Below are 115,343 nucleotides of genomic sequence, written 5' to 3' on the forward strand. Positions count from 1 at the left end.
GTCGGTAATGTCGTTACGTCCACGTTGCGCTATCATTCTGCGCAACTCGTCAATAGTGTGGAATCCCATCACTTTGCGTGACGGATAGCCGATGCCGTCTATTATGTGGGTTTCAAAACCATTGGTGTAATAGATAACCGGACGAGGACAAGCGTAGCGTGTTGCCAGACAGTCGGCATACAATTCCGCTTGGTGGCGACCTGCTGCCGCATCCACACTGGTACGTTTAGCTTCCACTACTGCCAGTGGCGTTCCGTCTGCATCAAACAATACATAGTCCGCATATCCCACACCGCTCTCATTGGGCATACCCTGCACTTCTATCTCTGTTCCGGCTTGACGGGGGATGATTTCGCCCTTATGTTCAGATACTTTCCAACCTGCCTCGTGGAGCAACAGGTCGATATACAGTTTCCGGGTTTCCGCTTCCGAGAGGTCGTTTACAACAGGCTGTGCATCCACCGTTGTAGGTTGTGCATCTGAACTTTCTTTCACCGCTTTTGCGGCAGTATCGGCAGTCTGCATGGTAGCAGAAGATGCTTGCTCTGTTTGAGGAACAACGGCAAGGTTGCTTGGTTGGGGTGATTGGGGAATCAGCTCTTTGTCAAAGTCTGGCAATGTGTCAATCACCTGCCAAGCCAATAGGATGGAACCAATGATGTAATAGAGATTTAGTACAGCAAAGAAAGACTCTCTGCGCCCCACAAATCCGTCACTGGCGTGTGCAGCATTGTTTCCGATTTTGCGCACATAGTGAATGCGCTTCATCAAGTCTTCGCTGTCTATAAATGCCGTGAAGCGTTCATCGGTGGTGAGCGAAAGCAATGAGGCACGTTCGCCTATTTGCCATCCTTTTAGGCGATAAACGGTCTTTACCATCGTTTCCAATGCAAGTCGTGCCTGCGTGGCTGAAACCATTGGATTAGCTACTTGAAAATCCTCTGCCGTAGCACAATAACGATAAATTGTTCTTAATCCGTCAATGTCTTTTATGATGTCGAAATTCCTCATAACTCAATCATTCTATAAATTTCCAATAACCATCCTTGTCCGATCCGATGCGCTGAATGACCGTTCCATTCAATTTCTTGATATGTCGTGCAACAGTGGCACGGCCGATATTCAGGAGTTTGGCATACTCATCGTATGTATATTCAGGATGTTCTTTAATGGCTGCAATGAGTCGGGTTGTGGTGTCTTTAGGCGTTGCAGTATCATTTACAGTATCACCATCTTCTTTTACAGTATCATTCATGCTTTGTTGATACTGTAGAATCCGATTTTCAAGATTGGTGATATGTTGGGTGAGCATTACATTTTGTACAATGGTGCTGTCTTCCTGCTCACGACTGTCAATCAAAGCCTGAATGTATTCGCCTTTAGCCTCTTTTGTAACAATAGACGGGATAAGGCCTAACTGTCGTTGTACGATGTTCATCAGCAATCGGGTTGTACGTCCGTTGCCATCAACCCACGGATGAATGGTGACAAGCCGAAAGTGCGCTTCAAAACTCAACCGATAACATGCCGCTATATCGCTTCTATCTACAGATGCCAGCTCTCCGTTTAACCAATCGCAAAAGTCGGCTGTTGCTTTAGGTACTTTTTGAAATGCCAAATAACTTCTGCCTCCGATTCCGGCACTTACATTGCACTGTCGCAATTCTCCTTTGGAGGAATCGAAACTGCCGCCCATAGTGGAGTATTCCGAACCTGTACGGCGCATGACTTTGGCAGACAATTCGCACAAAAACTCAACTGTATATGGCTGTCCTATTTTCGCCCATTCAAAGCCATAGAAGTATGCGTTTTTCAAATCCACATTCATCATCTGCTCGTTCAGGCTTCTACCTTTGGCTGCAATTCCCTCGTCAAACAACAGCTGGTTTTCTACTTCGGTAACAGTCGAACCCTCGATAGCCGTAGAATGAGTAATAAGAGAGTACAGGTAGAATTTTTCATAATCCACCTGCTGGTCTATCCCCGAAGCTGTATATCGGCTGATGGTTTCTATCAGTTTCTTATCAATCTCTTTCATACCGTTGTCTTGTTTTAAGAGAAATAATATTGCATTCGTTCTGCCATCAGGGTCTCGGTTTCGGCTAATTGGTCGCGGATTAGTTCTTTTTGCTTTTCGATGGCTTCGACTTGGCTGACGAAGTGTTGCTGAAGTTTAATGGGAGGCACTATCATATCAAACTTTCTAATCATAGCAATTGAGAGGTATGCAATAGTACTTCCATTTTGTGCTTTCTCAATTTGATTCTTGAACAAAGACGATTGAAACATAAATCCAAGAAAGGCAGATAAAACAGTTGACTTAAGATTTTTCAGCCATGTAATCATCCCATCTTGAAAATAGAAGCAATCTTCGTCCTTTACGATATAGCATAACCCTAACGTTCCTCTTGATGTTATTAATAAATCGCTTTCATTTGGAACTAATTTTTGGGATTTTAATTCCTCGTATTTAGCCTGCGAGATAAATATTCCAGTATCGCTATATCCATATTCAATCAAATTAGGAAAATCACTAATTTTATAAAATGGAATACCTGATTTTGTTTGTTCGGATTGGTATATTCTTTTGCTAGAAGTGACTTCACTTATTTCTCCTATCTTCATAATCTCCCATCCTTTCGGATTAGTTACAGGGTCGCCAAACATATCAAGGAAGATAGATTGAGCGAGGGCATCAAGGTCGGTAATCTGCGTTTTGTAGCCGTCAATCATTTCTTGCACTGCATCCAATTCTGATGCGATTGTTTGTTGCTCAACAAGTGTTGGAATGACAATTTGCACTTTTTGCAAATTGGCTCTTGTTATTTGAGGTTGCGCAGCCCCTGTAATGACTTTACTATAATCAATAGCAGATACAGCTTTCCCTAAAAAAGCAAAATCTAATAGATTTTCTTCTTTAGGGTGAACCACCATTGCATTACCATTAATCCATGAGAATGGTTTACTTATATTTATTGTTCCACAAGTCGCTCCACGACAAGTAATAAGCACTTCTGGAAATTTATGATTATATTCATTGTATTTGCCAATAACTCCATTAGCACCATATACAAGATATTTGCCATTAGAGTCCAAACAACTTGTTGCTATTGTTTTAGGTTGATAAAGATTGCATACCTCACCTAAAAAAATCTTTTGCCACTTTGATTTATCCACTCTCATACCCTACGAATTTAGCAGTTTCTTAAACTCAGCAAAGGCTGCGTCAATAGCCTTCTGTCTTTCCTCCATTCGAGCGATAATAGTTTCCGGTGCTTCATATTCAATAACTTCACGCTCCACTTCGTGATAACGCTTATAACTAAGGTCGTAGCCATTGGCACGAATTTCATCGGCAGTGACAAAAAATGACTGTTCTTTGCGACTGCGGTCGGTTTCCGCTTCGAGGTTATGGAAACGGGAGATTATATCAGGTATGTCATTTTGTTCAGGCTGAGGAGTGCGCTGCGTGGTGAGTGAGAATCCATCGGCACGCATATCGTAAAACCAAACCTTGTCAGTACCGCCTGTACCTGTCTTAGTAAAGATGATGATAGCGGTAGAGACTCCGCTATAAGGTTGGAACACACCGGAGGGCATCGTGATGACGGCTTGCATACAGTGCTTATCCACTAATGCGGAACGTATAGTCTTATAGGCTTGCGCATCACCTGTGAGAACCGTGTCCGGTACAATGGAAGCACACCGTCCGCCCGACTGAAGCATCCGCATCATCAAGGCAAGAAACAGCAACTCCGTTTTCTTGGTCTTGACAGCCGCTTTCAGCGTGTGCGCTATGTCGTCAGTGTCAAGGCTACCTGCAAACGGAGGATTGGCAAGGCAAAGGGTATAGCGGTTTGTATCGTTGTTCTCGTCAGACAGCGAGTTACGATAATACAGATTAGGCTCGTCTACATCGTGAAGCATCATGTTCATGCAACCGATGCGGAGCATGGAAGCGTCCGAATCCGAACCGTGAAATATCTCTTTGCGGAAACGGTCTCCCTCTCCTATATTAAGCAAATCATCACTCTGATGCTCTGTGATAAATTTGGCTGCTTCCATAATAAAACCCGCAGAACCCATTGCCGGGTCGCAGATGGTATCATTAAGAGTGGGTCGCATCAGTTCCACCATCATGCGGATGATATGGCGAGGGGTGCGGAATTGTCCGTTTGTACCCGATGCTGCCATGATGCCGAGCATATACTCATACACATCACCCATCATGTCAGCCCCATCGGACGTGATATTTTCAATACTTTCGATGACACGCGATAGCAGGCGAGCATTGGTAATTTGGAAAACAGTGTCTTCCATTGCCTTTCTATAAGCCGAACCCTCTTTCCCAACATGACGCAAAAAGATAAACACATCGTTGCGCACCCTATCCAACATTTTGGTCGGTTCCATTTCTTTGAATACGTGCCAACGCATTTCGTGGTAGGGTACATCTTTGTCGGTGGATGGATTGCGCCACACTCCTTCGGGGAATGTTGGGTTAAGCAAAACATCGCCCGTAAGATTTGCTATCGCTTCCTTTTCACGTTGCTTGTCGTCAAGCATCTTCATAAAGAGCAGATAAGTTATCTGTTCAAAGATTGCCGATGGTTGGGTAAAGCCATTGTTCCAGAATGTTTGCCATACATCATCCACCTTTTGTTTTATATCGCCTGTAATCATATTGTTCTTATGCTAATTTTGTTTCTACTTTTTTACAATCTCTTAAATTGTGGCGTATGCGAATTAGGTTCAGTCTGTGGTAAATTGACTTTTAGCATTACGGGCATTGGAAAATCTACTCCCATAAGTATAGCCTCTCCTGCACCTAATACTGGTAAATACGCCAATGTTGATTTATTTGCAGCAGAACAAGCACTTTCTACCGCTTCTTTGTCTTTATGATTTATTAATCGGTGAACTAAAAAAGTACCCATTTGGCTTAAAGTTCCCAATGGAATATCTCTTGGCATTTGTGTTGCCAAGCAAAGGAATAAGCCATATTTTCTACATTCCTTTGCTATGGAATCAAAAGAATCTAAACGCATGGATTGAAAATATTCATCTTTAACTTCTTTGTTCAGAAATTGGTGCGCTTCATCTGCAAAGAACACAATAGGTTGTGTCTTGAAATCTCCTTTTCTTGCTTTGTTAAGTAAGAATTTAGCTATGGCATTAGCTAATATTTCTCTTGTTTGAAAGTCATAGGGAACATCTTCAAAACCGATACGTAGAATGTGTTTTGACTTGTTGCTTATAAAAGATTCAATTGTCTCACACAAATCTTTTTTAGGCTCTTTTCCTATGCCAAATATTTGCTTAAATGCTTTGTCTGATACCTTACTATATATACGAATAATTAGACTAGCGATGTTGTCACTTGTTCTTTTGTCAACATCTCCCCACATTTCAACATTACTGCCATTACTTTCATATACGGCTTCCTCCTTTAATTGGATTACAAGTTTTGTTAAATCAAATTCAGAATTATCTTCCTCTATTTCTGCCATATATTTCGTTTCAAAATGTCTAAAAGCATCTTTATAATGACATTTTTTTCTAATTATACCGCCTACACACGTTATGAATTTATCTGTAAACTTAGGATGATAAAATTTCCCATCTTCTGGTAATTTTTCGTTTTCCTCTAAACACTTTGCCAATTTAAGTGATTTTATCGCATCTAATAATTTGGGCTGTTGCACTTGTCCCGCAGGTCTGAACAATGCGAACCAATCTCCAACGGATAAACGGGAATAATGAAAGTAGCTATCTTTATTTATAATAGCACTTTCTACATAATCTTTAGAATCAAAACCTGAATATTCTCCAGTAGGATCTATGATAATAGCTTTAGCCTTGGCATTTGAAATTCCTTCAAGTAGTTTACTTGTTGTATAACTCTTGCCTCCTCCAGTAGTTCCAACAATAGCACAATGGCGACCAAACAAAGCGTCCAAAGAGATTTCCACAGGAGTTGTTTTATCTTGTGTCAATACACCAAGTTTCATAAGGCATGGGGCAGTATTTTCTTTTTTTACGCCGAATCGTTTAAAGAAACTTTGTATGAAGTAAGAAGCGCAAACAAATACTTTAGCTCCAATTGGAGGTAGTGTGTTAAGTCCACGCTGTATTTCTTCTGGATTTTCAAAACTAAAAGACAATAGAATTTCAATGTATCCTATGGGATGCATTTCATTAGTTTCAAAAGACTTTTCGCTTAGTTCCAAACGCTCTTTTTCAGGTAATTCTATTCCTTGTATTTTTCCTAAGAATCCCATTTGATGCCCTTCTATTACTACATAGTTGCCTACTAAACCGCCGTGATATAGTTCACCATACTTGAAAAAAGGTTGTAACAAAGCGGAGGAAGGGAAATGTACCTTCACTCCTTGTGGAGTTACTTGATTGATAAAACCAATAAAGTGCTCGTTTACAAATGGATTATAATTAGTTCCCTTCATTGACAATTTTCACTAAACGATATTCATCGGATTGGTCATATATTTTGATGTTTGGATAAGCGTCAACAAATTCTTTAAAAGTTTCATTGACCATCATTATATTACCTCTTTCACCAGCTTCTTTATAGAAAATGTCGCTTTCTATGATACCTGTGTCCCTGTAATTGATAATGATAAGTTGAAAACTTGGATTTTGTTCCAAAGCTTCGTTTATCATGGATAATATGTGCTTGTCACCAAAGCTAAATCCTATAACAACCAATGTAGTATTTTTCATACGTAACGCAGCTTGAAAACGAGTCATCATTTCAAAAAATGGTTGTTCGTAAGAGTGTTCATATTTATTTTCTTGCGGAAAAATCATTAATGAATCTTCTACAGAAATTTCTTCTGCCTTATTTTGGTAAACGTTGTTGCCTCGTTTTTCCCAATCTACCGAACCATGTGGTTTGTATAGGTGGAAAACTCGTGGAACAAAATTGTCCTCGTTCTTAATTCTGCTACCATCACGAATTACGATATCGTAATCAAAATGTCTTCCACTGAATATCCGTGGAATGGAAAAAGAGAATCCATCTATTATTGTATAATTCCCTTTTCGTGCAGCTTGCTCAAATAGGGTGTCATAGTTTAAGGTAAATAACTTTACCCTTGCAATAGAACTTTTTCGTTTAGTAATCTTGTTAAGAAATTTTTCATGCACACTGGATGATTCGGAAGATGTTATTTGTAGATTGCAATTATCTTTAATCATCTTCTTTATTTTGCTAACGGTATATGTAATATTCCATTCTTCTTTATCTGTTTTGAAAATCGGTTCTGTGATATAATCTTTTGCTTTTTCTGCTAATGAAAGGACTTTTTCTAGGTTTTTTCTATATTCGTCTTTCTCGTCTTTGTCAGTATATCTGACTTTTTCGCAAAAGGCATCCATATTCTGTTTTCCACCAAGCAAAACCGTAGCATCATCCCATAAATTACACATAAGTTTGCCTTTCTTGTCATTCTCTCCAAAAAGGTAGGAAGAACCTGCACCAGTAAGAAACAAGAGATTCTCAATTTGGTAATTTAGCTTCTTTCCATATTCTTGACGTTTTAATTTGTGGGCGTAGTTTTCTATGTCAGTCGAGATGTTGCCTCTGCTTTTGCGTTTGGCAATAAGCTCTTCTGGAAGTATGGAAACGACTCCATTCTTTATATCAGTGAACGAATCTCCTTCTTTCACTAAATAAAGTGTAAATCCATCTTTTTTTAAAAGACAGATATTTTTAGTTTGTTCTTCTTGCTTCTTCATACTACTCATCTGTCTTTTATTAAATCTTTCACATCAATATTCAATATATCAGCAATTTCAAATAGCACTTCCAAACTTGGTTGCCGTCTGTTGCATACATACGCATTGACTATACAGAAACTCTTGCCGAGTTTCTCGGCCAGCCAAGTTTGTTTGATACCTCTTTCTTCAAGTACCTCTTTTATCCGATTCATAGGTTTATCCATCGCTTTATTTTTTACAAAAGAAATCTATAGTCAAATCAACCATTAATGCAGTTATTGTAACTCCACGCTTTGCTTCATCATTCTTGATAGATGATTTTACAACAGAAGAAATGAAACTGGTTACTAAATGCAACATCTTGTTGACTGGCTTATCTTCCGGTTTATTGTTAAGTGTTGCATCTATACTTTGTAAAGCTGTAATTGCTGCATTTGCTTTTGAAAAATTTTCATCATCCGGTGCAATAGCTTCCGCAATGCTTACTGCATATTTAGATACCGCAAGTATATCGGCAACTTTCAGTTGTTGTCCATATGGGTTTTGATATAAGACTTCTTCTTGCCTAAATATATGATTAGGCTGATAAAGAATATTTTGCGCATATGTGTAATGGGTTCGATATATATTGCGAATATTAATCTCATTTTGTAAGGCTTTCAAACATCCCACAACATTCATTCGCAATAATGTATCATCTTTGATGTTGTCAATGGAAGTTGGTAATATGTCAGGCAAAATCCCATTAGAGAGCATTTCCTGTTTCGTCTGACTTTGTACCGATTCTGCAAAATTAGGGATGCCTATATAGCCTGTAGCAATATAGTGACTTATCATTTTATTTCTATCTCCCAGCATATACGCTTTATAAAGATTGGAATATGCTATTTCCAATCTTAAAACTTCATTAGCTTGTTGCTGTTCAAGTATGCCTATTGCGTTCATATATTTATTGTTTTTCCGTTTGCAAAGATATAAAATTATCTGCTATATAAAGAGAAAAGGAGAGGAGAAATCCCCTCCTTAACTCAAAATCAAATGTCAGACATTCAAATCTTTCATCGCCAATCCATAGTTCTCTTGTCCGAACAGATCTTGATGGATGAGCTTCAACCCAAGAGTCTGATAATACTTGTAGTCATCACCTTCTGTGCAGAGGTATTTGTAACCGTAGCGTGGCATGTACTCCTTAAAGAAACGAGTCAAGTCTTTGAGGCTTTCGGCTTGGTTCTTCTTGAAGTTACTACGCACAATGATGATGCTCCAGTCGGGAAAGTTGCCTCTTCCTTCGCTATACTCCCAGAAGCGTATGTAGCAGTCCAAATCACGCTCACGGATGTCCACGCAAAAGCCATTGGCATTTTGCATCACGCTACAACTGTTTCTGTAGCCAAATTTCTCACACAAGTAGAGATTGAAATCAAGAATCAAATCGTTTTGTAACATAATTGATTGAATTTAAAAAGTTAATAAATAGTGAATTATAAATGAAAGCCTCGCTTGCGCTTAGCCTTTTTCTTTTTCATCAGGCGATTGAACTCTGCTTCTTCTGCGGCAGTGGCATCGTATGATGAACTGCCATTCAACAGACCAAGACCGATACTTGAGCCGTTGTCGGATTGGGAAATGCTTTGCTGCACTTCTTCATCTTTATGCGTGAACCCTTGCTTGGGGTATTCAAATGAAGAAGCACAAGCATTCTGTTTCAATCGGTTGTCGATATTCAAATAGCTGAACTCCCGACTGACCTTTGAGCCGGAGAAAGAAAAACCGTCATACTCAAACTTGACACCCTGTATTTCCCGTGTAGTCCGGCTGACCTTGAATTTCATATCAATGTCACGGTCGGCAAGGGCTTCTTTCAGTTCATCCCAATTTTGAGCTTTGGGCAGCTCCTCTTTCAACGCTTTGTATATCTCGTGCTTTGCCCGGTCGTATGGACGCAAGCGTTCCTCCTTGATATGGTCTTTGCCGTTGGCAAAGTGCAAGCGGTATTTTGCCGTCAGCATCTTACACACCTTTTCATTTCTGTGGAAGTCGTTCTTGTCGCTAATCGTCTTACCGTCATTGTCCACACGATTGAAAACGATGTGGCAATGCGGATGCTCACGGTCGATATGCCGGGCGATGATGTACTGCGTGTTTTCGATGCCCATCAGTTTCATATAGTCATGGGCGATTTGCAACATCAACGCATCATCAGACTTCAGGCGTTCGCCATCTTCAGGAGAGAAGTTGAGTGAGGTGTGTCCGACAATATTCTTTACCTTATCGTTGAGCAACGCCTGTAATTCAAATTGCTCTGCCATCTGTTCAGGTGTACCATCCACTCCGGCTGCTTCCAACAACTTGGATTTCTCCTCTTTCAGAACATACCGGACACAACCACCGAACGATGTTCCTTTGGTTTGCTTACCTATCATCTTTCAGTTGCTTTATAAGTTGGTTAATACGCTGCGCCATCTCCTCGCATCTTTTGGCAACGGCAAAGAAGCCGTAGGTGTTTGCCTGCTTCGCCAACTGGTTAAGATTGGTGCTTTCACCTATCAACTGACGGATGATGTGGATATGCTCTTTCGTGATTCGCTCACGTACCGTTCCATTCTCAATGAGCGAACGGATGACTGCACTTTGTGTCTGCTTGCTCCGTCTGCAAAGCGCACCGAGCCATGCGAATTGGTCGTATGACAGGCGGAGAGTTATCGTATATTTCTTTTCCATTTTGAATTGCTTTTAGTGAATAATTTGAGACCATCGGGAGCTGCCTCCTCAGGCTTTTTGAGGAGTAAGTGGTCGGGAAATGTAATACACCGACATTAACCTGCTACAGTAAAAAAGTCTCGATTCCTCTCCCTTTGTTCAAAGTCTGAATCCTCGTTTCTTTGGTGGTGAAACCTTTGGTTGAGGGATGTCTCGTTGTACGCTGATGAGCTTCAAATCGAATGTCTCTATCAGTGTTTTCAAGTTCGGATTCCTCTTAATCATTTGTTGGAGTATGGCTTCATCGGGGCGTACTTTCAACAGATAATCGGCAATGTCGTATCCCTCTTTCCGTTCATTCTCGGTAGCTTTGGCTTCCAGATAATCGAACAGTTGCACATTAATTCCATAGCTTTTCATCAGACTGATTTTGCTCTGCCAATAGTCGGTTGCTCCCAAATCGGGAAATAACACAACGCTTCTTCCTGCAAGAACGGACAGGCTGTTAGCGTTGAAACAACCGTTCTTTCCACCTGATGCAATCCATAAGAATTGGGGTAGGTGGTAGGATGCAATGATTGCCGTTTTTTCGCTTTCGACTAATGCAACTGGACGGCTTTTGTCTTCTGGAAGCAAATGTTCACCGAAGAAACATTGTTTCAAATTATAGTCCTCCTTATGCAGTACGGAGTGTACCCACGTGACATGATTGTACGGTTCTTTTATCCGCTTACCTGTTGTCGGATTGTAAAGCATTATCTTACCAGTGCGGACTCTGTTCTGATAATCCATTTGCCAAAATACGGTTGCACCGTCCCAATGTTTGGAAGTACCTACTTTGTATTTCTTCATCAGTTTTAATGTTTCCGCTTCTCCGAATTGGGCCGATAAGAATTGGAACAGTTTATTCTCAGGATAGCGTTGCAATGACTGATTGACTATATCCAAATCAATGTAGGAAGTGGCTTTCGGCTCGACTTCTTTTATAGGCGCATAGCTCCTAAGGTTATCCTCGGACAACTTTTCTTTCTCAGAAGGATGCCGTTCAAAGTAATCACGGGGCGTGAAGTGATAACCACATTTCTGCTCGTGGTCGCAACGCCCCACGTAATCAGGGAACTGGATTCGTTTCTCCGTATCAATGTATTTGGAAAAACATCTTTTGCGGTGGCAGTTCGGGCAAGTATGCCGTGTGCAGACACCTTTGTAAGGTTCTAAAATGAATCTATGTGTACTCATTGTTTGTTTCTTTTTAGGTGTGTCACTTTTGTCGTTATTGTCGTTTTCGCTTGGAAAGTGTCAAAACCGACAAAAATGTCACGGGTTAATCTTTGAATATTCTCCATGTTTCTCTTTGCGGAACAGAGTCCCGATATTGTCATTGAGAAATCGTTGAAATGTCCGCTCCTTCATCCCGTTTTGCTCGGCTATCTGTATGGCTTGGGCTGTCGTAAAGGAAGGAGGCAGCAGATTGACTATCACCTGTTGCTGGCTGTTAAGGGCATTCTCATTCAGAATATTTTGTACGCTCAATGCGGACTCTTTGAAATACTCCGTCAGTTTAATGGCTCTCTCCACCGTCAATAGGTCAATACAAGCCTTGTCACACTCTCCGCAAGTCCATCGTGCCAGTTGGATAATCAGACAAAAGCGGATGATGTATATCTCCAACTTGCAATAGATACTCACGATGGTGTCGTTCGTTTCCCGGTCGCACAACTCAGAAAAATGGTGCTGCCATTCATAAAGCCGTTTCTTGGCATCCTCCGTGAAGAGAAGAATTTGTGGTTCTATCTCTCCAAATTCATTGAGGACATACTCTTGTTGTATCAGCTTATCAATAATGGCATTCCATTCTTGTTCGATGTTCTCCGGTAGTTCCTTGTCATTCCAACGAGCCTTCTGTTGCAGATTGGGCATCACAAACAGAATGCGGTCGATGAATCCGTTACTGGAACGTTCACCTTTAGCCAACTCACTGAGAATCTTCTTTTGAATAGTACCAATAACTGAGATATACGGTCGCTTGATGAAGATGGAACTCTTGGCATTCTTGCGGTCGGATATAGTGGTCTTGGCACTGAACACCGACAGCCAGAACTGTTCTTCCGAACCGTTGTTATAACGGTTGAAGTTCTTGAACCAAGCGGACAATTCATCAGCCCATAAGCATAAACCTCGTTTGTTTTGCGCATGAATAAGACTCAATCCCTCAGGTGTTACATCCGAAATCAAGAAGCGTTTACGGACTGGTTCCTGTGGAAATTGTTCTTCACCGCTTTCCGTTCGTTCTTTGCGGCTCATACTCATCAGCTCATCATACTTGGCAAGAGCCTTTTCAAAGACTTGATTTTGCTGATAGTCATAATCAAGAAACGGCTTCATCGCAAAGCTAAGCGGATGGCTTTTGTTTGCTCCCGGTCTTCCGATCAATGCCATATACAGAATAGGACTTTCTATCCAGCCTTGCTTGATTTGGGCAAGATGCGTGTTGCCGATGCCAACTGCAATCGCTGTAAGAATTGCAGAGGCAATGTAGTCAGTCGGGTAGTTATGGCATTCGTGAACCTCACTGATGATGCGTTGGATTTTTGTCGGGAATATGCTGACAGGAAAATCAGTGCCAGCCAATCGCATACTTAAATCAACCGCTTCGTCAATGATGGATGCCGGATTAATAGAGGATGTATCCATAGTTCTACTCATTAAAACTTCATGGATGATTTGGACTTATGACGGACACCGCCTTGCATATTTGCCAGCATCTCCTCGTAAGTCTGTTCTGCACTCTTTCTACGCCCGTTCTCAATCCAAGCAAGAAGTTCGTCCTCATAGAAATAGAGTTTCTTTCCTTTCTTGTAAGCCGGAAGCAGCCCTTTGCGTACCAATGTATAGATGGTAGGCTTTGCTTTTCGGATGATACGGCAAGCATCCTCTATTTCTACCAACACATGTTTGTCAGATGGCTGTGGCTGGAGTTCCGCTACCATCTTTTTCAACTCGATGACCTGTTCGGTCAGATAACCTACCGCTTCGGGCAGCTTATCAAATGTTACTGTTTCTTTTTGCATACGTCGCTCGTTTTTAATTGTTCGACGGCAAAGGAAACAGGTGTTTCAATGGTGGAATCATTCACCAAAATATAACTGATGAATAACTTTTTGATGTAGTTGGTAGAACAATTGCGAAGATTTGTATATCTTTGCGGCGTATTAGTTCTTTGATAGACTGAGAAGGCTTTGGAGACTAAATTATGCTAAAACCTAAAGCGAGCAATCGCACCAAGTCATTGGTAAAATGGGGCGGATATAGTTTTGAAGTATGGCAGAATGGAGATAAGAACATCTCATATAGTTCGTTCATTATTTCCGATTGTCGATATATGTAAGATTCGTATCTACTTCATTATTTTGTGTCCATTTTTTAGGCACGTGAAAATAGAGAGTACAATGGAAGACAATGTCTAAGCATATTTTAGTTAGGTCATATTGATTTTAGGCACGTGGCAATATTGCCCGAACTAAAATTAAATGCTTATGACTAAAAAAAAGAAGAAGCCTTCAAAGAGAGGGAAGAAGGCTAACAAAAATTCCCTCCATTGTTCTCCAATGATTGTAACACAGGAGAAGAAGATAAAAAATTTGGCAAAATGGATTAAAGCCATTGCTGAATTTATAAAGGCATTGATTCAATTATCAAATGCAATGAAGCCTTTGATAGAATGGTGCAAATCTTTTTTTGAATTGTTATAATCAACTCTCTAATTTCTTTTTTTTGATGATAACAAGCGAAAAATATTTACTATATATACTGGGTGTTAATAAGGAACAGTTGGATTACTTGTTGACACATATAGAAGATTATTATTATTCTTTTGAAAGAGTAAAATTTAATAAGTTTACTGACAAACCAAAGAAGAATAGTAGTGGAGAAATTGCCACTAGACAAATAAACTCGTCTAAAGGAAAACTAAAAGAGGTTCAAACGCGTCTTTATGATTTTATGTCAAAGCAAGTTGAAATTCCTCAATATGTTTATGGTGGTGTTCTGAGGAAAAATAATGTGCGTAATGCTCGTCTTCATCAAGGAAATAAATATATATTTACGACAGACTTGAAGTCATTTTTTCCATCAATTTCTCATAAGCAAGTTTTTCAAATGTTTCTTCGAGAGGGCTGTACGCCTGCTATAGCAAGAATATTAACTAAACTAACTACTCATAAATATCAAGTTCCGCAAGGTATTCCAACCTCAACTTTAATTGCTAATTTGGTATTTAAACCCATAGGCATGGAAATTGACCAGTTAGCAAAGGAGCATCATATTAAATTTTCAATGTTTGTTGACGATATAACTTTATCATCTAAAGTTGATTTTAAAAATCTAGTACCTCAGTTCCTTGCAATCATTAAAAAGTCTGGATTCAGAATCAGTCACAAAAAGACACATTATCAAACTAAAAATCCTATTATAACAGGTGTAATATGCCAAAACAACCGACTTCTTGCTCCTTTGGGTTATAAAAAAAAGATAGCAATACTATCCAAGCAACTCTCAACGCACGAATCTATAAAGAATAAGCTACAAGGAATAAAAGCGTATTTGTCAATAATTGAAAAATCAAGTTCGCTTTGACTATTTATGTTGTCATTATATGTGGTGATTTTATGCTATTCTCCTATTCAATTTAATCTTGCATACGGATTCCGTGTGCGACATTTTACGTTCAATGGTAGATATTTCCGAATCACTGAGGGTATGGGCAAATACCCTCTTTATAAATGTGGCAGTCTGTAAACGTGGTTTGCCGAATGCCTTACCGATATTCCATCCAAAGTGCATAATGTCGATGGTCTTTAATTGAGAATCTACCTTTATAGGTTCGACTTTAGGCAAAGAATCTGATAAGTAGTATTCTGTAACATATCCACATAAGCGATTAAGGTCAGTTTCGTTAAGATAGAGAGCCAAAGTTTGTTTTATATATGTGAGAACTTTATCTAATTTTTTTTGCGATGCTCGTTCTTTTTCAGCCATAGCGGTAGCGTGGTATATCTCATATTCTGTTGGCTGGCTGGATTCTTCTATGGGAGTATTATTGATAATAGAAGATGTGGCTTCATTCTTTGGAAGCTCTGTACTGTCTTCATTGGATTCTGAAAGCGAGAGAGTAGAAACTTCTTCTGTGGTGTCAGATGGAGTTTCATTTTCGATTTCAGATTCTGAAACGATAGATTCTATATCTGCTGCACTTTCAATAACTTCATGATGTTCTATTGGAATTTCAGCTACCACCGTTTTGTTGCGATAGCTCTCAAATCTCATAAAGCATCTTTCTATTGTTGGGGAAAGGAGTTGTCTGAATGCTATTTGCAGATTGAGATAGATTGCTCCAATGACAATAGAGCATACTACAAGAATAAGGTAGCTGCTGAACTCGTCCCAACCATAGTGAAGTACGGTCTGACGGGCTAAAACACCAATGATTGCGATTGTACCAAAAACAATCAGATGCAATGTTATATGTTCTATCTTTCTCTGTTCCATAGTGAGATGTATTAATCGTTTGTGTGCAAATATATAGGATTAATTTTTGAGAAAATCCATAGTTTTGCTTGTTAATGGGCTTTTGACGATATATTTCATCACTTTTCACCACGTTACACTCCTAATAATAAGCGTATTGCAAATTTCTTGTTTTTGAATGAAAATAGCTGGGTAAATAGACTTGTGTATCTTAAAAACAGAAATTATCTGCATCATTTGGGGTGAAACAATGCAGATAATCAATAGGGTATAGAGATATAGCTTATTAGCAATACAATGTATGGTTTGTACCCTTGTTGAGATATAAAAGGATGTTGTAATCTTGATTATGAGCGACTTTGTTTATTAGCCATTCTCTGAATACTATGGAATGTCCGGTGTCTATTTGATAAGATAAGGCTACAACCATATCGAGATTATACACATCGGCATTGTTCCCATTCTCCAATTTGATGTACTTACAAACTTCGTGGCTCTTCAAAATATTGGTTTTCAAGATTCTCTTGATTGCTGCATGGATAGCTCCAGCCGTTGTATAAAACAAGTCTGCAAGTTCCCAAGTGGTCATCCATAATTCGCCATCAGAAATATGGATGCCTAGCCCTTTGTTGGTTATGATTCCTCGTTTCATAGTTACAATTTACTTGAGTGATATTTTATTGGCTGTTTCTCGCTTCTTGGAATTGACCAAATCGGCATATATTTGAGTTGTGGACACGTTCTTATGCGTTAGCATCTTTGATACTGTGTAAATATCTGTACCTAAGGATATTTGTATGACGGCATACGAGTGACGAAATCCGTGGAAGGTTATCGGTTTCGTTATTCCTGCCTTTTTGAGCCAGCTTTTCAGTGGGTAATTAATCATACTTCGCTTCAAATCCTTGAAAACCTTGCCTGTTCCGGGTGTGCCGCATAGTTCGTAGGCTTCGTAACTGATGGGGAGTGTCGCTTCCGTCTGGGTTTTCTGTGTTCTGATACGTAAACAATAGCCTTGGTCGGGGGCGATAGTGAAGTCTTCCCATTGCAGGTTTAGAATATCACTGATGCGTAAACCTGTCAGACAAGCAAACAAAGAGGCTGCTTTCAATACGGGGATGTCGCAAGGAGTGGCTGCGAGTTGCTTCACTTCGTTCAGAGTCAGATACTCTTTCTTCACATCTTGTGGCTCAATCTTATCAAGATAGTCATTGATGTTCTCACGAAACCATTTGTCCCGATAGGCAATCTTCAATAATCCTCTGAAAGTAGAGTAGTAGCCGGATGCCGAATTGAGGGATATGGGTCGGTTGCTATGTTTGAGTTGCTTGGCATTCAGCAAGTATTCACGGAATTTTTTGCATAAGTCTACATTTACATCGCCAAAGGTACATTGTCCCTTGACGAAGTTGTAGAAATGCTGATAGACGAATTGCCATTTCTGGTCTTTGTTCCGACACATCTTCTTGAAATAGGCGAGGAAATCGGCTTTTTGCTTGGTCTTATCCAAGAAACCAAATTCTTCATTGATGAGTGATTGTACCCGGATGCAACGGATTGCTTCTGCTTTGTTCAACATATCGTTGTTGAGCTCCCGTTCCATTTCGTTTTTGGGGTGGGCATAGATGTAGATACCGAGGTATTCCCTGCGGCTCATCTGCATCGTTTCGGGGTTACGGACTGCCGGATAATAATCCAGATACAAGGAAATACGATTATTCCTAATCGCTCTTTGTCGAACTGTTACTTTTGTACACGTGTGTGACATACTGTTTAATATTTAGAGTTTTACATTTGTTTGGTGCAAAGGAATAGAGTGATTTAATGGTGGTAACATTCACCGATAAATAACTTATTCAATCTTGGGTGCTTCAAGTAATTTATCTAGTTCGGGTTTGGAGATAAGCGTGTATTTGCCCTTCTTGACCTTTGGGATATTATGATACTTCGCATAATGATAGAGTTGGTCACGAGTGAGGTTGAACTTCTCCATCGCTTCGGCTACCGTATAATATTGCGGTTCTTCTGGTATGGCAATTCCCTTGGCTATATCTACGTGCTTCTTGGAATAGTACACCATGATGCCCTCTTTCTTCTTGGGGATGGCATTCTTGGAAACGAAACAATAGATGGCAGATAGGGTCATGCCGAACTTCTCCTGCATTTCTTGGGAGCTGTACCATTCGGTAATGTCTGGATTCGGGGCTTTCTTGGCAAAGAAAGCGTCAATATGTTTCTTGCTCCAGTAGGTCTTACCACGATTGAAAGTTCGGGGGATGTTGTTCTTCTTGGCTACCACAAATATCCATGACTCGTTTACATGATATTTCTCTTTGACTTCTGCGGTGGTGTAGAAGTCGGTGATAGGGGCTTTCTCAATGGGTACTCTCTTTTTGTATTCCGCTGCATTTTCAAACAGAAGCTCTATATCTTTTCTTCTGACTAATGTCTTACCTTTGAATTGAACTACTTTTATGATGTTATCTGCCATATAGCGATAAATACTGGCTCGACTAATCCTTAAGAGTTTTGCTGCTTCAGGTGGGGTATAGAATTCCTTGTCCTCAATAGATGGTTTTTCCGTCTTTATTGAGAACTCTTTTTGATAAGTCGCTATACGCTCTTGCCTAATCCGTTCTTTATAGGCTGCATTGTTGCACCTATGAGAACAATAGTTCGTAGTCGTTTTGCGAGCTATGAAAATTTGCCCACACCATTTGCATTTCTTCTTGATTTCGATGTTGCTGCTCATTCTTTTCTCCGTTTATTTCTCCAATTTTGTTTCAGTGCGTCTCACCACGTCTCACTGTGTCTCAAATCTCTACTACCTTGCTGGTGAGAAACAAGGCTTTAACAAGCGAGCAACAAATGCGGTACAAAAATGAGCTGAATAAGCCCTATAAACGATAACTATCGCTTATAAGGCTAAAAAGAAAGGCGTTCAAAATGAACGCCTTAATAATCGTTGATGATATATGCTAATCGTTGGTAATTACCACCTATTTCCCGATACAAAAATGTTGAAAGATATTCTGAAGTACCATATCATTCGTAACCTCACCAGCAATGTCCGAAATAAAGAAGATGCACTCTCGTATGTCTTGTGAAAGAAAATCTCCGGAAATCTGCGAATCAAGTCCGCTTTGTACTCTATGAATAGCTTCCAAAGCTTTATTTAAAGCTTCGTAATGTCTTACGTTTGTCACAATAATATCATTCTGTGTCACTGTAGGCAAGTGTGCGGCATCAATAAGCATTTTTTGTAGTTCACTTGTGTTCTCTCGTTGTTTGGCCGAGATGAAAATAGATTCCGTAGATTCTTTGGGGAAGTCTTTTAATAAAGACTGTAAATTCTCTTTTTGCTTGTCTTCGATCAAATCAGCCTTATTAAATACAACAATTAAATGTTTTCCTTCACAACGCGGAATAATCTTCTCTGATAACTGTTCGGTTTGAGAAGTGGCATTTACAGCATCTACCATCCAAAGAACAATCTCTGCTTGATCTAACTTTTGGAAAGTACGTTCGATACCGAGGCTTTCGATCGCATCATTGGTTTCCCGGATTCCGGCCGTATCAATGAAACGGAAAGTGATTCCTCCGATGTTGATAGTATCTTCAATCACATCACGCGTTGTTCCATGTATATCACTGACAATCGCCTTATCCTCATTCAATAATACATTCAGTAAAGTCGATTTTCCGGCATTCGTTTCACCGATAATAGCCACAGGAACACCGTTCTTAATAGCATTACCAACACTAAAAGAATGAGCCAACCGGGAAATGACCTGTTCGATTTCATCTGCCAGCTTTCTCAATGCCGAACGATCGGCAAATTCCACATCCTCTTCGCTGAAATCCAACTCTAGTTCAATCATAGAGGTGAAATTCAACAATTTGTTGCGTAACTCCGTCAGCTCTTTGTTGAAACCACCTCGCATCTGGCTCATAGCCAAACGATGGGTGGCAGCAGATGAAGAAGCGATCAAGTCCGCCACAGCCTCTGCCTGACTTAAATCCATCTTTCCATTGAGAAAGGCACGTTGCGTATACTCTCCTGGTTGGGCGATGCGGCAACCATTCTTGATAAGCAGTTGCATCACTTGCTGGAGAATATAAGAAGAACCGTGGCACGTGATTTCCGTACTATCTTCTCCCGTGTATGAATGAGGAGCACGGAAAAGACTGACGATCACTTCGTCAATAATCTCGTCCCCGTCATAAATACGTCCGAATGTCAAAGTATATGGTTTTTGCTCACTCAATAATTTACCAGTCTTGGCGGGCTTGAATATGCTGCCCGTGATAGAAATAGCTTCCGGACCGGAAACGCGGATGCTTCCGATAGCACCGCCCTGGGCGGTAGCGATAGCGCAGATCGTATCTTGATTCATTGTTTTTTCTTTTTGGATGAGCAAAGATAATTGTTTCTAAGTAAAAAATAGAAAATTGAGCACAACTTGTGCTTTATTTGTTTATGTTTACTGTCGTACAGTGGTATACCAAACAAAATAGAACAATAATGCTTATGGCACCAGCGATCAATTTATATTTTCCGAATGAGAAAAGCGGACTCATACGAGAAAACTACTAGGAAATACTTTCTGTGCTTGTAGCTCATTAAATAGCTTTGTGGGAGTATGATATCATTACGGGCAAAGGCTTCTTTTCAGAATTGGGGTAGGGGAGTACGTACAGGATGTTGTCGGTTAGGAAAAGATGATATGGTTGTAGGCATCGTAGGAAACAGGCATATCTCTGTCGAAGATTACGCTTTCGCAACGATTGATGAATTAGAATATCCGAAACATCATCAGGAGAGATTTACGATTGGTTATTGATAAAAATCAAATTAAAAATAACTGTGTGATATAGTGACACTATCCTCCTTGGATAACGTCACTATAATCGTATCATAGCGTTACTATCACGGCTTCATAGTGACACTATGTTGAATATAGACTAAATGATAAAAAATAGAGCAGCCTAACAAGTCCCTTATTAAGAATTTCCCCCCACGCTACAAGATATAGCGTGGGGGAATTTCAATATTTGGAACTCGTTAGGCAGCTCTATAATTCTATTCTAACGATTACAATTTTATTCTTTCAGAAGAGCGTACCTCTATATTCTGTCAAGTACAGTCTTAATCAGTGCATCAATTGTATTCTTATATCCTGTATTGGCCTCTTTAATAAGTCGGTTGGCTATCACCATACAGACAGTCATCGCCTTGTGTCCCATTAACCGGCTAAGTCCTGCCAAAGCCGAACTTTCCATTTCGAAGTTGGTAATCTTATAGCCTTTATATTCGAAAGATTCAATTTTGTCATTCTGTTTCGGATCTGCCAATGGAACACGAAGTTCACGTCCCTGCGGACCAAAGAAACCTCCAGCAGCTATTGTTACTCCACGTACCATGTCCTCTTTGGCAATCCGGTCAATCAGTTCTTCGCTAGCATCAATGACATAAGGGGCAGGCGCGCACATATTTCCCGACCAACCCATGTGATTGAGGAACGCACGTTCAAAAGGTAAGTCGCATACAGCATTTCGTCCGGCATAGAAATTCAGCAATCCGTCAAAGCCGATAGACTTTTGCGAGCACACAAATGTTCCGACAGGAGTGTTGGGTTGTAATCCGCCACATGTGCCGATACGTACTAATTCCAGCTGGCGAAACTGATCCTTTTCTTCGCGGGTATTAAAATCTATATTGGCGAGTGCATCTAGTTCATTCATCACGATGTCAATGTTATCGCAGCCGATTCCTGTAGAAACCACTGTAATCCGTTTACCTTTATAAGTACCCGTGATGGTTTTGAATTCGCGGCTTTCCACTTCACATTCTTTGTTTTCGAAATGAGAAGCTACGAGTGCTACACGTCCGGGGTCACCTACCAGAATTACTTTGTCTGCCAACCATTCGGGCTTTACGTGAAGATGGAATACTGAACCGTCTTCATTGATAATCAATTCAGAGGATGGAAAGTACTTTTTCATGTTATTGAAAGGTTTTAGTTTTATAATAGAATTTGTATCTATAAATAGAAACGCCGGAACCGGATTTAAGTTCAGAAGAAGCCTCTATCTTTTTCCTTTAGCAAGGGGGAGTGCATCTTACAACTGAAATGAAATCAGATTCCGGCGTTTGTGTGACGATTATTTGCTCAATGGCTGACTGCCTGCATTGCCTGTTGCCGGCTTGGCGATATTCTCGCGCATAGAGGTGTCAGCTTCAATATTCTTCATGCGATAATAATCCATGATACCTAAGTTACCGCTGCGGAAAGCTTCCGCCATTGCTTTAGGAACTTCAGCTTCTGCTTCGATCACTTTGGCACGGGCTTCCTGTGCTTTTGCTTTCATTTCCTGTTCGGAAGCAACTGCCATGGCACGGCGCTCTTCGGCTTTTGCCTGTGCGATGTTCTTATCTGCGTTAGCCTGATCGATTTGCAGAGCCGCACCGATGTTCTTACCTATATCGATGTCCGCAATATCAATAGACAAGATCTCGAAAGCCGTTCCTGCGTCCAAACCTTTACGAAGTACAAGTTTAGAGATCGAATCCGGATTCTCAAGGACCGATTTATGGTTTTCAGAAGAACCGATAGATGAAACGATACCTTCGCCTACACGGGCAAGGATCGTATCTTCACCTGCACCACCGACCAACTGACGAATGTTGGCACGTACCGTAACACGTGCTTTGGCTATCAGCTGAATACCGTCTTTTGCAACAGCCGTAACAGGAGGCGTGTCGATCACTTTCGGGTTTACAGACATCTGTACAGCTTCGAATACATCACGTCCTGCAAGGTCGATAGCAGTAGCCATTTGGAAAGGTAATTCGATATTCGCTTTCGATGCGGATACCAAGGCGTGAACTACCTTTTCTACATGTCCGCCAGCCAAATAATGGGCTTCCAGTTCATCACGGGTAATGTTTTTCAGACCGGCTTTGTGAGCCTCGATCATTCCCGGCACGATGATGTATGGCGGAACGTTACGTATACGCATTAAAAATAGTTGTATCAGCGAGATGTTAACTCCCGACACTTTTGCCGACAACCAAAGGAAGAACGGCACGTAATGGAAAAATATTATCAAGAAGATAATACCTCCAGCTATCAGAAAGATAGGTAAGTAGAAAGATGATTCCATTGATGTTATTATTAAGTGAATATTATTCTTTGTGTTTTTTAACCATGATTGTACCGTTCGTGATGCGGCTTACAATAATCGGAGTCTTTTCATTGAGGAATCCGTCTATTGATTTTACTTCCACAATTTTTCCGTTTATTTCGGCAGATCCGATTTGTGCCAGACGTGTGGTACTGATTCCTGTATCACCAACTTTGATGCTTTCTTCTGCGCTACGGTCTACTTTCGAATCAATATCCTTTTTTAATGCTAGTTTGTCCAGCATTTTCGATCGCATAAACCAAATCAATGATCCGATACAGGCAAATGCCGATATACTAAGAGTGATAAATCCTCCTGCCATACCTAAATTGGCAAATGCATAGTAGTTGGCATAAAGAATACAAACCAGTGCAGAAATTCCCGCCAGGCTAATGCCCGGGATGACGAACAGTTCTACTAGAAACAGTATGACTGCGGCAATAATGAGAATGGCGATAATGAGTATATCCATAGTTCAGAGTTATTAATTTATTTTGTTTTTTCCGCATTGCGTACATTCACTTCAAGAGTATCCAGCTCTTTGGACATTTGCAATACCCGCTTTTCGAGGTCGAGGATGGCAGGAGCCATATTCTCTTTCCCCTGTTGGTTGGCACCGGCATATTGTTGACGCAGGCTATTCAGTTTTTCTTCTTGTTGATAATAGTCTTTCTCCATCTGCTGGTAACGTTGGTAAAGTGACTTTGCTTTTGCGGATTTAAAGTCGCTCATCAGATAGTAAGTCGTATGATCGTCAATGACAAATTCAAAGTCCATCGCACGGCGTTCTTTAGGCTTATGACTGATGGCAGCTTCCAGACGTTGCAATGCTTCGGTTACAGTTTGTTTGTCTTTCCAGGTTTCTTTCAGTGAATGAATCTGTGCCAGACGAATGATCTGTTGCTGTTCCATTGCTTCATAATTATAAGTCTGTTTGGAAGTGTTAGGAATGAACACATAAATACATACCTTTCCTTCGGGCTGGAAACGGTCGGAAGCAAACCATCCGAGATTGTTGTATTCGTCAATGACGTACATATAATCATTGTACGGTGAATTGAACGGCATACCTACATTGTCCGGAACAAGATAAGTGTCGGTATTCGTGTTGTAGCGGGTGACAAAGATGTCGTAGCCCCCCAGTCCTTCGCCATCACTGGCATAGTAAACGGTGACTCCGTCCGATAGAACGAACGGATAATTTGCGTTTCCGGAAGCGTTGATGCTGCCCGGCAACGGGCGTCCGTCACTCCATTCATTCAGCAATTTGTTTTTTGAGAAGATGTCAAGATTACCGTTCTCGCCCTTTTCGCTATAATAGATTTTATTTCCAATTTCTGTTTCATAGACAGTTCCCGGATGTTCTCCTTCTGTCTTGAAGAAATCATTGAAGGTGAACAATTTACCCGATTCTTCACTAATCTTGTATGCATGGAGGAAAGTCGCCTTGTCTACAACGAAACTGTCAATGATACATACATCTTCCACTCCTTTCAACATCCGAAGGTCAGCTTTGCTTTTTTCCAAAAGTTTCTCCGCTTCTTCCGTCGATTTCTTCCGTTTGCTTAAGTCTGCGATATATTCTTCAAAACAGTTTACTGCATCTTCGAAACGATACGTTTCATTATATGCTTGTCCCAGATAGAGTTGTCCGCTGGTAACACGTTTTTTCACTGCTATCTCAAGAGGTTTCACTGCTTCTTCCGCTTCTCCGGTTTTCAGGCAACATACGCCATACCAATAGTTATAATTCCCGTTCGACGGTTGTGATTTAGCATACTTTTCGAAGACGGGTTTGGCTTTTTCATAGTCACCTTTATTAAATAAGGTGCGTGCCTGTTCCATCGTTTGTGCAGATACTTCGCAAAGGAAGAGGCTGCAAATTAAAAATAGAATATATTTTCTTTTCATCGTTTTGAGCGTTTATGAGTGGCGGGTAGATTGAAAACATTACTGCTTTCGGGCACCCGTCCTTTTATCAATTGTTCAAAAGTACAAATTTATTAGAAATAAACCCTTTTTCAGTGATTCTATTATGTTAATTCTTCTTTAAATCATTCTTTTCGCTTACTTTTGCAGCCGATTTTCAAAGATATGACACAATTTACGGAAGAAGAGAAAGCCATTCGCCGCATTGAACGGCGGTTTAGTAAAGGAGTGGTGCAATACGGATTGATAGAAGAAGGAGACAAAATCCTTATCGGACTGTCAGGAGGAAAAGATTCGCTGGCGCTTGTTGAGCTGTTGGGTAAACGCGCGCGTATCCATAAGCCTCGTTTTTCTGTCGTTGCCGTTCATGTAGTGATGAAGAATATTCCTTATCAGAGCGATACGGAATATTTGAAAGCACACTGCGAGGCGTATGGAGTTCCTTTTGTACAGTATGAGACTGCCTTTGATCCTGCTACCGATACACGTAAATCTCCCTGTTTCCTCTGTTCATGGAATCGTCGGAAAGCTTTGTTTACTGTTGCCAAGGAGCACGGATGCAATAAAATCGCTCTCGGTCACCACATGGATGATATTTTGGAAACTTTATTGATGAATATCACTTATCAGGGAGCGTTCGGTACCATGCCGCCCCGGTTGGTGATGAAGAAGTTTGATATGACAATTATTCGTCCGATGTGCCTGGTTCACGAAGCTGACTTGGTAGAATTGGCGACTTTGCATGGTTATCGGAAGCAAGTGAAAAACTGCCCTTATGAATCGCAATCCAGCCGAAGTGATATGAAAGGTGTTTTACGACAGCTGGAAGCGATGAATCCGGAGGCACGTTACAGCCTTTGGGGGAGCATGACCAATGTACAGGAAGAATTATTACCGGATAAAATAGATTGAACAGATAAATTTGAATAGATTGTTATGAAAGGATTCTATACCATTTTGTTGTTGATTGTATCCAATGTCTTTATGACATTCGCCTGGTACGGACATTTAAAGATGAAACAGGAGTACAGCTGGTTCGCTGCTCTTCCGCTGATCGGTGTGATTGCGTTTAGTTGGGCAATCGCTTTTTTTGAATATTCCTGTCAGATACCGGCGAACCGCATCGGCTTTATAGGCAATGGAGGTCCGTTTTCGTTGATGCAACTGAAAGTCATCCAGGAGGTGATAACACTTGTTATTTTTACAGTGTTCACTACTATCTTCTTTAAAGGTGAAGCGTTACATTGGAATCATTTGGCAGCGTTCGTTTGTTTGATTGCGGCGGTGTATTTTGTGTTTATGAAGTGAAATTGTGACTTGATTCATTTTCCATCTGTTTCTTATCAATAACATAGCCACGTATAGAAAATTGTCGCAATATATAGGTTGCCTATTGGCGAAATTGAGTAGCACGGATTGAGTTTACACGGTAGCCAACGGAGATTATCGCATCTAAATTATAAAATAAAGTGTTGTGACTTTTCTTGTATTCGGCAGTATGTGCAAATTTCGCACATACTTGATCTTGCTGTAATTCTGCAGATTCAAATCTTCACTCTCTTCACCAAATACACATTTCCCAATCTCGTATGTTGTCGGCTGATACCTGCTGCGGTCAGCACTTGCGCCAATTGGATAGGGGTACAGTTACGCAGTACAGCCGGAAACCTCTTTTTCAGTTCCTGATGAATGATGGCGGCGGAGAGTGACAGACAATCCGGCTCATCCAACGTGGCAGGTACGTATGTATTGCGTACAATGTCTTCTATGGGATTGACGTGATAGTATGCGCTGTTATGACGTTGCAAAGCATGTTCTTCCTCTTTACTGAACCAGTGTCGGGCACCCGCAAGCAGTTCCGCTTTCAATTGGGCATAGATTTGCGAATGTTCTACTCCAGTACAGTCAATATCATGCTCCACCTCAATACAGATGAATCTGCGACTGCCCGACGGATCGCACAGTAAGTCAGTTCGATTACTGGTTCCGATAAAAGAGGCGATGCGGGGAAGCGGTCGGAAGTTTTTCTGATAGGCTTTGCAAATGTTGAGACTTGACATTTGCATCAGATTTTTCAGTAATGGCATCTTTTGTGCTCCGAATTTGTCAAATTCGTCCATGTTTAGTAATCCCATCTCGGCAAGGAGACGTTCGGGATTGCCTTGTGCGGTTAGTTTCAGATTATCCGAATAATATCGGGCTAGTTGTGGCGGCATTAGTGTTCGGCAAAAAGTGGATTTATGACGTCCTTGCTCTTCGCTGATAAGTATTGGGGCTACGCTGTTTGCTTGGGCTTGACTTTCTCCTATCCACTGGGCGGCAAGTCCGAGCATCCAGGTATGGAAACTTTCTATCCATAGAGGGTGATCCGATACCCGTCTTGCCAGATTATTCAGTCGTTCTATTCCATCCCAGTCGGGTAGCTCATTCATGTAAAGCTGGAAAGGGTGGTAACTTTCTATTTGGGTGGAGTAGATGTATCTTTGAAGGTCTTTATCCCAACAGTTGATACCTTCTTTGTGAGCTTCCAGGCAGAAAGTGTTCAGTTCTCGTCTGTCTATACGACAGAAGGATACATTCTGTTGACCGGATGGACGGAATTCTGTTTCTTCGGTCAACAGGTTATAGCGAAAATCATATCGCGTTTTCAAAAAGTCAATCACTTGTTGTGTCAGAGGAACGGGCTGTCGATGCGTTTCTTGCATTGTTTGTTCGTTCTCTTGTTTGTTCTTTTGTTCGTGTGGGTAAATGACGGTATTGGGTGATTCTTTCATCAATACCCGTATTCTTTTTGCCAAACGCTTCGAATTATATTCTAATGTCTTCATATTTTTCTTCTTATTAAATGAATAAATGTTGTTTTCTCGACCGGTTGATGCTGCTAAGGTATAACATGAGATATGGGGTTTGCAAGTATTTAACTAAGAAAAAGTTTATTTTCTCCTGAAATGAAAAACAAGCTTTTTTATGCGGATATGTCGTTACTTTGTCGTATCTTTAGTGCTTGTTTAGGAAAAGCCGACTAGAGTTGTCCGGTTGGCTGACAATAGTTGACTGAACAGCCGATTCCAGTCGTCCGAATAGCCGATTAAAGTTGTCCTATAATGAAGTTACACATTTAAATTAATAAGAAGTAATGGCTATTGTGTTTGATTGGTATGAAAATCCGAATGCTTCTTCGGAAGAAGAAGCAACGTTGCATCCACGTATCTTTATGAATGGAAAGGTAGATACGGATGCTCTTTGTTACAAGATTCATGACTACAGTTCGTTGACTGTGGGCGATGTAAAGAATGTGCTTGATAACTTATCGAACATTCTTGGCGAGTCGTTGCGTGAGGGGAAAGAAGTGCATATCGAGGGGATCGGTTATTTTTATCCCACTTTGGAGGCTACAGGGAAAGTGACTCGCAACACTCCGCATAAGACTAATAAGGTGGCTTTCAAAACTGTCCGGTTTCGTCCTGACAGTAATCTGAAAGGGCATTTTGTGGGTGTCCGCGCCAGTCAGTCCAAGTATGTCCGCCATTCGGAGAAGGTGTCAGAGGTAGAGATTGATATGCGGTTGAAAGAATATTTTGCCGAACATCAGATGATGACCCGCCGTGATTTTCAGGAAGTGTGTGGTTTGGCACGTACTACAGCCAAAACGCATTTGGTACGTTTGCGTGGAGAAGGAAAACTGGTGAATATCGGTTTGCGCAATCAGCCGATGTATGTGCCTGCTCCGGGTTATTATGGCGTATCCAGAGATGCGGCACATCCTTCACGCTAATGACTGTGAAGGATGTGAAGAAGCATATTTCTTTGAGTAATCACACGAAACAGTTGATAGCTTGAGACTTATCCTCATGTGAAGAGAGTGAAAGAAAAGAAGCGGAGCTCTATTTCGCTATGTATTTTTTCATTCCTTCCGTGTAGAAAGTATGGAACTCGCCGTTTTCTCCGCTATAAATAAAGTAGGCGTCAATCTCCGGATTCGCTTGGCAGAAGGCTTCCGCTTCTTCCAGTCCCATCACCATGAAGGCGGTAGCCAGGGCGTCGGCAGTCATGCAGTCTTTAGCGATTACGGTGGACGACAAGATGCTGTGCTGTACTGGATAACCCGTTCTCGGGTCGATGGTATGAGCATATTTCTTTCCGTCCTTGTAATAATAGTTGCGGTAGTTTCCGGAAGTAGCCAAACCTACATCCGAAAGTTCAAGTATGGTTTGTAAGTCTTGGTTTACGGACAGCGAATCGTCGACGGGCTTATTGATTCCGATGCGCCATAAGCCTTTGGAGGGGTTTTTGCCTTTCACAACCACCTCTCCGCCGATGTCTACCATATAGTTTTTTATGCCTTTCCGGTCGAGCAGTTGCGCTATTACATCTACCGAATACCCTTTGGCGACTGCACTGCAACTCAACATGATGCGCGGATCTTGTTTGATTACTTTGTCACTCTCCATTTTCACCTTTTCATATCCGGTGATTTGCAACAGGCTATCTATCAGGATTGAATCAGGGAAAGCGCCTTTTTTGAAACCGAATCCCCAAGCGTTGGCAAGAGGAGCTACTGTGATATCGAAAGCACCGTTTGTCTCGCGGGAAATTTCCATCGATCGGTTGAAGCATTTCCGGAAGAAGCTATCGGCAACTAATTCCTCGTTGCGGTTGACGCGACTGATAACTGAACTGTCGTTAAATGGAGACAGAGATTGGTCGAAGCGTTTCAGTTCGGCTTCTATTTCCGGTTTTAAATTACCGTCATGCTGGTAAGTAATCTTGTATACCGTCCCAAATACCAAACCTTTGACGCTATAATAGCCGGCTTGTTGATTATGCCTGACTAATATCCAGGTGGTTGCTGAAATCAGGAAAGCTAGCCAAAGGAAATTTTTCTTTGTTTTCATACGCTCTTCTTGTGGATGAGAAAACTCATTTTATTGGAGAAATAAATGTTCAATTAATATCTTTAGTCCGATGAGGACCAGAATGATGCCTCCCCATAACTCTGCTTTCAGTTTTCGGGCGATGCCACAGCCGCATTGGATACCAAAGAGCAGACCGATGAGTGACATGACGAAGGAAACAAGTCCGATGATAAGGATAGGGGACAGGATTGCATGATAACTTTGCACACCTAAAAAGGCAAACGAAATACCGATTGCCAGTGCGTCGATACTCGTTGCAACGGCCATCGTGAATACTACTTTCAGGCTGGTCGGGTTGAATAGCTGGCAGCACTCTTCTTCTTTGAAAGATTCCCAAATCATTCTGCCGCCAAGAAAGGCAAGAATGGCAAAAGCAATCCAATGGTCTATGCTTTCTATGAAATGGCTGAAGCTTTTGGCGAACATCCATCCGATAAAAGGCATGATTGCTTGAAAAAGTCCGAATGTAAAAGCCATGATTAGCATGGGTTTCCATCGGGTACGCTTCAAAATGATACCGCTTGCAATGGAGACAGCGAAACAATCCATCGCCAGACCTATTGCAAGCAACCAAATCTCTAGTCCTGTCATTATATTCTAAAGAGGCAATTGGTAAATAAGGGAATAAGTGATTCCCATATTGTTTGATTTAAACTTTCCGTAGCCAGGCACGTACCATGGATTTCCGTATTCTCCGGTAGATGCTTTGGTTTTGTATTTCATACGTACCGACCACCCCATGTTGAAGTTTTTGTAGATACGTACTTTAACGCCTAAAACAATTTCCAGCCATTGTACGGAACCTTTCATTCCCAAGTGGCTGAAAGGGATGCTTCCGCCCCAGTAATCATCTCCTAAACTAGGGTTGCCTACCGCATCTCCCCAGATAGAATCGTCTGCCGGCATTGTGGATACATCATATTTGAATGAACTGAATGCATAGCGAAGCCCCGCATATAAATAGCTGTTCTTCTCTTTCTTCTTTGCCATGGTGTTGTAATCCACACCGATGCGGAAGAAGGGAGCCATTTTGCTCTTATAGTGTATGCCTGTTTCGCTCCAAGTGTCTGTTCCTCCCATACCAAACTCAAAGGTAGGGATGAATTTGTTTTTAAGATTGACGCCCACACTGACTTCTGAACTCATAAAGTCGCCTCCCAGAAGCTTGTTTCCGATGCCGTATAAATCCACACCGATATACGTACCATTGTAAAGCGGAATGGTATCTATCTCGGCAACCTCTTTCTTTTTCTGGTCTCTTTTGGGGGTATGGGTGGGGCGCTGCTGTTGTGCCAGCAACGGAAGCCCGATACAGAAGAGCAGAAGCAGGCTAATCAGTCGTTTCCGGGGTGCGGTCGCGATATTTAAAGAATATCTGTAGATTCTCGATTTCATTTGTATTGGCTTCTTTATTTCGTAAATAGATAGAATCTATCGTCTCCGAACTGTTTGCTTTATTCCCGAATCTGGCACTGATGATGTTTTGTTTCATCATATATCCGCATTCCATTGATTGAAAGTAAGGCGTGTTCTGTTGTACGATGTATAATGTATCTACATTCTCCGGTTTACGTTTGGGGTCGAATTGGAGAATAAATACAGTGGTATCACTCGTATAGCGTAATGGTAGCATTAATGTATGTACCTTCTTTTCGTTGTTAAGAATGATGGAGTCGGTTCCTATGGCTTTGATAGTCAGCGAATCGAGCGTATCATTAAGTACGATGGTCTTATCGTCCGGGTTAATGGTCTTGAACGTGCAATACATCATCGGACGTCCTGCCAACGAGCAATCGTTCTCGTCCGAGCACGAGGTGTGAAGGTTGACTGCACCGCCAACGATTGTCAAAAGGAGAAAGATACGAATTAAATTCTTCATAGTCAGTTATTGAATGTGAATCAAATTTTCTTTTCTATCTGATAGTTATTCCGTTCCGGTGCATTGCGGGAGATTAATTCGCCAAGGAAGCCGGCTAAGAATAATTGGGTACCTATAATCATTGCCGTCAGTGACAAATAGAAATAGGGAGAGTCGGTCACCAGTCGGTAGGGAAGACCGTTGGACATGGCATATAATTTACTGGCACCTACGATGATGACGGAAATCATTCCGACGAGAAACATCAATGAGCCCAACAGTCCGAAGAAATGCATCGGTTTGATGCCGAATCGGGAAAGAAACCAAAGAGACAATAAATCCAGATATCCGTTCACGAAACGGTTTAGCCCGAATTTCGTCGTGCCATATTTGCGCGCCTGGTGGCGTACCACCTTTTCACCGATTTTCTTGAATCCGGCGTTCTTTGCCAGGTAAGGGATATAACGGTGCATTTCGCCATAGACTTCGATGTGCTTTATTACCTCTTTTCGATATGCTTTCAGACCGCAGTTGAAGTCGTGCAGGTTTTTGATGCCCGACACTTTGCGGGCGGTTGCGTTAAACAACTTGGTCGGCAGGGTTTTCGAAATAGGGTCATATCTCTTCTGTTTCCAGCCGGAAACCAGGTCGTAACCGTCCTCGGTAATCATCCGATAGAGTTCGGGGATTTCATCCGGGCTATCTTGCAGGTCGGCATCCATCGTTATGACTACGTCTCCTTCGGCTTCTGCGAATCCACAGTAGAGCGCGGGTGATTTGCCATAGTTACGGCGGAATTTGATACCTTTTACATGTTCCGATTGAGCTTTCAGCTTTTCGATCACTTCCCATGAATGGTCGGTACTTCCGTCATTAACGAAAATCACTTCGAATGAGAATCCGTTGGCTTGCATGACCCGTTCTATCCAAGCATAGAGTTCGGGCAGTGACTCTTCTTCATTGAATAATGGGACTACAACTGATATATCCATTGTACGAATGATGATTTATGATTTATAACTTATGATTGAACGGGTCCGTCATATTCCGGTTTGGCCTTTTTCATTACCATCAATGCAGTAGGGATGGCCAGGATACTTCCCCAGAGTACATCCCATGACAATAACTGCATGGTGATATTGATGGAAGTAAGCGAACGGGCGGCATCTATCGTTTCTTTTATCACTTCTTTGTTTTCTATCAGAGCCGGGGTGTTGACCATCAACTCGTCCCACAGTTGGATATAAGAGTTGACGATAAATCCGTGATCAATGAATTGGAAATAGGCATAGTGGGCCACGGCTACCAATAGGGAAGCAAACATATACATAAATATGGTGAAGAGCATGGCATGTGAAAATTGGATACTTCCCCCACAAATTTTATCCCGGTACATTCTCACATAATAATATCCGATAAATGGTACGGATAATGTCAGGATTAGAAATAAAAACGAAAGGAAAGGTATGTGGAATCCCAGCGGAAATAATATGAACTTCAATATCCAATAGATTCCCATGTACGTGCCAAAATGCATGGCATATTTTTGTAAATAGTTTCTGTTCTCTGTCATCTTCATTTATAAATTGCGCACAAAGGTACAAATAATATCGGTTGGTAGGGAAAATCTGGTTGTTAAAGTTAATAAAGCAGGGGAAGTTGCTGCACGAATATTTTTTTGCGATTTTAATTGCTTGAAACGTAGCTTGTTAGTGTTTTGTTGGTAAAAAAGTTGTCTGTAGCTATTGCAGAATACATAAAAATGTCTACCTTTGCAACCGCAAAACGGGTAAGTCCTATACGGCCAGCTCCCTTCGAATCCTCCAGGGCTTGATCGCAGCAAAGGTAGTTGGTTGTAGCGGCGCGATATAGATAGCTTACCCACCCGCCTCTTTAGCTCAGTTGGCCAGAGCACGTGATTTGTAATCTCGGGGTCGTTGGTTCGAATCCGACAAGAGGCTCAAAATTGATATACAACCAATTCACGAAGGAAAAAAGCATTCAGGTATTTGCTTGGATGCTTTTCTTTTTTTATATTTGCACATTAGCGAATGTATAGTTCCGAAATGACTTGTTCGGAACTATACATTTCGGAAGTATGTAAATCGTTGCTAAATTGAGGAATATGAAAAGAATAGAACTGATTGAGGCATTGAAGAATCTATTGAAGTGTGTTGTGCCTAATGCACAGGCTATTCTTTATGGTTCTGAGGCTAGGGGGGAAGCGCGACCGGATAGTGATGTTGATCTGCTGATTCTGCTTGATAAGAATGAGATAACTCCCGAAGAGGAGGAAGAGATTACCGCGCCATTATACGATATGGAATTTGAACAAGGGATTATTATTAGTCCGATTGTAATGACCCGTAAACGTTGGGAAGAAGCTAAAAAACAAACTTTGTTTTATTATGATGTTTTGAAAGACGGGATTCTTTTGCAATGAACGAAGACGTACGCCAGAATATAGTAATGTATAGGATGGGGAAGGCCCGTCAGTTATTACATGATGTGGATGTTCTTATAGAGAATGAACTGTGGAATTCTACTATCAATAGAATGTATTATGCTTGTTTTCATGCAGTATCTGCATTGCTGATAAAGAACGGAATAGAAGTTAAATCTCATATGGGGATACGTCAAGCGTTTGGACTTCATTTTGTCAAGGCAGGAAAAGTTTCGCTAGAATATGGGCGAATCTTCTCGAGGATATATGATAAACGTCAGTCGAGTGATTATGATGATTTTATTGATTTTACGAAAGAAGAGGTTGAAAAGTTGTATCCTCAAATTAAATCATTTATAATGGTTATTGGCAATTTAGTTGAAGATTAGTCGAGAATTTTTGAAGGTTATGTAATAAAGAGGACAGCAATGTATCCTCTTTATACAATGATTGAAGTCTATCGGGTACGCCTGTGCAATTTTACAAAGACTCCTAAAATTATCAGAATGATTAGTAGTGTAACTCCAAATGCCCAATAATTGATAACCCGTGATTCTGCGTTGAGGATATAATTGCCTGCCAAGAGCCGGAAACCATCTATTCCCCAAATAGCTGAATTGTTGTTTTCTTCACTCGTTCCGTGGGTATGGCTAAGGGATACATATATTCTTTTCCTTTTGCGACGGAAAAATATTCTCCATCTACAACCGATAGTTTTCTGCAAACTTTTACATTCAGGTTTTCTTCCTCTCCCCAAAAGTTGAACTTGACGGCAGAATCTAGTTTTACTATTTGCTAGTCTGTGTCTATTTGAAACAGAAATGGATTGTGAGTCTTGTCTCCTGCGATGAAAGCGGAATCACCTCGGGCATAGACTTCCCAGTATATGTTTCCGTCACTTCCAGTTCTTCGACATCCCGAAGCATAAAAACTATTTTCTGTTGTGAGGGAAGTTCCTTGGTATAGCACAATATCAATTCTTTCAACTGTTTGTTGGCGAGCGATATTTCAATATTATCATTTGAAGGAATATTTGCTGAATCAGAGAAAGAAGATTCTTTATCCAAAGGTGAATGGCTTAATGAACGCAAACGGTCGTAACAGGCATTGCAGGTAATATCATCATTTATCCTTGTTTATAATATGATACGTAATAAAATACTTTCGGTCGTTTCCGGACTATTAAATATATTACTCTACATTATTATGAATCTACTGATATTGATTTTAGTAAATACACTCCGTAGAGGAGTTCACATGTGGATATAAAAGTGTCTGCCATGAAAATAGGCAGGTTGTTCTCCCTTGTAGTATCGTGTTTGACGTTACAAACGTAGTTATTATTTTTTCAAATCTATCAAATAAGTAGAGAAATAATTATGCAAAAAGAGAGAATGGACTACCAATGAATCCATCCTCTCTCATCTTTATTATAGGAATCTATTTACTTAATTCTCTTATATCCATACACAGCCAAATCGCCAAGCTCTTCTTCGATACGAAGCAGTTGATTGTATTTAGCCATACGGTCTGAACGGCTCAAAGAGCCGGTTTTGATTTGTCCGCTGTTGGTAGCTACTGCGATGTCGGCAATAGTAGCGTCTTCCGTTTCACCCGAACGATGAGAGGTAACAGTGGTGTATCCATGACGGTGAGCCATTTCGATAGCGTTCAATGTTTCGGTCAACGAACCGATTTGGTTTACTTTAATCAGGATAGAGTTGGCACAGCCTTTTTCGATACCCATGGCAAGGAAGTCTACGTTAGTCACGAACAAGTCGTCACCTACCAACTGGCAGCGGTTGCCGATGCGTTCTGTCAATTTCTTCCAACCTTCCCAGTCGTTTTCGCTCATACCGTCTTCGATAGAGTCGATAGGGAATTTGTTAATCAGTTCTTCCAGATAGTTGATTTGTTCTTCAGCGGTACGTTTCTTGCCTTTTTCGCCTTCAAACTTGGTATAATCATAAATACCATCGTGGTAGAATTCAGAAGAAGCGCAGTCCATACCGATCATCACATCTTTACCCGGTTCGTAGCCTGCGGCTTTGATAGCGGCAAGGATCGAGTTTAGGGCATCTTCTGTACCTTCGAGGTTAGGGGCGAAACCTCCTTCATCACCTACGGCAGTACTTAAACCACGGTCTTTCAAAACCTTCTTCAAGGCATGGAATACTTCAGCACCCATCCGCAGACCTTCTCTGAAAGAAGGAGCACCGACAGGGCGAATCATAAATTCCTGAAATGCGATAGGAGCGTCACTATGTGAACCACCATTGATGATATTCATCATCGGTACAGGCATTACATACGTATTTGTTCCACCGATATAACGGTATAAAGGAAGGTCTAAATAATTGGCGGCAGCTTTGGCTACGGCAAGAGAAACACCGAGGATGGCGTTAGCACCTAAGTTTGATTTAGTCTTGGTACCGTCCAATGCCAACATGGCGTAGTCGATTTCTCTCTGGTTGAGTGAAGACATTCCGACCAATTTCGGAGCAATGACTTTATTTACATTGTCAACCGCTTTTTGTACACCTTTTCCACCATAGCGTTGCTTGTCACCATCGCGAAGCTCCAATGCTTCGTGTTCACCTGTGGAAGCACCCGACGGCACTGACGCACGTCCCATAATGCCTGATTCCAATACTACGTCAACTTCTACTGTGGGGTTACCTCTTGAGTCGAGAATTTCTCGAGCTACAATTTTTTCAATTTTCATCGTTTCTATTGTTTTTGAATAAGATTTTTGCAAAAGTACGGACTTGATGTGGAGCCATTAGTCCGTCCTTATATTATAACGACGGGACGATGCTTTTTGTTTGAATGTAATGAAGGAAATGTGGAGTGACAGGGAGTTTCCTGTTTGAAATTTGTTCGGCATTATGAGGATTCTTTTGGTGGATGTTTTCCCGAAGGAGGTTCGGTGACAGTGATAGGAGTAGAATACATCGAAGAGGATTGTAATAGACCATGATTGAGGGATAAATTTCAGCAGCCATGGCTGATAATTCATCGAACTTCGTTATATTTGCAATGTATACTCGTTGGTTAAATCGGAATATGGCAAACTTCAATTCATATATAGACAATTTGGATATGACTTTCTGGCATGGAATCTGTCTGCAAAACGGAATGGTAAAGCATTACCGGAAAGGAGAGGTCTTTGTTTGGCAGGGGGATGTCATCAAGTATTTTGGGATTATCAGGAAGGGATATTTCAAATATACGATAACGGACACTGAAGGCCACGAACATATTACAGGGTTTGTATTCAGCAATGGCCTGGTGGGTGATTTTCTAAGTACCGTAAATAAGGAATCTGTTAAGACCAATATCATTGCAGCGACAGATGCGGAGGTGATGCAATGCCCCGCCAGCGTACTGAAACGCCAGCTTGAGCATTCGCCGGCACTGCATCGGGCTCTGACAGAAGGCTTGTTTCGTCAAGCTTATATGCAGTACTTGGATTTGTGTAGCTCGTCGCCCAAAGCGCGTTATCTTGCTCTGCTGAAGCGATGTCCGGATATATTGCAAAACATTACTCTCAAAGAAATGGCCTCTTATCTGCAAATAACGCCTACACATCTGAGCCGTATCCGGAAAGAACTGACATTCACCAATAATACATTGGAATAAAATTCTCCGCTCCTATCTTCAGCTAATATATTTTTTCCTTTTTCTGAATTTTATGTTATGCTTGTAGTTCTCAACCTATGTTGAGAATCATTTGTCTGCTATGCCTTAATTTTGTGTTCATCAATTTAAATATAGACTCGTATGAAACCTTTAAGAATCACCCGCTTTCTACTACTGATTCCTATGACGACATTCTGTGTATGGATGCTCAATTCTTGCCAAGTTGTAGAATTAGTAATCAGTGGTACAACTTATTATGAAACGGAAATTACTACGAAAGACAATCAACTGATTGCCGGACAAATAGGCGGCCAACGTTCCTCTAACCTGCCTTCCGGAACCAAGACCATCAGCATCAAGACAGAAGAAGGACGAAAAAAAATCAAGAGTGAGGAAATCAAATACATGACGCTGGCGCGTAAGAATCATCCGGAGAAACGACAGACATTAGTGTATGCGGAATTCAAGATGCCATATACAAAGAAGGGTGAACAGAAATTTCGCACATTCAAGAATTGGCAGGTGTTGAACAGTGCAGGCGACCATCTTCTCCTAACTGCATACGGACACACTTACAGCCTCGCTAAAGATGGAGCTTTAATTATCACTTACAGCAGAGACGAGGGAATACAATATTGTATTCAGCGTCAGAGTGATGATTGTCCGATATTTATCGGAAGAAGCATCTCCAGCCGATCGTATATGCGCAAACAGTGGCAGGCATATCTTGCTGATGATCCTGTATTGTGTGAGAAAATAGCGAAGAAGGAGATTGACGCATTTGATTTTACCGCTATCACCGAACAATATAATCCTGTAAGTAAATGACTTTCTTTTTGAACCGTAGAAAGAATAGGGAGTTTGTCGTGCCGTTTTGTATTAAACATGAATGTAAGAGGCAATCCCATTTCGGGTGTTTCTTCTTGATTGTTGCAACACTTTTCTCACCATGCTTATGCCATAATATTTCGGCTCAGGAAAGTAATCTCAAAGACGGGGCAGCACTTTACAGTATAGGGTTTGGTTATGAATGGATGTCGGATGCCTATTCTTCCAATGGATTTGCGCTTGATGTACGTGCCCGTTTCTATATGTCAGGGCAGCTTTTTTGTGAACTTATGGGACATTGGGGGACGCATGAGGGAAGTAAGAGTGTACTGCAAAAAGGAAATCCGTTCGACATTGATGATGAGCGAAACACACTATTGGGAGTTGTTGGTCTTGGTTATGAGATATTTCAGAATGAGAATCAGACATTTGATATATACATCAAAGGGCTTGTCGGCTATGGTGTCAGGTCTTCTCGTTTTGATGATTACCAGATAACCGGCAGTGAAGACGGGCATGTCACGCTTGGATGCGATATAAAGAAAAAGGGGATAGCTGCTGCTATCGGATTAGGAATGGACACGCGTTTCAAACGGTGGACACTTACTCCCTCTGTTGATGTGTTTTATATCGGGAATGAATGGAATGTGGCTACTATGATATCTTTTGGCTTTTTTCTTTGAGACGCACTTGTGAATCATGGCAAAGTGCGGACTCTCTTGAACGGCTTTTTAATCTTCGATAACAACGCCTAACAGAGGAAGTAAATCCATCGCTTGCAGGGAGGTGATGACAGCTCCTTTCAGGTCGCTGATATTAAGCGTGATTCCGCTGATTCGTGAAGTGCGCAAGTCTATTCCGCGAAGCGAAGCATGAGAAAAATCGGCTTCCACCAAATCGCAACTGTCAAAAGCGATGGAAGAGAAACGGCAGTCGTTCAAACTTCCGTTACGAAGCTGGCTATGCGCAAAACGTACCTGGTTCATCTTGCTCATGGCCAGATTGATGTAACCGGCATTGCAATCGTGCAACAAGACATGGTTCATAGTTGTCTCGGATAGATTGGTTCCTAATAACTTACAAGAGATAAATTCTACTCGATAGAGAGAACTTTCGGCAAAAGAAATGTTAGATAAATCGCAATTCTCAAACCGGACATCGGTCAGTTGGGAAGAACGGAACTTACACTCGCTAAAGGTCTGATGCCGGAAGGTGCAGTTCTTGAAACTTTTATAAGATTTGTCGATACCTTCTTCTTTTCCTTTACAGAATAAAAGATGAGAAACGGTTTCTTCTTTGTCGAGCCATTCTTGTAGGGTGGTGGTACTGACTTCCTGTTCCTCCATCATGGGAGGAACAACGCGGACGGGTTTGATTGGGTTTCTTTTCATCATGCCTTTCCCACATATCCGCCGGCTACCACAGCGGCCAATCCTATACCTATACTTATTAATGTATATAAAATAAATGCTCCATAGAATTCTCCTTTCAGTAGACCTACACCGTCACTGGAGAAAGTAGAGAACGTTGTGAAACCTCCACATAAGCCCGTTGTCAGAAACAAACGGACTTCGAACGGAAGGTGAAACCGTTCTGAAAGGGCATAAAATAGGCCGATAAGAAAACTACCGAGGAGATTGACAGTGAAAGTAGCCCATGGAAAATGGTAGGGGACAATTCGTTCGTGCATTAATAACTGAATGAGATAACGCAATGCACTACCCGTGCCTCCGCCGATAAAGATATAGATAACTTCTTTGCTCATTTGATTGAAAGGTTGATATTATTTGTAGGCGGCTTCAAAATCTTTTTCGAGTTGCTCGAAACCTCCGGGATAAATTAAGGCGTTGTGCCATATGAATAATAAAATGTTTATTGTGATTGAGATAATAATCTGCAAATATAGAAAGATTATGCAATATTCATATTTAATCCTTTTAATTTATTCACCATAGACACTATATTCTTTCTAGTCTCAAAATATGTTATCTGCTTTATTCTTAAATACTTATTCTGTTTTTGGTTCTGTATCCCTCTATATTTTCTTTATAAAGAAAAACACCTCTTGTGTTTCCGGTCTATCTTTGCCATACGATTATTAACTAACTCATTTATATCATGAAGAACATGAAAATAGGAACTGTAATAGGGCTCTGTCTGTTGCTCTCTTTTTTCTTCGGCACATCAGCTAAAGCCGAAAGTATCACTTCTCCTGACGGACAATTAAAACTTAATTTCTCTGTCAATGCGCAAGGAGAACCGGTGTACGAACTCTCTTATAAAGGAAAAGAAGTAATTAAACCTTCGAAACTGGGATTGGAATTAAAGAATGATCCGGGACTGATGAACGGATTCACGCTGATCGATACGAAAACTGCTACTTTTGACGAAACATGGCAACCTGTGTGGGGAGAGGTGAAATCCATCCGCAACCATTATAATGAAATGGCTGTCATCTTGAATCAAAAGGCACAAGATCGTAATCTGATTATTTGTTTTCGTCTTTATAACGATGGTTTGGGATTCCGTTATGAATTTCCACAGCAGAAAAATCTGAATTACTTCGTTATCAAAGAAGAACATTCTCAATTCGCTATGGCTGGCGATCATACAGCCTTCTGGATTCCAGGCGATTATGATACGCAGGAATATGACTATACCGAATCCAAACTTTCAGAAATTCGCGGATTATTGCAAGGAGCAATTACTCCAAATGCTTCTCAAACACCTTTCTCTCCGACAGGTGTACAAACTTCCCTGCAAATGAAAACGGCCGACGGATTGTATATCAATCTGCATGAAGCCGCTTTGATCGACTATTCTTGTATGCATCTGAATCTGGACGATCAGAATCTGGTTTTTGAATCATGGCTGACTCCTGATGCGAAAGGAGATAAGGGGTATATGCAGACTCCCTGCCGTTCACCCTGGCGTACGGTGATTGTAAGTGATGATGCCCGTGATATTCTGGCTTCCAAATTGACATTGAATCTGAATGAGCCTTGTATGTATGAAGATGTTTCTTGGATTAAGCCGGTGAAATATATTGGAGTGTGGTGGGAAATGATCACCGGAAAAGGTTCCTGGTCGTATACGGATGATGTTTATTCGGTGAAACTTGGACAGACGGATTATTCCAAAACAAAGCCAAACGGACGCCATTCAGCCAACAATGATAAAGTGAAACGTTATATCGATTTTGCTTCCGAACATGGATTCGACCAGGTATTGGTGGAAGGCTGGAATGAAGGTTGGGAAGACTGGTTTGGAAAATCGAAGGATTATGTCTTTGATTTCGTCACTCCATATCCTGATTTTGACGTGAAAATGCTCAATGCGTATGCTAAGGAAAAAGGGGTGAAGCTGATGATGCATCACGAGACCTCTGCTTCTGTACGTAACTACGAACGTCATCTTGATAAAGCATATCAGTTTATGATAGATAACGGGTATAATGCTGTGAAAAGTGGATATGTAGGTAACATTATTCCTCGTGGAGAACATCATTACGGACAGTGGATGAATAACCATTATTTATATGCGGTAGAAAAAGCTGCCGAATATAAGATATGTGTAAATGCCCACGAAGCAACCCGTCCCACAGGATTATGTCGTACCTACCCGAATCTGATTGGTAACGAATCGGCTCGTGGCACAGAATATGAAGCTTTTGCAGGTAACAAACCGTTCCATACGACCTTGCTTCCTTTCACCCGTCAGATTGGCGGACCGATGGATTATACGCCGGGTATTTTTGATACCAAACTATCATTCCTGTCGGGCGATCACAGCTTTGTACGTACTACTTTGGCTAAGCAATTAGCGCTTTATGTAACGATGTACAGTCCTTTGCAAATGGCAGCCGACCTTCCGGAAAGTTACGAACGCCACATGGATGCATTTCAATTTATCAAAGAGGTAGCTATTGATTGGGATGACAGCAAGTATCTGGAAGCAGAACCGGGAGATTATATTACAGTGGCACGTAAAGCAAAAGGCACTGATAACTGGTTTGTAGGAGGCATTACTGACGAAAATCCTCGTACTTCTACTTTTACGCTTGATTTTCTTGAACCGGGAAAACAATATGTAGCCACTCTTTATGCTGACGGAAAAGATGCGGACTTTGAAAAAAATCCGACCTCTTACCAGATAAAAAAAGGATTGGTGACAAATAAGAATAAGATGTCTGTGAAGTTGGCACGCAGCGGAGGGTTTGCAGTAAGTCTGATAGAAGCAACTCCCGCCGACTTGAAAACAATCAGGAAATGGAAATAAGATTCAGGTAAAAAGATTGTTTACGGATTCCTCGTTTTTTAATAAATATTAGTTGTGCTTCGCAAAGAAAACTAAAACTTTGCGGAGCACTTTTTTTATGGGACGGATTCTTTTTTGTACTTTTGCGCCATCTTTTTTAAAACATTATCAATAAAGAGAACAACATGGGAGGTTTTTTCGGAACAGTCTCGAAAACTAGTTGCGTGACTGATTTATTCTATGGCACAGATTATAACTCACATCTGGGTACCAAGCGAGGAGGACTCGCAACATACAGTGAGGAAAAAGGGTTTATCCGCTCCATTCACAATTTGGAAAGTACTTATTTCCGAACCAAATTTGAAGGAGAACTAGACAAATTTAAAGGAAACGCCGGCATCGGCATCATTAGCGACACAGACGCACAACCTATCATCATCAATTCTCATCTCGGGCGCTTCGCCATTGTCACAGTCGCTAAAGTAGCCAATATCCAGGAATTGGAAGAAGAACTTCTCAGTCAAAACATGCACTTCGCCGAACTTAGTTCGAGCAGCACCAACCAGACGGAACTTATCGCATTACTTATTATACAAGGTAGAACCTTTGTTGAAGGTATCGAAAATGTGTTTAAGCACATTAAAGGTTCTTGCTCTATGCTGCTCCTGACAGAAGATGGTAGTATTATCGCTGCCCGCGACCATTGGGGACGTACTCCGGTAGTGATTGGAAAGAAAGACGGTGCTTATGCTGCAACGAGCGAATCATCCAGTTTCCCGAATTTGGATTATGAGATTGAGAGATATTTAGGTCCCGGCGAGATTGTTCGCATGTATGACGATCACATCGACCAGCTTCGTAAACCCAATGAAGATATGCAAATTTGCTCATTCCTGTGGGTGTACTATGGTTTCCCGACTTCTTGCTATGAAGGAAAGAATGTGGAAGAAGTGCGTTTCACCAGCGGATTGAAAATGGGGCAGACGGATGAATCGGAGGTAGACTGCGCTTGTGGTATTCCTGATTCGGGAGTGGGTATGGCTTTAGGATATGCCGAAGGAAAGGGAGTTCCCTATCATCGTGCTATCTCGAAATATACACCGACGTGGCCGCGCAGCTTTACTCCCAGCAATCAGGAGATGCGTTCGCTGGTAGCCAAGATGAAGCTGATTCCAAACCGTGCGATGTTACAAAATAAACGTTTGTTGTTCTGTGACGATTCGATTGTACGGGGAACTCAACTGCGTGATAACGTGAAGATTCTGTATGATTATGGAGCAAAAGAGGTACACATGCGTATCGCTTGTCCGCCATTGATTTACGCTTGTCCGTTTGTCGGTTTCTCGGCTTCCAAAAATGCATTGGAGTTGATAACCCGCCGCATTATCAAGGAATTGGAAGGTGATGAAAATAAGAATTTGGAGAAATATGCCACTACCGGTTCGCCGGAATACGAAAAGATGGTTAGCATTATTGCCGAGCGTTTCGGGCTAAGTTCATTGAAGTTTAACACGTTGGAAACGTTGATTGAGGCTATCGGATTACCTAAATGCAAAGTATGTACACATTGCTTTGATGGTAGTAGCCACTTTTAAAGCAGTAAAATAGGATATTTAACTATCCGGATAAAAGTATACAATAAAAAAGAGCCGTGAATTGCTTTGTAATTCACGGCTCTTTTTTTACCTTTACGGCACTATAAACTATCAAATTGTAAATCGTTAAATCGTAAATAGAAATGACTTTAGTAGACAGATTTTTAAAGTATGTAAGCTTCGATACACAATCTGATGAATCGACTGGGCTTACTCCAAGTACTCCGAAGCAGATGATTTTTGCTGAATACTTGAAGAAAGAGTTGGAATCTTTGGGATTGGAAGATATTACTTTGGATGAGCATGGCTATCTTTTTGCTACACTTCCTGCTAATATAGATAAAGAAGTACCCACTATCGGATTTATTGCCCACATGGATACAAGTCCTGATATGACAGGTAAAGATGTCACTCCGCGGATTGTGGAAAAATATGATGGCTCGGATATTGTGCTTTGTGCTGAAGAGAATGTGATTCTTTCTCCGTCGCAATTCCCGGAATTGCTGGATCATAAGGGAGAAGACTTGATTGTAACCAACGGAAAAACGTTGCTCGGTGCCGACGACAAAGCGGGGATTGCGGAAATTGTATCTGCGGTGGTTTATCTGAAGGAACATCCTGAAATCAAGCACGGTAAAATCCGTATCGGTTTCAATCCTGACGAAGAAATCGGTGAAGGTGCTCATAAATTCGATGTAGAGAAATTCGGTTGCGAATGGGGATATACGATGGATGGAGGTGAAGTAGGAGAGTTGGAGTTTGAGAACTTTAATGCCGCTGCCGCAAAAATAACCTTTAAAGGGCGTAATGTGCATCCGGGATATGCCAAGGATAAGATGATTAACTCTATCTACCTTGCCAATCAGTTTATCATGATGCTTCCCTCACAGGAAAGACCGGAACATACGACCGGCTATGAAGGATTTTATCACTTGATCGGTATTCAGGGAGATGTGGAGCAAAGCACTGTATCTTATATCATCCGCGATCATGACCGTGCAAAATTTGAGGACCGTAAAAAAGAGATGGAACGTCTGGTAGCTCAAATGAATGCTGAATATGGAGCTGGTACAGTGACGCTCGAACTGCGTGACCAGTATTATAATATGCGTGAGAAAATAGAACCGGTAATGCACATCATCGATACTGCTTTTGCAGCTATGGAATCCGTTGGCGTGAAACCGAACGTAAAACCGATTCGTGGAGGTACGGATGGTGCGCAACTCTCTTTCAAAGGATTGCCTTGTCCGAATATCTTTGCCGGTGGTCTGAATTTCCACGGACGTTACGAATTCGTACCTATTCAGAATATGGAAAAAGCGATGAAAGTGATCGTGAAAATAGCTGAACTGGTAGCCTCCAAATAAAAAGGTGGAAACACAGGTAATACTTAAAACTTAATACTTGATTAATTCTTAATACTTTAAAATAATGAAAACCACTCCGTTTACAGAGAAACATATCATGCTCGGTGCTAAAATGCACGAGTTTGCAGGTTATAATATGCCTATTGAGTACTCCGGTATCATTGACGAACATTTGACTGTTTGTCAAAGTGTCGGTGTATTTGATGTGTCGCACATGGGGGAATTTTGGGTGAAAGGTCCGCAAGCATTAGCCTTTCTGCAGAAAATAACTTCCAATAATGTGGCGGCATTGGCTCCGGGTAAAATACAATATACCTGTTTTCCCAATGAAGAAGGAGGTATTGTAGATGATTTGCTGGTATATCAGTACGAACCGGAAAAATACATGCTGGTAGTCAACGCTGCCAATATAGAAAAAGACTGGAACTGGTGTGTTTCTCACAATACGGAGGGGGCCGAATTGGAAAACTCTTCGGACAACATAGCTCAACTCGCTGTACAGGGTCCGAAGGCTGTTCTGGCTCTGCAAAAGTTGACAGACATTGATCTTGCTTCTATTCCATATTATACATTTAAGGTTGGAACGTTTGCAGGCGAAGAGAATGTGATAATCTCCAATACGGGTTATACCGGTGCGGGAGGTTTCGAACTTTATTTCTATCCGTCTGTTGCAGATCGTATATGGAAAGCGGTTTTTGAAGCTGGTGAGGAATACGGCATTAAACCTATCGGTTTGGGAGCTCGTGATACACTTCGGTTGGAAATGGGCTTCTGTCTGTATGGTAATGACTTGGATGATACAACTTCGCCGATAGAAGCCGGACTGGGCTGGATTACTAAGTTTGTGGAAGGTAAGGATTTTATCAACCGTCCTATGCTGGAAAAACAGAAAACGGAAGGGATTACTCGCAAACTGGTTGGTTTTGAGATGGTTGACCGTGGGATTCCCCGCCACGGCTATGAATTGGTAAATGCTGAAGGCGAGCAAGTGGGAGTGGTTACTTCCGGTACGATGTCGCCTACCCGTAAGATTGGTATCGGCATGGGATATGTAAAGCCGGAATATAGTAAGGTGGGTACGGAAATCTGTATTGATATGCGTGGACGAAAATTGAAAGCAGTGGTAGTGAAGCCTCCTTTTAGAAAATAAGAAATAAGTTTGCAGTTGTGCCTAGCCCCGGATAAATCTCGACTCTATCCGGGGCTAACTTATTTTATGGTGGTTATTGTAAAACATATCCGTAGATATGTTGTTTATCCCATAGAAATAATATAATTTTGTCATCAAATACGATGAAATAATGTCTCATTTACCTACTCTTATAGCTGACCTCGCACTGATATTGATCTGTGCAGGTGTGATGACTTTGTTGTTTAAGAAGTTGAAACAACCTCTGGTCCTGGGATATGTAGTTGCCGGATTCCTGGCAAGTCCGCATATGCCGTATACTCCTTCAGTGATGGATACTGCCAATATTAAGACATGGGCAGATATTGGTGTCATTTTCTTGCTGTTTGCTCTCGGTTTGGAATTTAGTTTTAAGAAGATTGTCAAGGTGGGTGGTTCTGCCATCATAGCTGCCTGTACCATCATCTTTTGTATGATTTTGTTGGGTATAGGAGTCGGTATGGGCTTTGGTTGGCACCGGATGGACAGTCTGTTTCTGGGTGGTATGATTGCGATGTCATCTACCACTATTATTTATAAAGCTTTTGACGATTTAGGATTAAGGAAGAAACAGTTTACCGGACTGGTGTTGAGCATCTTGATTTTGGAAGATATTTTAGCCATTGTATTAATGGTGATGCTTTCCACTATGGCGGTCAGCCATAATTTTGAAGGGACCGAAATGTTGGAGAGTATCGGCAAATTATTGTTTTTCCTTATCCTGTGGTTTGTTGTCGGCATTTATCTGATTCCTGAATTCTTAAAGCGTTGCCGGAAATTGATGGGAGAGGAGACTTTGCTTATTGTGTCGTTGGCACTTTGCTTTGGTATGGTAGTGATGGCAGCTCATACAGGTTTCTCTGCTGCATTTGGTGCATTTATTATGGGCTCTATTTTGGCGGAAACGATTGAAGCGGAATCCATAGACCGGCTGGTGAAGCCTGTCAAGGACCTTTTCGGAGCTATCTTTTTCGTATCGGTCGGTATGATGGTAGATCCGGCAATGATTGTAGAATATGCTGTTCCTATTATAGTGATCACTTTGGCTGTTATTTTGGGACAGTCTGTCTTTGGTACTTTCGGTGTCATACTCTCCGGAAAACCGTTAAAGACGGCTATGCAATGCGGCTTTAGTTTAACGCAGATTGGTGAATTTGCATTTATTATTGCCTCTTTGGGAGTCTCCTTGCATGTAACGAGTGATTTTCTGTATCCGATCGTAGTAGCAGTCTCTGTCATTACTACTTTCCTGACTCCTTACATGATTCGTTTAGCCGAGCCAGCTTTTACTTTTGTGGATGCGCATCTTCCGGAATCATGGAAAAAAGTGATGATGCGTTACTCCTCCGGTTCGCAAACTGCGCTCAATCATGAGAATTTGTGGAAGAAGCTAATCTTGTCAATGGTACGTATTACCGTCGTATATTCAATTGTCAGCATATCGATTATTGCACTCTCTTTTCGTTTTGTTGTGCCATTCTTTAAAGAGAATCTGCCTCATTTCTGGGCGTCGTTATTAGGATCAGTATTTATCATTCTGTGTATTGCCCCTTTCTTGCGTGCCATCATGGTGAAAAAGAACCATTCGGTCGAATTTATGACTTTATGGCATGATAATCGTGCTAACCGTGCACCATTGTTATCAACAGTCGTGATTCGTATTATGATAGCGGTGCTTTTTGTTATCTTTATTATTTCCGGATTATTTAAAGCGTCTATCGGTTTGATTATTGGCGTGGCCGTACTTGTCGTTTTACTGATGGTATGGTCTCGCCGTCTGAAGAAGCAATCGATATTGATTGAACGTCGCTTTTTTCAGAATCTTCGTTCTAGAGATGTACGTGCAGAGTATTTGGGAGAGAAAAAACCGGAATATGCCGGGCGTTTGTTGTCACACGATTTACATCTTGCTGATATGGAAATTCCAGGTGAATCTTGTTGGGCAGGAAAGACATTGATGGAGCTGAATTTGGGAAAGAAGTTTGGAGTTCATGTGGCTTCTATCCTTCGTGGAAAGAGGCGTATTAATATTCCGGGCGGTTCTGTCCGATTGTTTCCAATGGATAAGATACAGGTGATAGGAACAGATGAACAATTGAGTGTCTTTAATGAAGCGATGCAAAATGGAGCGAAGATAGACTGGGAGATTTATGAAAAGAGTGAAATGGCTTTGAAGCAATTTATCATTGACAGTGATTCTGTTTTTCTGGGTAAAACGATTCGTGAATCGGGTATTCGCGATAAATATCATTGCATGATAGCGGGCGTTGAGAGTGAAGACGGTACATTGATGGTTCCCGATGTAAATGCTCCACTCGAAGAAGGTGATGTTGTTTGGGTAGTAGGTGAAAAAGAGGATGTGTACCAATTAGTCGATCAAAAAAACGAAAAAGTACAAGCCGGATAAGAGTGGAATACTTATTTTTGTTGTATTAAAAACTTAAAATAATAATATCATGAAGAGTGATCCGAAAGAATGTCTGTATTGCCAGAACAATGAAACGCTGCATAATCTGATGATTGAGATAGCGCAATTGAGTGTGTCACGTGTGTTTCTGTTTAAAGAACAAACCTATCGTGGACGTTGTCTTGTTGCTTACAAAGACCATGTGAACGATTTAAATGAATTGAGTGATGAAGACCGTAATGCTTTTATGGCAGATGTAGCGCGTGTTACTCGTGCCATGCAAAAAGCTTTCCAACCGGAAAAGATTAATTATGGTGCATACTCGGATAAATTGTCTCATCTGCATTTTCATTTAGCGCCTAAGTATGTGGATGGTCCTGATTATGGAGGTGTATTCCAAATGAACCCAGGGAAGGTTTATCTGACTGATGTGGAATATCAGGAATTGATTGATGCTGTTAAAGCAAATCTATAAACAGCAATTTACCGGCGTAGCACCGGAGCAAGGTTTCCCTGCGGGATGTTGTCATTTTTAGGAGCTCACCACGGATTACACAGATTCACACAGATTAAATAAATATGTAATCAGTACCCTAATTCACTATGGGGATTCAACGAAAATGAAAATAATCTGTGTAATCCGTGGTGCCTCTTAAATTCCTATTTATTATTCTTCACTGTCGAAATCGAAATCAAGGTCGAAATCATCCATGAATTCCGGAGTTGTAAATTCTTCCAGTTCCCGGCGGTCTTTCTTGGTCGGTCGTCCGGTTCCACGTGCACGATCTATGAATCCGCTGATTTTACTCATTTCAAGCAGTTCGTATTGATCGGGAGTAGTTACGTTTTCCATCATTTCCGATACAAGTTTGGCACCCACACGCTTTTCTATAGTTTGCAATACCTTGAATGAATAAGTGATGGGTGGTTTCTTCACCTGAATAACATCTCCCGGTTTTATCATACGGGCAGCTTTGGCTAGAGAACCGTTGATGGTAATACGTCCTTTTTTGCAGGCTTCTGCTGCAATTGTACGTGTCTTGAAGATGCGGACAGCCCACATCCATTTATCTATTCTTGCTTCGGCCATTTTAGTTAGTTATTTAGTGATAAATAATTCTTTGGTTAGTATTAGTTGACCTTGTCATTTATTGCTAACCATTTATTGTCATCTTTATTTTTTAGGGGGACTAGTCCATTATTTCTTATTAAACTGGTTCATTGTGATGTTAATGCCAGCGAGGCAGAAACTTTTTATAATTTCTCCTGCTGTCTCTAATCTTTCATCCATTGTTTTCCAGTCTTCGTCAGTAAAATGCCCGAGTACATAATCAACCTGTCCGCCACGTGGAAAATCATTTCCGATACCAAATCGCAGGCGGGCATAGTTTTGAGTGCCCAAAGTAGCAGCAATATGTTTCAATCCATTATGTCCTGCGTCGCTTCCTTTGCCTTTCAGGCGTAATGTGCCGAAGGGGAGAGCCAGGTCGTCCACTACAATCAATACATTTTCCAAAGGAATATTTTCTTTCTGCATCCAATAGCGAACAGCCAGTCCGCTCAGGTTCATAAAAGTCGATGGCTTAAGCAAAACCAACTGGCGTCCTTTGATAGAAAAACTGGTAGTGAATCCATATCGTCCATCCATAAAAGGAGGAGCGTTATTGATTCTGGCCAATGTTTCTACTGCCATGAATCCGATATTATGTCGGGTTTCGTGATATTCGGGACCAATGTTTCCCAGTCCGACAACTAAGTATTTTATCATTGTTTTTCCGTAAACTGTTCATTAATATAGAAAGCGAAACGCAGATTAATACAAATTAATGCAGACTGAACATCTGCTTTAATCTGCATTAATCTGCGTTTGAAGTATATCTCTTTACAGGGATAATCTCAATTACTTACCAGCGGCTGCTGCTGCACCTCTTGCTGCACGAGTCAACTTAACAGCACATACAACGGCTTCTTTAGCACTGATCAGTTCAAGACCTTCGTAGCTCAGTTCGCCAACTTTAACAGTCTTACCCAATCCCAGGTGAGAAACGTTAACTATCAGTCTTTCAGGAATTACATTGAACAAAGCTTTCACTTTGATCTTACGCATCTGTAATGCCAATTTACCACCGGCTTTAACACCTTCTGCAAGGCCTTCCAACTGTACTGGAACTTCCATTACGATAGGTTTAGCTTCATCAATCTGATAGAAGTCAACGTGCAGGATAGTATCTTTTACTGGGTGGAACTGAATGTCTTTCAAGATAGCGTTTACTTTTTTGCCATCGATATCCAGGTCTACTACGTAGATGTGCGGAGTATAAACCAGGTTGCGAAGTCCTTCGTTTGTTACAGTGAAGTGAACAACTTCATTACCACCATACAATACGCACGGTACACCACCGTTCTTACGGATTACTTTCAAAGCTCTTGCTTGTTCTGAAGAGCGTTCTGCAATAGTTCTTGCAGTTCCTTTTACTTCAATTGATTTCATTTCTTAAAAAAATGTGTTACTCTAAATTAAGTTAGTTTGCTTAATTCACCATCACACGATGTGGATTATCACACGATGTTGCAAAAAGCGGTGCAAAAGTACGTCTTTTTTTTGAATAATCAAAGAGTTACTTTCTTAAAAGTCGATGTCAATCTTAATTTCACTTTCTAATTTGTCCTCTTGTACTTCTTCGGCAACTTTCCGTTCGTTATTTTCATCAGCTTCTGCAGTGATACGGTTGATATGCTCGTTCATGTCGTTGCGTTCTATGAAGTTGACAGCTTCTTCAAGTCCTGCCATAAACTTCTGAAAGTCTTCCCTGTATAAGAAGATTTTGTGCTTCTCGAAACTAACTTGAGAATCATCACCTTCTCCCGTTATCACTTTTTTACTCTCTGTAATAGCCAGAAACATTTCATCTTTACGATTCTTTTTTACGTCGAGGTAATAGATGCGTTTACCTGCTTTAATGGACTTGGAGAATACGATCTCCTTATCATTCATGTCTGCGCTCATTTTCTTTTTTAAATCTTCCATATCTTTCGGTCCGTTTATAATCGGCTTCAAAATTGGATATTTTTTTTAAACTGTCAAAAGAAAAAGCGCAGAGAATCAAATACTGCATTAAAAAATGTGATTTATTAGTGGAAAGTCATTAAAAATATCTACTTTTGCAATTCGATAACAACAGTATTAATTTGAATTATGATCAACAGAGTTCTTATTCGTCTTAAGATTATACAGATAGTATATGCCTATTATCAGAATGGCAGTAAAAATCTAGACTCAGCGGAGAAAGAGTTATTCTTTAGTCTTTCAAAGGCGTATGACCTTTACAACTATTTGTTAATGCTGATGATTGCATTGACAGAGTATGCACAAAAACGTATTGATACGGCAAAAGCTAAATTGGCACCTACGAAAGAGGATTTATATCCTAACAGGAAGTTCGTAGATAACAAGTTTATTGCTCAATTGGAAGTCAATAAACAATTAACCGAGTTTATAGCCAATCAGAAAAGAACCTGGACAAACGACCAAGACTTTATCAAAGAGCTTTATGAGAAAATTGTAGAAACCGATATCTATAAAGATTATATGGCTTCTGACGACAACTCATACGAAGCTGACCGTGAATTGTGGAGAAAACTTTATAAGACATATATTTTTAATAATGATTCTCTCGATCAGGTATTGGAAGACCAAAGCTTGTATTGGAATGATGATAAAGAAATTGTAGACACATTCGTCTTGAAAACAATCAAACGCTTTGATGAAAAGAATGGTGCCAGCCAGGAACTGCTTCCGGAATTTAAGGATGACGAAGATCAGGAGTTTGCACGTCGTCTGTTCCGTCGTACTATTTTGAATTCTGACTATTACCGTCATTTGGTGAGTGAGAATACAAAAAACTGGGATTTGGACCGCATCGCATTTATGGATGTAATCATTATGCAGACTGCATTGGCAGAAATTCTTAGTTTCCCGAACATTCCGGTCAGTGTTTCGTTAAATGAATATGTAGAGATTGCGAAGTTGTATAGCACAGCTAAAAGCGGTAGCTTTATCAACGGTACGCTGGATGGAATAGTTAATCAATTAAAAAAAGAAGGTAAGTTGACTAAAAACTGATACCTTTGTCCATATAGTAGAAACTAAAACAGATTATTTATGAACGTATTGACTGTATTATTGCAAGCTCCTGCCGGTGCTGCCGCAGACGGAGGTATGATGTGGATCATGCTGATAGCTATGTTTGTTATCATGTATTTCTTTATGATCCGTCCTCAAAATAAGAAGCAGAAAGAAATAGCTAATTTCCGTAAATCTCTTCAGGTAAATCAGAATGTGATTACTGCAGGAGGTATCCATGGAACAATCAAGGAAATTAATGACGACTATATAGTACTTGAGATCGCTTCTAATGTAAGGATTAAAATAGACAAGAATTCTATATTCGCTGATGCTTCAGCGGCTAGCAATCAGTCTAAATAAATAGTCGGTAAAGAAATGCCTATGTTTGATCGTAGGAAAATAAGATATACATATTTAAAACTATCTAAGAGAATTAAGGATTTTCTGCTCAGTGATAAGAGCAGAGAGTTCTTAATTTTTTTGTTTTTCTTCCTGATAGCTGGTGGATTTTGGTTGCTTCAGACGCTCAATAATGACTATGAAGCAGAGTTTTCTATCCCGGTGCGAATGAAAGATATTCCTAATAATGTAGTACTGACTTCGGAACCTCCTTCCGAACTTCGTATTCGAGTGAAAGATAAAGGAACAGTGCTTCTCAATTATATGTTGGGGAAAAGCTTCTTTCCGATCAATCTAGGTTTTCTTGAATATAAAGGAAAAGATAATCATGTGAAGATTTATGCCTCTGATTTTGAGAAAAAGATATTGAGTCAATTGAATGTGTCCTCCAAAATCCTATCGATCAAGCCGGATACGTTAGAGTATATCTATTCCGAAGGAAAGTCCAAGCTGGTTCCTGTTCGTTTTCAGGGGAAAGTGACAGCCGGTCTTCAATATTATGTATCAGATACAATTTGTAATCCGGACTCTGTATTGGTTTATGCTCCGGAAGGAATTTTGGATACTATAAAAACTGCATATACTCAAAATATAATCCTCGAAAATATTTCCGATACAACCCGGCGACGAATTCCGCTGATTTCTGAAAGAGGAGTGAAGTTTGTTCCGTCTTCGGTAGAAATGACTTTTCCGGTGGATATTTATACGGAGAAAACGGTTGAAGTACCATTGCATGGAGTTAATTTTCCGGCAGATAAGGCGTTACGTACTTTTCCTTCCAAAGTTCAGATTACTTTTCAAGTGGGCTTAAAGCGGTTTCGCAGTATAAAAGCAAGCGATTTTATCATCCATATCTCTTATGAAGAATTGCTGAAGCTTGGCTCTGATAAATATACGGTTAAATTGAAGTCGTTTCCAAGTGGGATAAATCAAATACGTATTGTACCTGAGCAAGTGGACTTCCTGATAGAACAAATTACTTCTAATGGCGATTAAGATTGGCATAACTGGTGGCATTGGTAGTGGAAAAAGCGTTGTTTCCAGACTACTCGGAATAATGGGAATACCTGTCTATATATCAGATATAGAAGCAAAACGAATCACACAGACAGATCAGGTGATTCGCCGGGGGCTTTGTGACCTGGTCAGTCAGGATGTGTTTCAGGGAGGAGAGTTGAATCGTCCTTTGTTGGCATCCTATATGTTTGGTCATCCGGATCGCGTGCAGAAAGTGAATGAGCTTATTCATCCGCAAGTGAAAGAAGATTTTCGTCAATGGGCTGCTCGGTTAGAAAGCGAACAATTGGTGGGTATGGAGTCTGCTATACTTGTGGAAGCTGGTTTTAAGAATGAAGTTGATTTTCTAGTTATGGTATATGCGCCGCTGGAAGTAAGAGTGGAGCGTGCTGTAAAACGGGATTGTTCGTCAATGGAACTGGTAATGAAGCGTATCGAAGCTCAAATGAGTGATGAAGTTAAGAGAAATCATGCTGATTTTGTGATAGTGAATGATGATGAAACACCGTTAATTCCACAGGTTTTGGAGCTTATTTCTTTGCTATCTAAAAATAATCACTACCTTTGCTCCGCAAAAAAAATAATTAATAAATAAAAGGATATATACTATGTTGAAGACTATCTTGTCTATCTCAGGTAAACCGGGATTATACAAACTTATTTCGCAAGGAAAAAATATGTTGATTGTTGAATCAGTCAATGCTGAAAAGAAACGTTTTCCCGCTTATGGTAATGAAAAAATTATCTCTTTGGCAGATATAGCAATGTACACGGACGATGCGGAAGTTCCTTTGTATGATGTGTTGGAGTCAATAAAAGAGAAAGAAAAATCAGCGCAGGCTTCTATCGATCCGAAAAAAGCGACTCCCGAACAATTGCGTGAATACTTGGCTGAAGTATTACCTAATTTTGATCGTGAACGCGTATATGTAGCCGATATTAAGAAATTGATTACTTGGTATAACATCTTAACTTCTAATGGAATTACAGAATTCAAACCGGAAGAAGTTAAAGAAGAAAAGGAAGAGGCAGCTGCAGAATAGCCAGTGCCACTTGTTTTGAAAGACTAAGGAACATGATAATCAACTTTTAAATGATTATCATGTTTTTCTTTTATATGGGTGCTTGTGAATTCAAGAAAATCTAGTATATATCGGGTAGTCTTTTCTTTAAATAAATGTCTTCTACTTATACTGTAAACAATGATGCTTTTTTATGTATCTATGCACCGTTCATTAATCCGAACTGTCAACCTGAAGTTCGGAGAGGGGCATATACGGAAATGTAAAAGTCGGTAGGTCTTTATCAGACCTGCCGACTTTTTCATTTTGCATGCTGCTGTTTAATTTCGGAATACCAGTCCGTCTCCACCAGCATCAACGATAATTGCTTTGCTTCGGTCTACCTCCTGAGATAGTAGCTTTTTGGATAGATCATTCAGCAGATAGCGTTGGATAGCCCTTTTTACCGGACGCGCTCCAAATTCAGGATCATAACCCACTTGCGATAAGAAGTTCAATGCTTCTTCTGTCAATTGCAGTTCCACTCCATTCTCTGCAAGCATCTTCTGTACTCCCTTAATTTGTAAGAGCACGATTTGCCTGATTTCTTTTTCGTTCAATGGTAAGAACATAATCGTTTCATCAATACGGTTCAGGAATTCCGGACGAATCGTCTTTTTCAACATATTCATCACTTCCTTCTTCGTTTCTTCGATTACTTCTTCCTTATTGGAACCATGCAACTTCTCCATCTGACTTTGTATATATGAACTGCCCATATTGGAAGTCATAATGATGATGGTATTCTTGAAGTTGACCACCCTTCCTTTATTGTCAGTCAGTCGTCCGTCATCCAATACTTGCAACAGAATATTGAAGACATCCGGATGGGCTTTCTCTATTTCGTCAAATAAAACAACAGAGTAAGGTTTCCGTCGGATTGCTTCTGTCAACTGGCCACCTTCATCGTATCCAACGTATCCCGGAGGCGCTCCGACCAAACGGGAGACACTATGTTTTTCCTGATACTCACTCATATCGATACGAGTCATCATCGTTTCGTCATCAAACAGAAACTCTGCCAATGCCTTTGCTAATTCGGTCTTACCTACGCCGGTGGTTCCCAAGAAGATAAATGACCCGATCGGACGTTTCGGATCTTGCAATCCGGCACGACTACGGCGCACAGCATCTGCCACCGCTTCAATCGCTTCGTCCTGACCGATAACCCGTTGATGCAGTTCTTCTTCCAAGTGCAACAGTTTATCTTTTTCACTTTGCAGCATCTTGCTGACAGGGATACCAGTCCAGCGGGAAACAACATCAGCAATGTCTTCAGCGTCTACCTCCTCCTTAATCATGGCTTTATCGCCTTGCATATCACGCAGTTTCTTTTGAGTATCTTCTATTTCTTTATCCAAAGCCTGAAGTTTGCCATAACGGATTTCGGCTACTTTGCCATAATCGCCTTCACGTTCGGCTTTTTCTGCCTCGAATTTCAAGTTCTCTATTTCTACTTTATTCTGCTGAATCTTATCCATCAACGTCTTTTCACTCTGCCATTTGGCTTTGAAAGACTTTTCCTGTTCTTTGAGCTCGGCAAGTTCCTTGCCTATGATTTCCAATTTCGGTTTATCGTTTTCACGTTTGATAGCCTCGCGCTCAATTTCCAGCTGCTTGATTTTACGGGAAATCTCATCCAGTTCTTCAGGAACGGAATCTACCTCCATACGCAGTTTGGCTGCGGCTTCATCCATCAGGTCGATGGCTTTATCCGGCAGGAAACGGTCGGTGATGTAACGGCTACTCAATTCGACGGCTGCAATGATTGCGTCGTCTTTGATACGTACGTGATGATGGTTCTCGTAACGTTCTTTCAATCCGCGAAGGATGGAAATGGTACTCAAGTTATCCGGTTCGTCCACTTGCACGATTTGGAAACGACGCTCCAATGCTTTATCCTTTTCGAAGTATTTTTGATACTCGTCGAGGGTGGTTGCACCGATGGAACGTAGTTCTCCACGAGCTAAGGCGGGCTTTAGAATGTTGGCGGCATCCATGGCACCTTCACCTTTTCCGGCACCTACCAGCGTATGAATCTCATCAATGAACAGAATAATATCACCTTCTGATTTCTTCACCTCATTGACAACTGCTTTCAATCGTTCTTCAAATTCACCTTTATACTTTGCGCCGGCAACCAATGCTCCCATATCCAGTGAATAAACCTGTTTGTTCTTCAGGTTTTCGGGCACGTCTCCGCGAAGGATACGATGTGCCAACCCTTCTACAATGGCCGTTTTACCGGTACCCGGTTCACCAATCAGAATTGGGTTGTTCTTTGTACGGCGGCTCAATATCTGTAATACCCGGCGGATTTCTTCATCACGTCCGATTACAGGATCCAGCTTGCCGCTACGGGCAGCCTCGTTCAGGTTGATGGCATACTTTTCCAATGATTGATAAGTATCTTCACTGGATTGTGATGTTACCTTTTCTCCTTTTCTCAATTCGCTGATAGCGTTGCGCAATTCTTTTTCCGTCATACCAGCATCTTTCAAAATCGTGGAGACGGTACTCTTAACAGTCAGCAATGCCAGTATGATAGGCTCCAACGAAACAAACTCGTCGCCCATTTCTTTAGAATACTGTGTTGCTTTTTGCAGTACTTCGTTGGATTCACGACTTAGATACGGTTCTCCGCCGGATACTTTCGGCAGTGAATCGATTTGCTTGTCGGTCACAACAGCTACTTGCTGTCCATTCATGCCAAGTTTTTGGAAGAGGAAATTGGTGACATTCTCGCCTACTTTCATCACTCCCTGCATGATGTGGACAGGTTCAATGGCTTGTTGTCCCCGGCTTTGTACCAGGTTTACGGCCTCCTGTATCGCTTCTTGAGATTTGATGGTAAAATTGTTAAAGTTCATATCTTTTCTCTCCTTTCTTATTTCACGTTTTTAATAACACCTCAAAAGGCGCAAAAGATTTGCCAAGTATAAAAATATGACAAAATAGCATGAATATTAAGGAGTTAAAAGACAAAATGACCTTTTTACCTGGATATGACTGACGGATTTACCATATACTCCACAGAATAGGATGGACTTCAGAATAAGATGGGTTTTCAATGAAGTTTACTATTCTGTGGAGAAACAATTGTTAGAAGATTCTTATCGGGAAGAAGTCTCTAAGCTCTCTTTCTACTTTTTTTGCATTAAATTTGTGTGCGTTGAAATTCTTTCCCAGCCATTCCCGATATTCTTTTGCGGCTTTTGAGTGTGGTTGTTTTAATGCCTCCAACATCTCTTGGTAACCATATATTCCTCCGCAATCTTCGGGCGGGCATGCATTTGCTCCGTCTATGAGAAAGACGCCTTGTGTTTCGTTCTTCTTATATGCTTGTTGTGATTCCAGGGTAATCCGATGCATCCAGCTATCTCCGAAATCATATTCATATTTAATATGTGAACCTTTTCGGGTAAGGAGCTCTCCTAAAGAGAGAGAGTAGGAATTGACTGTATTATCGAGATTAAACCAAAAATCGTCATCGGATTCTTCGGTTGTATATATTGTTTTCCCTTTTTGAAACAGATGCAAGTGATAGCCTTCCCATCCCATTGCGGTATTTATGACTTCCGCAAAACTTTCCAGACGGATGTTGGAAGGAACTTCCACTATACGATATATTTCCGGGTCGGAATCAATCAAGGAAATTTTTATATTGAGTTTTTTAGAAGTTTGTTCTTCCATGTAGAAAGATTTGTCGTATTCTTCATCATCAAACTCGTCATCGTATTCATCATTAAACTTGTCATCGTCAAATTTATGATTCTCATAGAAGGCAGTGAGCTCATTCAACAAGCTCATTAGTTCTTCCATACTGTCCACTTCCAATCCCTTCAGTTCTGCACGTGGCATTTCTTTTTTTATCTCTTTGATTCCTTTTCTCGTTAATGTATTGGGTATTTTGAATCGTTTATAGATTTTTTCCAATATAGGCAACGTTTCTATGCCACGAATATTCATCAACGTATCTGTGATATAATCAATGATCGCGAGATTATTATCTTCCCCACGCTCAAACCGATCATAATAAGAATTCAATAATTGGCAGAACCAGTTAATAATTTCCAATCTTCGTTCAGGGTTGCTTATGGCAATTTGTGCGACAGCACTACAAATATCTTCTTTTCCGAAAGGAGCGATTCCGTTTTCATTCATGAAACCAAGTAGCAAAGGCAATTGGTTCTGCCCAAGTTGGTAAATGATGGCAATGGTAGCTTCATCCTGCATGAGGTGACAATAGGAAGAGAGAAAAGTCGGACTTTGCCGCATTATTTCCAAGATGATATTTAAAGAAGATTCCATTCGGTAATGTTCCATCGCCCAGTAGATATACCATAACTTAAACTTTCTTTCCTCTTCTTCTATTTCGTTTTCGATAGGTCCTTGATACTGGATAAATAGTTGTAGGATAAAGTTGCGCAAATCTTTTTCTAATTCGGCGGCGGGTACTGTCGTGCAATCTTTTTTAAACTCGTCCAATGGGTAGTCTTTGCGTGTCTTCATATCCCAAAGCCTTTGCAGGTAAGTTGCAATAGGGGTTGCTTCCGAGCTATAGTCTGGTTGCTGATAGTCATAGAAAGCTTCTTCCATTTGTTGGTAGAGTTTCTCTAATCCGTTATTGCTTAATATATTTATCAATTCCTGTTGTTCTTCAGGTGTAAACAAGTTTAATACTTCAGTGATAATCGCATCGAGGCCAATCGAAGTTTGGTTCTTTTTTTTGTTCATTATAGTGTTATTTAGTAAAATTACCAATTTTCTCCAAAGGTACGCTTCTTTATTGAGTAATAGCCTGATAATTTCTCTTTTTTTTAAATATTCTTTCCGGAGAAGATAAGAAAGTTTATCTTTGCCCTATAGTAGAGAGTAAATCTGTTTTCTAATTGATGACTAATGATATGAATGATAAGCCACAAATAAAATTATCGGAGACAGTGGTGCTGATTGATGCCGCTTTCCTGAATTTTGTAATTACGGATATGAAGAAATACTTCGAAGCGACTTTGCAACGTACTTTGCAAGAGATAGATCTTTCGATGTTGACTACCTATCTGACTTTGGATGCCGGGATTGCGGAAGGAAAAAATGAAGTGCAGTTTCTTTTTGTTTATGATAAAGAGTCGGGTAATCTTGTGCATTGCCAGCCTTCTGACTTGGAGAAGGAGTTGAATGGAGTTGCTTTTCAAAGCCCTTATGGAGAGTATTCGTTTGCCAGTGTTCCGTCGGAAGGGATGGTGTCGAGAGAGGACTTGTTTTTAGACTTATTATCCATTGTAGCCGATTCGGCCGATGTAAAAAAAATGATTCTGGTATCTTTCAATGAAGAATATGGAAAGAAAGTGACTGATGCTTTGAATAAAGTGCAGGGCAAGGAAATTGTCCAATTCCGCATGAACGAACCGGATGCTCCGGTAGCTTATCAATGGGATATGTTGGCTTTTCCTGTCATGCAGGCATTGGGAATCAGAGCCGATGAATTATAACCATAACTACCCGTTTCAGTCACTAATCGCTAATCACTAATCACTAAATAAGTTAATCACTATTTTTCCATGTCCGATTTTCGTTTAAAAGTATTTCAGAGCGTGGCGAAGAACTTAAGTTTCACGAAAGCTTCGCAAGAATTGTTTGTCAGCCAGCCTGCCATCACTAAGCACATTCAGGAACTGGAAGCTTATTATCAGACCCGTTTGTTCGATCGTCAGGGCAGCAAGATTTCGTTGACTAAGTCCGGACAATTATTGTTGAAACATAGCGAAAAGATTTTGGACGATTATAAACAGTTGGAATATGAGATGCATCTGTTGCATAATGAGTATATCGGCGAACTGAAGCTGGGTGCCAGTACTACGATTGCGCAATATGTACTTCCTCCTTTGTTGGCGGAGTTTATAGCCAAGTTTCCACAGGTCAATCTTTCTTTGATTAATGGAAATTCGCGGGGAGTGGAAGCTGCTCTGCAAGAACATCGGATTGACTTGGGATTGGTTGAAGGAATCTTCCGTTTGCCTAATCTGAAGTATACTCCATTTTTGCAAGACGAACTGGTTGCCGTGGTTCATACCCATAGTAAATTGGCTGTTTCGGATGAGATCACTCCGGAAGATTTGCCCAATATCCCCTTGGTTTTGCGGGAGAGGGGTTCGGGAACGTTGGATGTGTTTGAGCGTTCCCTGTTACACCATAATTTGAAACTTTCTTCTTTGAATGTATTGATGTATCTCGGTAGTACGGAGAGCATCAAACTTTTTTTGGAACATGCAGATTGTATGGGAATTGTTTCTATCCGTTCGGTTTATAAGGAACTGGTTGCCGGTAATTTTCGTGTGGTTGAGATAAAAGGAATGCCCATGCAGCGCGAGTTTAATTTTGTGCAACTGCAAGGGCAGGAGGGAGGTTTATCCCAAGTTTTCATGCGATTTGCCGGACATCACCGTAAGAATTTGTAATCAAACCTCTTCCATACGGACTAATTCCCAACCACAGAATTGCATGACAATGCAGTGAAGTTGAGTTCCCTGACATAGTTGGCGAACTTTCGGACCGGCGGCATAACCATGAATTTGTTCTACGGCTTCCTGCCATTGTACGGTGCCTTGGGTGTCGTATTTCTCTTTCGGCAGATATTTTAATTCCAAGATATAGCTATGCGCTACTTCTGCGTAGCGTTGCAGATCGGGCATCAGAAACATATCGCAAAAGCCATGATTCAGTTCTACTTCAGGCATCGTGAAGTAGTAGGCATTCACGCTGAGGTAAGCGGTGAAGAATCCCTGAATGTTACGTTCGCCCTCGATGCTGCTGCGTACGGAAGTATTCTCCTTATAAGCTTTGGCTATGAATTCCAATGCCGGTCGCCATTGTCCGTCAAAAGCCATATCATTGAATAAAATCTCTATATCTATCAGGTTGATATAATGGTGATTCTGATATTCTTCCAGGATATATTCATAATATTGTTTACGGACATTCGTGTTGGGAATTCCCAGGATAGTCAGATTTCCACGTGTTCCGATGATAGTTAGCATGCCATAATAAAATAATAGGCTGGGGAATATTTCCGGATTCGTAATTTGATCGGCAGAAAAAGACTGGTATAGGTTAGTCATGATTTTCCCTTCTTCGGCAATTCGTTTGATAACACCTTTGCGGTTACCGTCAAGACGGTCAAGCTGAATCAGTTTTTTCATCTTATTGTAGTCCGTACGGGTATTAGGATCAATCATCTGTTTAGGCGATTTGTTTAGTTGGATGCGATTGCGTAGATAATAAAGCACCATATCACAATTGAACATCTTTGGATCTTTATCTAAGCTTTCTTCTGCAAAACAGTAATTGTCATACCATGGTTTCATTTCCAGAATCATTTCTTCAATGTCTCCTTGTAACTGCCCTGCTTCCTGATAATATCGGAACATCGTACGTACGTCTTCTTCAGAGAATCCCAGCATCTGATTAAACAGTGGGTTAGTGCTGATGTTCCAACCTATGTTATATCCGCTTGACAAGTCGTCCAAAGTGACGGGGCTGACCCCAATCATGAATATACGGTCGAACATTCCTTTATAATTCTTGAAGGCATCTCTGTAGAATCCGCTGGCATGGGTGATGGCGTGGTATATCTCATTTCCTTTCTCGTTGAGTACGACATTGGTGAAATTGTCATACTCATCTATAATAAGGTATAGGGGATACCCTTGACGGCGTGCCTCATCGTCTAGTATATGCAGTTTGTCAATCCCTTTTTTCGCTGTGCTGAAACGCTCAATAAACTCATCCGTGTAGTATTCACGATAACGGTTCAGAAAGCCATCCAGTTGCACTGCGCTATACGAATCAAATCTTTGCGGCAGTTCATCAATGTTGCCGCCAATCTTGGAAAAGTCAAGATAAAGCATCTGATATTTGCCTTGAAGCGGAGTTGCATTCTGCCCGATCCAGAGATTCCCGAAAAGTTGCCGGAACTTATCTTTCTGTGAAAGGTCATAATATGAACGAAGCATGCTTAGTAGCAGGCTCTTGCCAAAGCGTCTCGGACGGATGAATATCAGATAGTTGGCTTGATCTTCCAACATGGGGAGATACATTGTTTTATCCACATAATAGCGGTTTTGTGTGATTACATCCTCAAAATTGGACATACCATAAGGAATTCCTTTTATTGTTCCCATAACTTTTTCAGATTGTTTCTTCTTGTTTTCCAAACAAATAATTACCAAAGATAGTTCTTTTGAAATGGATATTCCATTCTTTTGCGCTTATTTTTTTATCTGTGTTATAAACGCAGTTTTTTTAACGTCAGGGATTGTCTTCTACCAGAAGAGAAAAAACGTTTTTATTTCTCATATTCTCATGATTTTATATTAATCTGCATATAATCAGAATGTTATAGTATGAGAAATGTTTTCGATAAATCGCATTTCTCATCATTTCCTGGTGAAATAAGCCTTAAAACAGTTATTTCTCATAGTTTTTTAAGTCATTTCTCATACTATTTTGATCCTGTTCAGCTATTTCTTTCTTTATATATACCCTATGTGCTCCTCTTCCGGCGATTCCTATGCCCGAATCGGGTTGATGTCCCCATTTTCTCAATTCATTGGTAGCAGCAGTTTGAAGCAATCCGGTCAGTTTGCGGTATTCCCATACGGTGAGGAACGGATTCTCGTCAAGGTACTTTATTGCTAACGCCAGTCGTTGTTCCGGTGTGAATTTCTCCGAAGAACGTTGCCGCTTCCAGGGTGCTCTTTCCAGCCGGCATCTTTCACTGATGTTGCTAATCATCGTCCTGTCTACCCGGAAATTAACACCACCTATAAAGATGCTCTGTGCATTACGATGCTTTCCACCCTCTTCCGGGTCTTCGCGTTCCTTGTCTCTGCCCAAGGTAAGCGACGGGGTAAATGTACCTATTCCGTCTATCTTCACGGAACGTCCTTCCGCCATCAGATGTGCCATTTCAATAGCCGTCTGAAGCAGTACGCCTTCTATGTCTCCGACATTGAAACCGCTTACATCGCTCACCCGTTGCGCCAATTCTTTTAGACTTGCATTGTCTATCCGTGCAAATCTGGGATAAGTAATTCTTTTGCCTGTTTTTTGGAGATCGGGCATCTCTTCCATGATGTAACGTGCCATACATTCTTTGTTTTAAAGCGTTAGTAGATGGGTTCTTGTCTATTAAGAGAAAACTTCCTTTGCATTAAGTGCAAACTTCTTTTCTCCTAATCCTAAAGTTCCTTTTGATTAATCATAAACTATAAATGCAAGTTCTGTTTTTATAAATGAAGCTTGCAATTATAAAAATGAAGCTTGCGTTTTTATAATCAAAGCTTGCATTTATAGTTTATAATTAGACAAAGATAAGTTTTCTATTTGATAAAAGGAAGTTTATAATTAATAAAATGGAAGTTATTTGTTAATAGGCTGGAGGTGAAGTACTGCTTCTTATGAAGTTGTCGGTAGGTTGGTACGGAAGAATGTAAGAAGGAACTCGATATGATGGCGAAGGTAGTAGTGAATTTTATTAATGGCACCATCATGAATGAAGTGGGGATAAGTGTGGGATAAAAAAATGGATGTGAAGTAGGATATTTAATTTTATTTTCTGCTTATCCATAAAATATGTTACCTTTGCGGACAATAAAATTCAAGTACCTGTTTATAGGTATCAGTGCAAATTAAAAATAATTGCTTATGGCATAAAAGTACAACATCGCTTGCGATGTCATATTTTCGAGTATAAATAAAGAAACGTTGTGTCTGTGTCTTGCTGTAATAAAGCGTAGGAAACTTTAACCTGATAACAAGATTGGCATGATGGTTCTCCACGTATATGCGTGGGGCTGCCGTCACCATTCCGTTATCAAGGGCTTTCCTACCGCCTTTTACAGAGGAGTGAACGATGTGTGGTTCCACGTTTCTGTTTCTTTGCATCTGACTTTAAAGTATTTGACCTCAAAGAATGTAGCTCCAAAGTGTTTGACCTCAAAATTGCGTGTGAAAATGTAAATTAAGAATATCATATAATCATTGTTCAAAGAAACGTTGTGTCTTCATCTTGCTGTAATAAAGCGTAGGAAACTTTAAAACTGATAACAGGATTTTGGCATGATAGTTCTCCGTGTTGTTTGCATGGTGGTGCTGTCTCCATTTTCGAGTTAAGACATACAGTAGTCTAATCAAGGAGATGTAAGCATATAGTTCCACGTTTCAATATCAATCTAAAATTCAGCCGAACGGGAACTGGTGAGGCTAAGCAAACTACATGGATGTTAAAAATTTAATTTTAGCAGTTGCCCTGACAGTAACTCTGCCAATGAAAACGCATGGGCAACAGATGGGGCGGGATTCTTTATCCGTAAGCGACAGTGTTCTATCCGTAAATAACAGGATTCTATCCGTAAGCGATGGAACTCCGGAAAATTACCGGTTCGAGTGGCGGCAAACGATTCTGCCTGCGTCTTTAATTGGTGTTGGTGCGGTTGCGCTTGCTCCGGGTTTCATTCGGAACGGCAGTCGTAGCGTCACGAACAGCGTGATTGACATACGGGGAAAGAACAATCGGCTTGAATGGGACGATTATATCCAATATCTACCCGTTGCCAGTTCTTTAATGCTGGGCTGTACGGGTGTCAAGGCGAAACATTCATTCCGGGATAGGGCTTTTATTGTCGCTACTTCTTATGCGACATTAGCTGTTCTTACGAACGTTCCAAAATTCTGCATTGATGAGAAAAGACCGGAATTTGCAGGACACAATTCTTTTCCTTCGGGGCATACGGCAACCGTTTTCATGGGTGCGGAATTGATTCGGATAGAATACGGTAGCTGGTATGGCATCGGTGCTTATACCATCGCGACCGGAGTAGGGTTCATGCGGATGTACAACGGAAGACACTGGCTTCATGATGTAGTGGCAGGTGCAGGTGTAGGGATATTGAGTGCGCGGGTTGGCGAATGGAGTTGTCAGTTGTGGCAAAAAATCTTCCAGAAGAAGGGAAGAAAGGAAAACAACCTTGTTTTCACTCCGGTAGCCTCCCCGGTGAATGGTGGGTATTACGGTTTCACTATGGGGTGTTGCTTTTAGATTGCGGCATTGTTGAGGAAGGCTGAGATTGTTTATGGTATAGTGGGGCTGGTAGGTTCAACTATGCCATTTATTTAACCTTTCCTCTATCTATCATCAAGGATAAGAACTCAACAGTAAAAATTACAACTTACTGGTAAGTATTCGGAAGAGGTAATTGTTGTAATTGTATTGAACATATTATGCAAATAGAACAACAAATTGAACACAAAGTTTACTATAAGCATCTGAGCAAAAATATTGATATAAAGTAGGATATTTAATTTTATTTTCATAGTTTTGCAATGTTTCTCACGCCGATACCTCAATTCGTGAGGTTAGGGTGGTGCGGGAGATGTATTATATAAAGAAAGGCGTTTACTAAACGCTTTGTCTTTGACACTTCGAAACTTCGCAACTTTTGAAAACTTCGTCAAAAAGCAAAGCAGCAGTAGATGTTTACGGGATATGTTTTAATCTTTTGCAAATTTGTATGTTTACACGTTTGTAAAAATGCTATACATATCGGCGTGGGTTTCTGCGTTGCTTGTTCTGACGAAGTTGGGCAATGCGAAGGCCTTGATGCGTGGGACAAGTAACAGGTACAGATCCCCGCGCTTTTTTGGGGAGTATCGATAAATGGGGGGATTATGCACTGGGAAGATGATTTTGAGAATTTGTCACTAAAGGATCAAAAGGCTATGGGGATAGGAATTTTTACTGGTAGTTTGATTGGGGTACGATATGTTACTCACGTTGAAGTAGATGGAGGAGCGTTAGTGTATGATGAAATAGAAGATTTTTCAGGTAACTATGAATATATTGATGTGGACATGTAGTTGAATAATAGAGACATAATAGATATAGGAACTTTTATTTTATGGATAAATTATGGAGAATACGATATTGATGTATAATAATTCTTTAAATTTTAGTTTGAAGCAAACAATTAATAATATTAATGATTTGATTTTTAATATTCAAAGTTTGAAACAACTACAGATAAATATTGATGAAATTCAGAACCTAAAAGATGGAGCGCAATTGCAAGTTAATATGGCGTGTTTGGCTCTGTTGAGACATTATATCTTGGATGAATATGGTGTTGGGGTAATTTTATTTCGAAATCTTATTCGAAAATATTATCCACTGAGTGACGAACAAATTCTCAAATATGAAAATGTAATTTATAAGGAAATACATAGAACTGTTGACAATGGAAAAGTGACGATTGATCCGCATGAATGGTATTATATAACCAATTATAACGTGTTTAGAAGAAAAGGCAAGGAATTTTCGGTTGAAAACAAATTATATAAATTGCGACATAAATGTTTTAGCACTACAGGAAAAACGTATCGATCAACCTATTCCTCTTTGGTGTCAGAGATGCTTCATCTAAATGAACTTTTTTCTGTTTTTGAAACTAGAGAATGTTGTAGAGATGCACATTCTTTTTTTACTTCGAACTATAATGTGGATTTTCACAGTGTTCCCCAAATTTGCTGTGCATCATTAGCTAAAAACGAATTTACGAAATGGGATTGGGACTTGGTAAGAAACATCAAAAATGTGGAAAGTTCTTTTTGTTGGTTGGAGAATCTATTAGATAATAATGGATTTTTTGCTCAGTTGGCTATTGAAAATATAACAAAAACATTGACCCAATTACAAAATGTAGTGGGGACAGAATATTTGATAACACAAGATGTTTGGAATAGTGTTGTAGAAAAATATGAGAAAATGGGAATTGGATTGTATGCATATAGTAATTCTATATCTAAAGAATTTATTATTGAACATCAAAATGAGCTTGATTGGTTGGTTCTTCAAAGAAATCCTTATGTTCAATGGGATTTAGAGTTAATTAATTTATTTCTTAAAAAATACGTAAAAAGTATTCCAGGGTCTGAATGGGATAAACATTTAGATGGTTCACGTGCGATATATTCAGCTGTCAAGGATTTATTAAATGATTCAATTTTAAGAGATATAGAGAAGCTGTATGAATTATAATTAAATGAGCTAGTGAATAGAATGATTACTGATTGGCGGTGATGATAAATATAACGAGTTATATCATTCATTGTGTAAAACGATGAGTCGTAGAATAAAAGCAAGTGATATTTTGAATTGTCCGACATATCCGGGAGAATACATATATGTTTCGGATCTGCTTGTTGCGATAGTGGCATTGTCAGAATATTCGAAGTATTATAATGGGAAATATTCAGCAATAGTGAATCAGTGGATTCATAAAGCTCAAACGGAATGGCTTGATAAAAATACCGGATTGAGTTTTATCGTAATATTCATTACCGTAACAACGGTTACGATAATGCAAAAGTACAAATAGATTTAGAAACTGTTTAAAAATTACACAATAATTTTGTTAAGCATGATTTTGCAGAAAGCAAGTTGAACCATAGCCTCTGCAGTATCAGCATGGAACTCGTAGTCTATCGTCATCCTTCTGAAGTTTTTCAGCCATGCGAATGCTCTTTGAACAATCCATCGTTTCGGAATGACCTTGAACTTTGACGGTCATTCATCAGGTCTGAGAACGACTTCAAGTTCCCATTTAAATTTGTCAAATACCCAATCTTCTGCCCTTAATCTTCTTGTTGCCGTCAAGTCCTCGAACAGAATCTACATGATGTGAAGTCTTGACACTTCGTGAGTCTATAATGCCCATGCTGGGGCTTTCGTTGCGACCGGACTAGATGCGTACCATAGAGCGAAGTTTATCAAGGAGCTCCTCAATGATGCCTTCGTTTTTCCACTTATTGAAATAGTAGTATACGCTCTCCCACGGAGCAAAATTCCTGGGAATCATGCGCCACTGACAGCCTGTTTTGAGAAGATATAGAATCGCATTCATGATGTTTCTGAGACACGGCTCTTTCATTTAACTTTGATACAACTACTCAAATATTTGATTGTATGATAGTTATATTATTACTAACATCAGATTTCAATATCTGTGTTGTTTCGGATGAAGGAACAAATAACTGCTAACGGGCTATTAGTCATGCCATTTGAGATTTCTGCGCATTTTTAAATGAAAGAGCCGTGTTTCTGAGAGAATGTTTTCGCTTCCTTTCTTGTGGATTTATAATTTTTTCTATAACTTGCCACTGTTTATCAGTAAGGTTAGTTGAGTATTATTCCATAACTCTAATTGATTGACACTCATGAAGTTACAAATAAGCTACCAATTAACCTACTGATTTACAATATATTATTCATTGCAATAACGTTTATTTTCAATAAATTTTAAACAGCTTCTTAATCTACTATAACATATAGAGCATGAATCAGAATTTAGGAGATAAGTATACTACAGTTCTTGATAAAATCATTCAAAAACAAGTAGAAGTAAAGGAAAATACGATATTTGTGCTTACCGGTATCACCCCATATATCGGAATAGAGAATTATACTGAATATATCACTGACCTATCCACTTTTGATAAGGATGGGAATGACACACTATTCAGCAGAGAGTGGTTTGGAACTGTATTCTCTAAATTGATGATTGCTCAAAACCATCAAATTGTTTCTCATCAACAATTTGCATATATCAATGAATACCTGTCTGAGGATTTCTTCAAAGAACGTGTTCTCATTGTTTACGACAATCTTCGTTCGCTGTTCCCACTTTCAAAAGAGAACTACATTGAGAGCACAAATGAACATGCAAACGAAGAAAGACCTGAGGGGTTGCCTATATACCAAGCAGAACAACTCAAGATCAACGATAACTACTTCTATACCCTGAAAAGTTTTGGTGACATCCTTGAGAAAAGACCGTTTTTCGCCCTACAGAAAGAATTGACATCAGCAAATACTCAAGAAAACGCAGAGGTTCTTGATGTCATTTCCAATCCTTATGCTGTAGATGCGTTTGTTAATCAGTGCATCTTGGATAACAACTTTTGTAAACAAGTATTTGTCAAGGTTTCGGGTAAAAATGTACTCAACAAGACAACACATAAGACGCTTCAAGAACTAAATCACCTTTTGGCCAAGTTCAAAGGCGGTGTTCACATCCTGCAAGAAGAATCAATTCAGCAGGATTATATCCCTCAAGCAGAAACGGTATCATTACTTAAACAATACTGGGGACCATCAGCAGAGTTCAGAAACATACTCATCTATGAGAATCCAGAAATCAGCAGCAATATTGTACCTGTTTCACAAGGACTGATTGTTGATACAATCATCAATGAATATAAGAAAGGATGTGACGGAGTTCTGCCACGTGATATCTTTATTACAGCACCAACAGGAGCTGGTAAGTCTTTGATTTTCCAGTTACCTGCATTTTATGCTGCTAATAATGGTGATGTAACAATTGTAGTGTCACCTCTAAAGGCACTTATGACTGACCAGGTAGAAATACTTCATAAAGATAGACAGTATACCAAGGTTGAGTTCCTAAACAGTGATTTAACGCTTATTGATAGAGATAAGATTATTGAAAGCTGTAAAAAAGGTGATATAGATATACTTTATCTATCTCCAGAGTTGCTACTATCATATGACATACACTATTTCCTCGGAGAACGAAAGCTCGGTCTGTTAATTGTAGATGAAGCTCATCTTATTACGACATGGGGACGAGATTTCCGTGTTGACTACTGGTTCTTGGGTAATCACATCAATAAGATTAGGAAGTTCAACAACTACATGTTCCCATTGGTTGCACTTACAGCTACAGCTGTATATGGTGGAATCAATGATATGGTTTTTGATAGTATCAATAGCCTTAACATGCACGATCCTCATAAGTTTATCGGTAATGTACGTCGTAAGAACATTGAGTTTGTAATTGACACACATGATGATTACACTTCGGGTAAATATGACCAGAACAAAGAAACGGAGACCATTGAATTTGTCAAAGGCATTCAGGAATTGGGAATGAAAGGTATTGTCTATGCACCGTATACTAGACATATAAACAAACTTAAGGATAAAGCTGATGAGATTGATACCAATATGGTTGTCGCTTACCATGGTGGAATGCTAAGAGACCAACAACAATTCTCATATCAGGCATTCAAGAGCAACCAATGCAAGATAATGATATCAACGAAAGCATTCGGTATGGGTGTAGATATACCCGACATCCAAGTTGTATATCATCATGCACCATCAGGCTTGCTCCCCGACTATATACAGGAAATTGGACGTGCTGCCCGTAAAGAGAATATACAGGGTTATGCTGCATTGACATTTTCAAAATCAGATTTGAGATATAGCAAGCAGTTGTTCGGTATCTCCTCACTCAAGACTTTCCAGTTACAAGAAGTATTACGAAAGATAATACGCTACTTCAACAGTAATGGAAAGAAACGTAATATGCTTGTGGCTGCTAATGACTTTGCGTACATCTTTGATACCACTGAAGAGGTAGATCAGAAAGTAGCTACAGCTTTAATGATGATTGAAAAGGATTATCTTATAAAGACACGATTCAATGTTCTTATCGCACGTCCTAAGAAATTGTTTACTAAAGTATACGCACGTACCAACGATGTAGGTATAGAAAGGTTGAAGAAATTATTCGGGAACTGCTTCACTGAGATTAATAAATCAAAGTATAGCTATCATATCATTGAGCTTAACTTGGATAGCATTTGGTCAAAACATTTTTCAGACAAAAGCTTTCCTCAGTTGAAAAGCGAGTTCTACAAACAAAGATTCCTGTGGGAACACAATATTGAATTGGTACCACAAATAAAGGTATCAATAAACATAGAACAGCCTTACCGTACAGTGCTAAGTGAACTCAGTTCTATACTCAAGGCAGTAAGTGAAACGTTTGCAGAATTTAGATACCGAAATCAATTCTTTACCCAAAACGAATATGTCGAGAAACTTAAATGTAATCTAAGTCCTAAATACAATGCAGAGAAGATTGCATCTTTTATTCTTGGCACATATTCCGGTTATATGGCATCAGCAAGTGCACTTGAAGGAGATTCGTTCTTACAGCAACGCCATCAAGGTACAGCAATGCAGTATCAAGTATTCAGCACTAATTATGGAGCAAAAACGACTCAGTTGATTTCTATTTTCTCAAAATTATATGAGAACCATGATAAGCAAAGTGTAAATCGTTTCCTTTCTATCAATGACATCCCTTTGAAGAATCATATCAGATTGGGGTCATTATTGGAAATTATGAATTTAGGAACATTTGAAACAACTGGTGGTGACGATCCTAAACTGTTCTTGCGTTTAAATGACCCTCGAAGAATTGAAAAGGATTCTAATAGGCAAACATACAAGAATTATATCCTTGAGTCTGTAAAGAACAGGCATAAGGTTAGTTGCCAATTGTTCGAACATTTCTTCATCAACTATTTCAGCAATGAAAAGAGATGGGATATGATTGAAGACTTCTTCCTTGGTATGTCAAATGATGAGATTTTTGAAAAGTACCCAGGAAACATGGTTAACCATGTGAACATTATAGATTACCTAAAAAGAAACGCAGAAGTCGCAGAAAGTAATACTACAGAAATTCTAAGTGGCTCAAATATTCATTCCGACTTATTCAAGCCAAAAGAAGAACAGCATTACTTCAGTGACAACATGCTTACCATAGGTTCACTAACTATGCCAATCAAGAAATGGTTAGTTGAAGACCCAGTATCATTACATAGAACAATTGTAGAGTATAACATCTGGATTGAGAAAGAAGATTTTAAGATTTTAACCAATAAGTTGCGACTTCAACATTTCAACTATTATAGAGATTACATGAGGTTGAAACTTCTTATAGAATTCCCAGGCTATCAGGGATTGGTTACAGCAAGTGTACCTTATAAAGACTGCCCTGTGAAATTCTATAAATGGTGGAAACAAAATCAAGATAAAATCAAATTGAGCAAGAAAGAGACTATCGAATTGTTTTTAGCCGTTGATGCCGAAAATCCGAAAGCCTTATTGAAAGCTCATAGAACTATAATTGGAAAATAATTAAAAGATAAACATATGAATCCGCTGAATGAAACTAAGTTTGAAGAGCATATTACAGAATATTTAGCTGCAAGTGCCTTGTACAACCAACGAACTAGTGCACAGTTTGATATTGAGAAACTGTTTAAAAATTACACAATAATTTTGTTAAGCATGATTTTGCAGAAAGCAAGTTGAACCATAGCCTCTGCAGTATCAGCATGGAACTCGTAGTCTATCGCCATCCTTCTGAAGTTTTCCAGCCATGCGAATGCTCTTTGAACAATCCATCGTTTTGGAATGACCTTGAACTTTGACGGTCATTCATCAGGTCTGAGAACGACTTCAAGTTCCCATTTAAATTTGTCAAATACCCAATCTGCAAGGCTTCCTTTATAGCCACCATCCGCAAGGATTTTGGCAAGACGAGGAAATTTGTAGGATAGCCTCTCAATGACCTTCGGAGCCCCCTTGCTGTCATGAACATTGGCTTCATGCACGGCTACAGACATCAGATAACCTTGGCTGTCAACGATTATATGCTGTTTTCTGCCCTTAATCTTCTTGTTGCCGTCAAGTCCTCGAACAGAATCTACATGATGTGAAGTCTTGACACTTCGTGAGTCTATAATGCCCATGCTGGGGCTTTCGTTGCGACCGGACTGGATGCGTACCATAGAGCGAAGTTTATCAAGGAGCTCCTCAATGATGCCTTCGTTTTTCCACTTATTGAAATAGTAGTATACGCTCTCCCACGGAGCAAAATTCCTGGGAATCATGCGCCACTGACAGCCTGTTTTGAGAAGATATAGAATCGCATTCATGATGTTTCTGAGAGAATGTTTTCTCTTCCTTTCTTGTGGATTTATAATTTTTTCTATAACTTGTCACTGTTTATCAGTAAGGTTAGTTGAGTATTGTTTCATAACTCTAATTGATACTCATAAAGTTATAAATAAACACCTAATTAACCTGCTGATTTACAATATATTATTCATTGTAATAACGTTTATTTTTAATAAATTTTAAACAGCTTCTTATCATTCGTACAATAAATCCATAGTTTTTATAGGTTTTTCGGCAAATAAATATAATATTGGTTATTATCAAAGTAATATGGGTGCGTCATTTTGATAGGCGGTTATGTTAGCTATGAGGACTACAGTTAATTTCTTAATGACTGTTAGTAAGTAATTTCCCGTATTCATATTGTTATGTTTTCGCTTTTAACTTCCTCCGTTGTCTCAAGCGTGATTTCATTAGGCTCATTATAGGCGGCATCAAGTAATAGTGTCACAATATTAACGTATGCCCACAGTGAATATTGTTTAAAAGTCTTTGGTTCTCATATTTCTTTCTGTATATTTGTCTATCTATCATCAAAGACAAGAATTTAATGGATATGGGAGACTATAATTTACAACGATTTCTTGACGCCCAACAAGGCGACTATGAACATGCCCTCACAGAAATCAGAAACGGGCGGAAGTATTCTCATTGGATTTGGTATATATTTCCTCAACTGAAAGGGTTGGGTATGAGTTATAATTCACAATATTATGGAATCAGTGGCAAGGAAGAGGCTGAAGCATATCTGGCTCATCCGGTTTTGGGTGAAAGGCTGCGTGAAATTACATCTGCTTTCTTGCAATTGAAAAGTAAGACAGCCGAGGAGGTTTTCGGTTCGTTGGATGCGATGAAGGTGCTTTCGTGTATGACACTATTCAATGAGGTTGCTGCGGGTGACTTGTTCCGGCAAGTGATAGACCGGTATTATCAGGGCGAAACGGATGAGATGACAAAAAGAATGTTGGATAAATAATTAAATATTACTGTTATGGGCTGTTTGATGAATTTATTATGGCTGTTGCTTGGTGGTATTTTTACGGCAGTAGAATACCTTGTCTCAAGTATATTGATGATGATTACTATCATCGGCATTCCTTTTGGGATGCAAACATTGAAGTTGGCAGGACTTGCTTTGTGGCCTTTCGGCAAGGAGGTGAGAAGCGGAAGTCGTTCCAGTGGTTGTCTTTATATATTAATGAACGTGATATGGATATTCGTGGGTGGCATTTGGATTTGTTTGTCACATTTGGTCTTTGGGGCGATTTTGTGTATAACTGTTATTGGGATTCCATTTGGTTTACAGCACTTTAAACTGGCTTCATTGGCGTTGACTCCTTTCGGAAAGGATATTGTAACTGTATGAAAATAGTCTGAAGCAGATTATCTATAACTAAAAGTTATAATACATAATTAGAAACTATTAGTGTGTCTTGATTGTTTCCCGTACCTTTGCATCCCGAAAACAATTAAAGATAAAACTATATGATTTCAACAGCTACAAAAACGTTGCGGACGAATAACAAGACAATTTACGTCGCGTTACTTTCTACTTTGACTTTTTTTCTCTTTTTAGATTATATTCCGGGATTGGAAGCATGGTCGGCATGGGTGACTCCACCGGTTGCTTTATTTCTCGGACTAATTTTTGCATTGACCTGCGGACAGGCACATCCGAAATTTAATAAGAAAACCTCTAAGTATTTATTACAATATTCAGTTGTCGGGCTGGGATTTGGAATGAATCTTCATTCGGCTTTGGCTTCCGGTAAGGAAGGCATGGAGTTTACTGTAATATCTGTTATTGGTACGTTGGTGATTGGTTGGTTTATCGGTCGTAAGTTGTTCAAAATAGACCGTAATACTTCTTATCTTATCAGTTCGGGGACTGCTATCTGCGGGGGGAGTGCCATTGCGGCAGTAGGACCGGTGCTGAGGGCGAAAGATAGTGAAATGTCTGTTGCATTGGGTACTATCTTTATCCTGAACGCAATCGCACTCTTTATATTCCCGATGATTGGGCATGCTTTGGATATGGATCAACAGCAGTTCGGAACATGGGCGGCGATTGCCATTCACGATACAAGTTCGGTTGTCGGTGCAGGTGCTGCGTATGGTGAAGAAGCCTTGAAAGTAGCTACCACTATCAAGCTGACCCGTGCGCTTTGGATAATCCCTATGGCTTTTGCCACCTCATTTATCTTTAAGAGCAAAGGACAGAAAATCAGTATTCCCTGGTTTATTTTCTTCTTTGTATTGGCAATGGTAGTGAATACTTATTTGCTTGACGGAGTACCACAGTTGGGGGATGCAATCAACGGGATAGCCCGTAAGACCTTGACGATTACTATGTTCTTTATTGGTGCTTCTCTTTCTATGGATGTGTTAAGGGCAGTTGGGATTAAACCATTGGTGCAGGGAGTCTTGCTTTGGATAGTGATTAGCTTGAGTACGTTGGCTTATATTTATTTTGTATAGAGAGAGAATATTGTATAAAGAGAAAATACAAATAGTAGATATAGAAAAGTGGGAGAATATCGCATTACACGAATATTCTCCCACTTCTTTATGGATATGGTTCTGTCTTATAAAGCCGGAGACTGTTATTCTTTTTTCTTCAATGCTTCGAAAATCAGACCTTCCAGTTCATCGGCAAGTTCAGGATTGTCAGCGATACATTGTTTTGCAGCATCACGTCCTTGTCCTAATTTTGTGTCATTGTAGCTATACCATGAACCACTCTTCTTGATGATTCCCAAGTCGGCGCCCAAGTCGATGATTTCTCCGGAGTGGGAGATACCTTCGCCAAACATGATGTCGAATTCTGCTCTACGGAAAGGAGGAGCTACTTTATTCTTCACAACTTTTACTTTAGTCAGTTTACCCAGGATTTCTTCACCGTCTTTGATTGGTTGGCTGCCACGAATATCCAAACGTACGGAAGCGTAGAACTTCAGTGCATTACCACCGGTAGTTGTTTCGGGATTACCGAACATTACACCGATCTTTTCACGCAACTGGTTGATAAAGATACAGGTCGTACGTGTCTTGCTGACAGCCGAGGTCAATTTGCGCAATGCTTGAGACATCAGACGTGCCTGAAGACCTACTTTGTTGTCACCCATGTCACCTTCGATTTCTGCTTTGGGAGTCAATGCGGCCACAGAGTCGATAACGATGATGTCGATAGCAGAAGAACGGATCAACTGTTCTGCGATTTCCAACGCCTGCTCACCGTTATCAGGTTGGGAGATATACAAATCGTCAATGTTTACTCCCAGTTTGGAAGCATAGAAACGGTCGAAAGCATGTTCGGCATCAATGAAAGCAGCGATACCTCCGGCTTTTTGTGCTTCAGCAATGGCGTGGATGGCCAATGTCGTTTTACCGGAAGACTCCGGACCATAGATTTCAATGATTCTACCTCTAGGGTAACCTCCAACGCCAAGTGCCACGTTCAGGGCAATAGAGCCTGTCGGGATCACTTCTACTTGTTCAACACTATCATCACCCATTTTCATGATAGAACCTTTACCGAAGCTCTTTTCTATCTTTTCCATGGCAGCCTGTAAGGCTTTTAGTTTTTCGCTTGATGCCATTTTATTATCTGTTTCAAAATTAAGTTCGTCTTTCTTTGCCATACCTTATTCTTATATAATTAATGGAGTTATTGATTTAAAATCTGTGAGGCATGTTCTTTGGTCTTCACTTCTTTGGGAGTGATAATCCGTTCTACGATTCCTTCTTCATTAATCAGGAAAGTAGTGCGGAGAGTACCCATATATGCACGTCCGTACAGTTTCTTTTCTCCCCACACCCCAAACTCTTCTACCAACTTCTTCTCAGTATCGGCAATCAGAGTGAAAGGAAGGTTGTTTTTCTCTATGAATTTCTGATGCGACTTTTCATTGTCTACGCTGACACCGATTACTTCATAGCCGGCCTTGCGCAGTTCGGAGTAGTTGTCGCGCAGATTGCACGCTTGTGCGGTGCAACCCGATGTGCTGTCTTTCGGATAGAAATACAACACAATCTTTTTTCCTTTGTAAGCACTCAGACGGATTTCTTCACCTTTCTCATTGATGCCTAAAACTTCCGGTGCTTTATCTCCAACGTTAATCATAACTTTCTTTTTAATGAATGTCTTACAATTCTAAATCCTGATCGATTACTTCATGCCAAGGCAGACCTTGCTTGTTCAGTTGCTCCATAAACGGATCCGGATTGAATTCTTCCACATTATTTACCCCCGGACGTTTCCATTCTCCTTTGAAGAACATCATGGCTCCGATCATTGCCGGAACTCCGGTGGTGTAGCTTACTCCCTGCATACCTGTTTCCTTGTATGCTTCTTGGTGGCTACAGTTATTGTAAACATAGTAAGTACGTTCTTTCCCATCTTTCAGACCACGGATACGGCAGCCGATGGATGTTTCACCTTCGTAATTTTCACCCAAATCCTGCGGATTAGGCAATACGGCTTTCAAGAATTGCAGAGGTACAATTTTCACTCCGTTGTAGTCTACTTCGTCAATGCGTGCCATACCGATGTTTTGGATAACGCGCAAGTGAGTCAGGTATTCCTGTCCGAACGTCATCCAGAAGCGTGCACGTTTGATAGTTGGGAAGTTCTTCACCAACGATTCCAGTTCTTCGTGATAAAGAAGATAGGAGTCGCGCGGTCCGATATTCGGATATGTCAGGTCTTTATGGATTTCCAGCGGTCCGGTGGTTACCCACTTGCCGTCCTCATAATAACGACCGTTCTGCGTAATTTCACGGATATTGATTTCGGGATTGAAGTTGGTTGCGAATGCCTTGTGATGATTTCCTGCATTACAGTCTACAATATCCAGGTATTGGATTTCGTCAAAATAATGCTTGGCTGCATAAGCTGTATAGATACCACTGACTCCCGGGTCGAATCCGCAACCGAGGATAGCTGTCAGACCGGCTTCTTTGAAACGGTCATGGTAAGCCCATTGCCAACTGTATTCAAAGTGAGCTTCATCTTTCGGCTCATAATTGGCGGTGTCCAGATAGTTCACTCCGGCTTTCAGGCAAGCTTCCATGATAGTCAAGTCCTGATAGGGGAGAGCGACGTTAATCACCATTTCCGGTTTGAAATCGTTGAATAAGGCTACCAGTTCTTCCACATTGTCTGCGTCAACTTTAGCTGTCTTTATCGTGGGATTACCTATTGCCTCAACGATTTTATCGCATTTCTCTTTTGTACGGCTGGCAATCATGATATCTGTAAATACATCGGCATTTTGTGCCACTTTGTGTGCAACGACAGTACCAACACCGCCTGCACCAATAATAAGAACTCTACCCATTTCTTTAAATTGCGAATTAAAATTATGAATATTAGAATTGTTTATGGAGCAAATATACGTGATTATTTTCAGATAATCATTCGTCTATACTCCTTTTTATTTACTTTAAGTGAACTATGTAAATTGTTCGTTTGTTGTATATTCAATGGCAAATGTATATATTTTATATTGTATTGGATGTTATTTCCCAATCTTTTTGATATCTTTGCCCGCGATTTAACTTAAACGTTATAACATATGAATAAAGTATTAGTTTCAATGTGCATTGCCGGTGCAGCACTTGCAATGTCATCATGCCGTTCGGTTGAGAAGGCAACTCCATTATCATCTATCAATGGTGAATGGAATATTATAGAAGTCAATGGCTCGAAAGTAACTCCGGGCGAAAGCAGAACTCTGCCCTTTATTGCTTTTGATACCGCAACGGGACGCGTGTCGGGCAGTAGCGGTTGCAACCGTATGATGGGTAACTTCGACGTAAACGCGAAACCGGGAAGCCTTGAACTAGGTGCAATAGGCAGCACCCGGATGATGTGTCCGGATATGACGACTGAGAGAAATGTATTGAGTGCTCTTGCACAGGTGAAAGGATATAAAAAAGCCGGCAAAGACAAATTGTACCTTTGCAATGCGTCGAATCGACCGGTTATAGCTTTGGAAAAAAAGGAGGCTGATGTGAAATTGTCGGTATTGAACGGAGAATGGAAAGTAAAGGAAGTGAATGGCGAAGCAATTCCTTCCGGTATGGAGAAGCAACCTTTCATCGCTTTTGATGTGAAGAAAAAGACGATTCACGGTAATGCCGGATGCAACTTGATAAATGGTGGCTTTGAAACCAATACAAGCAACGCTAAGTCAATCTCTTTCCCGGGTGTGGCAAGCACAATGATGGCTTGTCCGGATATGGAAACAGAAGGCAAGATTCTGAAAGCAATGAATGAAGTGAAGTCATTTGATGTATTAGCCGGTGGTGGCATTGGTTTGTATGATGCAAATAATGCATTGGTGCTTGTTTTGGAAAAATAGGAAATAAATATAAGTATTTATATATAATAAGGTATGCCTGTGTCGCACATGACGACATAGGCATATTTTTTTTCCAGGATTGAACCAGAGCCGCCTGCATTTGTTTAAAGAAGTAGTTGCCAATTGAGTCCGGGTGTGACTATGTCAGCAGTGTTTATTTATTAAAACTGTCTTTTTGGCAGATATTATGTCATGCATTCGTATAATTTCTTTTTGGCACACGGTTTGCTTTTTAATAAGCGTCCGTTCGGGACGAAGCTCATAATATGGAGCAGAGGAACAACCGGACAAAAAGAAATCATTGAATAATAATAAATAAAAAAATAACGATCATGGGAAAAATTATTGGTATTGACTTAGGAACAACAAACTCTTGTGTTTCTGTATTTGAAGGTAACGAACCGGTAGTAATTGCAAACAGCGAAGGTAAACGTACAACTCCTTCAGTAGTTGCTTTTGTGGATGGTGGCGAACGTAAGATAGGTGATCCTGCAAAACGTCAGGCTATTACGAACCCTACACGTACAATCTTCTCTATTAAACGTTTCATGGGTGAAACTTGGGATCAGGTACAAAAAGAAGTGACTCGTGTTCCTTATAAAGTAGTGAAAGGTGATAATAACACTCCGCGTGTTGACATCGACGGACGTCTGTATACTCCGCAGGAAATCTCTGCAATGATTCTTCAGAAAATGAAGAAAACTGCTGAAGACTATCTCGGACAGGAAGTAACAGAAGCGGTTATCACTGTGCCTGCTTATTTCTCCGACTCTCAACGTCAGGCTACAAAAGAAGCCGGACAGATTGCAGGTCTGGAAGTAAAACGTATTGTAAATGAACCGACAGCCGCTGCTCTTGCTTACGGTCTTGACAAGGCTCACAAGGATATGAAGATTGCCGTATTCGACCTTGGTGGTGGTACATTTGATATTTCTATCCTTGAATTTGGTGGCGGTGTATTCGAAGTGCTTTCTACAAACGGTGATACTCACCTGGGTGGTGATGACTTCGACCAAGTAATCATCAACTGGTTGGTTGAGGAATTCAAGAATGATGAAGGTGCTGACTTGACTCAGGATGCGATGGCTTTGCAACGTCTGAAAGAAGCTGCTGAAAAAGCTAAGATTGAATTGTCTTCTTCTACAAGTACAGAAATCAACTTGCCGTATATCATGCCGGTAGGTGGTGTACCTAAGCACTTGGTGAAGACTTTGACTCGTGCAAAATTCGAATCTTTGGCTCATAATTTGATTCAGGCTTGTCTTGAACCTTGTAAGAAAGCAATGAGTGACGCTGGCTTGAACAACGCTGATATTGACGAAGTAATCCTTGTAGGTGGTTCTTCACGTATCCCAGCTGTACAGAAATTGGTAGAAGATTTCTTTGGTAAAGCTCCTTCTAAAGGTGTGAATCCGGATGAAGTGGTAGCTATTGGTGCTGCTGTACAGGGTGCTGTTTTGACAGACGAAATCAAAGGTGTAGTATTGTTGGATGTTACTCCGTTGTCAATGGGTATCGAAACACTGGGTGGTGTAATGACTAAGTTGATCGATGCTAACACTACGATTCCGGCTCGTAAGAGTGAAACATTCTCTACTGCTGCCGATAACCAGACGGAAGTTACTATCCACGTATTACAGGGAGAACGTCCGATGGCTGCACAGAACAAATCAATCGGTCAGTTCAACTTGACAGGTATTGCTCCGGCTCGTCGTGGTGTTCCTCAAATTGAGGTTACATTCGATATCGATGCCAACGGTATCTTGAAAGTGTCTGCAAAAGATAAGGCTACCGGTAAGGAACAGGCTATTCGTATCGAAGCTTCCAGCGGTTTGAGCAAGGAAGAAATCGAGAAGATGAAAGCTGAGGCTGAAGCTAATGCAGAAGCGGACAAGAAAGAACGTGAAAAGATTGATAAGCTGAACCAGGCTGACAGCGTAATCTTCCAGACTGAAAATCAGTTGAAGGAATTAGGCGATAAGTTGTCTGCTGACAAGAAAGCTCCGATTGAAGCTGCTCTGCAGAAATTGAAAGATGCTCATAAGGCACAGGATTTGGCTGCTATCGATTCTGCTATGGCAGAAATCAATACTGCTTTCCAGGCTGCAAGTGCTGAAATGTATGCACAGAGCGGTGCGCAAGGTGGTGCACAGGCTGGTCCTGACATGAACGGTGGTGCTGGTCAGCAAGACAACAGCAAGCATGGAGATAATGTTCAGGATGCTGATTTCGAGGAAGTCAAATGATTCCGATAAGGAAACAGATAACAAACAATAAGCAAAAGCGTGCAGCTCAATGAGTTGCACGCTTTTTGCGTTTGTGGGGTTCATGGTTGCTATGCGTTTTCTATGGGCTTTTTTATCTCTTATTTGCGACATGTTTGCGACACGTCTTATTTGGCGATAAGGTACAACTTAGATTGATATAAACCATTTATAACGAGGAGAATATGCCAAGAGGAAATTACACCATTCAAAGAAGTTGTGAGGAGTGTGGTAAAATCTTTACTCCTCCCACATTGATGTCAAAGTATTGTTGTCCAACTTGTTCCAAGAGGGCATACAAGAAAAGGCAAATCGCAAAAGAGAAAGAGGCAATACGTCAAGCATTAGTCAGGCGAATACCATCCAACAAGGGGTATCTGACAGTTAAAGAGTCTATGCTGATTTACGGTATTAGCAAAGATGTACTTTATCGTATGATACGGAAGGGCTTGATACCATCATACAATTTTGGTCAGCGTCTGACACGCCTTAGTCGGCAGTATATGGATGAACACTTCAAAACAAAGGCTGGCAGTAGAAAGAGAAAAAAGGAAGCATTGTCCTTTGAACCCAAAGACTGTTACACTATCGGAGAGATTGCCAAAAAGTTCCATATCAATGACAGCAGTGTCTTTAAGCACATACGCCGTCATTCTATTCCTACACGCCAAATTGGTAATTATGTTTATGTTCCCAAATCTGAAATTGATAAATTATATAAGTCGTTATGAAGAAAGCATTACCTAATACCAAAGTGACCGTCAAGCTCAGAAGGTCGAATTACAAAGAAGAGTGGTATCTGATTATAGAGTCGTACCCAGTTTACAAGCGAGGTTCTAAACGGGCAAGCCGTGTGGTGGAATCTATTAACCGGATTATATCCACACCTGTTTGGGATAAGTCGTCCATTGCACGTATCTTGCCGGATGGGACATTCAACTATAAGCCTAAGCGTGATTTGAATGGAATTATCCAATGCCGTTCAACGATAGACCAAGAGGCTTGTATCTATGCCGACAATGTGCGTAAGTTACGCCAACACGAATATGACAGTGCCGTCCTCTACACTGATAGAGAAAACGAAATCGCTGCACAAAATGAACGAAGCGAACAGGACTTTATCAAATATTTCAATGGCATCATCAGCAAACGGCATCCCAATAGCTCTAATTCAATCATAGTCAACTGGACCCGTGTGGGAGAATTGTTGAAAATCTATTCGCAAGGCAACCCGATCCCGTTTAAAACGATTTCCGTGAAACTACTTGAAGACATCAAGATGTTCCTGTTACGTGCCCCGATGGGAGGTAATAAGAAAGGAACTATCTCACAGAATACGGCATCCACCTATTTCTCCATTCTCAAAGCCGGATTGAAGCAGGCGTTTGTTGATGAATATCTGACGGTTGACATCAGCGCAAAAGTAAAAGGAATAACAAACATAGAGACACCTCGTGTTGCACTTACTATGAATGAAGTGCAAATGTTGGTTGATACTCCTTGCAAAGATGATGTTCTGAAACGTGCGTTCTTGTTTTCTATCCTTACAGGATTGCGACATAGTGATATCCAAGCATTGAAATGGAAACAGATTCAGCAGACGAGTAAAGGCACATGGCAAGCGGTCGTAGTTCAGCAAAAGACAAAACGACCCGATTATAAGCCAGTCATTCAACAAGCCCTTCAACTATGCGGTGAGCGTCCAAATGATGATGAAGCTCTCGTTTTTGAGGGATTGACAGATGCCTCTTGGATTTCCCGTCCTTTGAAAGCTTGGATAGAAGCATCCGGCATCAAGAAGCATATCACCTTCCATTGTGGAAGACATTACGAATTGTCTTTATCGCTGAATTTGAATAGTTTGCAAAGATTTGTTTCTTGATGGGTAACGATTTAGAAACAAGCGAAGTTCTGTATTTTACCTCGTTTTGCATTAAATCAAAAGAACACTTTTTCTAAATGCAAATATAATACTATTTTTTGAAAAAACATACTATTGTGGATAATTAAATTCAGCGAATTATGGGCTATGATTGCTGAAATTTATACTTCAATCCATATTCTTCCAGTTTGTTGTAATGTGGTTATGTTCTGAAAGTTTGGCATTACAGCCATAGCAAACAGTTCACCGTCCCATATCGCGCCGTCGGGCTGCCATGAATAGCCGCCTCCGGCATCGCCGTGGAAACTCCACGTTGCCTTTGCCTTGTTTTTCAGTTTGAGGTTGATAGCAGCCTTGTCTGAGAATGATATACCTGACAGCACCTGCATCGGCTAATGGTTCTCCATCACCTCTACCGAACCCACATCATCGTGGCTGATGCCGTTGGTTGCTATGCCGTATTTGCCGCCGAGCAGGTCGGAGCCTTCGATATAGAACATGTTTATGTCCTCTCCCTGATACTGGATCTTGCCGGATTGCTCCACATTTATACCCGGCATACGTTTGAGCACATCACCGATAGAGCAATCCTGATGTTGTGCAAAACTTCCGACATTATAAGTTATGGTGTCGCCTTGCTCTCGGATGCGGTCAGCCTTGACCGTAACCTCTTTGAGTAAAGTAGTCCCGGGCTCCATATAGACGGTCACTGGAAAACTCACGCTGTCGAGAGGGATGGTTTTCTTGGCAAAGCTCATCATCGACACCTCAAGGCGGCAACCATCTACGATCGGCACCGACATGGCGAAGCTTCCATCGCCTTTCAATGTAGCATATTTCTTTATCTTGCCGTCCGCTCCCTTGACAATGACCGAAGCCCCGGACAGCGGCTCATTGCACTCCTTGTCAACGAACGTTCCCGACACATTGACCTGTGCCACGGCACTAACCGCGACAATCAGGAAAAGCATATATGCGAGAAGACGGTTCATTCGTGGTAATCCGTTTCGAGGTAGTCGTACTTTCGGCTATCTTCAGTTACAGGAGCATTGACACCTCCGCCAAGTTTATATCCTATTGAACATGGCATTACTATTTTCCCTGTAATTTCTTTGGACTTGGAGTATATCAAATATATGTTACCTTTTCAAATGCTTGTCAAGCCATGAATATGCCTGTTCTTTTACTCCTTTTGGAAAACAGTGGCGTCCGCCATTTTCTTCAAAAAGGACTATCTCTATATCTGTGCCGTCGTTTTTCAAGTATTTATCTTTGAAAAGCTCCAGTTCCGCAGCAAATCTTTTATCCGATGGGTCCGGATGACCGTCGCCCCACTGGTGCGCACCTTCAGATATGAATAAAGCCCGAGGAGCGATGGCCGCTATATAATCATGAGTGTTTATGCCGAACTTCACACTGCTCGGAAGTGCCAGTGAGGCTGGCATTGTGCCCGGTCGGTTGTAGTTGTAATAATTGTTGATTTCTGATGTCCCACAGTTGGCCACGGCCGCTTTAACGCGAGGCTCATAGAACAAACAGTATGAAAGAGCATTTGCCCCTGCGGAATGGCCTATAGCACCAATATTATCTGTGTCTACCTCTGGCATTGCCACCAGGACATCAACTGCGCGTGAAAAGTCGTATGCTTCTTTACCCCAGGTGTTACGTCCTTCCGCGAGCAATACTCCGATTCGTTTCTGTTGGGTAAAGAAGTCCCTCTCATAATCATTCTCGGATAAATTTCCCCAGTCTTGACACGTTTTGCGCCTGTCGGCATGATAGAATCTGTCAGGGCACATCACGATATAACCGCGTTCAAAGAGTTCTCTACCATAGAACATTGTGCTGTCACCCATCAGCCCGGCAGGTTCCGACTTGCCTATATGGTAATAAACATCGTCCTGATGCATTGCGACAATCGCCGGAGCCTTCTTGCCTGACGGTAGAGATGGGACAAACAGATATGCACTACCCCAATCATCCGGAGTCTCAAGTACAGGATTTCCCGGTTCTATAAAGTAGCGTATCTTATACTTGACCCCACCGTCTAAGGCAGTGGTCTCCAATGTGTCAACCCGCAAAGGCTCTTTCTTAGGCATCACTCCCAACAAAGATGTCAACATGTCATTATGTGTTAGTGCCGGAATCTGCGCCACCGTTGTCATTGTAAGAGCGACACAAAACAAGAATGTGATGATTTGTTTCTGCATACACAATAGTTATCTCATTGGCTCTCTGAGATTATTGAAGGATTAAAGAAAACGTGAGCCAACTATGCCACGTCTTAGTTTGTAGGTCGTAGGAAACCTTTGATGCAGATGTAACAATAGTGACCCACGCTATATGCGTGAAAACCACTATGCTATTCCTTGCATCGGTTTCTGAATTTCCTACGTTCACAAACTACAAGATAAGCATAACGCTTCTTTTTTTATCCAAAATGTCGTGGACCGGACTTCTCCAATCCGTTTGCAAAGTTAATCATAATCTTTGGGATTCAGCGGATTATTGGCAGATATTTTGTAATTTTGCATTATAATATCCGTCTATTGGTAAGCGTTGGATAGATTTGCAAAACATTCACGGTTTCACAGCAAATCCAGTATCTTCTTATTGGCTTTATCCACCACGGATGTGTCCAGCGATGCGAGATAAATCTGCGTGGTGTTCTCCGAATCATGCTCCATACCTTCGCTGATGACAGAGACAGGTACATTTCGGCTCTTTGCTACACTTGCCCACGAGTGTCGTCCGACATACATAGTCAAGGGTATTGGCAAATCCAATTATTTCCCGATTTTCTTCAACAGATGGTTTACACAGTGAAGCTTGTTGACATATTGCTTCCGATAATCTTCGTGCCGTTTTGTAATGATGGGCAGTATATATTCTGTTTCGTTTATCGGATATTTGTCAAGAATCTCCTGCATACACTTTTCCCATTTAATGAACAGTTGTTGCCCCGTCTTACGCCTGCGGTAGGAAAGAGTGTCATTTTGCAAGTCCTTCTTTTTCAGATAAGCCATGTCAATGAACGACATTCCTCTTGTGTAGAAACAGAACAAGAACATATCACGGGCATAATCAAGGTTGGGCTTCAATGACAAGTCCAGTCCTTTGATACGCCTGATGTTATTGAGAGACAAGGCTCGCTTCATGGTTTTCTCCACTCCGGTATAGACAGACTTGAACGGATGTCGTTGCTCCGTCAATCCATCCTCCACCGCACGGTTATAGACATCTTTCAGAATACGCATATAGAACGATATGGTGTTAGGCGCATTTTCCCTGCCTTTCAAATAGGCCTCGTACTCTGCCAGTAAATCCGTATTAAGTTGGTCAAACAAGACCTCCGTGTCATTCATAAAACCGCTGAAACTTCTGAGGGCAGCTGTGTAGGTTTCTGAGGTGCGTATCTTCCCCAAACATTTCAGTCTTGCTATCTGCTGGCTGATGTAAGCGTTGAACGATAGTTCTTGCCTGTTTTTATGAAAGCGCATGACTACATCATCTGTTACAAATGTGCCGGATTGGGATAACGTGTGTATGACTTTGTTCAAACTCTCCTTGTCCCACTTGATACGCGAACCAATTGAAAGCAGATAGTTGTTCCGCTCTTGTTCTGTTGATAGATGATGCAAAATAACCGTTTCGGAATGACAGTCCCATTCCGAATCGAAAAGTTTATACTCGGTGTTTATCTGTCTGACACACGGTTGTGGATAACCTGATAGTAGAGTGTACCCTCCCTGCCGTTCACGGTGGATGGGCGGAACTTGACCTTGACCGATGCCATATTAGTCGGATTTAGATTGCTCCCACTTAACGTATATCTCCCTTGAAAGTTCCACAATTTCTTTGCTCAACTTCACAAGATCGATGGTATGTTTCTCCAGTTTGTAGAGCAACGCCATCGCCTTCTTCTCCGAAAAGTGGATGCGCAACTCTTTAACGACCTGATTGTAGTTCGTACCGATGGCACGGAACTGGGCGTGGAAGTCCGACAGTTTGGTGTAGTAGTCTACCAGCGTCTTGTCCACCTTCAGCACCCTGAACTTCTGTCCGAAGAAATGCGCCTTGAGAAAGACGGCTTTCGCATACACGTTCGATTCCTCGTACATCGTCAGGAACCTGTTCCACTCCACATCATCGAAGCGCACCATCACACAGTGTGTCCTCGGATTCAACTTGGGATTTCTCCCGTACTTGCTCTTCTTTTTCATTCTTCTTATTCTTTCAATTTTATGGCTTGTCCATTGTTTAATCTTTAATTAAGGAACCCCGAAATTATCCGACTGCGGAGGATAATTCTGCCCACGGCAGTGCTGGGATTTTCAGTTACTCGGAAGCATTCGAGTAGCTGAAAATATACCTTGCTGTGTCTTTGAGGACACAAAAATCCTCCGTTTGTCGGATTGGGAAAACACCTTTCAAACTCCAAGTCGCTTCATCCGGGTATTCCTCACTGTTCGGGTACAAAGTTACACCTTAACACGGTATCGGACAGTGGTTTGAACCGGACAATGGCTACCTATCGACGCAATATGCAGCCACTTATCGAAATGCAGGTTCAATCATTTCCTTATTTAGTCAAACAATGATTCAAAAGATGAAAGTTCTGAGTACATGAGAATAGAGAAATTCAAATACTGATCAAAAGGATTTGTTGAATACCTGCCAAAACGAGTATTGAGGAAAATCAAACAATGGTTGTCTGACAATTTGATGATACATTGATTTAATGATTTCATGACGTAATGTTGTCACTCTCCAAACGACCAAAATTTTGTTTCACCACACAACTATATAGAGAACTATTAAATAAGCGGATTGTGAAATAGTCAGCCTTTCTGTTTGAACAGCATTCATGCGAAAAGAACCGTTTCTGTATGATACCCACGGACAATGATTACCGTATCGGTGCAACACGCTGCCACTTTCTGGAAATCCATTGCAAGGTAGTAGATTATATATTACTTTGTGGCAAAAGAAACAGTAACAATAAAAAGTATGTATATGGAAATCGTATCAATTGAAAGAAAGACCTTTGAGGCGATGGTCGCCAAGTTCGACCGTTTCGTCAGTCGCATGGATGCCATCTGCCGGCGGCACGGAGAGAAGAAGATGGGCGAGTGGATGGACAATCAGGACGTTTGCCGGATGCTCAACATCAGCCCACGCACATTGCAGACCCTTCGGGACAACGGGACGCTGGCTTACTCGCAGATAAACCACAAGACGTATTACCGTCCCGATGACGTGCAGCGTATTGTTTCCGTTGTGGAGGACAGGCGGAAAGAGGCGAAGTTCAAAGGAAGAACTGTATAAACTTGATGAAATGAACGAAGTAAACTAACAATACCCACTAAATCCAAAGTAGCATGAATGAACTGATAAACAAGGACAGCGAGTGGATAATCCACTTCATGGGTAGTCTCGACCGTCTTTTGGACAGCTTCGAGCATCTGACCGCCAATTACCGACCGACACTGAACGGAGAGCGTTTCTTCACTGACAAAGAAGTGTCGGCACGGCTGAAAGTGAGCCGCCGGACACTTCAGGACTACCGGAACGAAGGGCGCATAGCCTATATCCAGTTGGGCGGTAAAATCCTCTACCGTGAATCCGACATCGAAAGGATGCTTGCTGACGGCTACCGCTCCGCCTATCGGCTGACAGGCACATGATTTTCTTGAAAGAGCGCAGTTTGCCGTCTGCCCAGTGATTGCGTCAGCAACGGACTTTCGGCAAAAAGAGAAAGGAACGGTTTACGGACGGAGCATCAAAATACCGCTTCGTCTGTAAGTCGCTCCTCTCTTCTTTCTTCTGATTTCCCGTCAGTCGCTTGTTTCCGTTGCCGGATGCTTTTCAAGCGAGTGGCAGACAGTGACAAGGTTTTCGGGTTGAATACGCTCAAACTTGTTTGAGGAAGATTCTGCCCGAAACGGCTCTGCCGCCCGACCTTGCCGCTGCCATTAAGCCATACGCTACCTTTGCATCCGTGCATCGGGAACGAGTGGCTGACGGGATGAACCTCAACTATACCATCGGTTATTACCTCTGACGCTGGCAACAAATAGTGTAATCGGTGTAGCTTTCTTAATGGTGCTAATTTCATTTATTATAAACCGTCTGAACAAGACACTCTCTTTACTGCATATCCTGAATGCAACGGCTATAATCACTTCAATGTTATAGACATCATAACTGATACCATCCGGTTGCCTGACATACTTTATCGTGTCAAATTCGTTCAGTTCCTTATTCTTGTAAATGGTATGAATCGCCTTGCGGATATCGCATGAGAACATCCCGAACAGGTCGGCTATCTCGAATTGTGTCATCCATACGGGTACTGTCGGCATAATGACTACACCCGTTTCACTGATTGTTATTATTCCTCTGTCCATAATGTATTGAATTGATACTGTTTACTTATTGCTGTCTGGCTTTTCGCCGGTAGATTGTATCTTCCTGCGTTCCATTAGCTTGTCCATGTCCTTCGAGATTTTATCATCGGTTATCCGTGCGTAACCCTGTGTCGTCCGGATATTGGAATGTCCCATCATTTTAGCGATGCTCTCGATAGGTATATCCGCCGAAATCAGGAATGTTCCGAAGCTGTGCCGACTTTGATGATAGGACAAGTTATCCTCTTTCCCTATGATAACGCCCATCTCATGGATATCAAACCAGAGGGCATCACGGCTGGGAAGAGGGAACACGGGCTGTTCATCGTCAGTCGTGTTATACAGCGACAATATCCGCTCCGCTATGGGATGCAGTGGAATGAACGCCTCTATCTTTGTCTTCTTGCGGTTGATGCGGATGTACCGCCTACCATCCGCATTCGTCCCGATATGATGTGGATGCAGGAGCATTATATCCACATACGCCAGTCCGGTCAGGGTCGAAAAGATGAAAGCCCGTCTTGCCAGTTCCATCCGCTTGTCATACATCGGGGTGGAAAGTATCTTCTTGAACTCCTCACGGCTGATATACCTGTGCCTTGCCTCCGGCTTGGTTTCATATTCCATTTCCTCACAAGGGTTCACGCAGATAATCTCCTTATCGACTGCCAGATACAGCAGGCGGTTCAACCAACGCAGGCAATGGTTGGTTTGGGAAGCCCCGAAATTCTTGCATCTCTTCAAAAACGCTTTGTAGGCTTTGCCGAAGTCTTCCGTGACTTCTTCAAGGCCTATGTCTTTCTTACCCAAAGACATGAGATAATTTGTCAGGTACTTCTGGTAATACATTGAACTCCGATAGGAAGAAGTTGAGTCTATTTCCTCGGAATGTTTCTTCAAACGCTCTCTTTCCCATTCCCCCATTTGCAGGAGGGTCGTCGGATGGATGTTGTTCAAGGTGATATGGTTCTTCAGCATCTCCGCACTGACCACACCTTGCGATTTCAATATCTCATTATAGGCTTCCTCTGTCATCCGCAGGTATTCCCGTAAACGGTTGTTCTCCCTTGCGGACTTTATCTCGTTCTTCCTGCCGTTCCAGTCTTCCGGTCTGCAATAAATTCCGGGACTGATGACGGTCTGTTTGCCGTCAATGGTTATACGACACAATACGGCGGTCGTACCGTCAGCCTTTACCTTGCTGCGGTTGATGTAGGGTAATAATGAAAATGTACTTCGCATATTATTCTTTAAGTGTTAAAGAGTGAGTTTGAAATCTTCGGTCGCTTTAATGAACTTGTCCATGTCCTCGAAAAGTTTCTTCGGGCTGACACGGGCATAGACCTGAGTGGTGGAAATATCGGAATGTCCCAACATTCGGCTGATGGTCTCTATCGGAACGCCTGCTTCAAGCGTTATCAACGAGGCAAAGCTATGGCGGGCCTGATGGTAGCACAAGTCATCCTTGATTCTTGACAATGCCGCCAACGCTTTCATGTGCCTTCTGAGATTTGACCAGCGAAGTAAAGGAAACAAGGTTTCCCTGTCCTCACTATGGTACTTATTGATAAGCGCAATAGCTTCGGGCAATAGTTTTACGCTGGCACGGAGTTCGTTCTTCTTTCTGCGGTATTTCAGCCACAAAGCCCCGTCCTTATCCGTATATAAATTGGTATGTGTAATTGAAACGACATCTGCATAAGAGACTCCGGTATAGCATCCGAAGAGAAACATATCCCTTGCCAGTATGTGGGATTTGCGGTAAGTAGGTATTTCCACATCCCGGATTTTCTCAAACGATTCACGGCTTAATGCCCGTGGTGTCGTTTCAGTCTTCTTCGGCAAGGTAAAATGCTGGAAATGGCTCCTGTCGGCATACCCCTTCTTATAAGCCAGACGGCATATCTTCTTCAGGATGGCAAGATGATGGCGGACGGTATCTATCGCATATCCCTTGTTTTCCATAGCGAATGCTTGATAGTCGTGGATGAACTGTTCCGTCAGTTGCCCGAATGCCAGGTCCTTGACCTTGTACTGATGCTCGATGAACTCTCCGAGGGTCAGACGCATATAGTGATAGCCGGGATAAGTTCCTTTCGCGCGGTCTATGCCGATACGGGCTTTGAGGTCGTCACAGACAACATCCGTCATTTTCATGAGAGTCATCTGTGTTTCCATGCTGCCTTGAAAATGATTCTTCACATCGGTGGCTTCAAAATCCACTTTACGACTCACAAGGCTGTTGAAAGCGTTGTTCACCGCCAACAGCAGTTTTTCAATCCTGGCATTGGTTTCCACCGCTTCCTTGCTCTTGCCGTTCAGACGGCTTTCACGGGGATTCCACAGTTCGGGAGTGCAGGACAGCTTAGATCCGAACTGCGCCATCGTGCGGTTCACGGTGACTCTTCCCATTATCGGGGCTTTGCCCGATTTGTCCAGTCCGCTCTTTTTGAGGTAGAGCAACACCTTGAATTTTTCTACTTTCATACGCTTATATTTTTTAGTGCAAAATTACTTGCCGTATAAGCGTTCCTTGATATGCAAAACATTGTGTATGAGCGCAAACAAAACGGTGAGGGTTTCTTTTCATTGCCTGCCGTTACCTATTCCCGTTTCGGTAACTGCCCAGCTAACGGTTTGGTAACTGAACAACCTCAATATTCCGTTATTATTTGCATTTTCTCCACTTGGCAGAATGCTGAAACAAAGCTCATTTCAAACGGTTTACGTTTTATCTTCACCTGTCCGCTTTTCCTTGCACAGCCTATCACTTTCCACCTTGCCCGCCACAGCTTCGCTTCGCTATTGTTGGAAAATGGTGTTGATATATACACCATTAAGTCTTTGATGGGACATACAAACGTCAGAACCATGCAGATTTATACGCACATCGTAAATGAACAGAAAGAAAAAGCTGCTAATACGCTGCATATAGACAATTTGGATTTATAGGTTATAGTGGGGACTTCCACCATTGAGCACCAATGACTTATGTAATACCAATCATATACTTACCACTGTTTACCCCTCACGAGGCATCGGCTTTTTGAGGGGTATTTTGTAGCATTGAGGCTTTTGGTAAGGAATATGTTAGTCCCAATAGTAGTTTATTCCCCTTTTATTATGGCTTCCAATAAATTCCCGTATTAATGAAACTTAAATCTGTCAGTGGTAAATGAGCGGTTGATTGGTGGCGGTCAAGCACCTATTTAGCACCTATAAGCATCCCTATACTTTTGCGGCATCAACTTTAATACGAAGAAAAAATGGCTTATAAAGTAAATTCATTGGAGGAAATGCCGAATGCGTTGTCCTACCTGATTGAGTCCGTAGAAGCACTACAATCCAAAGTAAATGCCTTGCAACATAAGCAAGCAAGTAATTCACCCAAGTGGATGAATATAGACGAACTTTGTGCTTATCTGCCATCACATCCAGCCAAACAGACAGTTTATGGATGGGTATCTACCAAACAGATTCCCGTACATAAAATAAATAAGGCTTTGGCTTTCTTGCAATCGGAAATTGATGATTGGTTGAAGAACAAATCGCATAAGACACAGGATGACTTAATGGAAGAAGCTAGACGATTTGTCGAATCTAAAAAGATTATCAGATGATGGGAACAACAGATTATTGCTTTTCGTTCTTTCGCAAGCCCATTCAAAACATCGAACCGATAAGGGCGGTAGGCATTGTGGATGTGTATCGCTATGTCATCGGGCATTATGCGCAACCACAAACCGAGTCTCTGCGTTCGATGCTATCTTCTCCCGAAGCCAAAAGATATAAAGCCACCCATTTCGACTATTGTACTTTTTCGGGATTATTCCGTAAACGGAATGAGAAGGAACTGATTATGCACTCTGGATTGATGTGTCTGGATTTTGACCATGTGGAGAATATCGTGGAGCTAAAACAGCAATTACTCAATCATGAATATTTTGATACGGAACTATTATTTGTCAGTCCATCCGGTAATGGATTGAAGTGGATAATACCTGTAGACTTGAAAGGCTGGGAACATTCCCGATATTTCAAGGCTGTTGCTAATTGTATCAAAGCAACAGGTTTGCCATCAGTGGATATGTCCGGCAGTGATGTGGCTCGTTCATGCTTTTTACCCCACGATCCACAAGCATATATTAACCCTAAATACAAAGATGATGTCGAAGAAAATATTTTCCGCCCAAGATTGGGAGAATGCCCCTTCTGAAATACTGCAAACACATACGCCTGATATTGATCCTATATATAATAAGGTAAAAGACGATGTAGAAAGTATTGTTCGGGAGATAGAACAACGTGGCATTGATATAGCACCCAATTATAAAGATTGGATGGAATTGGGCTTTGCACTTGTTGATGGATTGGGAGAGAACGGACGGGAGTATTATCACCGCATCAGCAGGTTTTACTCTACCTATCAAAAGGAAGAGACGGATAAACAATATACGCATTGTCTGCACTCCAAAGGGCAAGGCATTACTATCCGTTCTTTCTTCCATTTGGCAAATCAAGCCGGAATCTCATTGGCTCCATCCAACAAAGAACATTTATCCATTTTGCCAAATATCCAAAATGGTAAAACGGGCAAATGGATAAAGTCAGAGGAAGAACTTCCTGCATTTCCTGAATGTGTGTTTGAGCATCTTCCTCCTTTTCTACATGAGATTGTCAACAATTCCATTTCGGTGGATGACCGTGATACGATATTGATAGGAACTATTGTGTGTTTGTCGGTATGCTTTCATAATGTTTGTGGTGTGTACGATGAGCGCATTGTTTTTCCGAATCTTTATCTGTTTGTTGTGGCAGATGCAGGTATGGGAAAGGGGGCGTTAACCCTATGCAGAGAACTGGTAGTACCCATTAACCGCAATTTGCATGAACTCTCAAAACGATTGGAACAGGAATATAAAGAAGCGATGAATGCTTATATCAAAGGTAAGAAAGATAGTGGAATGACTATGCCAGCTGAGCCGCCCATGCGTATGCTTGTCATTCCTGCCAATAGCAGCGCAAGCTCTTTCTTGAAGATACTGGGAGATAATGACGGAATCGGACTGTTGTTTGAATCGGAGGGCGACACGTTAAGCCAAACATTGAAGTCGGACTATGGTAATTATTCCGATGTGTTGCGAAAGGCATTTCATCATGAGTTGGTAAGTTTGAGCCGTCGCAAGGATAGGGAGTATTGTGAAGTAGCTAATCCAAGAGTGTCAGTAGCTTTGGCTGGAACTCCCGAACAAGTAAGAAGATTGATACCTGATGCGGAAAACGGATTGATGAGTCGCTTTTGTTTCTATATCATTCGCTTCAAGCGAGGTATAAGAAATGTGTTTGCCACAAGCGACATTTCCCAATCCAAGAATGCCAAGTTCAAACTATTGGGAGATAAATTCTGCCATCTGCATGAGGAATTTGTACGACAGGGAAATTATTCATTCTCCCTTCCCTCCGATTTACAGGAACACTTTATAGAATACCTCAGTCGTGTGAATGAAGAGTGTTGTGACGAAGTGGATAACAAGATGCAAGGAGTAGTCAGACGGATGGGACTGATTGCTTATCATATAATGATGGTGCTGACAGCTGTCCGGCATTTGGAGAATGTACATCGCAATTCTTCCTCACATGACAAGACAGAGCAACTGGTCTGCCATGAGTATGACTATTCTACAGCCATGAATATTTGCGAAACCTTACTTTATCATGCCGTATTCATTTATCAGAATTTGTCAGGAAATCAGTCCAAACGATTCTATACCGCTTCGCAAGAGACTGGCGTTTATGCACGAAGGAATACCCTTTATAATATGTTACCCGATACTTTCACAAAAAAGGATTATGATGCGGCGGTTTTAACTTTGGGTGAGAATGGAAGTACGGCAAACAAGTGGATAGAAGCCTTTATCAAAGATGGTAAGCTATGCCGAATAGAGCAGGGGAAATATAGGAAGACTTTTTGAGTGGCAAGTTTGTGTTTTAGTGCCACTAAAACCTATGCGGCAAGCGGATAAACTGCCACTCTCAAAAAATCAATTCATGAACATTGAAAGTTAAGATAAATATGAAGGAGAAGAAACTTGGTGGTCGCCCTAAGTTGGCGAACTATCAGAAACGTACCAAATGTTTTCGGGTAATGTTTACCGAGAACGACTACATTTATATCCAATCCAAAGCGGAACAGGCTGGGTTGTCTGTCAATGAATTTTGCCATCAGGCAGCAATGGATTGTCAAGTCTGTCAGCGCATCAGCCCTGAAATGGTATCGGCTATTCGTGACCTTTCCGGTATCGCCAATAATGTCAATCAGATTGCCCATCAGATGCACACTTATGGTTTGGAAGCAGTCAAACAACAATGCTTCTCAATCATATCAGAAGTCAGTAGAATTATCACTCAAGTAAAGAACAATAGCCATGATAGCGAAGATTAAAACAAGAGCGGATTTCGGAGGAATAGTGAATTATGCCAATGACCAAAAGAACAAGAAGAAATGTGCCATACTTTTAGCACACGAAGGTGTCTGTGTCATCAGTAATAAAACCATAGCTGATTCTTTTCAGATACAAGCGTCCATGCGCCCGAAAGTAAAAAGTCCGGTGAAACACGTATCACTTGCTTTCTCTTCGCAGGACATTAACCGTTTCCCCGATAACGAAGAAGGAGATGCGCTGATGGCAGAGATTGCCAAGAAATGGATGGAACAAATGGGGATTCGCAATACTCAATATATCATAGCCCGACATCACGACACGAAACATCCTCATTGTCATTTGGTATTTAACCGGATAGACAATGATGGCAATCTCATTTCTGACAGCAATGAAAGAATACACAATGCCAAAGTATGTCGAACTTTGACAAAAGAGTATGGACTATACTTTGCTCCTAAAAATAGTAAAACCCGAAACAAGAGCCGTTTGCGCCCTTATCAATTACGGAAGTATAATCTACGTTCTGCAACTCTTGATGCACTGACTGTATCTCGTTCATGGAATGATTTTCTTGGAATTCTCAAAGGTTTGGGTATAGATATGCGCTTTAATCGTACAGATAACTCTGATAAAATTCGTGGCATATCATTCTGTCAAAATGAATATAGTATAGCCGGTTCTAAACTTGACCGTGATTTGAGTTTTAATAGCCTTTGTGCTACATTGGGTAATGTGGCAGCGGAACTGGTTGTTCAACCTCATCAAGCCATAACTCCCAGTGGAGGTGGAGGAGCAAGTAATGAACTGGGATGGCGAGACGACAAAGACAAGGATAACCAAAGAACCGAACCTTTTTATAAACCCTCAAAACGTAGAAGATAATGAAAGAAGATGTAGTAGCTGCAAATCTTGCAAATTTGCGCCAAAGTATCAACGAGCTAAAAGAGTGTATTGAAAAACAGAATACTACAATTCCCAAACCAGATCAGTCTGTAAAAATAGATTTTGACGAAAAGACCATTTATAATGGAGTCGCCAAAAGTTTCTGTACTTGTTGGAACGATGCGTTATCAGTGGTGAAGAAGCATATCTGGAAGCAACAATCGGACACATTGCCGTTCTCGCTATGGTTTCCGAAGCTTATTGAATTATTCAAGCAGAAGTCCAAATTTCTTGAATATCTTTATCGGCATGTTTGCGATTATAATCTTAATCGTATGACTATTGAAGCAAATACCGAAAGCATATTAAAACGGCAGGATGAGATATTTGCCAAAATCAATGAGTTGAAAAATCCAGTAACGGTTATTCCACCCAATATCAATGGGATGTTTATACGGGGCTATCATATAAAACTTCGATATGTCGTAGTGTTTGTTGTCATTATTGTTACGTGGGCTGTTGTAGCATCGGTTAGTAGCATGAAGCATCGAGAAGAAGCCTTTGCGTATTATTCGATGTATCGGGCGGTGAAAGAACAGCATCAGTGCTTGATGGAAAAAACAGGAATAGAACTAAAAAGAAATACGGAATAGTCATCGGAGAAAATAAGCGACAGCACTTTATTGTTGCTTATTTCTTCCATAAGTCACTTCTGGTTCTGCCGCCACAAGTGTACTGTCTGTATCAGATAACTCGTATGTCTTGATTTTCCTATCTTCAAGAAAAATATGATTCAATGTATAAGCTAACGACTCAAGTGTTTGTATCCGGACTTTTGGCTTTAGTTGGCACTCCCAAATCGTGATACAATGCCAGCCCATAGCAGCAAGCTGGCATTGTTCTTTTTTATCTCGTTCCTTATTCCTTTTTATCTTGTTTGACCAAAAATCTATGTTGGTTTTAGGTAAACGGAAATATTTGCAGTTTTCATGACCATGCCAGAAACAACCGTTCACAAAGATGACAGTGCGATATTTGCGAAGCACCAAATCGGGATGACCGGGAAGGTGCGGATGATTTAGCCGATAGCGGAAGCCACGGCTAAAAAGGAACTTTCTCACCAGTATTTCAGGTTTTGTGTTCCTTCCTTTTATAGCGGACATACAACGATGGCGTTGTTCTTTAGTTAATTTATCCATATTTGTAAGGTGTATTCATAGATGAATAGACTTATTAGATTCTTGCAAAGCCATAAAAACAAAAGATGCATAGTCGCTATCTCTCATGGGACGTTCTCATACATCCTGTTACTTTGCCTTCCTCATCCAATGTATAAGTACCACTCACTACAAGCCACATAGGAAGATTAGGTATATTATTATAACTATGTAACCCTATGATGTTTTTTTCACCAAGTACATACCACAATATTTTCTTGTGATGCGTTTTGAGATAATCCAATAGGGCATCCTTCCGGACTAAAAGATAGTTTTTTGACTTCTCTACGACTCCTGCATCGAAACAAATCACCTTGCCTTTTTCATTTAAGAATACCCCTTCCTCGTCTGCATATTGCATCCTAAGACCATCAAATAACTGTTTTGAAGGCATGAGACAGTAAAAGGATGTGTCTTTAGAATGGTCTTCTTCTGCCTCCCACAAATAACCGATTGTGGTTATCTCTACATGAGCTATGAACCGATTCGTTTTCTTGTCATATATGTCCCTCTTGGTAAGCCCTTTAATATCAAAATGTTTGTATGCTGGTGACCAGTAATATTCACGATAAAACAATTCGTATTTATCAGAGTGTTCGGGCATCCATCTCCCACCAAAATTTTGTTTTGAAGCCCATTCACAAACGAGAGGGAACTCATCCTCGTCAATGATGCAGCTTCTTACTTGATACCATAGGCTTTTGTATATGCAATCTTTGCCATGTGGTTCATTCCATTCTGGATAACATTCCAATGCAAGCCAATCGCATCCATCAGCATCTGTCAATTCTATAATTGGCTCGGCTGCTGGAATATCATCCTTTATATTAAGCCAATCAGGCATTTCATGCTCCCAGTTAGCATATTTCCCTCCATACCACCAGAAATCTTCTTTGAGGTCTGAATTTTGACGATTCTCATTTACTCTAACAAGAGTTGTTGGATCAATATCACGAACGGTTGGTTCCCAAGTTCCCTCATATTCTACGACATTATCACTCCATGAATATTCTAATTTTTCGAAATTATCTGCTACACGAGCTAACAATTCATGTAAGGCCAGCCACTGATATTTCTTGCCAATTCGTTCATTTGGTATGGTTGAGCGTCCTCTTCCAGATCCAATTTTTTGGTCGAATGTACCATGCTTGTCTTCTCGGTATCCATGCTTGTCAATAATGAGTTTTATGGCTACGTTACTCAGGCGTTCTGCATCAATTTTCCAGTTGCTCAATGCACTTTGAAATGTATATCTTCCAAAATCTCCATAAAGGCCTATGGCTGAATGTTCTGTAAACATGGAAATAAGCATGTTACACATACCCGGAGGATTCTTGTATTCCCCGCATTCGTCTAATATAGACTTTATTTCCTCATCAGATACATAGGTATAATCAAAAGAGCTATTATATGGCGGTCGTATTTTATTAATATCAATATTCAGTTTTTCTCCTATAAAAATAGCATATTCTATAACATTCCGTGCATAGTCACGCAGCAAGATGTGAGGGTAAACCTCACCCTCAACATTAAATACTGACGAATAAATGTATTGGCACAAACTGGCCAAATATTCTTTTGATTTTGACCTCACGGCGCAGCCTAATGCTACACCATAAAGTCTTTCATGAATATATGGATCATCTACTTTTGAGAACTTTTCCAAAAGTGGTATAAGTACCTGCATCCTATTATGCAGAAGTTGTACGAGGGCTTTTGTCGCTGTATCGCGTAGTTGTCGATTGGTACTTGCCAAAAACCAAGAAAGTAAAGTAGCTCCCAACTCAGCAGACTCTTCATCCATATTGACCTTATCGCTTTCATCCCATGCCCAGTTAATAATATCTTTTATTATTTCATCCTGATTGCTATAAATCCGATATAATGTAGGTGTCCACATGGCATCCCTGTCAGCTAACCGCATTGGTTCCAGCATTTTGTGAAGATAATCGGCATTATAATAGTTTCCCGGATTAAATGCAACCTCTATAACGGTTCGAATAAAACGGTCTCTGAATTGTTCATTACTTACAAATTCTGCAAAATATGTGTCGAGATGTGAGTCTATTGTTCTTTCCTCTCTCCATATTAAACTAGAAAGAACTGCATTTATAATGGCTTTATTACTATGGAAATTAGGTAATGAATCATATAATTCTATCCCCTTACATTCTGGCAATAAAATTGCCAGTGATTCCAATAATCCACCAACTACATAAGGAGATTTTATCGTTAGTACATATTCCTCTATAGCTTTATCGTCAAATTGTAATTTATCTATTAGATATTCTGCTTGAAGAAAATTTTCAAATCGTTCATATGTGAAATATATGCACTCCTCGTACTTGCCAACCGTATTATAAAAAACATTTTTGCTGAAAACACCTTCAGATATCAAACAGTCCAATAATTCACCTTCTGTAAACACACGGGGATAAATATCGGAAAAGTTTTCTATAGCAGTGTCTATTGGCATTTCATGCCTTCCTTCTTTAGCTGTGAATTCTATGTACTTACGGACAGCCTTATCTACACACTTGATTAATGGGGAATAATGTTTGGCTTTCCTGAGAGATTTTTCAATACCATCGAAAAACAAATTCATTATTGATGTTATACCTTTCACACCATCCGGTATCTTTTTATAACCATTGTTCTTCATTCCTTCACAGAACAAATGTAAAAATAGTGGATTTTTAAATTCGGGATTGAGGAGTGGAACAGAAGGATACAATATATCGTATTCCTTAAAATATAGTTGTACGGCTTTTTGTGTATTAGTCCCAAATCCATAATGTCTTGCCCACACACAATAATCATTTCCAAATTCTTCCCATGGAAGTATTGCAGGGGTATATGATGTACGAATGCTCAAAACGAGTCCAAGCCACGGATGTTGTCGAATCCTATCAATAAAACTATGGATATTACTTTGCCAAATAGCCAGCCCGTGTCCCTCATTTATTGCATCTATGAAAATGATGATGCGATGTCCGGTTGATTCTGCCTTGGCTTCAAGCGTTTCTAATAACTCCTCCGAAGAACTGCTGAAGCTAAGCATTCTCATTATCTGAGTGAAAGGTTCTTCATCAGTAACAAATTTCTGCCCTAAAAAAAATAGACTAAACAGGTTCTCTTTTTGTCTTCTTTGAACAGTATCAGCCATCAAATGCGACTTACCGACTCCAGCATCCCCTTCAAGTATTAAAATAGGGTCATTTACTAGCCTCATTATATCTTGATGCAAATCGTTGTGAACGCGCAAAATATTTATACCTAGTTCAAATATGTTACTTGATGTTCTGTTTTCTTCTTCTGTTACACTTTCTTTTTCAACAATACTGTTGGCAATATCTTGAACAGTTTCTCCCAATAACATCAATGCTGACAATAATTCATTAAGAGGTATATTATCTATACCGTTGATATTAATTTCCTTTATTTGTTTAATCGCATTGCGGACACTTTCTACTAAATTAATAATATCTTGACAGTACTTATCTTTCTCTATTTTTCTACATGTATCTTCTGCTATTATCAGCTCCTTATCAAAAAAATGTCTCAGTGAACTTCCTCGTGAAAGAACCTCGAAATATTGAACGGGTTCAACTTCAATATTCAGTTTAGGTGTATATCGTTTACCTAAATCTTTTATTGAACCTGCATTAAATCGCATCATATCTTCATCTGAAAATTCGTGCTTTCCAAACCAAAATCGAAGTAGACCTTGATTAGAGGACTTTTGAAGTCTTTCTATTAAGTCTGATGCCCACCAAAAATCAAAAGTTACATGAGAATTTATCTTTGACCATCTTTCCACATATCCATCAATTCGATCTTTCATACTCATTCTACCTGCGACATGAGCATCGGAGGGATCTGTGGGTACTGCTATGACATATCGTCTCAAATTGGGATGGGAATCGAGTGCCTCTTTTACAGACCTATCTATTTGTTGATACTGTGAATCATCAAAAGCCTTACAAAAATATTTAGCTTGCCAAGCCACAATACTTCCATCTTCAAGAGTCCAGTAACATTCCACCCCTCCATCTGGCTTACCTTTGTGTACAAATGTCTTTGTACATGGAATTTCCTCTCTACGTGCCAACTGGCACACAAATTCTTCAAACCCTTCATTTGCAGACCCGTTTATGGATCTAATATTATTGAAATCAATATTCAGCATAAATACCACTCCTATACAGCTCTTTTTTCACTTATGTGCATTATTCTTTCTCTCTCATGCGCTCATGCTTATTCCCCTGCACAATACCTTTATCCATCATAACTATTTGGTACAACTCCTCAAAAGTAGTATCAATAAACGTATAGTTTATCATCTTGCTTGTATTGATTGGTTGAATGTTGGCATATTGTTTACGGAAGTAGCGCAGTTCAAAGGCGAGACGAAGGTCGTTGCTATTTTCTTCTCCATCGGTTTGCTTCACTTCCTTTGATGTGATAGTTCTAACTCTAATTATCTCGTAGACATCACATATCCCTTCTCCTTTGAAGTAGGGCATGAAGTAATGTAGATTTTGCAGAGCAATAGTAGTTGGGAAATGACTACCTGTGTAATAGAGTGTGGCATTACCATCCTTGAAACTTTGCAAATAGCCTTTACGGCTGCTGTTTGTAACAAGACCTATGAGTACACGGTTTCCTACTTCTACGAATGTTCCCTTTTGCGGTATCACTTTAGAGATTGTCTCATGTGATTTTGTGGTGATAAGTTGTTCAACAAACTGCTCCAATAGCTGGCGATTATGTTGGTCTTTAGGACGAAGTGGGAATGCACCGATGTTCACTTCGTCTATAGTCTTACGGAACTTCGATACAGCAACATCTGTTGGATTACCATCTCCAGGAAATAATATATAACCACCTATCACTTCTTTTTTTAAAGTATTCGATTGATAGTCTTTATAATAGATGGCATCGCGATATCTGTGCATCTGGTTGATCGCATCTTCGGGTGGAACATCTACTCCATTTTTATCCTTTCCATCAATACGATATTTCGCATCAAACAGATAAGTCATTTTCATTCCTTCTTGCAAATCGTTCTTGGTCAGTTGCAGGACAATATCCGGCTTTTGTGGCACTGTGCGCACCACAAGATCTTTCATTCCAATGTCACTATTCCCCTTGTCTGTGTTCTTTGGATTATAGACTAATTCAGCCAGTTCCACATTGTCTTTCTTGAAAAGGATACGGGAATGTTCTCCTTTGCCCAAATCCCACGTGAACAGGCCATTCATTTCCATACGGTTTTTATGGTCTATATCTTCATCAGACAAATGAAGTTTTTCCTTCACAATATGGCTCACTTCTATGAAACACCATATCTCGTAGAGTGTCGCTATATCTTTGGTTTGCAAACGGTATATGCCATCATTCAGAGAATAGGAGCGGCGAAGCAGGCTCCATGTGCGATATACCTGACTATATCCGGTAGCTTTTTGCAGAACCAGACTTTCCTGATTCATTCCTTTGTAATTTCCTACTGTACGGAAGAAGGGATTTCGCTGCAAGTGTTTCAATGTAGCCAATGTGGCTTGCATGTCATCCTTCATCACATCCGAAGCATTCTTTACCGCTTCTATGCGCTTCTTCAAGACTGCGTATTTATCCGTAATTTGTCCAAGAGCGAATTTCAAGAACCTGTTTTCCTGCGTGTCATTTGTTCGGACGCGTTCTTCTACACGATATAAGTGAGAGCTGTCCTGTCTGTGTTCTGCCAATTCGTTTTCTATGCAGGAGGGGACAAATGTCAGCTTATCGGCACGTTTGTAAGTCTCTTTTCCGTGTAACCGATGTCTTGGGCGGTCAATGATGTTTTTGCAGGCCTTGATGAATTTCTTTTGCTCATTGGCAAATACGCTCCACCAGATTATTTCCGGGGTCTCTCCGCTTGCATCGGGCGAAAAGCCATGAAAGGTTCTTCGCATATAGTCGAGCGAAAGCATTCTGTACTCTTGTTCAATATCCTCTATAATGGCTTTCCAATGCTCGTGATAGTTGAGCTTTGTGCTCAACACTTCAAAAGAGAAGACAAAACTGCGGGTTTCTGCTCCCACTTGATACATGAGTTGTATTTCGCTGCGACCAACCTCATTGCCATAATTCAAGAAACCTGCCAATATCTGTCTGCGAAAAGTGAATTTTTCATTTTCACTCTGGAGAGTGGAGCCAAACTTAGCCTTTTTCACATAGTTCTTGAATTCCACCCAAATAGGATAATCGGTGTTGTCGAAAAATATGGCAGGAGCTTGTTGGCTGTTTTCAATCGTAATTTCTTCTCCAATATGGTTGCTCAGGATAACAGATGATACGCCTTCTGACCAAGAATAAGTGGAGTGTAAGCATTCTTCTCCAATATTACTCTTGGCTTTATACCAAATGTCATCGAATTTTGCGCATTCGACAATCATTTCAAAATCCTGATGCTTTATGGTGAGCAGTTCCATTGTCCTTTGCAAATATCTGATTGTTTTTAGCTCCAGAAACTTGTATAGCCGGATGACAACCGTTCTTGCATTTCTTTCAACTTGGCTATGGAAACGGATTCTATTTTCTTATCTTCTCCGGTCAATGCCAACAACTGCGCTTCGATAGTAGTAATCAGTCTTTCAAGAAGTGAATGCTTGACTTTTGTATCATCACCTTCTATTCGTGACAAGATTTTCATGCTTGTTATCTCATCCAATGCGGTTGCTATGACCTCATCTTCACTGAACTCGTGTCCGTTTTCATCCATATTGTAAGGCAAATTGTTTACCACATAAAGCAGGAATTCGTTTCGCGTGCGGTAGGCAACTTTGAACGGAGTGCCGTTAAGGACATCATTCACAGCTTGCAAATAGGTCAATACCTTATTACAAACATCCTCGTTATCTGCATATACATCCACACCTTCTACAGCTGTACCGATAAGCATATCGCTATTCAGCTTACCAATACGTTCATATTTGCTGTCCAATCCGGCATACAAATCCACTTCATTCATTTCTATAGTCATGGCACGGTCAAGTACCTTACGGGAAAAAGAGAAGGTTGTTTCATCCATATTTACCGTACCCACTACGATTAGATTCTGTGGAATGGTGATACCCTCTTCCAAAAAGCGGTTCCTTAATGTTTCATTGTTTCCTGTCAGCTCGGCTGTCAATACCCGATACCAATCCTCTGTGCTTTTTTTCAGGATAGGGTCTGTTGCAATCGTACCGTCTTCGTTGCTTTTACGAGATTCTATCACACTAAGAAATTCCGCAAAATATTGTTCGACAGGAGCAAGATTCATTTCATCCAGACAAAGGAAATGAGGTACATCCAAGTTTTCCCAAGCCTTTGTGATAAATCTTAAGAAATCACCAATCACATATATAGGGCTTCCGCTGACACGGCTCACATATCCCATGAGTTCAGTGGAATCATGCCAATTGGGTTTTACCTGAATCATCTCAAAATTCTTAGGTTTCTGAGCTTTATATTCAGTGGAATCTTCGTCCCAACACGCACGGGCCAATTCACGGACAATACGGCTTTTGCCCGTACCGGATATACCGGCAAGCAAAAGGAAGGGTTTAGTCTTTATAGCCATGATAATGTCTATATAGTGATAGTATTGGAAATCTGTACGTTTTTTGTCTTTAGTGTCAAATATTCTATAAATTTCTTTTGGAGAAATCTTAGTTTCCTCCTGTGATAAACTCAATCTTCCATACTTTGCTATATATTCCGTAAAATCAGAATCTGATGGTAAAAACTCATTTAATAAACTAGTGGAGTAGCTTATGGCTAAACAATTCTTGATTTCTGATCTGTTTATTTCAGAAATGCTAAATTTATATTTTCTGCATAACCATATTGCAAGAGCGATTCTGCACTCTTTGTTTTTTATATATTTCTTTATATTCTTGTAGAGAGTCTCATTTATGGATAAAACTCCATTTTGTACGTTAAATAATGCAGCATCTTTCGTCCTACGTGGGAAATCATGTAAAACTACAGGATTTGCAATAGACTCTTTTACTACATTTACGGAGAAGAAATTGCTTCCGACTTTATAATCTTTTTCGTCTTTTATATCAGTGAAAAAGTTCGATGTATAACAAGACCCATCTATACTTACAACATCTCCTACATAATTAATAAATAACTCTCTGTCTTCTTTTTCCTTTGTATCGCAATTTTTATTGGTTTTTAAAACAAAATGGTCTAATGCGAATAAATACCTGATGGCACTTATAAATTGGGTGGCACCTTGACTTGAAGGGCTGTCTGTATTGTGTGACAGTATTTTATATGCTGTCAATAGGGATTTTTTATCAATATAAGCCATATCTATTATTCATTAATTGGGAGGAATCTTAACAAAGCGGTTGCTGTAATCCAGCCAAGTATTGGAGGAACGGCATTACCAATAACTTTATATCTAGCTGCTAAAGGTATTGCATTAAACAAGTAGTTATCAGGGAATGACTGAATTCTTGCACATTCCCTAACAGAATACCGTCTATTTTCAATGGGGTGAGTAATTCCACATTTGTCAGGTTGCGCAGAAGCTGTAATTGTACCGCAAATTTCTCCAAAAGCAAATCGTCTAAAAAATTTTGGAGCATGATAACGTTTAGGGTTATCATAGATATTCCTAAATCGTGGAGTCAACATTTCGTAGGGTATGTCTTTCCATGATTTTCCTTCCATACATATTGTAGGTAAATTCGTATGGGAATATCCGTCATAAAAATATTGGAATCCTTCAATGCCGTGAGCACAGCTTCCGATTAAATTTACTGTTTGTTGTGTTCCTGGGCTAAATTCCCATACTTCATTATCAGGTAAGTTTTCTACACCTTGTAATATTCTTCCTAATACCAGTTCTTCGATGTTCCCATAATGTTCGGATGGGATATTGTTTTCTTGAACAATTGTTTTCAATAAGTTGAAATCAAAATGTCCAAGATTCAACTCTCTATCTATTCCAACCATTAGAACACGATAGCGTTTTTGGGGAACGCCGTAATCAGAAGCACAAACTAATTTGTATGAGACATCATAACCTAAATCGCCCATGATTCTAACGATTTCTTCAGGTACACTATTGCCATTTGCTACATGTGAAGATAGAATGCCTCTAACATTCTCAAACAGAAATGCTTGAGGACGATGGCCAGCCTCAATCTTTGCAGCAATGATTCTATGACATTCTTCAAATAATGTACCTCTTCCGTTTTCATCATCCACTCCCTGTCTTTTGCCAGCATTAGAAAATGGTTGGCATGGGAAACCGGCTAAAAGTATATCAAAATCAGGTATATCATTAGCATCAATATCTCTAATATCAGCTAAAAGGCAATTGGCTCCATCATTTGTTAATAATGGGTTGGCATTATAACAAGACTGTGCGTCTTGGTCAAAATCATTTGCAAATACAATTTCTGTATCTAATCTCTCATAATCGTGTCCTCTGAATGCAAATCCTCCGCTAAATCCCAAATCAAGACCACCACATCCGGAAAACAAAGATACTATTGTCTTAGGCATTTGTACGTATTAAGTTAAATATTTTTTATTGACCACAATAAGTCCTTAGTATCCACTTCAAGGACTTTTGCGATTTTCACTAATGTCTCCAAGTTCGGTTGCATGGTATTTGTGCACCATTTTGACACAGTTCCCGGATCTTTTCCCAACTGTTCTGCCAACCATTTATTGGTGCGTTTCTTTTCTGCTAAAATCACCTTCAAACGATTTATATCTTTATTCATACGTTCTATGATATGTTTTGAATGCAAAGGTAATCATTATAATCGAAAACTTATTCCAATTATAATGATTTTCTGACAAATATATGTCGGAAAACTGCTTTATATTGAAATATACTTCAATGTGTATATCGGAAAACTCACTTGGATTGGTTCTCTTTTTCCCTTCTCTCTTTTACCTTTTCCAATCCTGGCATCTTTTTAGCCAATACACTTTCTCCTGCAGGAAAGTAAAGTGGAAAGACCTGAGATAAGAAACTTACAATATCACTACGCTTCTTGCCCATGTTGAAAAAAGTAGAACAAACAAAGTACATAATATCTTGCTGACTACATGTATCTTTTAGCTGAATGGTTATTGAGGGTGTGATTATCAAACCGTGTTCTGCAAATGCGCAAGCACTGGCAAGAATAGCTTTCTGTTCTTCTTCGGTAAACATCTTTATTTTCCCAGCTAACCATTCAAGCTCTCTTTGCCGGAGTGCTTGTTGTTTTTCGTTTTGATGCTCCAATAGGATTGCTACATTTTCTTGTTGCTTTTCTGTCAAGGCGTTTTCTAATGCTTGGTTCTTTCGTTTAAGAACGTTGAATTTTAGCAAAGCAGCAATGTACATACAGAAATATCCTACTGCAATATCGAATATTAGGACAAGCAGATAATTGTTACTTGAGTTTTGTATGCCACCAGCCATATATTCACTAATAGGGATAACAGCTAATAGCATGATAATGGCTATTGCATAAAGCACTCGGTATCGCGTTTTATGGTTTACCTGTGGCAAAGAGGCAAACAAAAAGGCGATAATCAAAACGGCTATGATTGCAAAGAATGGTATGAAAGAGGTCTCCATAGGTTTGTTGTTCTGTTTATGGTTTAACAATAATGCGCCAATAACCAGCCTTGTCTGAACCTTCGTGAACCAAAATTCCCATACCCCTAAGGCTCTTGATATTTTTCTCTATAGCGCGTTTAGTTACACCAATCTTGTTGGCCATATTATCAGCTGTGATTGAAGGATCTGAAATAACGAGGTCGATTATCTTTTGTGCAGTTTTACTGACTTTCTTCTGTGTTTCCGATGTATCTCCGAACTTATCCGCATTTACACCGAACTTTTCGACCGAACTTTCTTCATTTACACCGAACTCTTTTGTGTTTACACCGAACTTTTCGACCGAACTTTCTTCGTTTACCGGGTACTTTTCGAGGGTACTATTTACCCTGTTGGCTACTTCTTCAACAGGCATTCTTCCGTTGTCACCCCAGTTCAAATTATAGAATGTGGTGTAGAAAGAAGTCGCTTCCGTTTGATATTGCGGCTCTTTACCTTGCAGGAAATTGGGTAGCTTCTCTGTAAGCTCTCGCATTTTGCGTAAGCCGGAACCACGTTTTTCCATATAATCCAACTGTGTGAACACATCCGCAATGACGGGGTTGCGGCGCATGGACGGCACTTTGTATATGTCACGGTCTTGAATCTGTGTTCCGTCAAGCATTGCGCCCGGTGATACCAGTTCTACACGGTCATCGTAAATATCGATATGTACTTCACCGCCCATCACGGTATAATCCCGATGGATAAGATGGTTTACCAATCCTTCGAAGATAGCACGGTCGGAATAGTCGGGGAGGTTAAGGCGATAGTTTGGCATCTTCACCCAGCCGCTCATGGTATAGTTTTTGATGAAATCCATACTATATTTTAAGAGCAGCACAAGGTTAGCCCGATGTTCTACGGAACTGATGGCATCATCCTTATAGAGTCCAGTCCAACGGGTGCAGAAAATACGCGATTGAAATACCGTGCAATTATCCACAAACAGCAATCCTGCATTGGTCAGTTTGCCGTCAGGAGTTACCAGCCCGAATGATTCCAGATACTTATCGTTCCATTCCTGATGGGTTTGCTCACGGAAAGTATTGGCAAGGATGATGAAAGAATGTTTGCTGGCATCCACTTGGGTAGGCAGTGAATCCCAAGTCATGTGCGTGCCTTTTAATACCAACGAAAGTAATTGTTGGGAGTTGCATTCTACACTTTCATTCCCAACTCGTACATATGCGGTACGTGTCCCATCCTGATAATAGTAATAAGGTGTAAGCGTTCCTGCCTTTACTTTCACTTCAAGCAGGGTATGTCCTTCATGTTCTATCGGAATAAGTTGAACTTCCGGCACAGGGTCAAGTCGTGCCTTTATCATTTCACTGATAAAATCAGCATCGGCTTGTGGATTCTCCAACCCTACAATTACGCCGTCATCATTCACTCCATAGAACAAACTGCCACCGTCCGTATTGGCAAATGCCGACACGGATTTAAGCCATGACTTTACTTTCTTACGCTCCAACATTTCCTTGAAATCGTAAGCCGAGCATTCCGCTATCAATGTATTGTTATGTATCTGCATCGTTTTCTTATTGTTGTTTGGATATAACATCCCAATATCATACACAAAATTATATAGAAAAATCGATTTTTTCTACACCGGCACAATAAAAACCGAGGCCAACCCTCAAACTCTGCTTCATACTTCGTTTAATTGTTACGAATGTCCTATATTTAAGGAGTGTAACTAAAAAATCTCAAATATGGACAAAGACAGAATCGTGGCCGGCCTTGATGTCCACAAAGATACAATTTATCTCTGTGTGATGGATAATACCGAGGCCGTTATTTTTGCAAAAGTTTATGGTACATTGACTCCTGATTTAGAACTTGTGTGTTCCGAGATGGTTTCTCATGGGGTGACAGAGGCAGCCATGGAAAGCACTTCAACCTATTGGGTCCCTGTGTGGAATGCCTTGTGCGAGAGCATGTCTCTCAAATTGGTAAATCCTTATTTTATAAAGCAGCTTCCCGGTCGCAAGAGTGATGTGAAGGATGCCCAATGGATAGCGGAATGCTTGTTGAAGAATCTGATTCGTGGAAGTTTTGTGCCGGATAAGACAGTGCAGGACATGCGCAAGTATAACCGTCGCATCTTCGACCTGAATGAAGACCTGACGTATAACAGCAATAAACAGGACGCTGCTTTACAGCGATGTGGCTTCCGGTTAAGTAACTATGTCTCCCGAGTCAATGGAAAAAGCTATCAGAAGTGCGTCCGTGCAATAATAACCGGGATAACCGACCCTGAGGAGCTGGTGAAACTCATTCATGGAAAAACTCTACGGAAATACGGACGCAACATCATAAAGGATGCCGTAACGGGTGACTTTCACCAGGCAGACATCTGTTTGTTAAAGCAATACGCAGAGCTTATAGGAGTAATCGAGCGACAAATCGAAGAATGCAGGAATGCTCTCATTTCCATGTGCCAGGAACACTTCCCGAAACAATTCAAACGTCTACAAAGTATCCCCGGTGTTAAAGAACGCGCCGCTTCGGCTATAATTGCGGAGACCGGGGCTGACATGAAACCGTTTGAAAAAGCAACAAACCTTGTGGGATGGTGTGGATTGAAACCACGCAATGATATAAGCAACAATAAAGTCAAAAGCAACAGGACGACGCATGGGAACCGATTCCTGCGTCAGATATTGATTGAAATATCCTGGGTCGCATCAAGAACCCGAAACTGCTTTTTCTCAAACTTCAGCTACGTGCAATGCACCCAACGCCATAAGAACAAGATGAAGATACAAGTAGCCATCGCCCGAAAGTTATTGGTCGCAGTATGGCACATGCTGACAAAAGACGAGGATTTTATAGATGTTTACCTCAAGCGGCTTGAAAAGCAGGCGGAATGGCAAAATGATATTCAAGCATTAGAATCGTTATTGGTCGGATAGACCTTTCCGATATACCTCTATCGACAACATAATTACCTTTGTGCTGCCACATGAGCGCGTTTACAAAATTATTGTATCCATAGAGGGATTGGACACCGGCGTAGTCCTTTTAGGCTGAAGAGGAAAGTAACAAACTTTACTAGTTCAGACGACAAAATACTTGTCGTCTTAGACGTTTTGTGGGAAAATTTACGGACTATAAGTATAATTAATTAGATACAAGTAAGTTACATGCGAATATAAGAGCGGGAGATTTTTCTTTTTAGAGGAAAGGTAAGGATAAAACCGAAAAATCAGTTAAAATTACTATTTTCTTTTGATTTAATTCTATGTAATTTTTCAAACAAACAGGACGATGAGGTGGTTGGCTTATATCAGTTTCAGTCTTTATTTTAATAATGATATGTGTCATATTGGCAAGTTACTCCTGAATATTCTCCCGCAGAGAAAGGTTATCCACCCGTACCATCTTCTCCGACACGAACTTCAAATATGACGAGAACTTCTGGAAAGAGTTCAACGTCATCCCGTTGGAAACGGAAATCGGTAAACTGATAGAAAAAGTCTCTTTGAAGATAGAAGAAATAGGTGATTGATTTGTTTTGCCGTTCGATGAGATTGCTGTAACTTTGCGCCCGGTTTAAAATATTGTATGTTATGGAATTACCAAAAGACCCGATGATGCTGTTCAGTGTCATTAATATGAAGTTGCGTGATTGTTATTCTTCACTAGACGAACTTTGTGAAGATATGGACGTAAATAAGGATGAGTTAGTGAATCAGTTGAAAGCTGCCGGTTTCGAGTATAGTGCGGAACATAATAAGTTCTGGTAATCATCTTCCTGTTTACAGTTTATAGATAAAACATTTGAAGCGCTGCCGTAGCCTCTGTAAAGGCTTTGGCAGCGCTTTTTCCATCCAATTGCGCAATCTTTCTTTTCTCCTTCTTCATGTTAATAAAAGCAAAATGCAAATTTCCGTATTTAACTTCCATATCCTTCTGCGTTCTAACTGATAAAGCTCAGAAAAAGAATTGATGATAAACGAGAATAAAATTCGTGAAGTTTGTTCCTCGAATCGCGAACGGGGATTCAAGATGCTGATGGACTCTTTCCAGGTGCCGATATATAATTATATCCGTAGACTGGTCGTCTCTCACGAAGATGCGGAAGATGTGCTTCAGGAAGTCTTTATCCGGGTATTCCGGCATATCGACCAGTTTCGCGAAGAAAGTTCACTGTCGACTTGGATG

At 40.7% G+C, this 115,343-nt stretch carries 113 protein-coding genes, 1 tRNA gene and 6 pseudogenes (2 of these 120 only partly in view); 52 read left to right on the forward strand and 68 right to left on the reverse strand.

Annotated features, from left to right (window positions below):
* The 14 genes from A4V03_RS04165 to A4V03_RS04230 all read right to left on the reverse strand — a co-directional run.
* Positions 1–1,011, reverse strand: the 5' portion of a protein-coding gene (locus A4V03_RS04165; RefSeq protein WP_065538062.1) for a DEAD/DEAH box helicase family protein. It extends 2,340 nt beyond the left edge of the window; the window shows 1,011 of its 3,351 coding nt (coding positions 1–1,011); it begins with the start codon at positions 1,009–1,011; the stop codon falls past the left edge of the window.
* A gap of 7 nt (positions 1,012–1,018) precedes the next feature.
* On the reverse strand, positions 1,019–2,038 hold the full coding sequence (locus A4V03_RS04170; protein ID WP_065538063.1) for a Fic family protein: 1,020 nt from the start codon (positions 2,036–2,038) through the stop codon (positions 1,019–1,021).
* Between the two features lie 14 nt (positions 2,039–2,052).
* Positions 2,053–3,183, reverse strand: a complete 1,131-nt coding sequence (locus A4V03_RS04175) for a restriction endonuclease subunit S (protein ID WP_065538064.1) — start codon at positions 3,181–3,183, stop codon at positions 2,053–2,055.
* 3 nt (positions 3,184–3,186) lie between these two features.
* Positions 3,187–4,683 (reverse strand): class I SAM-dependent DNA methyltransferase, encoded by a 1,497-nt coding sequence (locus tag A4V03_RS04180; protein ID WP_007665823.1) that lies wholly within the window; start codon positions 4,681–4,683, stop codon positions 3,187–3,189.
* 32 nt (positions 4,684–4,715) lie between these two features.
* Positions 4,716–6,464 carry an ATP-binding protein gene (locus A4V03_RS04185; protein ID WP_007665821.1) on the reverse strand — a complete coding sequence of 583 codons (1,749 nt, stop codon included), beginning with the start codon at positions 6,462–6,464 and terminating at the stop codon, positions 4,716–4,718.
* Positions 6,451–7,758: an SIR2 family protein gene (locus A4V03_RS04190; protein ID WP_236588671.1), complete on the reverse strand. Its 1,308-nt coding sequence runs from the start codon at positions 7,756–7,758 to the stop codon at positions 6,451–6,453. Before A4V03_RS04190 ends, A4V03_RS04185 begins: the two co-directional genes overlap by 14 nt.
* Positions 7,759–7,763: 5 nt before the next feature.
* Positions 7,764–7,964, reverse strand: coding sequence for a helix-turn-helix domain-containing protein (locus A4V03_RS04195; protein WP_007665817.1), 201 nt, complete (start codon positions 7,962–7,964; stop codon positions 7,764–7,766).
* 4 nt (positions 7,965–7,968) lie between these two features.
* Positions 7,969–8,685, reverse strand: a complete 717-nt coding sequence (locus A4V03_RS04200) for a hypothetical protein (RefSeq protein ID WP_007665814.1) — start codon at positions 8,683–8,685, stop codon at positions 7,969–7,971.
* Between the two features lie 96 nt (positions 8,686–8,781).
* The gene (locus A4V03_RS04205; protein WP_007665801.1) at positions 8,782–9,186 is read right to left on the reverse strand and encodes a hypothetical protein; all 405 of its coding nucleotides are present in this window, start codon (positions 9,184–9,186) and stop codon (positions 8,782–8,784) included.
* Between the two features lie 35 nt (positions 9,187–9,221).
* Positions 9,222–10,163, reverse strand: coding sequence for a relaxase/mobilization nuclease domain-containing protein (locus A4V03_RS04210; RefSeq protein WP_007665799.1), 942 nt, complete (start codon positions 10,161–10,163; stop codon positions 9,222–9,224).
* Positions 10,153–10,461, reverse strand: coding sequence for a MobC family plasmid mobilization relaxosome protein (locus A4V03_RS04215; RefSeq protein ID WP_007665797.1), 309 nt, complete (start codon positions 10,459–10,461; stop codon positions 10,153–10,155). The genes A4V03_RS04210 and A4V03_RS04215 overlap by 11 nt, the downstream gene beginning before the upstream one ends.
* A 138-nt stretch (positions 10,462–10,599) precedes the next feature.
* Entirely contained in the window at positions 10,600–11,679 is a 1,080-nt protein-coding gene (locus A4V03_RS04220; protein ID WP_036633150.1) for a DUF6371 domain-containing protein, read from the reverse strand.
* 78 nt (positions 11,680–11,757) lie between these two features.
* Complete coding sequence (locus tag A4V03_RS04225) at positions 11,758–13,134, reverse strand: DUF3987 domain-containing protein (protein ID WP_065538066.1); 1,377 nt, start codon at positions 13,132–13,134, stop codon at positions 11,758–11,760.
* Positions 13,135–13,145: 11 nt separating this feature from the next.
* A complete protein-coding gene (locus tag A4V03_RS04230; RefSeq protein WP_008760305.1) occupies positions 13,146–13,511 on the reverse strand; it encodes a helix-turn-helix domain-containing protein in 366 nt (121 codons plus the stop codon).
* A gap of 182 nt (positions 13,512–13,693) precedes the next feature.
* On the opposite strand from A4V03_RS04230, the gene A4V03_RS21435 reads away from it, so the two are divergent.
* The 3 genes from A4V03_RS21435 (at position 13,694) to A4V03_RS04240 (ending at position 15,075) form a co-directional block, all read left to right on the forward strand.
* Positions 13,694–13,828: a hypothetical protein gene (locus A4V03_RS21435; protein WP_255343988.1), complete on the forward strand. Its 135-nt coding sequence runs from the start codon at positions 13,694–13,696 to the stop codon at positions 13,826–13,828.
* Between the two features lie 148 nt (positions 13,829–13,976).
* Positions 13,977–14,192, forward strand: a complete 216-nt coding sequence (locus A4V03_RS04235; protein ID WP_005795746.1) for a hypothetical protein — start codon at positions 13,977–13,979, stop codon at positions 14,190–14,192.
* A 25-nt stretch (positions 14,193–14,217) separates the two neighbouring features.
* Positions 14,218–15,075, forward strand: a complete 858-nt coding sequence (locus A4V03_RS04240) for a reverse transcriptase family protein (RefSeq protein WP_005795743.1) — start codon at positions 14,218–14,220, stop codon at positions 15,073–15,075.
* Positions 15,076–15,105: 30 nt separating this feature from the next.
* On the opposite strand, the gene A4V03_RS04245 is transcribed toward A4V03_RS04240, so the two are convergent.
* From A4V03_RS04245 to mnmE, 5 genes are all read right to left on the reverse strand, one after another.
* Complete coding sequence (locus tag A4V03_RS04245) at positions 15,106–15,987, reverse strand: mobilization protein (RefSeq protein ID WP_065538067.1); 882 nt, start codon at positions 15,985–15,987, stop codon at positions 15,106–15,108.
* Between the two features lie 265 nt (positions 15,988–16,252).
* Complete coding sequence (locus tag A4V03_RS04250) at positions 16,253–16,618, reverse strand: lipofamily protein (RefSeq protein ID WP_065538068.1); 366 nt, start codon at positions 16,616–16,618, stop codon at positions 16,253–16,255.
* A 9-nt stretch (positions 16,619–16,627) separates the two neighbouring features.
* On the reverse strand, positions 16,628–17,734 hold the full coding sequence (locus tag A4V03_RS04255; RefSeq protein WP_065538069.1) for a site-specific integrase: 1,107 nt from the start codon (positions 17,732–17,734) through the stop codon (positions 16,628–16,630).
* 84 nt (positions 17,735–17,818) lie between these two features.
* Entirely contained in the window at positions 17,819–18,718 is a 900-nt protein-coding gene (locus A4V03_RS04260; protein ID WP_065538070.1) for a helix-turn-helix domain-containing protein, read from the reverse strand.
* A gap of 247 nt (positions 18,719–18,965) precedes the next feature.
* Positions 18,966–20,363 carry a tRNA uridine-5-carboxymethylaminomethyl(34) synthesis GTPase MnmE gene (gene mnmE, locus A4V03_RS04265; RefSeq protein ID WP_065538071.1) on the reverse strand — a complete coding sequence of 466 codons (1,398 nt, stop codon included), beginning with the start codon at positions 20,361–20,363 and terminating at the stop codon, positions 18,966–18,968.
* Positions 20,364–20,654: 291 nt separating this feature from the next.
* On the opposite strand from mnmE, the pseudogene A4V03_RS04275 reads away from it, so the two are divergent.
* Positions 20,655–20,810 (forward strand): annotated as a pseudogene (locus A4V03_RS04275) (NAD(P)-dependent oxidoreductase); the annotation flags it as partial.
* Positions 20,811–21,093: 283 nt separating this feature from the next.
* Here A4V03_RS04275 and A4V03_RS04280 read toward each other — a convergent pair.
* From A4V03_RS04280 to A4V03_RS04295, 4 genes are all read right to left on the reverse strand, one after another.
* On the reverse strand, positions 21,094–21,972 hold the full coding sequence (locus A4V03_RS04280) for a nucleoside phosphorylase (protein WP_065538073.1): 879 nt from the start codon (positions 21,970–21,972) through the stop codon (positions 21,094–21,096).
* A gap of 159 nt (positions 21,973–22,131) precedes the next feature.
* Positions 22,132–23,133, reverse strand: a complete 1,002-nt coding sequence (gene floA / locus A4V03_RS04285; RefSeq protein WP_065538074.1) for a flotillin-like protein FloA — start codon at positions 23,131–23,133, stop codon at positions 22,132–22,134.
* Positions 23,134–23,155: 22 nt separating this feature from the next.
* The gene (locus tag A4V03_RS04290) at positions 23,156–23,626 is read right to left on the reverse strand and encodes an NfeD family protein (RefSeq protein ID WP_065538075.1); all 471 of its coding nucleotides are present in this window, start codon (positions 23,624–23,626) and stop codon (positions 23,156–23,158) included.
* A gap of 17 nt (positions 23,627–23,643) precedes the next feature.
* Positions 23,644–25,065, reverse strand: a complete 1,422-nt coding sequence (locus tag A4V03_RS04295) for a tetratricopeptide repeat protein (RefSeq protein ID WP_065538076.1) — start codon at positions 25,063–25,065, stop codon at positions 23,644–23,646.
* A 183-nt stretch (positions 25,066–25,248) separates the two neighbouring features.
* Between A4V03_RS04295 and A4V03_RS04300 the strand changes: the two genes are divergently transcribed.
* Positions 25,249–25,995 (forward strand): ATP-binding protein, encoded by a 747-nt coding sequence (locus A4V03_RS04300; RefSeq protein ID WP_065538077.1) that lies wholly within the window; start codon positions 25,249–25,251, stop codon positions 25,993–25,995.
* 24 nt (positions 25,996–26,019) lie between these two features.
* Positions 26,020–26,391 (forward strand): DMT family protein, encoded by a 372-nt coding sequence (locus A4V03_RS04305; RefSeq protein WP_004304892.1) that lies wholly within the window; start codon positions 26,020–26,022, stop codon positions 26,389–26,391.
* A gap of 10 nt (positions 26,392–26,401) precedes the next feature.
* On the opposite strand, the pseudogene rhuM reads toward A4V03_RS04305, so the two are convergent.
* Together rhuM and A4V03_RS04315 are read right to left on the reverse strand one after the other, a co-directional pair.
* Positions 26,402–26,632 (reverse strand): annotated as a pseudogene (rhuM, locus tag A4V03_RS21635) (RhuM family protein); the annotation flags it as partial.
* Positions 26,628–27,911 carry a VapE domain-containing protein gene (locus tag A4V03_RS04315; RefSeq protein WP_065538078.1) on the reverse strand — a complete coding sequence of 428 codons (1,284 nt, stop codon included), beginning with the start codon at positions 27,909–27,911 and terminating at the stop codon, positions 26,628–26,630. The gene A4V03_RS04315 and the pseudogene rhuM, both read right to left, overlap by 5 nt.
* Before the next feature lie 308 nt (positions 27,912–28,219).
* Here A4V03_RS04315 and A4V03_RS04320 point away from each other — a divergent pair, with 308 nt between their 5' ends.
* Positions 28,220–28,858 carry an HU family DNA-binding protein gene (locus A4V03_RS04320; protein ID WP_065538079.1) on the forward strand — a complete coding sequence of 213 codons (639 nt, stop codon included), beginning with the start codon at positions 28,220–28,222 and terminating at the stop codon, positions 28,856–28,858.
* Between the two features lie 109 nt (positions 28,859–28,967).
* Here A4V03_RS04320 and A4V03_RS04325 read toward each other — a convergent pair whose 3' ends face one another.
* From A4V03_RS04325 to A4V03_RS04350, 6 genes are read right to left on the reverse strand one after another with little or no spacing between them, the layout of a single operon-like run.
* Positions 28,968–29,978 (reverse strand): FAD:protein FMN transferase, encoded by a 1,011-nt coding sequence (locus A4V03_RS04325; RefSeq protein WP_065538080.1) that lies wholly within the window; start codon positions 29,976–29,978, stop codon positions 28,968–28,970.
* A 30-nt stretch (positions 29,979–30,008) separates the two neighbouring features.
* A complete protein-coding gene (locus A4V03_RS04330) occupies positions 30,009–30,590 on the reverse strand; it encodes a manganese efflux pump MntP (RefSeq protein WP_065538081.1) in 582 nt (193 codons plus the stop codon).
* A 6-nt stretch (positions 30,591–30,596) separates the two neighbouring features.
* Positions 30,597–31,394 carry a DUF6048 family protein gene (locus tag A4V03_RS04335; protein WP_065538082.1) on the reverse strand — a complete coding sequence of 266 codons (798 nt, stop codon included), beginning with the start codon at positions 31,392–31,394 and terminating at the stop codon, positions 30,597–30,599.
* Positions 31,330–31,878, reverse strand: a complete 549-nt coding sequence (locus tag A4V03_RS04340) for a DUF6452 family protein (RefSeq protein ID WP_065538083.1) — start codon at positions 31,876–31,878, stop codon at positions 31,330–31,332. The genes A4V03_RS04335 and A4V03_RS04340 overlap by 65 nt, the downstream gene beginning before the upstream one ends.
* Positions 31,879–31,898: 20 nt before the next feature.
* A complete protein-coding gene (locus A4V03_RS04345; protein WP_065538084.1) occupies positions 31,899–32,849 on the reverse strand; it encodes a glycosyltransferase family 2 protein in 951 nt (316 codons plus the stop codon).
* Positions 32,850–32,878: 29 nt separating this feature from the next.
* Positions 32,879–33,436, reverse strand: a complete 558-nt coding sequence (locus tag A4V03_RS04350; protein ID WP_065538085.1) for a DUF4199 domain-containing protein — start codon at positions 33,434–33,436, stop codon at positions 32,879–32,881.
* 308 nt (positions 33,437–33,744) lie between these two features.
* Between A4V03_RS04350 and A4V03_RS04360 the strand changes: the two genes are divergently transcribed.
* The 3 genes from A4V03_RS04360 (at position 33,745) to A4V03_RS04370 (ending at position 34,689) form a co-directional block, all read left to right on the forward strand.
* Positions 33,745–33,818 (forward strand) — tRNA-Thr (locus A4V03_RS04360).
* Between the two features lie 164 nt (positions 33,819–33,982).
* Positions 33,983–34,300 (forward strand): nucleotidyltransferase domain-containing protein, encoded by a 318-nt coding sequence (locus A4V03_RS04365; protein WP_065538086.1) that lies wholly within the window; start codon positions 33,983–33,985, stop codon positions 34,298–34,300.
* Positions 34,297–34,689: a HEPN domain-containing protein gene (locus A4V03_RS04370; protein WP_065538087.1), complete on the forward strand. Its 393-nt coding sequence runs from the start codon at positions 34,297–34,299 to the stop codon at positions 34,687–34,689. Before A4V03_RS04365 ends, A4V03_RS04370 begins: the two co-directional genes overlap by 4 nt.
* 417 nt (positions 34,690–35,106) lie before the next feature.
* Here the strand turns inward: A4V03_RS04370 and A4V03_RS04380 are convergent.
* Positions 35,107–35,418, reverse strand: a pseudogene (locus A4V03_RS04380) (RNA polymerase sigma factor); the annotation flags it as partial.
* Positions 35,419–35,744: 326 nt separating this feature from the next.
* On the reverse strand, positions 35,745–37,025 hold the full coding sequence (gene eno / locus A4V03_RS04385; RefSeq protein WP_065538088.1) for a phosphopyruvate hydratase: 1,281 nt from the start codon (positions 37,023–37,025) through the stop codon (positions 35,745–35,747).
* Positions 37,026–37,303: 278 nt separating this feature from the next.
* Here eno and A4V03_RS04390 point away from each other — a divergent pair, with 278 nt between their 5' ends.
* The 3 genes from A4V03_RS04390 (at position 37,304) to A4V03_RS04400 (ending at position 39,453) form a co-directional block, all read left to right on the forward strand.
* Complete coding sequence (locus A4V03_RS04390) at positions 37,304–37,942, forward strand: Crp/Fnr family transcriptional regulator (RefSeq protein ID WP_236588670.1); 639 nt, start codon at positions 37,304–37,306, stop codon at positions 37,940–37,942.
* A gap of 141 nt (positions 37,943–38,083) precedes the next feature.
* Entirely contained in the window at positions 38,084–38,770 is a 687-nt protein-coding gene (locus tag A4V03_RS04395) for a hypothetical protein (protein WP_065538090.1), read from the forward strand.
* The gene (locus A4V03_RS04400; RefSeq protein WP_024988809.1) at positions 38,767–39,453 is read left to right on the forward strand and encodes a hypothetical protein; all 687 of its coding nucleotides are present in this window, start codon (positions 38,767–38,769) and stop codon (positions 39,451–39,453) included. The genes A4V03_RS04395 and A4V03_RS04400 overlap by 4 nt, the downstream gene beginning before the upstream one ends.
* 48 nt (positions 39,454–39,501) lie before the next feature.
* On the opposite strand, the gene A4V03_RS04405 is transcribed toward A4V03_RS04400, so the two are convergent.
* The gene (locus tag A4V03_RS04405; RefSeq protein WP_065538092.1) at positions 39,502–40,164 is read right to left on the reverse strand and encodes a pentapeptide repeat-containing protein; all 663 of its coding nucleotides are present in this window, start codon (positions 40,162–40,164) and stop codon (positions 39,502–39,504) included.
* Positions 40,161–40,535 carry a fluoride efflux transporter CrcB gene (crcB, locus tag A4V03_RS04410; RefSeq protein WP_065538093.1) on the reverse strand — a complete coding sequence of 125 codons (375 nt, stop codon included), beginning with the start codon at positions 40,533–40,535 and terminating at the stop codon, positions 40,161–40,163. The genes A4V03_RS04405 and crcB overlap by 4 nt, the downstream gene beginning before the upstream one ends.
* A gap of 353 nt (positions 40,536–40,888) precedes the next feature.
* Between crcB and A4V03_RS04415 the strand changes: the two genes are divergently transcribed.
* From A4V03_RS04415 to A4V03_RS04440, 6 genes are all read left to right on the forward strand, one after another.
* Complete coding sequence (locus A4V03_RS04415) at positions 40,889–43,048, forward strand: glycoside hydrolase family 97 protein (protein WP_065538094.1); 2,160 nt, start codon at positions 40,889–40,891, stop codon at positions 43,046–43,048.
* 164 nt (positions 43,049–43,212) lie between these two features.
* Entirely contained in the window at positions 43,213–44,622 is a 1,410-nt protein-coding gene (locus A4V03_RS04420) for an amidophosphoribosyltransferase (protein WP_065538095.1), read from the forward strand.
* 143 nt (positions 44,623–44,765) lie between these two features.
* Entirely contained in the window at positions 44,766–45,989 is a 1,224-nt protein-coding gene (gene pepT / locus A4V03_RS04425; RefSeq protein ID WP_065538096.1) for a peptidase T, read from the forward strand.
* A 64-nt stretch (positions 45,990–46,053) separates the two neighbouring features.
* Positions 46,054–47,139, forward strand: coding sequence for a glycine cleavage system aminomethyltransferase GcvT (gcvT, locus tag A4V03_RS04430; protein WP_065538097.1), 1,086 nt, complete (start codon positions 46,054–46,056; stop codon positions 47,137–47,139).
* 151 nt (positions 47,140–47,290) lie between these two features.
* Positions 47,291–49,564, forward strand: a complete 2,274-nt coding sequence (locus A4V03_RS04435; protein WP_065538098.1) for a cation:proton antiporter — start codon at positions 47,291–47,293, stop codon at positions 49,562–49,564.
* 49 nt (positions 49,565–49,613) lie between these two features.
* Positions 49,614–50,039: an HIT family protein gene (locus tag A4V03_RS04440; protein WP_065538099.1), complete on the forward strand. Its 426-nt coding sequence runs from the start codon at positions 49,614–49,616 to the stop codon at positions 50,037–50,039.
* 192 nt (positions 50,040–50,231) lie between these two features.
* Here A4V03_RS04440 and A4V03_RS04445 read toward each other — a convergent pair whose 3' ends face one another.
* The 4 genes from A4V03_RS04445 to A4V03_RS04460 form a co-directional block, all read right to left on the reverse strand.
* Entirely contained in the window at positions 50,232–50,654 is a 423-nt protein-coding gene (locus tag A4V03_RS04445; protein WP_065538100.1) for an RNA-binding S4 domain-containing protein, read from the reverse strand.
* A 108-nt stretch (positions 50,655–50,762) separates the two neighbouring features.
* Positions 50,763–51,329: an aminoacyl-tRNA hydrolase gene (gene pth / locus A4V03_RS04450; RefSeq protein WP_065540281.1), complete on the reverse strand. Its 567-nt coding sequence runs from the start codon at positions 51,327–51,329 to the stop codon at positions 50,763–50,765.
* A 135-nt stretch (positions 51,330–51,464) separates the two neighbouring features.
* The gene (locus A4V03_RS04455) at positions 51,465–52,055 is read right to left on the reverse strand and encodes a 50S ribosomal protein L25/general stress protein Ctc (RefSeq protein WP_024986442.1); all 591 of its coding nucleotides are present in this window, start codon (positions 52,053–52,055) and stop codon (positions 51,465–51,467) included.
* 135 nt (positions 52,056–52,190) lie between these two features.
* Positions 52,191–52,592, reverse strand: a complete 402-nt coding sequence (locus A4V03_RS04460) for a PUR family DNA/RNA-binding protein (protein WP_065540282.1) — start codon at positions 52,590–52,592, stop codon at positions 52,191–52,193.
* A gap of 168 nt (positions 52,593–52,760) precedes the next feature.
* On the opposite strand from A4V03_RS04460, the gene nusB reads away from it, so the two are divergent.
* From nusB to A4V03_RS04485, 5 genes are read left to right on the forward strand one after another with little or no spacing between them, the layout of a single operon-like run.
* A complete protein-coding gene (gene nusB / locus A4V03_RS04465; protein WP_065538101.1) occupies positions 52,761–53,687 on the forward strand; it encodes a transcription antitermination factor NusB in 927 nt (308 codons plus the stop codon).
* A gap of 39 nt (positions 53,688–53,726) precedes the next feature.
* Positions 53,727–54,050: a preprotein translocase subunit YajC gene (gene yajC / locus A4V03_RS04470; protein WP_024986445.1), complete on the forward strand. Its 324-nt coding sequence runs from the start codon at positions 53,727–53,729 to the stop codon at positions 54,048–54,050.
* Between the two features lie 21 nt (positions 54,051–54,071).
* Positions 54,072–55,085, forward strand: coding sequence for a CdaR family protein (locus A4V03_RS04475; protein WP_065540283.1), 1,014 nt, complete (start codon positions 54,072–54,074; stop codon positions 55,083–55,085).
* Positions 55,075–55,701 carry a dephospho-CoA kinase gene (gene coaE / locus A4V03_RS04480; RefSeq protein ID WP_065538102.1) on the forward strand — a complete coding sequence of 209 codons (627 nt, stop codon included), beginning with the start codon at positions 55,075–55,077 and terminating at the stop codon, positions 55,699–55,701. Before A4V03_RS04475 ends, coaE begins: the two co-directional genes overlap by 11 nt.
* 13 nt (positions 55,702–55,714) lie before the next feature.
* Positions 55,715–56,149 (forward strand): DUF5606 family protein, encoded by a 435-nt coding sequence (locus A4V03_RS04485; protein WP_065538103.1) that lies wholly within the window; start codon positions 55,715–55,717, stop codon positions 56,147–56,149.
* A gap of 299 nt (positions 56,150–56,448) precedes the next feature.
* Here A4V03_RS04485 and clpB read toward each other — a convergent pair whose 3' ends face one another.
* Both clpB and A4V03_RS04495 read right to left on the reverse strand, forming a co-directional pair.
* Complete coding sequence (gene clpB, locus A4V03_RS04490; RefSeq protein WP_065538104.1) at positions 56,449–59,037, reverse strand: ATP-dependent chaperone ClpB; 2,589 nt, start codon at positions 59,035–59,037, stop codon at positions 56,449–56,451.
* Positions 59,038–59,269: 232 nt separating this feature from the next.
* Positions 59,270–60,904 carry a plasmid pRiA4b ORF-3 family protein gene (locus A4V03_RS04495; RefSeq protein ID WP_065538105.1) on the reverse strand — a complete coding sequence of 545 codons (1,635 nt, stop codon included), beginning with the start codon at positions 60,902–60,904 and terminating at the stop codon, positions 59,270–59,272.
* Between the two features lie 170 nt (positions 60,905–61,074).
* Between A4V03_RS04495 and A4V03_RS04500 the strand changes: the two genes are divergently transcribed.
* Together A4V03_RS04500 and A4V03_RS04505 are read left to right on the forward strand one after the other, a co-directional pair.
* Positions 61,075–61,659: a DUF6621 family protein gene (locus A4V03_RS04500; protein ID WP_065540284.1), complete on the forward strand. Its 585-nt coding sequence runs from the start codon at positions 61,075–61,077 to the stop codon at positions 61,657–61,659.
* Positions 61,660–61,728: 69 nt separating this feature from the next.
* Positions 61,729–62,625: a LysR family transcriptional regulator gene (locus A4V03_RS04505; protein ID WP_065538106.1), complete on the forward strand. Its 897-nt coding sequence runs from the start codon at positions 61,729–61,731 to the stop codon at positions 62,623–62,625.
* Here the strand turns inward: A4V03_RS04505 and A4V03_RS04510 are convergent, their stop codons facing one another.
* Complete coding sequence (locus A4V03_RS04510) at positions 62,626–64,347, reverse strand: ATP-binding protein (RefSeq protein ID WP_065540285.1); 1,722 nt, start codon at positions 64,345–64,347, stop codon at positions 62,626–62,628.
* A 286-nt stretch (positions 64,348–64,633) separates the two neighbouring features.
* Entirely contained in the window at positions 64,634–65,314 is a 681-nt protein-coding gene (locus A4V03_RS04515; protein ID WP_024986452.1) for an HU family DNA-binding protein, read from the reverse strand.
* 1,129 nt (positions 65,315–66,443) lie between these two features.
* Here A4V03_RS04515 and A4V03_RS04525 point away from each other — a divergent pair.
* The 3 genes from A4V03_RS04525 to A4V03_RS04535 all read left to right on the forward strand — a co-directional run bounded on the left by A4V03_RS04525 (position 66,444) and on the right by A4V03_RS04535 (position 69,260).
* The gene (locus A4V03_RS04525) at positions 66,444–67,265 is read left to right on the forward strand and encodes a phosphatase PAP2 family protein (protein WP_084081113.1); all 822 of its coding nucleotides are present in this window, start codon (positions 66,444–66,446) and stop codon (positions 67,263–67,265) included.
* A 629-nt stretch (positions 67,266–67,894) separates the two neighbouring features.
* Positions 67,895–68,083 (forward strand): hypothetical protein, encoded by a 189-nt coding sequence (locus A4V03_RS04530; RefSeq protein WP_065538109.1) that lies wholly within the window; start codon positions 67,895–67,897, stop codon positions 68,081–68,083.
* Between the two features lie 52 nt (positions 68,084–68,135).
* A complete protein-coding gene (locus A4V03_RS04535; RefSeq protein ID WP_065538110.1) occupies positions 68,136–69,260 on the forward strand; it encodes a hypothetical protein in 1,125 nt (374 codons plus the stop codon).
* Between the two features lie 360 nt (positions 69,261–69,620).
* On the opposite strand, the gene A4V03_RS21255 is transcribed toward A4V03_RS04535, so the two are convergent.
* Together A4V03_RS21255 and A4V03_RS21260 are read right to left on the reverse strand one after the other, a co-directional pair.
* Complete coding sequence (locus tag A4V03_RS21255; protein ID WP_288091587.1) at positions 69,621–69,770, reverse strand: transposase; 150 nt, start codon at positions 69,768–69,770, stop codon at positions 69,621–69,623.
* Positions 69,771–69,963: 193 nt separating this feature from the next.
* Positions 69,964–70,125, reverse strand: coding sequence for a transposase (locus tag A4V03_RS21260; RefSeq protein ID WP_236588669.1), 162 nt, complete (start codon positions 70,123–70,125; stop codon positions 69,964–69,966).
* Positions 70,126–70,556: 431 nt separating this feature from the next.
* Between A4V03_RS21260 and A4V03_RS04550 the strand changes: the two genes are divergently transcribed.
* Together A4V03_RS04550 and A4V03_RS20960 are read left to right on the forward strand one after the other, a co-directional pair.
* Positions 70,557–74,237, forward strand: a complete 3,681-nt coding sequence (locus A4V03_RS04550; protein WP_065538113.1) for a helicase-related protein — start codon at positions 70,557–70,559, stop codon at positions 74,235–74,237.
* Positions 74,238–74,252: 15 nt separating this feature from the next.
* Complete coding sequence (locus A4V03_RS20960; RefSeq protein WP_162222895.1) at positions 74,253–74,414, forward strand: hypothetical protein; 162 nt, start codon at positions 74,253–74,255, stop codon at positions 74,412–74,414.
* On the opposite strand, the gene A4V03_RS21265 is transcribed toward A4V03_RS20960, so the two are convergent.
* A complete protein-coding gene (locus A4V03_RS21265) occupies positions 74,369–74,518 on the reverse strand; it encodes a transposase (protein WP_317045371.1) in 150 nt (49 codons plus the stop codon). The genes A4V03_RS20960 and A4V03_RS21265 overlap by 46 nt on opposite strands.
* Positions 74,519–74,536: 18 nt before the next feature.
* Entirely contained in the window at positions 74,537–75,097 is a 561-nt protein-coding gene (locus A4V03_RS04555) for an IS5 family transposase (RefSeq protein WP_317045372.1), read from the reverse strand.
* Positions 75,098–75,618: 521 nt separating this feature from the next.
* Between A4V03_RS04555 and A4V03_RS04560 the strand changes: the two genes are divergently transcribed.
* The 3 genes from A4V03_RS04560 to A4V03_RS04570 all read left to right on the forward strand — a co-directional run bounded on the left by A4V03_RS04560 (position 75,619) and on the right by A4V03_RS04570 (position 77,540).
* Positions 75,619–76,038 carry a DUF1810 domain-containing protein gene (locus A4V03_RS04560; protein ID WP_201442225.1) on the forward strand — a complete coding sequence of 140 codons (420 nt, stop codon included), beginning with the start codon at positions 75,619–75,621 and terminating at the stop codon, positions 76,036–76,038.
* 15 nt (positions 76,039–76,053) lie between these two features.
* A complete protein-coding gene (locus tag A4V03_RS04565; protein ID WP_024986464.1) occupies positions 76,054–76,428 on the forward strand; it encodes a YccF domain-containing protein in 375 nt (124 codons plus the stop codon).
* A gap of 119 nt (positions 76,429–76,547) precedes the next feature.
* Entirely contained in the window at positions 76,548–77,540 is a 993-nt protein-coding gene (locus A4V03_RS04570; protein WP_065538115.1) for a YeiH family protein, read from the forward strand.
* 125 nt (positions 77,541–77,665) lie between these two features.
* Here the strand turns inward: A4V03_RS04570 and recA are convergent, their stop codons facing one another.
* Genes recA through A4V03_RS04585 form a run of 3 tightly spaced genes read right to left on the reverse strand, consistent with a single transcriptional unit; the run spans position 77,666 to position 80,401 of the window.
* The gene (gene recA, locus A4V03_RS04575; protein WP_024986466.1) at positions 77,666–78,703 is read right to left on the reverse strand and encodes a recombinase RecA; all 1,038 of its coding nucleotides are present in this window, start codon (positions 78,701–78,703) and stop codon (positions 77,666–77,668) included.
* A gap of 26 nt (positions 78,704–78,729) precedes the next feature.
* On the reverse strand, positions 78,730–79,185 hold the full coding sequence (gene bcp, locus A4V03_RS04580) for a thioredoxin-dependent thiol peroxidase (RefSeq protein ID WP_065538116.1): 456 nt from the start codon (positions 79,183–79,185) through the stop codon (positions 78,730–78,732).
* Positions 79,186–79,207: 22 nt separating this feature from the next.
* Positions 79,208–80,401, reverse strand: coding sequence for a saccharopine dehydrogenase family protein (locus tag A4V03_RS04585; protein WP_065538117.1), 1,194 nt, complete (start codon positions 80,399–80,401; stop codon positions 79,208–79,210).
* 237 nt (positions 80,402–80,638) lie between these two features.
* Here A4V03_RS04585 and A4V03_RS04590 point away from each other — a divergent pair, with 237 nt between their 5' ends.
* The 4 genes from A4V03_RS04590 (at position 80,639) to A4V03_RS04615 (ending at position 85,573) form a co-directional block, all read left to right on the forward strand.
* Positions 80,639–81,427, forward strand: coding sequence for an META domain-containing protein (locus tag A4V03_RS04590; RefSeq protein ID WP_065538118.1), 789 nt, complete (start codon positions 80,639–80,641; stop codon positions 81,425–81,427).
* A gap of 332 nt (positions 81,428–81,759) precedes the next feature.
* Positions 81,760–83,673, forward strand: a complete 1,914-nt coding sequence (gene dnaK / locus A4V03_RS04600) for a molecular chaperone DnaK (protein ID WP_065538119.1) — start codon at positions 81,760–81,762, stop codon at positions 83,671–83,673.
* 203 nt (positions 83,674–83,876) lie between these two features.
* Positions 83,877–84,422, forward strand: coding sequence for a helix-turn-helix domain-containing protein (locus A4V03_RS04610; protein WP_007571716.1), 546 nt, complete (start codon positions 83,877–83,879; stop codon positions 84,420–84,422).
* Positions 84,419–85,573 (forward strand): site-specific integrase, encoded by a 1,155-nt coding sequence (locus tag A4V03_RS04615; RefSeq protein ID WP_101602535.1) that lies wholly within the window; start codon positions 84,419–84,421, stop codon positions 85,571–85,573. Before A4V03_RS04610 ends, A4V03_RS04615 begins: the two co-directional genes overlap by 4 nt.
* 161 nt (positions 85,574–85,734) lie before the next feature.
* Here A4V03_RS04615 and A4V03_RS04620 read toward each other — a convergent pair whose 3' ends face one another.
* Both A4V03_RS04620 and A4V03_RS20965 read right to left on the reverse strand, forming a co-directional pair.
* Positions 85,735–85,962: a hypothetical protein gene (locus tag A4V03_RS04620; protein WP_065538120.1), complete on the reverse strand. Its 228-nt coding sequence runs from the start codon at positions 85,960–85,962 to the stop codon at positions 85,735–85,737.
* Between the two features lie 3 nt (positions 85,963–85,965).
* The gene (locus tag A4V03_RS20965) at positions 85,966–86,334 is read right to left on the reverse strand and encodes a hypothetical protein (protein WP_141243559.1); all 369 of its coding nucleotides are present in this window, start codon (positions 86,332–86,334) and stop codon (positions 85,966–85,968) included.
* Positions 86,335–86,374: 40 nt separating this feature from the next.
* Between A4V03_RS20965 and A4V03_RS20970 the strand changes: the two genes are divergently transcribed.
* Positions 86,375–86,626 (forward strand): hypothetical protein, encoded by a 252-nt coding sequence (locus A4V03_RS20970; RefSeq protein ID WP_141243558.1) that lies wholly within the window; start codon positions 86,375–86,377, stop codon positions 86,624–86,626.
* Positions 86,627–86,712: 86 nt separating this feature from the next.
* Here the strand turns inward: A4V03_RS20970 and A4V03_RS04630 are convergent, their stop codons facing one another.
* From A4V03_RS04630 to mobA, 3 genes and pseudogenes are all read right to left on the reverse strand, one after another.
* Positions 86,713–87,783, reverse strand: a complete 1,071-nt coding sequence (locus A4V03_RS04630; protein WP_141243557.1) for an alpha/beta hydrolase family protein — start codon at positions 87,781–87,783, stop codon at positions 86,713–86,715.
* Positions 87,784–88,161: 378 nt separating this feature from the next.
* Positions 88,162–89,369 (reverse strand): annotated as a pseudogene (locus tag A4V03_RS04640) (tyrosine-type recombinase/integrase).
* Between the two features lies 1 nt (position 89,370).
* A complete protein-coding gene (gene mobA, locus A4V03_RS04645) occupies positions 89,371–89,796 on the reverse strand; it encodes a conjugal transfer protein MobA (RefSeq protein ID WP_065538123.1) in 426 nt (141 codons plus the stop codon).
* Between the two features lie 793 nt (positions 89,797–90,589).
* On the opposite strand from mobA, the gene A4V03_RS04650 reads away from it, so the two are divergent.
* A complete protein-coding gene (locus A4V03_RS04650; protein WP_065540286.1) occupies positions 90,590–90,901 on the forward strand; it encodes a helix-turn-helix domain-containing protein in 312 nt (103 codons plus the stop codon).
* 53 nt (positions 90,902–90,954) lie between these two features.
* The gene (locus A4V03_RS04655; RefSeq protein ID WP_024988824.1) at positions 90,955–91,260 is read left to right on the forward strand and encodes a helix-turn-helix domain-containing protein; all 306 of its coding nucleotides are present in this window, start codon (positions 90,955–90,957) and stop codon (positions 91,258–91,260) included.
* Positions 91,261–91,355: 95 nt separating this feature from the next.
* Here A4V03_RS04655 and A4V03_RS04660 read toward each other — a convergent pair whose 3' ends face one another.
* The 4 genes from A4V03_RS04660 to A4V03_RS04675 are packed head-to-tail and all read right to left on the reverse strand — an operon-like array spanning position 91,356 to position 94,470.
* Positions 91,356–91,580, reverse strand: coding sequence for a hypothetical protein (locus A4V03_RS04660; protein ID WP_232428550.1), 225 nt, complete (start codon positions 91,578–91,580; stop codon positions 91,356–91,358).
* 28 nt (positions 91,581–91,608) lie between these two features.
* Positions 91,609–91,983 carry a hypothetical protein gene (locus A4V03_RS04665; RefSeq protein WP_065538124.1) on the reverse strand — a complete coding sequence of 125 codons (375 nt, stop codon included), beginning with the start codon at positions 91,981–91,983 and terminating at the stop codon, positions 91,609–91,611.
* A gap of 21 nt (positions 91,984–92,004) precedes the next feature.
* Positions 92,005–93,225 carry a site-specific integrase gene (locus A4V03_RS04670; RefSeq protein ID WP_065538125.1) on the reverse strand — a complete coding sequence of 407 codons (1,221 nt, stop codon included), beginning with the start codon at positions 93,223–93,225 and terminating at the stop codon, positions 92,005–92,007.
* 15 nt (positions 93,226–93,240) lie between these two features.
* Positions 93,241–94,470, reverse strand: a complete 1,230-nt coding sequence (locus A4V03_RS04675; protein WP_065538126.1) for a site-specific integrase — start codon at positions 94,468–94,470, stop codon at positions 93,241–93,243.
* Between the two features lie 279 nt (positions 94,471–94,749).
* Between A4V03_RS04675 and A4V03_RS21270 the strand changes: the two are divergent.
* The 7 genes and pseudogenes from A4V03_RS21270 to A4V03_RS04710 all read left to right on the forward strand — a co-directional run.
* A pseudogene (locus A4V03_RS21270) lies at positions 94,750–94,935 on the forward strand (tyrosine-type recombinase/integrase); the annotation flags it as partial.
* Between the two features lie 314 nt (positions 94,936–95,249).
* The gene (gene mads1, locus A4V03_RS04685; RefSeq protein ID WP_065538128.1) at positions 95,250–95,603 is read left to right on the forward strand and encodes a methylation-associated defense system helix-turn-helix domain-containing protein MAD1; all 354 of its coding nucleotides are present in this window, start codon (positions 95,250–95,252) and stop codon (positions 95,601–95,603) included.
* A complete protein-coding gene (locus A4V03_RS04690) occupies positions 95,600–96,199 on the forward strand; it encodes a BT4734/BF3469 family protein (RefSeq protein WP_065538129.1) in 600 nt (199 codons plus the stop codon). The genes mads1 and A4V03_RS04690 overlap by 4 nt, the downstream gene beginning before the upstream one ends.
* The gene (locus A4V03_RS04695; protein ID WP_065538130.1) at positions 96,150–97,955 is read left to right on the forward strand and encodes a DUF3987 domain-containing protein; all 1,806 of its coding nucleotides are present in this window, start codon (positions 96,150–96,152) and stop codon (positions 97,953–97,955) included. Before A4V03_RS04690 ends, A4V03_RS04695 begins: the two co-directional genes overlap by 50 nt.
* A 101-nt stretch (positions 97,956–98,056) precedes the next feature.
* Positions 98,057–98,425, forward strand: coding sequence for a MobC family plasmid mobilization relaxosome protein (locus A4V03_RS04700; protein WP_005816342.1), 369 nt, complete (start codon positions 98,057–98,059; stop codon positions 98,423–98,425).
* Positions 98,409–99,308, forward strand: coding sequence for a relaxase/mobilization nuclease domain-containing protein (locus tag A4V03_RS04705; protein WP_065538131.1), 900 nt, complete (start codon positions 98,409–98,411; stop codon positions 99,306–99,308). Before A4V03_RS04700 ends, A4V03_RS04705 begins: the two co-directional genes overlap by 17 nt.
* Positions 99,308–99,961, forward strand: coding sequence for a hypothetical protein (locus tag A4V03_RS04710; protein ID WP_065538132.1), 654 nt, complete (start codon positions 99,308–99,310; stop codon positions 99,959–99,961). Before A4V03_RS04705 ends, A4V03_RS04710 begins: the two co-directional genes overlap by 1 nt.
* Positions 99,962–99,988: 27 nt before the next feature.
* Here the strand turns inward: A4V03_RS04710 and A4V03_RS04715 are convergent, their stop codons facing one another.
* The 8 genes from A4V03_RS04715 to A4V03_RS04750 all read right to left on the reverse strand — a co-directional run bounded on the left by A4V03_RS04715 (position 99,989) and on the right by A4V03_RS04750 (position 112,707).
* Positions 99,989–100,507, reverse strand: a complete 519-nt coding sequence (locus tag A4V03_RS04715) for a very short patch repair endonuclease (protein WP_065538133.1) — start codon at positions 100,505–100,507, stop codon at positions 99,989–99,991.
* Positions 100,508–100,583: 76 nt separating this feature from the next.
* A complete protein-coding gene (locus tag A4V03_RS04720; protein WP_065538134.1) occupies positions 100,584–104,714 on the reverse strand; it encodes a hypothetical protein in 4,131 nt (1,376 codons plus the stop codon).
* A 40-nt stretch (positions 104,715–104,754) separates the two neighbouring features.
* Complete coding sequence (locus A4V03_RS04725) at positions 104,755–107,010, reverse strand: restriction endonuclease-like protein (protein WP_262483105.1); 2,256 nt, start codon at positions 107,008–107,010, stop codon at positions 104,755–104,757.
* A 14-nt stretch (positions 107,011–107,024) separates the two neighbouring features.
* The gene (locus tag A4V03_RS04730; protein WP_236588667.1) at positions 107,025–108,131 is read right to left on the reverse strand and encodes an McrB family protein; all 1,107 of its coding nucleotides are present in this window, start codon (positions 108,129–108,131) and stop codon (positions 107,025–107,027) included.
* A gap of 746 nt (positions 108,132–108,877) precedes the next feature.
* Positions 108,878–110,077 carry a DNA cytosine methyltransferase gene (locus tag A4V03_RS04735; protein WP_065538136.1) on the reverse strand — a complete coding sequence of 400 codons (1,200 nt, stop codon included), beginning with the start codon at positions 110,075–110,077 and terminating at the stop codon, positions 108,878–108,880.
* A gap of 14 nt (positions 110,078–110,091) precedes the next feature.
* Positions 110,092–110,301, reverse strand: coding sequence for a helix-turn-helix transcriptional regulator (locus A4V03_RS04740; protein WP_065538137.1), 210 nt, complete (start codon positions 110,299–110,301; stop codon positions 110,092–110,094).
* A 137-nt stretch (positions 110,302–110,438) separates the two neighbouring features.
* Positions 110,439–111,149, reverse strand: coding sequence for a hypothetical protein (locus A4V03_RS04745; RefSeq protein WP_065538138.1), 711 nt, complete (start codon positions 111,147–111,149; stop codon positions 110,439–110,441).
* 16 nt (positions 111,150–111,165) lie between these two features.
* The gene (locus A4V03_RS04750) at positions 111,166–112,707 is read right to left on the reverse strand and encodes an RNA-binding domain-containing protein (protein WP_065540287.1); all 1,542 of its coding nucleotides are present in this window, start codon (positions 112,705–112,707) and stop codon (positions 111,166–111,168) included.
* A 181-nt stretch (positions 112,708–112,888) separates the two neighbouring features.
* Here A4V03_RS04750 and A4V03_RS04755 point away from each other — a divergent pair, with 181 nt between their 5' ends.
* The 3 genes and pseudogenes from A4V03_RS04755 (at position 112,889) to A4V03_RS04760 (ending at position 114,925) form a co-directional block, all read left to right on the forward strand.
* Complete coding sequence (locus A4V03_RS04755) at positions 112,889–114,091, forward strand: IS110 family RNA-guided transposase (protein ID WP_065538139.1); 1,203 nt, start codon at positions 112,889–112,891, stop codon at positions 114,089–114,091.
* Positions 114,092–114,522: 431 nt separating this feature from the next.
* Positions 114,523–114,687, forward strand: a pseudogene (locus tag A4V03_RS21275) (carboxypeptidase-like regulatory domain-containing protein); the annotation flags it as partial.
* 61 nt (positions 114,688–114,748) lie between these two features.
* Positions 114,749–114,925 carry a DUF4250 domain-containing protein gene (locus tag A4V03_RS04760; RefSeq protein WP_024988655.1) on the forward strand — a complete coding sequence of 59 codons (177 nt, stop codon included), beginning with the start codon at positions 114,749–114,751 and terminating at the stop codon, positions 114,923–114,925.
* A gap of 19 nt (positions 114,926–114,944) precedes the next feature.
* Here the strand turns inward: A4V03_RS04760 and A4V03_RS20635 are convergent, their stop codons facing one another.
* Positions 114,945–115,085, reverse strand: a complete 141-nt coding sequence (locus tag A4V03_RS20635; protein ID WP_157447987.1) for a hypothetical protein — start codon at positions 115,083–115,085, stop codon at positions 114,945–114,947.
* A 42-nt stretch (positions 115,086–115,127) separates the two neighbouring features.
* Here A4V03_RS20635 and A4V03_RS04765 point away from each other — a divergent pair, with 42 nt between their 5' ends.
* A protein-coding gene (locus tag A4V03_RS04765) for an RNA polymerase sigma factor (protein ID WP_065538140.1) crosses the window boundary here: on the forward strand, positions 115,128–115,343 show its start. 324 nt of this gene lie beyond the right edge of the window; 216 of the gene's 540 nt are visible here — the first part of the coding sequence; it begins with the start codon at positions 115,128–115,130; its stop codon lies off the right edge, out of view.

It is taken from the genome of Bacteroides caecimuris (assembly GCF_001688725.2).
Lineage (GTDB): Bacteria > Bacteroidota > Bacteroidia > Bacteroidales > Bacteroidaceae > Bacteroides > Bacteroides caecimuris.

Excerpts from the sequence above, each read along its gene's own strand:
- A4V03_RS04585 (WP_065538117.1), bottom strand. The coding sequence starts at position 80,401 with ATGGGTAGAGTTCTTATTATTGGTGCAGGCGGTGTTGGTACTGTCGTT.
- A4V03_RS04280 (WP_065538073.1), bottom strand. The coding sequence starts at position 21,972 with ATGAAAAAGTACTTTCCATCCTCTGAATTGATTATCAATGAAGACGGT.
- A4V03_RS04180 (WP_007665823.1), bottom strand. The coding sequence starts at position 4,683 with ATGATTACAGGCGATATAAAACAAAAGGTGGATGATGTATGGCAAACA.
- A4V03_RS21435 (WP_255343988.1), top strand. The coding sequence starts at position 13,694 with ATGCTAAAACCTAAAGCGAGCAATCGCACCAAGTCATTGGTAAAATGG.
- A4V03_RS04330 (WP_065538081.1), bottom strand. The coding sequence starts at position 30,590 with ATGACAGGACTAGAGATTTGGTTGCTTGCAATAGGTCTGGCGATGGAT.
- A4V03_RS20965 (WP_141243559.1), bottom strand. The coding sequence starts at position 86,334 with ATGATGAGCTTTGCCAAGAAAACCATCCCTCTCGACAGCGTGAGTTTT.
- A4V03_RS04290 (WP_065538075.1), bottom strand. The coding sequence starts at position 23,626 with ATGGATATACTCATTATCGCCATTCTCATTATTGCCGCAGTCATACTG.
- A4V03_RS04655 (WP_024988824.1), top strand. The coding sequence starts at position 90,955 with ATGAATGAACTGATAAACAAGGACAGCGAGTGGATAATCCACTTCATG.
- gcvT (WP_065538097.1), top strand. The coding sequence starts at position 46,054 with ATGAAAACCACTCCGTTTACAGAGAAACATATCATGCTCGGTGCTAAA.
- dnaK (WP_065538119.1), top strand. The coding sequence starts at position 81,760 with ATGGGAAAAATTATTGGTATTGACTTAGGAACAACAAACTCTTGTGTT.
- A4V03_RS04740 (WP_065538137.1), bottom strand. The coding sequence starts at position 110,301 with ATGAATAAAGATATAAATCGTTTGAAGGTGATTTTAGCAGAAAAGAAA.
- A4V03_RS04235 (WP_005795746.1), top strand. The coding sequence starts at position 13,977 with ATGACTAAAAAAAAGAAGAAGCCTTCAAAGAGAGGGAAGAAGGCTAAC.
- A4V03_RS04420 (WP_065538095.1), top strand. The coding sequence starts at position 43,213 with ATGGGAGGTTTTTTCGGAACAGTCTCGAAAACTAGTTGCGTGACTGAT.
- A4V03_RS04485 (WP_065538103.1), top strand. The coding sequence starts at position 55,715 with ATGTTGAAGACTATCTTGTCTATCTCAGGTAAACCGGGATTATACAAA.
- A4V03_RS04760 (WP_024988655.1), top strand. The coding sequence starts at position 114,749 with ATGGAATTACCAAAAGACCCGATGATGCTGTTCAGTGTCATTAATATG.
- A4V03_RS04295 (WP_065538076.1), bottom strand. The coding sequence starts at position 25,065 with ATGAAAAGAAAATATATTCTATTTTTAATTTGCAGCCTCTTCCTTTGC.
- A4V03_RS04720 (WP_065538134.1), bottom strand. The coding sequence starts at position 104,714 with ATGCTGAATATTGATTTCAATAATATTAGATCCATAAACGGGTCTGCA.
- mobA (WP_065538123.1), bottom strand. The coding sequence starts at position 89,796 with ATGAAAAAGAAGAGCAAGTACGGGAGAAATCCCAAGTTGAATCCGAGG.
- nusB (WP_065538101.1), top strand. The coding sequence starts at position 52,761 with ATGATCAACAGAGTTCTTATTCGTCTTAAGATTATACAGATAGTATAT.
- mnmE (WP_065538071.1), bottom strand. The coding sequence starts at position 20,363 with ATGAATCAAGATACGATCTGCGCTATCGCTACCGCCCAGGGCGGTGCT.
- A4V03_RS20970 (WP_141243558.1), top strand. The coding sequence starts at position 86,375 with ATGGCGAAGCTTCCATCGCCTTTCAATGTAGCATATTTCTTTATCTTG.
- A4V03_RS20960 (WP_162222895.1), top strand. The coding sequence starts at position 74,253 with ATGAATCCGCTGAATGAAACTAAGTTTGAAGAGCATATTACAGAATAT.
- A4V03_RS04305 (WP_004304892.1), top strand. The coding sequence starts at position 26,020 with ATGAAAGGATTCTATACCATTTTGTTGTTGATTGTATCCAATGTCTTT.
- A4V03_RS04445 (WP_065538100.1), bottom strand. The coding sequence starts at position 50,654 with ATGGCCGAAGCAAGAATAGATAAATGGATGTGGGCTGTCCGCATCTTC.
- A4V03_RS04710 (WP_065538132.1), top strand. The coding sequence starts at position 99,308 with ATGAAAGAAGATGTAGTAGCTGCAAATCTTGCAAATTTGCGCCAAAGT.
- A4V03_RS04475 (WP_065540283.1), top strand. The coding sequence starts at position 54,072 with ATGTTTGATCGTAGGAAAATAAGATATACATATTTAAAACTATCTAAG.
- coaE (WP_065538102.1), top strand. The coding sequence starts at position 55,075 with ATGGCGATTAAGATTGGCATAACTGGTGGCATTGGTAGTGGAAAAAGC.
- A4V03_RS04350 (WP_065538085.1), bottom strand. The coding sequence starts at position 33,436 with ATGAAGATGACAGAGAACAGAAACTATTTACAAAAATATGCCATGCAT.
- A4V03_RS04715 (WP_065538133.1), bottom strand. The coding sequence starts at position 100,507 with ATGGATAAATTAACTAAAGAACAACGCCATCGTTGTATGTCCGCTATA.
- A4V03_RS04255 (WP_065538069.1), bottom strand. The coding sequence starts at position 17,734 with ATGTCACACACGTGTACAAAAGTAACAGTTCGACAAAGAGCGATTAGG.
- A4V03_RS04610 (WP_007571716.1), top strand. The coding sequence starts at position 83,877 with ATGCCAAGAGGAAATTACACCATTCAAAGAAGTTGTGAGGAGTGTGGT.
- crcB (WP_065538093.1), bottom strand. The coding sequence starts at position 40,535 with ATGAGCAAAGAAGTTATCTATATCTTTATCGGCGGAGGCACGGGTAGT.
- A4V03_RS04530 (WP_065538109.1), top strand. The coding sequence starts at position 67,895 with ATGCACTGGGAAGATGATTTTGAGAATTTGTCACTAAAGGATCAAAAG.
- A4V03_RS04335 (WP_065538082.1), bottom strand. The coding sequence starts at position 31,394 with ATGAAATCGAGAATCTACAGATATTCTTTAAATATCGCGACCGCACCC.
- A4V03_RS04365 (WP_065538086.1), top strand. The coding sequence starts at position 33,983 with ATGAAAAGAATAGAACTGATTGAGGCATTGAAGAATCTATTGAAGTGT.
- A4V03_RS04560 (WP_201442225.1), top strand. The coding sequence starts at position 75,619 with ATGGGAGACTATAATTTACAACGATTTCTTGACGCCCAACAAGGCGAC.
- A4V03_RS04525 (WP_084081113.1), top strand. The coding sequence starts at position 66,444 with ATGGATGTTAAAAATTTAATTTTAGCAGTTGCCCTGACAGTAACTCTG.
- A4V03_RS04195 (WP_007665817.1), bottom strand. The coding sequence starts at position 7,964 with ATGGATAAACCTATGAATCGGATAAAAGAGGTACTTGAAGAAAGAGGT.
- A4V03_RS04260 (WP_065538070.1), bottom strand. The coding sequence starts at position 18,718 with ATGAGCAGCAACATCGAAATCAAGAAGAAATGCAAATGGTGTGGGCAA.
- A4V03_RS04735 (WP_065538136.1), bottom strand. The coding sequence starts at position 110,077 with ATGCCTAAGACAATAGTATCTTTGTTTTCCGGATGTGGTGGTCTTGAT.
- A4V03_RS04245 (WP_065538067.1), bottom strand. The coding sequence starts at position 15,987 with ATGGAACAGAGAAAGATAGAACATATAACATTGCATCTGATTGTTTTT.
- A4V03_RS04460 (WP_065540282.1), bottom strand. The coding sequence starts at position 52,592 with ATGGAAGATTTAAAAAAGAAAATGAGCGCAGACATGAATGATAAGGAG.
- A4V03_RS04695 (WP_065538130.1), top strand. The coding sequence starts at position 96,150 with ATGTCGAAGAAAATATTTTCCGCCCAAGATTGGGAGAATGCCCCTTCT.
- A4V03_RS04550 (WP_065538113.1), top strand. The coding sequence starts at position 70,557 with ATGAATCAGAATTTAGGAGATAAGTATACTACAGTTCTTGATAAAATC.
- A4V03_RS04620 (WP_065538120.1), bottom strand. The coding sequence starts at position 85,962 with ATGCAGGTGCTGTCAGGTATATCATTCTCAGACAAGGCTGCTATCAAC.
- A4V03_RS04390 (WP_236588670.1), top strand. The coding sequence starts at position 37,304 with ATGGCTGATAATTCATCGAACTTCGTTATATTTGCAATGTATACTCGT.
- pepT (WP_065538096.1), top strand. The coding sequence starts at position 44,766 with ATGACTTTAGTAGACAGATTTTTAAAGTATGTAAGCTTCGATACACAA.
- A4V03_RS04440 (WP_065538099.1), top strand. The coding sequence starts at position 49,614 with ATGAAGAGTGATCCGAAAGAATGTCTGTATTGCCAGAACAATGAAACG.
- A4V03_RS04755 (WP_065538139.1), top strand. The coding sequence starts at position 112,889 with ATGGACAAAGACAGAATCGTGGCCGGCCTTGATGTCCACAAAGATACA.
- A4V03_RS04615 (WP_101602535.1), top strand. The coding sequence starts at position 84,419 with ATGAAGAAAGCATTACCTAATACCAAAGTGACCGTCAAGCTCAGAAGG.
- A4V03_RS04250 (WP_065538068.1), bottom strand. The coding sequence starts at position 16,618 with ATGAAACGAGGAATCATAACCAACAAAGGGCTAGGCATCCATATTTCT.
- A4V03_RS04325 (WP_065538080.1), bottom strand. The coding sequence starts at position 29,978 with ATGAAAACAAAGAAAAATTTCCTTTGGCTAGCTTTCCTGATTTCAGCA.
- A4V03_RS04320 (WP_065538079.1), top strand. The coding sequence starts at position 28,220 with ATGGCTATTGTGTTTGATTGGTATGAAAATCCGAATGCTTCTTCGGAA.
- A4V03_RS04205 (WP_007665801.1), bottom strand. The coding sequence starts at position 9,186 with ATGTTACAAAACGATTTGATTCTTGATTTCAATCTCTACTTGTGTGAG.
- recA (WP_024986466.1), bottom strand. The coding sequence starts at position 78,703 with ATGGCAAAGAAAGACGAACTTAATTTTGAAACAGATAATAAAATGGCA.
- A4V03_RS04315 (WP_065538078.1), bottom strand. The coding sequence starts at position 27,911 with ATGAAGACATTAGAATATAATTCGAAGCGTTTGGCAAAAAGAATACGG.
- A4V03_RS04660 (WP_232428550.1), bottom strand. The coding sequence starts at position 91,580 with ATGCACGGATGCAAAGGTAGCGTATGGCTTAATGGCAGCGGCAAGGTC.
- A4V03_RS04630 (WP_141243557.1), bottom strand. The coding sequence starts at position 87,783 with ATGCAGAAACAAATCATCACATTCTTGTTTTGTGTCGCTCTTACAATG.
- A4V03_RS04570 (WP_065538115.1), top strand. The coding sequence starts at position 76,548 with ATGATTTCAACAGCTACAAAAACGTTGCGGACGAATAACAAGACAATT.
- A4V03_RS04690 (WP_065538129.1), top strand. The coding sequence starts at position 95,600 with ATGATGGGAACAACAGATTATTGCTTTTCGTTCTTTCGCAAGCCCATT.
- clpB (WP_065538104.1), bottom strand. The coding sequence starts at position 59,037 with ATGAACTTTAACAATTTTACCATCAAATCTCAAGAAGCGATACAGGAG.
- A4V03_RS04395 (WP_065538090.1), top strand. The coding sequence starts at position 38,084 with ATGAAACCTTTAAGAATCACCCGCTTTCTACTACTGATTCCTATGACG.
- A4V03_RS04745 (WP_065538138.1), bottom strand. The coding sequence starts at position 111,149 with ATGGAGACCTCTTTCATACCATTCTTTGCAATCATAGCCGTTTTGATT.
- A4V03_RS04515 (WP_024986452.1), bottom strand. The coding sequence starts at position 65,314 with ATGGCACGTTACATCATGGAAGAGATGCCCGATCTCCAAAAAACAGGC.
- A4V03_RS04215 (WP_007665797.1), bottom strand. The coding sequence starts at position 10,461 with ATGGAAAAGAAATATACGATAACTCTCCGCCTGTCATACGACCAATTC.
- A4V03_RS04700 (WP_005816342.1), top strand. The coding sequence starts at position 98,057 with ATGAAGGAGAAGAAACTTGGTGGTCGCCCTAAGTTGGCGAACTATCAG.
- A4V03_RS04240 (WP_005795743.1), top strand. The coding sequence starts at position 14,218 with ATGATAACAAGCGAAAAATATTTACTATATATACTGGGTGTTAATAAG.
- A4V03_RS21260 (WP_236588669.1), bottom strand. The coding sequence starts at position 70,125 with ATGAATGCGATTCTATATCTTCTCAAAACAGGCTGTCAGTGGCGCATG.
- A4V03_RS04370 (WP_065538087.1), top strand. The coding sequence starts at position 34,297 with ATGAACGAAGACGTACGCCAGAATATAGTAATGTATAGGATGGGGAAG.
- A4V03_RS04535 (WP_065538110.1), top strand. The coding sequence starts at position 68,136 with ATGGAGAATACGATATTGATGTATAATAATTCTTTAAATTTTAGTTTG.
- A4V03_RS04190 (WP_236588671.1), bottom strand. The coding sequence starts at position 7,758 with ATGAAGAAGCAAGAAGAACAAACTAAAAATATCTGTCTTTTAAAAAAA.
- A4V03_RS04665 (WP_065538124.1), bottom strand. The coding sequence starts at position 91,983 with ATGGACAGAGGAATAATAACAATCAGTGAAACGGGTGTAGTCATTATG.
- A4V03_RS04400 (WP_024988809.1), top strand. The coding sequence starts at position 38,767 with ATGACTTTCTTTTTGAACCGTAGAAAGAATAGGGAGTTTGTCGTGCCG.
- eno (WP_065538088.1), bottom strand. The coding sequence starts at position 37,025 with ATGAAAATTGAAAAAATTGTAGCTCGAGAAATTCTCGACTCAAGAGGT.
- A4V03_RS04590 (WP_065538118.1), top strand. The coding sequence starts at position 80,639 with ATGAATAAAGTATTAGTTTCAATGTGCATTGCCGGTGCAGCACTTGCA.
- A4V03_RS04185 (WP_007665821.1), bottom strand. The coding sequence starts at position 6,464 with ATGAAGGGAACTAATTATAATCCATTTGTAAACGAGCACTTTATTGGT.
- A4V03_RS04345 (WP_065538084.1), bottom strand. The coding sequence starts at position 32,849 with ATGGATATATCAGTTGTAGTCCCATTATTCAATGAAGAAGAGTCACTG.
- A4V03_RS04500 (WP_065540284.1), top strand. The coding sequence starts at position 61,075 with ATGAATGATAAGCCACAAATAAAATTATCGGAGACAGTGGTGCTGATT.
- A4V03_RS04170 (WP_065538063.1), bottom strand. The coding sequence starts at position 2,038 with ATGAAAGAGATTGATAAGAAACTGATAGAAACCATCAGCCGATATACA.
- yajC (WP_024986445.1), top strand. The coding sequence starts at position 53,727 with ATGAACGTATTGACTGTATTATTGCAAGCTCCTGCCGGTGCTGCCGCA.
- mads1 (WP_065538128.1), top strand. The coding sequence starts at position 95,250 with ATGGCTTATAAAGTAAATTCATTGGAGGAAATGCCGAATGCGTTGTCC.
- A4V03_RS04220 (WP_036633150.1), bottom strand. The coding sequence starts at position 11,679 with ATGAGTACACATAGATTCATTTTAGAACCTTACAAAGGTGTCTGCACA.
- A4V03_RS04565 (WP_024986464.1), top strand. The coding sequence starts at position 76,054 with ATGGGCTGTTTGATGAATTTATTATGGCTGTTGCTTGGTGGTATTTTT.
- A4V03_RS04730 (WP_236588667.1), bottom strand. The coding sequence starts at position 108,131 with ATGGCTATAAAGACTAAACCCTTCCTTTTGCTTGCCGGTATATCCGGT.
- A4V03_RS04505 (WP_065538106.1), top strand. The coding sequence starts at position 61,729 with ATGTCCGATTTTCGTTTAAAAGTATTTCAGAGCGTGGCGAAGAACTTA.
- bcp (WP_065538116.1), bottom strand. The coding sequence starts at position 79,185 with ATGATTAACGTTGGAGATAAAGCACCGGAAGTTTTAGGCATCAATGAG.
- floA (WP_065538074.1), bottom strand. The coding sequence starts at position 23,133 with ATGGAATCATCTTTCTACTTACCTATCTTTCTGATAGCTGGAGGTATT.
- A4V03_RS04340 (WP_065538083.1), bottom strand. The coding sequence starts at position 31,878 with ATGAAGAATTTAATTCGTATCTTTCTCCTTTTGACAATCGTTGGCGGT.
- A4V03_RS04670 (WP_065538125.1), bottom strand. The coding sequence starts at position 93,225 with ATGCGAAGTACATTTTCATTATTACCCTACATCAACCGCAGCAAGGTA.
- A4V03_RS04435 (WP_065538098.1), top strand. The coding sequence starts at position 47,291 with ATGTCTCATTTACCTACTCTTATAGCTGACCTCGCACTGATATTGATC.
- A4V03_RS04175 (WP_065538064.1), bottom strand. The coding sequence starts at position 3,183 with ATGAGAGTGGATAAATCAAAGTGGCAAAAGATTTTTTTAGGTGAGGTA.
- A4V03_RS04225 (WP_065538066.1), bottom strand. The coding sequence starts at position 13,134 with ATGGATACATCCTCTATTAATCCGGCATCCATCATTGACGAAGCGGTT.
- A4V03_RS04300 (WP_065538077.1), top strand. The coding sequence starts at position 25,249 with ATGACACAATTTACGGAAGAAGAGAAAGCCATTCGCCGCATTGAACGG.
- A4V03_RS20635 (WP_157447987.1), bottom strand. The coding sequence starts at position 115,085 with ATGGAAGTTAAATACGGAAATTTGCATTTTGCTTTTATTAACATGAAG.
- A4V03_RS04750 (WP_065540287.1), bottom strand. The coding sequence starts at position 112,707 with ATGCAGATACATAACAATACATTGATAGCGGAATGCTCGGCTTACGAT.
- A4V03_RS04415 (WP_065538094.1), top strand. The coding sequence starts at position 40,889 with ATGAAGAACATGAAAATAGGAACTGTAATAGGGCTCTGTCTGTTGCTC.
- A4V03_RS04495 (WP_065538105.1), bottom strand. The coding sequence starts at position 60,904 with ATGAACAAAAAAAAGAACCAAACTTCGATTGGCCTCGATGCGATTATC.
- A4V03_RS04650 (WP_065540286.1), top strand. The coding sequence starts at position 90,590 with ATGGAAATCGTATCAATTGAAAGAAAGACCTTTGAGGCGATGGTCGCC.
- A4V03_RS04705 (WP_065538131.1), top strand. The coding sequence starts at position 98,409 with ATGATAGCGAAGATTAAAACAAGAGCGGATTTCGGAGGAATAGTGAAT.
- A4V03_RS04200 (WP_007665814.1), bottom strand. The coding sequence starts at position 8,685 with ATGAACGCAATAGGCATACTTGAACAGCAACAAGCTAATGAAGTTTTA.
- A4V03_RS04230 (WP_008760305.1), bottom strand. The coding sequence starts at position 13,511 with ATGCAAAAAGAAACAGTAACATTTGATAAGCTGCCCGAAGCGGTAGGT.
- A4V03_RS04455 (WP_024986442.1), bottom strand. The coding sequence starts at position 52,055 with ATGAAATCAATTGAAGTAAAAGGAACTGCAAGAACTATTGCAGAACGC.
- A4V03_RS04675 (WP_065538126.1), bottom strand. The coding sequence starts at position 94,470 with ATGAAAGTAGAAAAATTCAAGGTGTTGCTCTACCTCAAAAAGAGCGGA.
- A4V03_RS04210 (WP_007665799.1), bottom strand. The coding sequence starts at position 10,163 with ATGATAGGTAAGCAAACCAAAGGAACATCGTTCGGTGGTTGTGTCCGG.
- A4V03_RS04510 (WP_065540285.1), bottom strand. The coding sequence starts at position 64,347 with ATGGGAACAATAAAAGGAATTCCTTATGGTATGTCCAATTTTGAGGAT.
- A4V03_RS04405 (WP_065538092.1), bottom strand. The coding sequence starts at position 40,164 with ATGATGAAAAGAAACCCAATCAAACCCGTCCGCGTTGTTCCTCCCATG.